The following is a 115,343-nucleotide window of genomic DNA, read 5'->3' as shown; positions in this document are numbered from 1 at the left end:
GTCGTGGCCGCTCACATTCCAGCTCAGACTGGAGGCTTTGGCCGTATCGCCGCTACGGGTCAAGGTAATGGTGTAGGTGGTGTTCTCGCCGTCGATCTTCTCAGCCTGACGCGCCTGTGCCCACTCGATGGTGACCAGGGTGTCATCATTGGTGATGGTGCTCTGCACACTACCGCTGCTACCAATTGAGGTGCCGCCGCTGGGGTTGCTCAGCACCAGATTGAAGCGCTCGTTGCCTTCGATGCTGCCCACCCCGGTGTCGCCATAGGCGTATACGCGGAAGGTCTTGGTGACCTCGTTCGCCGCGAACGTCAGGGTACCGGACGGGTTGAAGTTTACCGAGCCGTTGGTGAAATCCAGGTAGTTGGTATCGACATGCTGCACGGCCCAGTCAACCGTGCTGGTCTGGTTCAGGTTGCCGGTGCGGGTGACGGTGTACTCGAAGAACGCGCTAGTACCATGGCCGGCGTCACCTTCGCTGCGCGACAGGGTACCCGTGATGCTCAGTTCGGCATCGTCGTTGCGCACCACGCCATCGGCACTGGCCGTGGCGATCTCGTTGCCGGGCGAGGCGTTCTCCAGCAGCACCCGCAGCGTTTCATTGCTTTCGAGCTGGCTGTCACCGGCCACGCGCAGGGTGATGGTCTTGCTAGTTTCGCCCACGGCGAATGTCACGGTGCCATAGGGGATACCATCGACATCGCGCAGCACACCAGCGGCCTGGGAGGCGAAGAAGTCGGCGCCGCTCACCGAGTTGGCGACGCTGGGGTCGACCCGCCAGTCAACCGTGCTGACCTGGTTGGTGTAGCCGGCTCGGGTCACGGTAAAGGTGAATTCGACGTAGCCGCTGTTGCCTTCGCCCTTGTCGGCGGACAATGGGCTGATGCTCAGCGAGGCGTCGTCGTTGGTCAGGGTGGTGGTGGCGCTGGCGGTGCCGATGCTGGCGTTGGCCGAGGGGTTGGAGAGCGTCACGGTGACGGCCTCGTCATCCTCGACATTGGAGTCGCCGCGCACGCGGATCACCACGGTGGCAGTGCTCTGGCCATCGGCGAAGCTGAGTGTACCACTGGAGGCCTGACCAACACCGAGATCGCTGGCGTTCAAGCCACCGGACAATGTCCAGGTCATGTCGCGGGCGCCGCTCAGAGAACCGCTGCGGGTCACGGTAAATACGACATCGCGCTCGCCGCTATTGCCTTCGGCCTGGGTGGCAGCGTTGGCGGCGATGCTGAAGCTGGCGTCGTCATTGACGATCTGCGTGCTGGCCGTGCCCTCGCCCGCTTCGATGGTGCCGCCCGTTGGGTTGAACAGCGATACCTGCAGCGACTCGTTGTTCTCCACGGTGTTGTCGCCACGCACGCGGATGGTGATGGTCTGGCTGGTCTGGCCGGCTGCGAAGCTGACCGTACCACTGGGCAGCCCGGCGTTGTTGCCAAGGGTATCCTGGCTACCCTGGAAATCGGTGGCATTGATGCCCGTGGCCGGGTCCAGGCGCCACTGCACGGAGCCTGTGCCAGTGGTCACGCCGCTACGCGTGACGGTGAAGGTGAATTCGGTGACATCCCCTGTGGCGCCTTCGTTCTGTGCAGCCGGCGCGCTGATGCTGAAGTTGGTGTCATCGTTGGTGACCAGCGTGCTGTCGCTGGGCTTGATCAGGATGCCAGCGCTGGGGTTGCTCAGCGTCAGGGTGAAGGCCTCGTCAGCCTCTACGCGGGTGTCACCACGCAGAACGAAGCTGACGGTACGCTCGGACTGGCCGGGGGCAAACGTCAGGCTACCGGCCGGTAGACCACCGATGGTGTCGGCTGCGTCGCCGCCGTTGCTGCCAGTGACCTGATAGTCGACCGTAGCACTCCCAGAGAGGTCGCCACTGCGCACGATGGTGTAGATCACCGTCTTGCTGCCGCTGTTGCCCTCGCTGATGCTGGCCTGCTCGGCGTTCACCGAGAAGCCCTGATCGTCGTTGCGAATTACCCCATCGGCCGTGCCATCGACCACCGCCTGCGGCGTGCCGTCTTCCAGGCGGGCATTGTTCAGGGTGACGGTGAAGGTTTCATCAGCCTCCACCTGCAGGTCGCCGTTGACCTGGATGGTCAGGGTCAAGCTTGCCTCGCCAGCGGCGAAGCTCAGAGTACCGCTGCTGGCAGCGAAGTCGGCGGCATTGGCAATACCGGACAGCGACCAGTCCACCAGGGCAGCCGAGCCCAGGTCGCCGGCACGGGTCACGGTAAAGGTGAACGCCGTAGTGCCGCTGTTGCCCTCAGCCTTGTCGGCGGCCAGCGGGGTAATGGAGAAGCCCATGTCATCGTTGTCGATACGGGTCTCGGCGCTGGCCACCGTCAGCTCGGTGTTGCCATCGCGGGCCTGCAGCTCGACGCTGAAGCTTTCATCCAACTCGATGTGGCCATCACCGGCCACGCGCACGGTGATCTGCACGCTGGTCTGGCCTTCGGCAAAGGACACGGTGCCGGACGGCAAGCCGGCGTTAGCGCCGAGTGCGTCCTGGCCCACGACGAAGTCGGCCAGGCTGGCGGCGTCGACGCCCTGCCCGACCGCCACTTTCCAGTCGACGCTGGTTGCGCGCAGGTCGCCAGTACGCGTCACGGTAAAGGTGAAGCTGCGCTCCTGGCCGGCATCGCTTTCGGTAGCGCTGGCCTGGTCAGCGCCGATGGAAAGCGCCAGGTCATCGTTGCGCACCAGGGTGCTGGCGGTGTCGGTGAGCAGTTGGGTCTGGCCATGTGCCGGGTTCGAAACCGGATTACCCAAGGTCAGGGTGAGGGTTTCGTCGCTTTCCAGCACGGCATCACCGAGCAGTGTCAGCTCGATGACCTTGCTGGTTTCGCCGGCGGCGAATTCCACCAGACCATTGAGCGCAGTGCCGAGGACGAAATCATCGGCCTGCAGTCCGCTGGCGGCCCAGGTCACGCTGACCGGGCCAGACAGGTCACCGCTGCGCGTGACGGTAAAACGCAACACCTGGGTTTCGCCCGCTGCGCCTTCATCCACCACAGCGTGCTCGGCCTGGATACTGATGCCGATGTCATCGGAAACGATGCTGCCTTGCGCCTCGCCAACCAGGATGTCGGCATGACCACTGGCGTTGCCGAGGGTCACGGTAAAGGACTCATCGCCCTCCACGTCGCGGTCGCCACGCACGGCGATCTGGATGACCTTGCTGGTCTCGCCCGGGCCGAAGGTGACGGTACCGGACGGCAGCGCCCCGCCAACGAAGTCCGCTGCATCGACCTCGTCAGACAGACTCCAGTCGACGCTGGTGGTGCCCGTGGTGACCCCGGAGCGGGTCACGGTGAATTCATGGATGACGCTGCCACTGTCACCTTCTACCAGGCCACTGCGGGTAGTGGCGATGGCCAGACCAGTGTCGTCGTTGGTGATGGTCGCAGAAGCCGAGGAGTTGCCCAGACTGGCGCCAGTGGAAGGGTTGTAGAGCTCGACGCGTAACCCTTCGTTGGCTTCCAGGCGATAGTCGCCGGCCACCTGCAGGGTGATGGTCTGGCTGGTCTGGCCGCTGGTGAAGTCGAGCGTGCCGGACGGCAGCACGCCGCCGACGAAATCGGCGCCGTCGACCGGGTTACCGCCCTCGCCGACCACGCGCCAGGCCACACTACCGGTGCCGCTCAGGTAGCCGGTACGGTTGACCAGGAAATTCAGCTGCGCTATCTGGCCATCGCCGCCTTCGGCGACGCTGGTGGTCTGCGCCTGGATGGCGAACTGCTGGTCGTCATTGAGCAGCAGGCCATTGACGCTGCCATTGCCAACCGTGGCGCCCGGGTTTGGGGCGCCGAGACTGAGCACGAAGCTCTCGTCAGCCTCAAGCTGCGAGTCGGTGGCGATGTGCAGGACGATCTCCAGGCGATCAACGCCCGCGGCGAACACCAGCGTGCCGCTGGGCAGCACGCCACCGACGAAATCACTGCCATCCACGCCATTGACAGCGCCCGGGGCAAGACTCCAGGTAATGGTGTCACTGCCAGTCAGGTCGCCACTGCGCTCGACCACGTAGCGCAGCTCATGGCTGCCACCACTGCCTTCCAAACTGTCGGCCTGGGACAGCAGGTTGAACACCACGTCGTCGTTGCGGATCAGGCCATTGGCCGAACCGACGGAGATTTCCGCACCTGGGCTGGGATTGCTCAGCACCACCTGGAAGGTTTCGTCGAGCTCCACCAGGTTGTCCGGCGACAGCGGCAACGTAACCACCAGGCTTTGTACGCCACGACCGAACTCGAGGGTGCCGTTGAAAGCGGTGCCAGCGATGAAATCCGCGGCATTGGCGGCGTTGGCATCGCTGCCGAACAGCAGGCTCCAGTCGACACTGACGCTCTGGGTCAGGTCACCCTGGCGTTGCACGGTGAAGTTCAGCGAGCGCGGTGTATCGCTATTGCCTTCGGCGGCGACCAGGCCGGTTTCGTCGAGAATCAGGCGCGCATCATCGTTGATCAGGCTGCCATTGGCGCGATCCTGAATCACGGTCATGCCTGGCGTGGTACTGCTGATCACCACCTGCAACCCTTCAGTGGGCTCGTAGTGGCTATCCGGGGTCGCGCTGAAACGAATCACCGCACTGCTCTGGCCCGGTGCGAACTCGACGGTACCAGAGGGCCACGTGCCGCCGAAGTCGGCCGCGTCTACCGGGTTGCTACCAAAGCCCTGCACATGCCATTGCACGGTACCGGACAGCGACAGCTCGCCGGTACGGGTAACCACGAACTCCAGCGGCGTGGTGCTGGTGGTGCCTTCACGCACGTTGGCATTGCGCGCGACGATGGAGACGGCCTGGTCATCCGAGTCGATGCTGGCCAGTGCCGCGCCGACGTCGATCTGGCTGTTGGCGTCCTGTGCCTGCAGCGACACGGTGTAGCTCTCGGTGCCCTCGATCTGGGTATCACCATTGAGGCGCACATAGATGACCTTGCTGCTTTCACCCGCGGCGAACTGCACGGTGCCGCTCATGGGCTCGTCAGCGGCAAAATCGTTGATGTCGGTCGGCAGCTCGCCATAGCCGGCGATCTGGTAACCGATCTGCCCGGCGCTGCTGATGTTGCCGGTGCGGGTAACGATGAAGGCCTGCACGCCGCCAGCGCCATTGCCCTCGACGGTGGACGGCGTCAGGGCCTCGATGCTGTACACCGATTCATCGGTGCGGATGGTGCCGTAGGCTTCGCCGTTGATGATCTGCACACCGGCCGGCGGGTTGTGCAGGACGATGCCGAAGGTCTCGTCCATTTCCGCCAGGTTGTCACCTTTGACCCAGACCGTAACCAGCTTCTGCGTCTCGTTGGGCGCGAAGGTCACGCCGCCACTGGGCATGCCGTCGGCCAGGTTGAGCAGGTTCTGCCCGGCAATAAAATCGTTGGCGTCGGCGGCATGGGTACCCACACGGACGAAGCGCCAATCGATGCTGAGACTCTGATCCAGCAACTCGGAGCGCGTGACCATGAAGGTGATCGCGGTCTGCTGACCCTGGCCGCCTTCCATCACGTCCATGGTCACGCCGCGCAGGCTGACGCCGGTGTCATCGTTGAGGATCACGGTGCTGGCACTGCCACCGGAGACGCGCAAATTGCTCTGCTCGCTCTGCAGGCTGACGGTCAGGGTCTTGTCGTCCTCGACCTCACGGTCGCCACGCACGGTAAGCACGATGTCACGACTGGTCTCGCCGGCCGCGAAGTGCAGGAGGCCACCATCGATGCCTTCGATCAGATCCTCGGCATCGACACCGCTGACCGACCAGCGCACCGAACCGCTGCTCAGCGAATCGGTGCGGGTAACGGTGAAGCTGATGGTCGTGGTGGTGCCAGTGTCGCCTTCGACGATCTGCGCCTGGTTGGCACGAATCGACACCAGACCGTCATCGTTGAGCACCGTGGTGGTGGCGTCAGCGGTAACGATGGTCAGGTTGCTGCTGGGGTTGCTCAAACTGACCTGCAGCACTTCATTGGGCTCCACCACACGGTCGCCGAGCAGCGGAATGCTGATGGTCTTGCTCACCTCGCCGACACCGAAGGTCAGGGTGCCGGACGGTAGCTGGCCACCGATGTCGGCCTCGTCCAGGCCGCTGGCAGCCCAGTCGATGGTTGCCTGAGCACGGCCGTTGCTGCGGGTGACCACGAAGGTCAGCAACTGCTGCTCGCCCTCGTCGCCTTCCAGCACCTGAAGGCGCGTGGCCTGGATGCTGACGGTGGCGTCGTTGTCGAGAATCTGTACCGAGGCACTGGACTGGCCCAGCTGGCTGCCCGCACTCGGGCTGCTCAAGGACACCACGGCAGTGCGGTCACCCTGCGCCAGATAATCACCTGGCACCTCGATGCGAATCTGTTGCTCGATCTGGCCATCGGCGAAAACCAGCGCGCCGCTGGGCAGCGAGCCGCCGAACAGCGCCGGATCCAGGCCATTGAGCGTCCACTGCACCTGAGCAGCACCGGTTGCGGACGTGCGGCTCACGGTAAACACCAGCACCATGGTATCGCCGTCGTCGCCCTCGACCACGTCGCCACCACCCCGCACGGAAAGAACCGGAGCCGGCTGGCTGCTACCAGTCGGAGGCGTGTTCTCGTTGCCGCCAGTATCAGTGGGCAGGCCGCGATCCGTGCCGGCAGACAAACTGCTGCCGATACCGCTATCGTCACGGAAGTTGGGGAACACACCGAGGCCGCCGCCTGCGACGCCACCAGTCCCCTGCGATGCGCCACCCGGGCCAATACCCGACGTGACGCCACCGAGCAAACCAGGGCCAAAACCGTCGAGGTTGAGCACCGCCAGCTCCGGCGGCACACCCGGGGGCAACACGCCGCTACCGCTGAGGTCACCGGTCAGTTGCGTACGCTCGGGTTGTGTCGCCACATCGCTTCGATCGATATCCTGGCCCAGCAAGCCGGTAATTTCAGGACGGTGTGTGCTGTCGAACGGAGCTGGAGCCGAGATCGACGGAGCGGCTTCCACAATGGGCGCAAGCACATCGAGGGGCGCGCTAGTGCTTCCTTCATCGAGTCTCTGAACCTCGATATCGGCATTTGCCAACCAGCTCTGCACCCAGGAGAACGCCTCAACTGCCTCCGGCTGAGCCTGAGCGGCGCGCGCCTGCTCGGCAATGGACTGACGCAGGCTCTCGACCAACTGCACGGGAATGCCGGCAGCGTGGAGCATCTGACTCATGGCAGCCAGGGCCTGCTCGAGCGAATCGATCCCGTCGGGTGCGCGCCCATTCAGGAAATCCGTGACAACCTGTACGGCACGAACCAGGGTATCGATCTGTGCACTCGTCAATTCAGCCATTGAGGCTACTCCTGCTATCTACAGCCTGTCTTTTGGAAGCGCGAACGCACCTGGAACAGGTGCGTGCATGTCGATGCGATTGCGATGACTCAAGACTCAGTTGGCGCTGGGCTGGCCCACTTCCAGGGAAGCGACGGGCAGCACGCGCGCCGCAGGAACGATGATCCCCGGCTGACGGAAAATCCCCGGGGTCAATTGCCCCGTTGCGCGCAGCAGACGATAGGCGGCGATGATCTCGTCGATACCGGCGGCGGTAGCGTCGCTCTGGGCATTGATCAGACCAATTTCGCCGTTGAGGATATCGAGCAGGGAGCGACGCCCCATCTCACGCTCCTTGCGGGCGAGCTCAAGGAAGCTTCCGGCGATGCGCACCTGATTGCGCAGATGGTCAGCGCGCTCACGCGAAGTCTCCCAGGAGACCCAGGCGTTGCGGGCTTCTTCCATGGCCTGAATACGCACGTAGTCGGCTTTCTCCTGGGCACTGGCAACGGCCTGATCGGCAGTGCGGGTCACGTAGTTGGCGCGCATGCCAAGGTCGAACTGCCAGTCGAAATTGACCATGGCCTTGGTGTCGTTGCGGAATCCCGGCGTGTCGTCGTAGTCCTCGTAGTGCTCCTGGCTGAGGCGGAATGACAGGCGCGGCATGAGCTCCTTGTTGCGCGCGGCATCACGCTCGGCGAGGGTGACTTCGGCACGCTTGATGGCCGCGAGCAAGTCAGGGTTCTGCTGGCGCACGCTGTCGACGATGGCGGCTTCTGAAGCCGGCAGGCGGTCGCTGGGAACGGCCAGTGCCTCCAGGGTATCCGGGGCAATTGCGGACTCGCCAAAGATCACCCGATAACGGTTCAGGGATTCGCGCATGCGGCTATCGGCCATGACTCGGCGCGCCTCGGCGCCAGCCAGTTGCGACTTCGCCTGCAGCACGTCGGTCGCATAGCCACGGCCGGCCTCCATGCGCGCGTTCTCCAACGAGGTCTGCTGTTTGATGTTCTGCTCGGACTGGCGGGCGTAGGATTGTGTGCGCTCGGCCTGGATAACCTGCAGCTGGGCTTCGATAGCTGCCAGGATGAGGTTCTGCACCTGCAGTTCGCGCTCGGCCTCTTCCTTAACCAGTACGACCTTGGCCGCCTGGACACGCGAAGACGTGGCGCCAAAGTCGGTGATCAACTGATTGAGTCCCACGCTGGCATCGACAGGATCGTAATGCCCGTCCGTGCCCTCTTCACGATGGGTGTTTCTGCGCCCAGCGCCGGCATTCACGGTCAGCTTCGGGTAATAGGCAGCCTTTTCGACATTGACCTGCTCACGAGCGGTCTCGACATCGGCGTCCACCATCCGCACCAATTGGTGTTCACGCAGGATACGATCGAGATTGGCGGCAAAACCCTGATCGGCAGAAGCATTCGCGGAGCAGAGCAGTACACAGGCGGCGAGCAGTTCTCGCCGGGCCTGTAAGGCAGGTTTGATTCTTGAAAGCATGGGGCACACCCGTCATGGTCATCGTCATGCCGGGAGTCGCACCGGCACAACAATACTAGCGTTGTGCCATTCAGCGAAACTGACAAAACCTGACATTTTTCAGGTGATTTCCGCTAACACCTTTCAAAAGCCGAGCAGGCTTGACTAGACGTTCACAAAAATGACCCTCTCAAAAGAGCGATGAACCCGCTCCTGGATGTATTTTCTCTTGTCCGACTGCCCATGATTGAACTCATCCTGCTCGAAGACGAACCCGCTCTCGCCCAGGAACTGGCCGAGTTTCTCGAGAAATCCGGTTATCGCGTGACCGCCGCCGGAAGCCTCGCTGCCTTCACCGAAGGCTTCGACGAGCGCCGCCATCATTTGGCAGTGATCGACCTGGGCCTTCCGGATGGCGACGGCCTGGATCTGATTCACCAACTGCGCAGCAGCGGCAGCACGCTCGGTATCGTCGCGTTCACCGCACGCAGCACACCCGATAAGCGCGTCACCGGCTTTCGCCAAGGCGTCGACCACTACCTGTCCAAGGGCTGCGACTTGAACGAACTGGCAGCCGTCCTCGAAGCCTTGCGCCGCCGCCTCGACCTGCAAAGGGAGTCATCGCCCTGGCAGCTGGACATTGGGCCACAAGAACTCAAGGCTCCCAATCGCCAGGGGCGGCGACTTTCCCATCAGGATTCACTGGTGCTGCACTGCCTGATGCGCAACGCCGGCAATACCGTCTCACGTAGAGAAATCGTGAAGGCACTTGTTCGCTCTTGGGCGGTGAACATCTGGCGCAACGTACGGAGTAGAGATTGTAGTGGCCGCCACCTCAAGGATCTTCCCGCCGCACTTACCGGCACGGGTAGGTCACACTTCGCTCATTGATCAAGACCATCCACCCGGCTGCTCGATGCCACGCTGGGGTCCGGCATTACGATGGGCAGTACGTAATCTCGCAGCAGGCTCCAGCCGCCCACAAAAGCGCTGCCATCCTGCACCGCTGCCAAGGGCACGCCAATCTTGTACTCGATCTGCCCGGCGCTGATGGTCTCTTTAGTCGTGGCAGCGTTTCCTTGGGAGGCATCGACCATCGGGCTGACGACATGGGCGAGATCTACTCGTAGGATCGCCAGGGCATCGTACTGGCCGCTGGCAATATGGGTCGCGTAGCTGGCGTACTCGACCCTGAACTGGCTCTCGGCAAACAGGTACACGCGGTGCCGGGTTATCTCCTGTTCGTTATCTGCCACCAGTTCTTGATAAGCGTAGGAGAGCTCACTGAGAAAATGGCTGTGGTACCTAGACAAATCCAGTGTGTCGATAAGCCGATATGCAATATCCAGGAGGGGCTTCGCCCTCGCCATCTTATTCAAGTTGGGTAAATCCTTGGCCAATGGCTTTTGCTCCTTGTTTGCCAATTTGGCCCTCGCGTCGAGCCTAGTCTGCCTCTCATCCATCAGGTCATCGTCAAAAGGCACGCGAGCGCGTTGGAGTTCGCTGATGTATGCAGCAAGAATGTCTTCAAGGTCGGCGTTCGCTGCAACGAGCCCCTTGTTTTCTGGAATGTCTGCGCCCGGGGCATAGGGGATCTCTTCGACCTCGGCAAAGTCCCTGTTGGAGAACGCGATTTTTACCCGCACTGCGCTTTGGAGAATCGTGCGGTGGGCGTAGCCCTGCTCCGCCAACTTTTTCAGGAATGTCTTGAAGCCAGCCAGGCGCTTGCTTTCTCGCTTGTCGATCCGGTTCTGCTGCGTGGCGCCTAGGGCTCTGGAAGCCGGACGCCTGGACGCGGGCGCCATTCCAACGTCGCGGATACCCAGCAGATTGGCCTTGTTCGTCGCGTGGTACAGATAGGGCATTGCACTTCCTTGGCTTGCGTACGCCGCAGTCCTTTGAGGGCTGAGCTGCCGAGACAGCTCGTTTCGTGCAGAAGCCTAGACCACGAAACGGAGAAGGGCTTGCTGCCTGAACGGAAGGAGCTGAAGAGATTTACGTCTCTACGCTAAATGTCCGCTGCTGGCCGATCTCTGCCTGTCGCACCTCTGCCACTCCGCCAATTAGTCAGGTTGAGCGCAATCCTCTCGGCCAAGACCATGGTTTTTTGATCAGGGCGGAGTGATTCGAACGCTCGCCCTCTTGCACTACATCTTCAGCGTTTTCACTTAAGTACCCCGAGTAGCTTCCATATTCGCCTGGACTCGGCGTCAGCGCTGATCAACTCGTCCAACAGCTCACCAAGAGGCTGGTTTCCCCATTCCACAGCCCGGCGAATGACGTAGGGAACGGGACTGTGCGGCTCGGTTCTGGCCAGGTAATCGGCGATCTGTGCCAGTTGCCGGTAAGCCTGCTCGCGGCTGCTGGGCGCGCTAGCAATGGGCACGGCTGTAGAGGAAGGTTCGCTTGTCGGCTCGTCCATGACTGCATCGCTCTCTGGCTCGGATGAAGGAATCTGCTCTGATATCGGAACGAACGTCTCAAGCTGAATACGCAGGCTGGTCAATATCTGGCGCAGAGGGCCAAAGCTGGGAGCTAGGTCGGCCAGCCAACCTTCACTCCAGCTGTCCAGCCGTTCGAGAGCCGTGAGAGCAGCCTTCAGGTCAGCACCAGCAGCGACAAAGTGACTCGCTGGTGTTTGCTTGAGCTTTTCATGCAGCTTGCGATACTCCAGCCGCGCTGCCTCGGCTGCGATCTTGTCCTGCTTGCTATCGCTCATCTGTACCTGGCGCTGTTGCAGCTGCAGCCAGTCGTGCAGGGTTATATGCGCGAACTCTTCAACGTCGATGCCGAACAGCGGGATCCGAGTCAAGAGGATGGTGCTGTATTGACGAATCATCCACTCCAGGGGAAAGACGCGCCAGGTGCGATCATCATCCTCGGGTTGCGGATGCAGGGTATCTGGATAGCGTTCGCACAACCCCGCCAACAACTCCATCGCTGAACTCGCTCCTGCGAGTCCGTGGCGGCGTATCCAGGCCTCTCCCAGCCACACGGCAATCATCAGATCCTTGCTGCGCTCGCGTAGCAGATCGCCTGCCAGATGCTCCAATGCGGCCCAGTCTCCGCGCTTGAGGTCGCTCTGCCAGACACCGGTTGGCAAGCTGGCGTCATCCTCACGGCGCAGCTCTCGTAGACGATCCCAAGCGCCCTCGTAACGCAGGCTAGGGCCGCAGATGGCATCCCCGGGGATGGGCTCCAGATACTGCCCGATCGAGACGCTGGTCATGGCGTAATCTCCACGCCTTGCAACGCCTGCAACTGGACGCTGGCGAACGGCGAACCGGGGGCGACAACAGGCAGAGGCTGGATCGATAGAGGCAGCTTGCTGCCCTGGCTGAGCAATGACAGGCCGATGAACATCTGAGCCTCCCGACTGGCATCCAGAGCACCCCGTACGGGAACCTGCAAAGTCAGGGGAAAATCCGTGTAGTCCATATTCGGCAAGCGCTGCGGTACCACATGCGAACGCATCATACGCAACAGCGCCCATGGGCCACGGTATTCCCAGCCCGCCTCCAGGCCATTCACGGCCATGCTCGGTTGCAGGGGGTCGATCGACGGCCGCTGGTTGCTGTCGCGCGCCCAGCGCAACACGAGTTGCAGCGGGTCTCCGACATTCCAGCGCAAACGCTGGTTGGCCTCACCAGGGTGAGTGATCTGCTGGCCTGCGCCATTCAATGTCCAGACGATCACTTGATCAGCCCCCCGCTCCTCTTCACGATCGGTTCGCCAACGGACTTCGAGTTCCACACCGATGGTTCCTGACGGATCGCGTATGAACATTGGCCCAAGCCAGGTTCTGGCCTGCTTCATTCGGGAAAGGAAGTCCTCTGCAGCCAGCCGACTATCTGGTGGTGCCAATACAAGTCCCTTCTCGGCAGCCTCTAGGTGGGTGTCGATCAGCTCCAACAGATGCTTGACGCGGGCCGGATCGGCATCACCGCTATCCAGGTTATAGGAGAACGGAAAGCGTCCAGCCAGGTACTGATTGAAGTAGTCCGCCAGCGCGCTCCAGGCTTGTGACGCCTCCTGCGTCTGCAATTCGTTGCAGCGCTGCCGAGCCTTCGCCGATATGTCTCGGGTATAACGCGCCAGGTCGCCATCGCCTGGAGGCAAGCTGGCGGTCGACAGTACCTGCTGGCAGTTGCCAAGATCCATTTCCACCAGATCCCGGCTCACCAGTTGCTCGAACAATGCTGGTGAACTGGTCGGGTTCTGCGCCTTGTACTTCTGCATCTCATCGGTTATCGAGCCAAGCCGCGAGACCCTCTCCTGTAAGGGCAATGGCAAATCCGTCTGCATTCTCAGCCATGTCAGTTCTGGCCTCACCTTGTCGGTGCTGGCACTGACTAGCACAAACTGTTCGGCCAGGGATGACTTCAGATTCTGGACGTCGGTGGCGCGAAACAGCCTGAGCCCGAGGTTGGGCTTACCGTCCCACTCAGAAATGGGGTAGCGCTTGGTGAACAACGGCAAGGTGTCGATGTCCGTCAGAACAGCGTCGATGTCGACCATCGCACGCAAGGTCAGTTGGGATTGCAACGTACTGGCCAGATCGGCACGACCAAGCGCCTTGAGTGCCTGGATCACCTGCATGGCCTGCTCGACGGAAACATTGAACCTGCTCTGTGCGGAGCCGTAGTTGTAGCCGCTAGTAGAAGTGGTCAACTCCGACCACATCGCCAGCGCTGCGGCCTGCTCAGCAGCCTTGAGCATGCCCGCACGATAATCCGGCGCTATTTGCGCCAGCTCTTGTGTCACGAAGCTCTGATAACTCTGCTGGTAGACCAGTGCCTGAGTCATTTGCTGTTCGGTCACATTACCCAGGGCCCGGGCGTCGATGGCGCTATCGGGACGGCGCATTGCACTCACGGCGAAATCACGCTTGAGCAGATCAGCAATGCTCCTCGACAGCTTGCTGATGTGCTCTTGCAACACCAGCGTCCCACCGGCCTGGCGCTGCAGCAGGTTATCGCGGCTCGCGGCCCCTTCTATCCATTGGCTATGGAAGGTTCTGCGCAATTGCTCGGCCTCGAGCGTGATGGAAGCCTCGATGTTTGGCCCCAGGAGCCGGCTCTGCTTCACATCGTTCATCAGGTCGCGAAAACCCGGCACCAACTCCTCGCTGCTGCCATGGCTCCAAGCGGAGTTGGTGAGAACGATCAGATCTTCCAGATGCCCGATCAGACCGTTGATTTCCTCAAGCTTGTTCAGCGAGGTGTCCCGGCCGTACTCCAGATCGTTCAAGTGTCTCTTGAGATAGCCGGCGGGGGTGACGAAGTTACCCGCCAGGAAGTACTGCGCCAGCCAGAACTTCATCAGCGCCTGAAACTGCCCGGAGAGCTGTTTGCGATTGGGCTCCAGATCCACAGGGCGCAACGCTGGCGCGGCCAGGTTGCGCAGGGTCTGGTCGTAAAAGGCTCGCTTGGACAGGCTGGAGGGATCGAGACTGAGCCCCAGCGCATCGTTGCTCAGTTGGGACAGTGGCTCGATGACGCTCTCCTGGCCGATCAGAGCATCGTTGAGCAGGCGATTGTGTCGCTCTAGGCTGACCACACCCTCAGCCAGGGTACGAGCCTTCACGTACGTTGGCCATTGATCCGGCTGGGCACTCTCGACATCAGGGCGCCGCTGCTCATTGCGGATCGTCAATAACGTCCTCAACTGGTAATCCTGCAGTTGCTGTAACGGCACCAAGGCCTCGCGACGAGCCATGCTGCGCAACAACTGATCCATCTGGGCATCTAGCGAAGACCCCCAGGACGTGGGATAGAGCAGCGATGAAAAATGCCAGCGTGGAGACTGCTGCAACAGCATCCAGAAGGCCTGAACGTTGAGCCGCGCCTGCTCCTGGCGACGCTCGGGGGCTCGCAGGCTGACATGGCCGGCATGCGTCGCCTGCAATAGGCGACTCAGCTCACGAGCATCGTGTTGTCTCCCCTGCCACACCCAGAGCATTCCCACCAGCCAGCAAAGGCCAAGCACGACAGCAACGCCTCCCACCGTTTTCTGCCAGCGCTGACGCAGACGCAGAACTCGCGGCAAGGCCTGCGCCAGTCCCTGTTCGGACAGGAACCGCTGCCGCCAGAGCATCTGTGTGAACACTCCCTGCCTCGCCGGCAGTTCATCGGGGTAAAGCTGTGCAGGATTCGATTCTGTGCGTGCCTGGGAGGCGCCCAGATAAAGGCCTCGAATCCTGGGAGCCTCGCCATGAGTGCTGCCCTGGAAAACCGGCTCCAGCAGGGTACGTAAATTGCCTTTGAGCGCCAGTAACAGGTCAGGCAGACGATACAAATCCTCAGCCAGTTCGCCCTTCAGAGCCCCGACCTCGATGATGGCTGCCTGCATGCTCTGCACCACGGCATCCAATGCATCGTCTAGCCAATGACTCTGCCAGCCGGCATCCAGTCCATAGGGCGATGACCAGCCCAGCAGGCGCTCGCGCCCCTCTTCGGGAAGCGCGGCGACCAGCTCCTGAAATCCCGGCATATCCTCGAACCCCGTGATAACGACATATACCGGCAGTCCCAGGCCAAGGCGTTGGAGCAGCTCGGCAAAGCGACGGCGCAGAACGATCACATCGGTGACACTCTGCGCACCGTCTTGCAACTGGCCAAGAGGGATGTTCCAGATCACGCCATCCAATGGGCGCTGCCCTCGTAACCTCAGCAACATGCCGAGGAGGCGACGCCAGACGAAGGTGGAAGCGCTACTGCCATCGCGGGGTAGGAATACGCCCTGAGGCACGACCAGCACGGCACCGTCCTGGTCGGCCCACCAACGGCCGAACCAAGCCGATCGCCCAACGGGGGTGAGCTGCCAATCGAGGCAAAGCTGGCTGCCTTCACGCGGATCGCCGAGCAGCATCAGCCAGGGAACCTGATAGCGCGACTCGAAGCCTTGCTCATGCTCCATCTTGCGCACCGCGGCATAGAAGCTGCGGATGGCCATTCCCGATTGGGTGCGCAACCACCAGAACAGTACAACCAGAGCCAGCACCAGCAGGAGAACGCCTATCACGCTGAGTACGATCGCCAGATTACTCATTCAGCCAGGCTCCCGCTTTCTTCAAGGCTGACCAGGTGCAGCAATGGTGTCAGCTCCGATTGGATGTCACTCCACATCCAGTGCCCAGCCATACTCAGAACCACCAGCAAACCGCAGATCGCCAGCCCCAGGCGCATACCATCCGGCAGTACTCGTCGCATGGGGAGGCGTAACGCCGCAGAATGACTCGGCCGCGCCAGGCTATTTATCGCCCCGTTCATCGCCGGTTCACGTTGCCAGGCAAAGGTGAAAAGCGCATGCCGCCAACGCGCATGCAGCGCGCGCCCCCGAGCACTGCGCAAGCCGCCGTAGAAACCGAGGATCAGGCACTGGAGATAGACATTGGCCAGATCGCGCGAGGCCGGCGCACGCTCCTTGAGCAACTTGTGAATGGCGCGGGGCAAGCGCTCACCTGCATTGCGCGAGCCATATAGGCGCGTTTCCAGCGGACGGGGCTGCCAGGCCGCTTGGCCCGGCCAATCATCGAACAGAAGACGTTCGTCAACCAACGCGACGAACGCATAGACCATCGCCTTGACCTGGCCAGAGGAGGAGGCGCCTACGCTAGCGAATGCACTGCGCCAAAGACGACGAACCACAAAAATCGTGGCCTCCGCCATGCGTTCGATCTGTTCGTGACTAGGATTGCTGAGCCCAGCCATGCCATCCCAGACCCCCCGCCACTCGATCCAGGCCTCGCGAAACGCCTGGCTCAGAGGTGCCTCTCCGAACTCGGGGGGATAAAGAGAAACGCTCCTTTCCGACATCTATGCATCCTTGGCTTGGGAAGGCTGATTTCAGTGGCTATCGGTCGTGAATAAAAGAACCTGCCAGGGACTTGCAATCGCTCTCTGCGAAGTGACGGCCAAGCACAGTGGCTGTTCGGGATCGAACCAGTCACCGGAGGCCTGGATCAGAAAGAGGTGCGTTTCCTCCCCCACTCCGTACGCGGCTCGTTCGTTGCGGTTCATGGGCTGATGAAGCAAGCCGCTCATACGCTGCTGTACGAGTGTGGGTACGTGCTGCCGCGAAGCAATTACCACCTGCCCCAACCACGCCTGCGCGGCCTCCTGGCCGGTACCCGCAGGCATGCGCAGCCCCACGACAAGACGCTGGCGGCCTGCCTGGGCATCTGGCAAATCAATGGCAAAGCCCTGCTCGGACTGCTCGAACACCAGGCAACGGTACCCGACGCGGATGCTGTCCAGCTTCCGGTGAAGCCACTCGATCACTTCGTCGAAGCCTCGCTTGAGCTCGAGGAAGTCAAGAGGAGCGAACGCAGGAACGCCGTTCAAAGCATCCAATGCACTCCAAGCCCCTGCCAATCCGGCCAGTAAGCCATGCAGACTCGCCGGGGTCGCCACTCGGCTGTTCAACGCGACTTCAACCTCTGGGAGGCGGGCCCACAGCGCCGTCAGTTGTCGCCTGAGCTCCTGCGCGTCATCACGATTTCCCGCTTGTTCGGCCTGACGCAGCCGGCCGGCAAGGAACATGCATTTCTCCCGCCCCCTTGCGCATAGCGCAGAGACCATCTGCCCCAAATCCGACTCCGGCAGAATCAGCCCCATCGGTGGCACGTAGGGTTGCCTGACGAAACCGCCCCCCTCCTTGGATATCCGCAACAAGGGCAGGCAGATCGAATCGGCCCTATCGCTATCGGTAACCAGGCGCAGGTTGGGGCGCCAGACGAGGATCGGCTCTGGATGTTCACCGCTGGCCAGATCAGGCACCGCCTCTGCCAGGTGTGACTGCAGTCGTCCGTTGAGCGGCAGTACCTGACCGCTGCGCCCAAGCGGATTGACTGCCAGGTAGACCGTTACACAGGCATTGACCGATGCCGACACGGCAGGCCCGACGTCAAGCGCCACAACCTTGCCGCTTCCAGGTTGCACGCTGACGGGCAAACCGTCTGGCAAAATCGCCTCGATAGATTGGATACGTACCAGGCCGGTACTAAGCGCGACGGGGTCGACTTGCAACTCGGTCACTCCCCAGAACCACGGATTGCTGGCTCTGGCACAGAGCGCAGCGATAACCTCCGCGCGTATGCCTTGCAATTGGAAATGCTGAGGCAACAGTTGCATGCCCTCGTGCCAGCAGACTGCATCCGGCAACACCTTCATACCACTCCCCTTTTACATCCGCTGTTCGGCATGCACACACGCGCACGGCGCTTGCTAACGATCCCGATCCGTCAACAAGCGCATCTCCCTGCTATCGAAACGAAGCCACACACGGCCTGATTCGCTCAGGCGCAAACGGTGCACGCCTGGTGTGTTATAGCCGGCGAACACCAAAAGTCCAGCCGCCTTGTCACCGGCAAAAGGAAAGTCGCGAACATCGCGAAACTGTCCCGGCACGAGCTCCAGGCTCCATACCGAAAATAGCTGACGATAGTCGCGGCGATACTGGTCTCGCTCGGAGAACCACTGTTTGGAAGGTATCTCGGATAGCAACTTGAGCAGGTCAGAGTCGAATACAACGACGAAGTCCACGGCAATGGGCGTGTCGTCGTTGGCGCGCTCCGCCACGTCGAGCGTCAGGCTGTCCAGACCGATCCTCTCACCTCGAAAACCACACCCGGTCAGTACAAGACTCAGACCTAACAGCACAGCAGAAAGGCGGGAGATCAAACGTCCCTGTGTCATGAAGATTTCACCTTGAAATTCACATTTGCAAATTTATAGACGTGATCTAGCGTCTATGAAAGTTCGTCCTCATGACGGATGTGGATGGATCGCCAAGGACGGGCTCGGTTTTCAGCTACCCGTTGCAGTCGCGGTCCAGCAAAGGAGTGCGAGCACGGGATTCGTCCACTGCATTGCGCTCCAGGTACTGTCCCGGAGCCCAACCAACATGGCTGAGAGCACGCAACACAAGCTGGACCGAATTCGCCCGCCACGAGTCCAGATTACCTACGACGTCGAGATCGGCAACGCGACCGAGAAGAAGGAACTGCCACTCGTGGTTGGTATCCTCGCCGACCTCTCCGGCAAACCCGAAACGCCACTGCCCAAGCTGATTGACCGGCGCTTCACCGAGATCGACCGCGACAACTTCAACGAAGTGCTCGCCTCCATCGAGCCGCGCAGTACCCTGCAGGTGGAAAACACCATCAGCGGCGACGACAGCAAACTCAACGTTGAGCTTCGCTTCCGCCACTTCGACGATTTCGACCCTGTAAACATCGTCAAGCAAATCACTCCCCTACGCCGCTTGTACGAAGCGCGTCAGCGTCTGCGCGACCTGCTCACCAAACTCGATGGCAACGATGACCTCGACAAACTGTTGCAGGACGTAGTGAGCAATACCGAAGGTCTGCAGGAGATCAAATCCGCACGCCCCGACGACGAAGCTCCAGCCCCAGCTGCAGGCGAAGCTACAGCCGACAACCCAACTGGCAATGATGAAGCACCGACCGAACGCCAGGCCTGACCGCCCCTGAAATCCCGGAGATAACGCAATGGCCACCCAAGCCGGTGCTTCCAGCGAGAGCACGACACAGACCCTAACCCTGCTCGACCGTATCATTGCCGATGGCCGTATGGCCCACGACGAAAGCCAGCAGGGATATGCCCGCGACATGCTCGCGGAGTTCGCCACTCAAGTTCTTGACGAAGGCATGGCTATCGACAAGGACACCGTGGCCATGATCAATGATCGCATCAGCCAGATCGACAAGCTGATCAGCGACCAACTCAACGAGGTGCTGCACCACCCGGACCTGCAAAAACTGGAAGCCTCGTGGCGCGGCCTGCATATGCTGGTGGATCAAACGGAGACCAGTAGCCGCCTGAAACTGCGCCTGCTGAACGTCACCCAGAAGGAACTGCAGAACGATCTGGAGAAAGCCGTCGAGTTCGACCAAAGTGCGCTGTTTAAGAAGATCTACGAAGAGGAATACGGCACCTTCGGCGGACACCCATTCAGCCTGCTGGTGGGCGACTATGCCTTCGGCCGCCATCCCCAGGACGTCGCCCTGCTGGAGAAGCTTTCCAACGTCGCGGCAGCCGCTCACGCCCCCTTCATCGCCGCAGCTAACCCCAAGCTGTTCGACATGAACAGCTTCACCGAACTGGCCGTGCCTCGCGATCTCAGCAAGATCTTCGAGAGCCTGGAGCTGATCAAGTGGCGCAGCTTCCGTGAGGGCGAGGATTCGCGCTACGTCTCCCTGGTGCTGCCGAACTTCCTGCTGCGCCTGCCCTATGGCCCAGATACCAAGCCAGTGGAAGGCATGGACTACCTCGAGGACGTCAACGGTACCGACCACTCCAAGTACCTCTGGGGTAATGCCGCCTGGCTGATGGCCACACGCATCACCAGCGCCTTTGCCAAGTACGGCTGGTGTGCGGCGATCCGTGGCGCCGAGGGCGGTGGTGCGGTGGAGGGCCTGCCGGCCCACACCTTCCGCACCCTGTCCGGCGACCTATCGCTGAAGTGCCCGACCGAAGTAGCGATTACCGACCGCCGCGAGAAGGAGCTGAACGACCTCGGTTTCATCTCTCTCTGCCACAAGAAGAATACCGACATGGCCGTGTTCTTCGGCGGCCAAACCACCAACAAGGCCAAGCTCTACAACACCAACGAGGCCAACGCCAACGCTCGCATCTCGGCCATGCTGCCGTACGTGCTGGCGGCCTCGCGCTTCGCCCACTACCTGAAGGTGATCATGCGCGACAAGGTGGGCAGCTTCATGACCCGCGACAACGTGCAGACCTACCTCAACAATTGGATCGCGGACTATGTGCTGATCAATGACAACGCGCCCCAGGAGATCAAGGCCCAGTACCCCCTACGCGAAGCCCGCGTAGACGTCTCGGAAGTCGCAGGCAAGCCAGGCGTCTACCGCGCCACGGTGTTCCTGCGGCCGCACTTCCAACTGGAAGAGCTAACTGCCTCGATCCGTCTGGTCGCTAACCTGCCGCCACCAGTAGCTGCCTGATCCGACGCTCCCGCCGGTTCGGCCGGCGGGGGCTCGCCCACCTCAAGATCCACCCCGTTTCCAGACCCAGGAGTTATCCGCAGATGGATGCCATCATTCTCGACCTCGGCGACGACATCAAAGGCGACAGCCTGCTCGAGGGCTACACCGATAAGATCGAATTGATGTCTTACAGCCACAACGTGGCGATGCAGGTCACCAACGACGTCAGCAACTCAGAGCGAACCTCCGGCAAGCCGCACATCGGCGAGTTCACCGTAACCAAGTTCGTCGATACCTCAACGCCCTCGCTCAACGAGTTCTGCTGCGCAGGAAAGCCCATCACCACAGCCACGATCACCATCGGCCGCAACGCCGCCGAGGGCGACGGCAAGCTGCTGCCCTTCATCGTCTACACCCTCGACAATGTGGTGCTGTCCAACGTCAGCGTCAGCGGTGGTGCCGGCGGCAAGCCGGTGGAAACCCTGTCGCTGAACTTCACCAAAATCAAATGGGAGCTCACCGCACAGAAGGACGATGGCACCAAGGAAGGCACCGCCGCCTCCACCTGGGATCTGGCCGCCAACAAGCTCGTCAAGTAAGGACGCCAACGCGCCATGCCTTACAGCGGACTGCTACCCCCTCTGTTCGAGCGTCTCTCCGCCCAGGCGGACGAGGCGCCGGACTTCGACCACGATGCGTTGGCAGAGTCCGTACGCCAGGAGTTGTCGCGCCTGCTCAACACCCGTCGCCCCTCACGCACCAACGGGCAACAGCTCACCGTACTCGACTACGGCATTCTCGACTGGAGCGCCCTGCAGGCTCTGCGGGTTGATGACCGCCGCCTGTTGCTGCGGGAACTACGCGCTGCTGTGCAGCACTTCGAGCCACGCCTGCAACTGAGCGAGATCGACGTCGAGGCACTACCGGACCAGCCCCAACGCCTCGGTATCAGCCTGGCCGGGCATCTGCGCAGCGGTCGCCGCAGTTGGCCGGCGCTGTTCCTCCTCGCCCCCGGCAACAACGGCCTAGAGGTGCGCCATGAGCGACTCGATTGATGCCGATCTGCTGAATTACTACCAGCGCGAACTCACCTGGCTGCGCCACGCTGGCACCGGCTTCGCCCAGCGGTACCCGAAGGTGGCCCGACGCCTGGAACTGGCCCCCGGCGAATGCCCAGACCCTCACGTCGAACGGCTGCTGGAAGGCTTCGCGCTGCTCAGCGCGCGACTGCATCGGCGCCTCGACGATGACTACGCAGAATTCAGCGACGCCCTGCTGGAACAGCTCTATCCGCTAGCCCTGCGCCCCCTGCCCTCCTGCGCCATCGTACAATTCGAGCCGGACCCGACCCAGGGTAGCCTGGCCGAGGGCTACGTCCTGCCACGCGACACACCGTTGTTCGTCACCACTCGCGACGGTGCCAGCGTGCACCTGCGCACCAGCGCCGAGGCAGTGCTCTGGCCTCTACGTATCAGTGAGGCGACGCTGCTCGATGGCGACGCCGCCGTGGCTTTTTCTGGCCACCCGCGTGCACGCTCGGCTCTGCGCCTGAACCTGGAATGTCTGGGCGAATTCGACTGGGCACAACTGCCGGTGCGACGCCTGCGGGTGCACCTGGCCGCCTCACCGATGACCAACGCCACCCTCTACGACCTACTCGCGGCCCATAGTCTCGGGGTATGGAGCGGCGCGCCGACAGGCCCACTGCAAGCGGTACTCGGCGAGGTCGCCCCGGTGGGTTTCGCCGACGACCAGGCGCTACTGCCCGAGGAGGACAGCCAGCACCCTGGCCTGCGCCTGCTTGCGGAATACTTTGCCTTCCCCGACAAGTTTGGCTTCTTCGACCTGCCGCTATTGCCATCGGCCGTCGGCGGGCGAGATTGCCAGGTGCTGATTGCCTTCGACCGCGCCCCGCTGGGCCGACCGCACCTGCAGGCCAGCGAGCTGCGCCTGGGCTGTGCCCCGGCCATCAACCTGTTCCCACGCACTTCGGAACCATTGCGTCCGGACGGCACCCGCAGCGAATACCGCCTGGTGGCCGACGCCCACCGCGAGAACAGTGTAGAGATCCACAGCATTCGCAACATGCGTGCCGCAACTCTACAAGGGGTACGCCACGTGCCGGCCTACTACGGCCACAACCACGCAAGCGAAGGTCTGTACTGGCATGCCCGCCGTGTCCAGGGACTGAACCCGGCACGCTCCGGCAGCGACCTGTTACTAAGCCTGGTGGACACCGCCTTCGACCCACTGCAGGACGCCCCCGAGTACAGCCTCACCGCCGAGCTGCTCTGCACTAACCGCCACCTAGCCGAAAACCTGCCAGCCGGTACCCGCCTGGGCTTCGAGCGCCCCGGTCCGGTGGCCCTGGCCAGTTTGCTGACACCGCCGACACCGCAGAGCCTGCCGCGCCTGTCCGGCCCTTCGCGCTGGCGCCTGGTGTCCCAACTGAGCCTCAACCACCTGTCCCTGGTGGAAGGCCCCGAGGCTCTCGACGCGTTGCACGAGCTGCTGCATCTACACAACCTGCGAGACGAGGCAGGGGCCCGGCGCCAGGTGGACGGTCTGGTGGAGCTTACCTGCGAGCGGGTGATGGCGCGGGTCGGCGAGGACGCCTGGCGCGGCTGGCGCAACGGCCTGGAGGTGCGTATCCGCCTCGACCCGCAGCATTTCGCGGGTGTCAGCGCCGTGCTGTTCTCCGCCGTGCTGGCGCAGTTCTTTTCCCTCTATGCCACACCCAACCGCTTCGTGCGCACAGTGCTGGTGGACGCTGACAAGGAGGTTCGGACATGGCAGCCCCAGGCCGGCAAGCCCCTCAGCCTCTGAGCCAGCGCCTGCGCGAAAAGCCCCAGGCCTTCGAATTTCTCCAGGCCCTGTTGCTGCTGGAACGCGAGCGACCCGATGCCACTCCACTGGGCCAGGGCAGCAGCCCGGACGATGAAGCCCTGCGCCTGCGCGGGCCGCTCACACCGACCTTCTCCGCTAGCCAGGTGGAAGACTTGGAGGAACAGCCCGGGCAGACGCCCGTCCTCAGCACCGCGGTATTCGGCCTCGGCGGCCCCGACGGCCCCCTGCCCTACGCCTACCAGGAATGGCTGCAGCAACGCGCGCGCCACAAAGACCACGGTCCAGCGGAATTCCTCGACCTGTTCCACAACCGCCTGCTCGCCCAGCTCTACCGGGTGCTGGGCCGTCATCGCCTGGCACTCGGCTTCCTGCCTCCCGAACAAGCTCCCGTGCATCCGTCACTACTGGCCCTGGCCGGCCTGCTGCCGCGCAGCCTGCAACAGCGCATGGTTTTACCAGACGCCGCCGTAACGGCCCGCGCCGCACTGTTCAACGGCCCGCGCCGCTCTCTGGCTGGTTTAGCCGCACTGGTACGCCACCAGTTCGGCGTGGCGGTGGACTACGAGGCCTACCAGGGCGCCTGGCGGAAGATCCCCTCAGCCAGCCGTAGCCGCCTGCAACGCGGCGGCCGCAACCTCGGCCTGGGTCGTGACGCCGTCGCCGGTACTCGGGTCTGGGAAGAGCACGCCGGCATCCGCCTCACTCTCGGCCCGCTGAGCACCGAGCAAGCCAACGCCTACCTGCCCGGAGGCGCGCAGCACCAACGCCTCGCCGACCTCACCGGCCTCTACCTCGGCCCCGACCTGGACTGCCACCTGCGCCTGTTGGTACGCCCCAGCGCGCCGCTGCGACTGAATCGCCGGCAGCCGCCGCGCCTGTGCTGGAGCGGCGGCCTGCATCTGGCAACTGACAGCGCCCTGCAACGCATCGATACCCGCCTGCGGCTCAAGGAGATGACCTGATGGAGCTCGCCGCGCTGATCGGCCGCCTCAACGCAGACAGCCGCCGTGCCCTGGAGCGTGCTGCCCAGCGCTGCCTGCAGCGCACCCATCACTATGTGGAGATCGAACACCTGCTACTGGAGTTGCTCGACATAGAAGGTGGTGACCTCGCCTGGCTACTGCCCCGCTTCGGTCTGGAGCGCGACAGCGTAGCCACCGAGACCAACCGTGCACTTGAGCTGTTCAAGTCCGGCAGCACCCGTACCCCTGCGCTTTCCGCCCAGACCATCGGTCTGTTGGAAGACGCGGTGGTGCAGGCCAGCGTGCAGGGCCAGGCCAGCATCCGTTCAGGCCTGTTGCTGCTCGCCCTGCTGGATCGCGACGAACGCCGCAGCCTGCTACTCAACAGCGCCTCTTCGCTGCTGCGTATTCCTCGCGAAGCCCTGCGCACCAACTTGCTGGAGTGGACCCAGGCCTCCCGCGAGCACACCAGCGGCTCACGTCCGGCGGACAAGCCTCGCCCTGCTCAGGAAGCCCCCCAGGACAGTGTGCTCGACCAGTACACCCAGGACCTTACCGCCGACGCGCGCGCCGGGCGCATCGACCCCATCGTCGGTCGCGACAGCGAGATCCGCCAAAGCATCGACATCCTCCTGCGTCGGCGACAGAACAACCCCATCCTGGTGGGCGCCCCCGGCGTCGGCAAGACCGCCGTGGTCGAAGGGCTGGCCCTGCGCATCGCCGCCGGTGACGTGCCCCCACCTTTGCAGAACGTCATCCTGCGGGTGCTCGACCTCGGCCTGCTGCAGGCCGGTGCGGGGGTCAAAGGGGAGTTCGAGCAACGCCTAAAAGGCGTGATCGACGCCGTGCGCAGCAGCGAACAACCAATCATCCTGTTTATCGACGAAGCCCACACCCTGATCGGTGCAGGTGGCAGCGAAGGCGGCAGCGACGCCGCAAACCTGCTCAAGCCCGCCCTGGCACGTGGCGAACTGCGTACCCTGGCAGCCACCACCTGGCTGGAATACAAAAAGTACTTCGAGAAGGATCCCGCCCTGGCCCGCCGCTTCCAGCTGGTACAGGTAGAGGAACCCGACGAGGCCACCGCTGTGGAAATGCTACGCGGTGTCGCCGCCAAGCTGGAGCAGCACCACGGCGTACAGGTGCTCGACAGCGCCATCCAGGACGCAGTCAAGCTCTCCCACCGCTACATCTCCGGCCGCCAGCTGCCGGACAAGGCCATCAGCGTGCTCGACACCGCCTGCGCCCGCGTCTCACTCAGCCAGCACGACATGCCGCCACCGCTGGAAAGCCTGCGCCACCGCGAAGTAGCCGTAAGCGAAGAACTACAGCGCCTGCGCCGTGAACAGACCACCGGTCTAGACCACCGCGAGCGAATCAACGCTCTGGAGCAAGAGTCCACTGGCAACCGCAGTGCCATTCGTGAACTGGACACCCGCTGGGGCGAAGAGCGCGAAGCCGTACGCGAACTCCTGGAAGCACGTCGCGAACTGCTGGCCCTGAGCGAAAGCGCCGATGCCAGCCAGCCCGACGAGGCCGTGGACGAACGCATCGACCATCTGGCCGCCGAACTGGCGCGCCTGGAGGCGGGTCTCGACGCTATCCGCCAGGACGACCCGCTGGTGCCCGAGCAGGTGGACTCACGCACCGTAGCCGCCGTGATCGCCGGCTGGACTGGCATCCCCATCGGCAAGATGCTCGCCGACGAAGCTTATGCCGTGCGTACCCTCGGCCAGCGCCTAAGCCAGCGAGTAATGGGCCAGGACAGCGCCCTGGCCACCATCGCTCAACGCATCCAGGCTTACCGCGCCGGACTCACCGACCCGGCCAAGCCGGTGGGTGTATTCCTGCTGGTCGGCCCCACTGGGGTCGGCAAAACCGAGACCGCCTACGCCCTGGCCGACGCGCTCTACGGCGGTGAACGAAACCTCATCAGCATCAACCTCTCCGAGTACCAAGAGGCCCACACCGTCAGCCAGCTCAAAGGCGCCCCGCCCGGCTACGTCGGCTACGGCAGCGGCGGCGTGCTCACCGAAGCGGTGCGCCGCCGTCCTTACTCCGTGGTGCTGCTAGACGAAATCGAAAAGGCCCACCCCGACGTGCTGGAAGCCTTCTACAACGTCTTCGACAAGGGCGTGATGGAAGACGGCACCGGCCTGGTGGTGGACTTCAAGAACACCGTGATGCTCGCCACCAGCAACGTCGGCGCCGAACTGGTGCTGGACACTCCCACCGACCAGCTCGGCAGCGATGTCTTCAACGAACGCCTGCGCAAGATACTGCTACAGGCCTTCCGCCCCGCCTTCCTCGCCCGCATGACCGTGGTGCCCTACCGCCCGCTGCTTGAGGCCACGCTGGAAGGCATCGTCCTGGCCAAGCTGGAAAAACTGCGAGAACGCTACAAGGCCGCAACCGGTAAGCAATTCGATTTCGATCCGGCCATCGTCAAGGCCGTACTCGCCAAGTGCAGTTCGGCCGGAGCACGGGATATCGAGAATGTACTAATGGCGCAGGTGACGGGGAAGCTGGCGGAGTGGGTTCTTGAGTAACCCACGCGCAACGAGCTCCAGACCGATAAAAGGAATAAGCACATGCCCTCACACCTGAAACGGGTCAAGAAGAATACGGAAGAGTTCGTTCGTATTAACAAGTCCTTCAACCTGAAGGCCGCTCGGAAGAAAGTCACCGCAGTGAGGTTTGGAAACAGCATTTATCAAGTTACTGTCGCCAAAAACAACGAGATTATGATCTTTCGTCAGGTCGGCAACCGCCACATCGGCAAGCGGACGTACTTCCAGCGCGGAATGCGCACGCGCGAAAGCACTAAATTCAGCGCCATCCGAAATCATGTCTCATTCGAACTACCGCTGCCAGCGCCTTCCTATGTTCCGCAGGAAACCAAGTTCCTGAGTTACCTGGTACCGCACACGCTACTGCTCAAGAAGCGCAAGAAGACCCAATACGCAGTCATGGGCAACCAGAGCGCTCATGACCATATATTGGAGAACACTAGGAAAAGTGGCTTCGTTACCCGCACCGGCCGACACGAGTGGCTGCACCTGCAAGCGCACAGTCACGGCGGCCCCCAATCGGACAACAATCTGGTGGCAGGTAGCCGAGACTCCAACTCCCTGCAGATCGGTGTCGAGGATGCGTTGATCTTCTGCAGCAACCTGCTCAAGAAAATGAGCGACAACGAGATCCAGCTCCACGTCGACGTGTCCTGCCCCACACTACCGGGCACACACATCGGTACCGTATGCACCTATCTGCCGCGAATCATCGACGTCGGACAGGCCAGCACGGTCACCTGTGATCCGATACGGATAAACATGCATTTCCATGCCTCGCATTCCCTGCGCGGGCTGCAGTACGACCATGTTCGCGTGGTGTTCAAGGAGAGCTGCCGGAAGGTTCTCGGTAAGGCGGCCGATCTGCTCGCCATCGACGCTGAGCAATTGCTGGAAGAGCAGGACATCGACTTTCACATAGCCCAGCATTTGGGCGATGACGACATCGAAAGGGAGCTCGACGAAGCGGACGAGGAAGACACAGAAGAGTGAACCCAAAATCTTTCCGGATGGATTCGCCAAGGTTGCGGAGGTATCGTCGGTGAACAACCTCAATAGTTACATCAACATCAAAGAAACTCTGAATGCGGCACTTTTCGCCTTACTCCCGGCGGGGAGGCCATCGGGCAACGAGCGCTACCTGCATTTCGATAACCCCCAGATCCAAGGAGATCCCCTACGACTCTCCACCCAGCAGTATCCGTACACTCCTCTGGGAACCATTGGCGTTCAGAACCTCACGGATCAGAGCGCCTCTGTGGTCACGACTCAACTCAATCGCCACAACCAGAGCACCAGTTCCCGTAGCGCTGCGCAACTGATTCTGCTCGACACCGAAGATCAAGCCCTAATTGAAAAGGCCCTGAAGCGCGACGCGCGGCACACCGACGGGCTATTGCTGAACTCGAGCATGCTCTTTGGAACGAGCAATGCAGATGCCGACTGGATCATCACGCATCACGAGAGGGTGGCGAAACACCTGCAGGGGGCAAGCACTCCGCAAAACAATCCCAACTTTTCGGCCAGCTCGGCCAAACATCTTGCCAGACTCAAGGCCTCAAATCAGGGGTTGTACAGCAAGGTGTTCACCTGGCTGTTTTGGGAGCACGAGCGAACGTTCCGACATGGCGAGAAATCCGCCACTCGTCTTAGCCATCACTACACGAATCTGAGCAGCGACATGTCTCGCGCGCAGCAAATCACCGAAACGCGCGGAGAGTATGCGGCGGCAAAAATCATGCTGACGGTCTTGAGCCATGAATACCAGATGAAGATGGGCAAATCGCCCAATGGCGCCCGGCCCAACGGTATCGACCAGATATGGGTCAAGCGCAACCTGCAAACCAATACCGTCGAGGAGTACATCATCGTTGAGTCAAAGGGCAGCTACCGCGCCCACCTCGGACACCCAGCCGACGGAGCGCAGATGTCGCCACGCTGGGTGTTTTCCTGCCTGATTTCGATGGCCGCTGGAGAGGCTTCCTACATTCACACCGCGACGACCAATACACGACTCGCGAAAAAGATGCTGAATGCCATGGTGAACAACACCGTCCCAGTGCGCGGCCTGATATTCCACTCACTTCACGGCACACAGCAACACTCGAAGATCATCCACATGACCGACTTGACACCCTATAACTGCCCCGCCCTGTTTACCCAGGCCAACGCCGGCAACCAGATTTTCGCCAATGCGCCCACTACAGTGGGAATGGATCTGGACCAATAGATGCCGCAGCTCAACGATGCCAACACCAGCCTGACACTCGATACTGCCGTTCTCTCTGCGTTGTACTGTGAGTCATTTTCAAGCCACGAGGCTATGGATTCACTTGGCGAACTCGTCCTCCTTGGAAACAGCGACTGCGCGCTGAACTTGGCGAACGCTGTGACAGCCCATGTCACCACGATCCTCCACAACGATAACCAGCAACGCCCCCTTGACGCCCTGATCGCCGAAATCCGCCAGCTCCCTGCAGATGCCACTGCCGAGCGCTATCAGTTGGTGCTACGCCCCTGGCTCTGGTGGCTAACGCTCGCCAGCAACAACCGAGTCTTCCAGAACCTGTCCACCAGCGACATCGTCACCACCATCTTCAAGGCCCACGGCTTCACCGATTTCAAGCTGTCGCTAACCGGCAGCTACGAGCCGCGCGAGTATTGCGTGCAGTACGGGGAAACGGATTTCGCCTTCGTTTCGCGGCTGCTGGAGGAGGAAGGCATCTTCTGGTTCTTCACCCACGAGAACGGCAAGCACACGCTGGTGCTGGGCGACAGCAGCGATGCCTTTGTGCAGATCCCCAACGGGCCGAAAGTGCCCTACCTGGGTCAGGGCATCGGCGTGCGCGAGTTGCATGGTATCCGCTCGGCGCAGTACAGCGTGCAGGCGGTAAGCGGGGTGTACAGCGCCACGGACTATGCCTTCACCACTCCCACCACCTCGCTCTACAGCCAGGCCGAGGCGGTGGCCGGACCGTTGTCGATGTACGAACATCCAGGCGGCTATATCGCCAAGGCGCGCGGCGATGCGCTGACCAAGCAGCGCGTAGACGCGCTGCGCAGCCAGGAGAAACGCCTGATCGGCGAGAGCGACTGCCGCTGGCTGGTGCCCGGCCACTGGTTCACTCTCACCGGGCATGACGACGCCAGCCTAAACATAGATTGGGTGGTGACCGCCGTCACCCATGACGCCAGCCACGAGCACTACCGCAACCGCTTCGAGGCCATCCCCAAGGCAACCGCCTACCGCCCGCCCCGGCTCACGCCCAAGCCGCGCATGCACACCCAGACCGCGCAGGTGGTAGGCAAATCCGGCGAGGAGATCTGGACCGACCAGTACGGCCGCATCAAGATCCAGTTCCCCTGGGATCGCGACAGCAAGAACGACGAAACCTCGTCCTGCTGGGTGCGCGTGGTGCTGCCCTGGAGCGGCAAGGGCTTCGGAATGCAGTTCATCCCGCGTATAGGCCAGGAGGTGATCGTCACCTTCATCGATGGCGACCCTGATCGCCCGCTGGTCACCGGCTGCCTCTACAACGGCGACAACACCCTGCCCTACGCCCTGCCGGACAACCAAACCCAGTCCGGCATCAAGACCAATTCCTCCAAGGGCGGCGGCGGCTTCAACGAACTGCGCTTCGAGGACAAGAAGGACGCCGAGGAAGTCTTCCTCCAGGCGCAGAAGGACATGAAGGTCAACGTGCTCAACGACAGCACCGCCACCATCGGCCACGATGAAACCCTCACGGTGCAGAACGCCCGCACCCGCACGGTGAAGGAAGGCGACGAGACCATCACCCTGGAGAAGGGTCAGCGCACGGTAACCATCCAGACCGGCAGCGACACCCTCGACGTGAAGGACAGCCGCACCGTCAGCGTCGGAGCCGACCAGACCCACAGCACCGGCGGCAACTACAGCCACAAGGTCAGCGGCAACTACGAGTTGACCGTGGACGGCAACTTCACAATCAAGGTGACCGGCACACTCACCCTGCAGAGCGGCGGCGACTTCACCGCCAAGAGCGACAAGAACCTCACCACCCAGGCCGGCATGGCGCTCACCGACAAGGCCGGTACCTCGCTCACCAACCAGGCGGGTACCTCCCTGGACAACAAGGCCGGCACCACCCTGACCAACGACGCTGGCGTCAGCCTCACCAACAAGGCCGCCGCTGAACAGACCGTGGATGGCGGCGGCATGCTGACCATCAAAGGCGGCCTGGTGAAGGTCAACTGAGGCGCCCATGGCCAACGGCAATCTCGACCTCACCCGTGGCGACAGCCGCCTCCAGGGCACACTGCAGGACGGCGCCCTCGATGGCCCGGTACGCATCCAGGAAGCCGGTCGCCCGCAGGCCCAGCTCAGCTACGCCAACGGCGTGCTGCAAGGCCCCAGCATCCTCTACCACCCCAACGGCCAGGTGTCGGCGCAACTGCCCTACGCTGATGGGCGCCTGCATGGCGTGGCCCAGTACTTCGCCGCCGAAGGCTGGCTGCAGCGCAAGGTCACCTATAGCCAAGGCTTGATGCACGGCGAAGCCAGCAGCTACTACCCGGACGGCAGCCTGGCCGAACTGGAGTTGTACCGCGATGGCGTGCGTGACGGCCTCTATCAGCGTTTTCATGGCAACGGCCAGATGGCGCATCGCAGCCGCTACGTCAACGGCAAGATGCTGGACGAAGGTCAGGGGTTCGCCGAGGACGGCCGACCGCTGGATGAAGGTGGCAAGCCTATATCACGGCTGCGCTGGTGGTGGCGGCGCTGGCAGGAGTCGGCCGAGGCCTGATCAGGGAATCAGCATCTGCATCTGACCGGGCATGACTACCTTGATCACACCGGCCCAATTGCACATCAGAGTGCTGTTGGAATCGAGCGACGGCATGCTGCCGAGCAGCATGGTCGGCGGCCCTCCCAGAATCCAAGGCGTCGCCGTGGCCGGTATGCAGGGCATGGGCGTCAACACCCCCAATGCTGCAGCGGTCGCGCCTGCGACCATGGGGTTGGCGAGACTCTGGCACATGCCGAAAGGAAGAATGTTCACCAGCGGGATGTGATCCATGATGTTCGCCGCCGGCATGCCAGCCGTGAGCATGCGGTTCTGCGGCAACACGTTCAACATACTCGGAGCAACACCAAAACTGCATTGCAGCGTGGCGCCACTACATACCTGTGGACAGCCCATAGATTGATGTGCCTCCGGTCACAACGCTAATTGCTTGGTTTACAGGCTAGCTGAAGTTCTCATCAACGATGAGAAGCACCTCTATCACCAACTCCTTAACCTAGCCTGCCACGGTATGCCATATAGCTGGACATACCGACTCATCATGATGAGCGAGCATTCTGGGTGTCAGAATCCGGTACCTAACCCAAGGCCCCGAGGGCACTCCTGCTCCTTACCGAGAAGATACTCTGCATGCGTAATCAGAGTAAAAACGCCGGTGGGGCAAAAAGTGGGGCAAAATTCGATGATAGGCAAAAACCATCAGACATAAAAAATCCAACCACCGCTAAGTGATTGGATTTTCTAGGGTTTTTTGGTCGGGACGGAGTGATTCGAACACTCGACCCCTTGCACCCCATGCAAGTGCGCTACCGGGCTGCGCTACGCCCCGACGGTGCTTCCGGGTGACCGAAAGCGGGAGGAACTATACATTAAGCTTTTGAAATAAGGCAACTTTTTCTTAGCCTTACTTCTTCAGTACATGCAGAACGTCTTCGAGTTCGGCAATCATCTGTTTGATCAGTTGACGGTACTGGGTGGTATCGTCTTTGGCTTCGTCACCAGAAAGGCGCTGACGAGCACCGCCGATGGTGAAGCCTTGATCGTACAGCAGCGCACGAATCTGCCGAATCATCAGCACATCCTGACGCTGGTAGTAGCGACGGTTACCCCGCCGCTTTACCGGGTTCAGCTGTGGGAATTCCTGTTCCCAGTAACGCAGAACATGGGGCTTGACCGCGCAGAGTTCACTGACCTCACCAATGGTGAAGTAGCGTTTGCCGGGAATTGCCGGTAGTTCGTCGTTATGACTTGGTTCCAGCATAGGCCTCGACCCTGGCTTTCAATTTTTGCCCTGGACGAAAAGTGACCACACGGCGTGCCGTGATTGGAATCTCTTCCCCTGTTTTCGGGTTACGGCCGGGTCGCTGGCGCTTATCGCGCAAGTCGAAGTTGCCGAACCCGGACAGCTTGACCTGTTCGTTCAGCTCAAGAGCCTGGCGGATCTCTTCAAAAAACAGCTCCACCAGTTCCTTGGCTTCCCGTTTGTTCAGGCCGAGCTCTTCATACAGACGTTCCGCCATCTCAGCTTTCGTCAGAGCCCCCATACGCTACTTCCTTAACGTGGCGTTGAACCTTTGTTCGAGGCAGGTGAGGATGTTTTGCGTAGTAGTACTCACCTCATCGTCATTAAGAGTGCGCGATGGATGTTGCCAGGTCAAGCCGACGGCAAGGCTTTTTCTAAGCGGATCAATGCCTTTACCGTGATAGACGTCAAATAGCTTGAGGTCTGTCAGCCATTCGCCCGCTGTTTCACGGATTGCTCCCATCACAGCCTCGGCAGGCTGCTCGCGATCAACCAGCAACGCCAGGTCACGACGCACTTCAGGGAAGCGCGACAATTCGCTGAATGCAGGCATGCGGCCAGCAACTACTTCGGCCAGCACCAGCTCAAAAAGGAACACTGGCTGATCCAGGTCCAGAGTTTTGGCAAGTTCTGGATGCAAGGCACCGATGAAGCCGACCAGGCGCCCTTCCCGCTCGATGCGAGCAGTCTGACCCGGATGCAGAGCAGGATGCTCGCCCGGCACGAAGCTGAAGGCATCGGCTGCACCGGCATAGCCCAGCAACGCTTCGACATCAGCCTTCAGGTCATAGAAGTCGACGTTATCGCGACTGTTGGCCCAGCCTTCAGGGAGGCGGCCGCCAGTGATCACACCAGCGAGCATGGCTTCCTGCTGCAGGCCGTCCAACTGACCCACGAAGCGCAGACCACCCTCGAACAGACGCACGCGCGACTGCTGACGGTTGAGGTTGTGCTGCAGCGCCTTGACCAGGCCCGGCCATAGCGAGGAACGCATGGCAGCCATGTCGGCAGAAATCGGGTTGGCCAGTTGCAGCGGCTCGACGCCTGGGGTGAACAGCTCGAACAGCTTGGGATCAATGAAGCTGTAGGTGATCGCTTCCTGATAACCACGGGCGACCAGCAGCCGGCGCAGCGCAGGCAGTTCGGCACGCGCCTCGGCCTTGGTCTGCGGCGCCAGGCGAGCTTGCGGGTAGCGCACTGGCAGGCGGTTGTAGCCGTAAAGGCGGCCCAGCTCTTCGATCAGATCCACTTCCAGGCTGATATCGAAGCGATGGCTCGGCACCTTGACCAGCCACTGAGCGTCGCCCTGGGCGGTAACGCTCAGGCCCAGCGCAGTGAGCAGGCGCTCGACTTCGGCGCTGTCCATCTCCATACCCAGCATCTGACTGATGCGCTCGGCACGCAGGGTGATCGGCGCCACAACGGGCAGATCAGCCTCGCTGCAGGCCTCGATGATCGGCCCGGCTTCGCCGCCGACGATCTCCAGCAGCAGCGCAGTAGCGCGCTCCATCGCCCTGCGCGCCAGTTGCGAGTCCACACCGCGCTCGAAGCGATGCGAGGCATCGGTATGCAAACCGTAGGAACGAGCCTTACCAGCAACAGCGATGTTGTCGAAGAAGGCGCTTTCCAGGAACAGGTCGCGCGTCTTGTCATTCACGCCACTGCGCTCACCACCCATGACACCGGCGATGGCCAGAGCACGACTGTGATCAGCGATAACCAGGGTGTCGGCACGCAAGCTGGCTTCCTGGCCGTCGAGCAGCACCAGTTTCTCGCCCTCTTCCGCCATGCGCACACGAATGCCGCCATTGATCTCGGCGAGGTCAAAGGCGTGCATCGGCTGACCCAGCTCGAGCATCACGTAGTTGGTGATGTCCACCGCCGCATCGATACTGCGGATATCGGAACGACGCAGGCGCTCGACCATCCACAGCGGAGTCGGACGAGACAGGTCGACGTTGCGTACAACTCGGCCCAGATAACGCGGGCAGGCCTTGGGGGCCAGTACGTCGACCGGACGCACTTCGTCATGCGCGGGCGCAACGGCTTCGATAGCGACTGGCGAAACGGCAGCGCTGTACATGGCACCAACTTCGCGGGCAAGACCAGCCAGCGACAGGCAGTCGCCACGATTTGGGGTCAGGCCAATCTCTATGCTGGCATCGTCCAGTTGCAGGTAAGCGCGAATATCGCTGCCCACTGGTGCATCGGCCGCCAGCTCCATCAGGCCGCTGTTGTCTTCGCTAATCTGCAGTTCGGAAGCCGAGCACAGCATGCCCTGGGACTCTACGCCGCGCAGCTTGGCCTTCTTGATCTTGAAGTCGCCCGGCAGCTCGGCACCAATCATGGCGAACGGAATCTTGATGCCGGCGCGGGCATTGGGCGCACCGCAGACGACCTGGAAGGTCTCGGCACCGTTGCTCACCTGACACACACGCAGCTTGTCGGCGTCAGGGTGTTGTTCGGCACTGAGGATCTCACCGACCACGATGCCACTGAAGGCACCGGCCACCGGCTGTACCGCGTCGACTTCGAGGCCGACCATGGACAGGCGCGCGACCAGATCCTCACGGGATACATCGGGATTCACCCAGTTGCGCAGCCACTGTTCACTGAATTTCATGTTGTCTGTTCTCCTTAAACGAATTCGATCACGAGGGGCGGCTGCTAGCGAAATTGCGCCAGGAACCGCAGGTCGTTATCGAAGAACAGGCGCAAGTCGTTGACGCCATAACGCAGCATGGCCAGGCGTTCGACGCCCATGCCAAAGGCGAAACCGGAGTATTTTTCCGGGTCGATGCCGCTCATGCGCAGCACGTTCGGATGCACCATGCCGCAGCCCATCACTTCCAGCCAGCCAGTCTGCTTGCACACGCGGCAGCCCTTGCCGGAGCACATCACGCACTGCATGTCGACTTCGGCCGACGGCTCGGTGAAGGGGAAGAAGGACGGACGGAAACGCACGCCCAGTGGCTTCTCGAAGAACACCCGCAGGAATTCCTCGATGGTGCCCTTGAGGTCGGCGAAGCTGATGTCCTCGTCGACCAACAGGCCTTCGACCTGATGGAACATCGGCGAGTGAGTGATATCGGAGTCGCAGCGATAGACGCGGCCGGGGCAGACGATGCGGATCGGCGGCTGCTGCGATTCCATGGTGCGCACCTGAACCGGCGAGGTGTGGGTGCGCAGCAGCATGTTCGCATTGAAATAAAAGGTGTCGTGCATCGCCCGTGCCGGGTGGTGGCCGGGGATGTTGAGCGCTTCGAAGTTGTGGTAGTCGTCTTCGACTTCCGGACCCTCGGCAACGCTGAAACCAATATGGGTGAAGAACTGCTCGACACGCTCGAGCGTGCGGGTGACAGGGTGCAGACCGCCAGAGGCCTGACCACGGCCAGGCAGGGTCACGTCGATACGCTCAGACGCCAGCTTCTCGGCGAGCAAGGCCTGCTCAAGCACGGATTTGCGGGCATTCAGGGCGTCTTGCACCTGATTCTTGGCAGTGTTGATCAAGGCGCCAGCCTGTGGACGCTCTTCGGCCGACAGCTTGCCCAGAGTCTGCATCAGGGCGGTCAGTTCGCCTTTCTTGCCAAGGTACTGAACCCGGAGCTGTTCCAGGGCATTGACATCTTCACTTCGTTGCACGGCCTCAAGCGCTTGCGAGACCAATGCATCCAGATTTTCCATTTACAGACTCCAGATACGAAATAGGGGAAGAGCTGTTAAGGCTCTTCCCCTATCTTTGACGTTGCCACCGGGCGAGCCCGGTGATTGTCGGGGGACTTAAGCCAGAACGGCCTTAGCTTTCTCGACAATCGCAGCAAACGCCGCTTTTTCGTTCACTGCCAGATCAGCCAGAACCTTACGGTCGATTTCGATCGACGCTTTCTTCAGGCCAGCGATCAGACGGCTGTAGGACAGACCGTTGACGCGAGCACCAGCGTTGATACGAGCGATCCACAGTGCGCGGAACTGACGTTTTTTCTGACGACGGTCACGGTAGGCATATTGACCAGCCTTGATGACAGCCTGCTTGGCAACACGGAACACGCGCGAACGAGCGCCGTAGTAGCCTTTAGCCAGTTTCAGAATCTTTTTGTGACGAGCACGAGCGATAACGCCACGCTTAACACGAGCCATGAGTAATTACCTCTAAGTATCTTGACCGATTAACGAACGCGCAGCATGCGCTCGACTTTAGCTTTGTCCGACGGACCGATCAGCGAGCTGCCACGCAGCTGGCGCTTACGTTTCGTGGACATCTTGGTCAGGATGTGGCTCTTGAAAGCGTGCTTGTGCTTGAAGCCTGTAGCAGTCTTCAGGAAGCGCTTCGCAGCACCGCTCTTGGTTTTCATTTTTGGCATGTTTTGTACTCCGCATTCATTAACAACTGATAACCATCAGGCCTGCCAGTGCCCGGTAGATTATTTACGCTTCTTGGGTGCGATGACCATCATCAGCTGGCGTCCTTCCAGCTTAGGATGCTGTTCTACGGTGCCGATTTCAGCGAGGTCAGCTTCGACCCGCTTCAACAGCTCCATACCCAGTTCCTGGTGAGCCATCTCACGACCGCGGAATCTCAGAGATACCTTGGCCTTGTCCCCGTCTTCAAGGAAACGTACCAGGTTGCGTAGTTTTACCTGGTAATCCCCATCTTCCGTCCCTGGACGAAACTTGATTTCTTTAATCTGCTGCTGGTGCTGGTTCTTCTTGGCAATAGCAGCCTGCTTCTTCTTCTCGAACAGGTGCTTGCCGTAGTCCATGATGCGGCAAACTGGCGGCAGCGCGTCAGCAGAGATCTCTACCAGATCCAGCTTGGCTTCTTCAGCCACGCGCAATGCCTCATCGATCGAAACGATACCGACCTGCTCGCCGTCTGCGCCAATCAGGCGCACTTCACGAGCGGTGATGTTTTCATTGATCGGCGCCTTAGGGGCGGCCCGCTTGTCCTGTCTCATTTCACGCTTAATAGTTATTACTCCAAATCTTGGCGACCACGCCGGGAAACCGCTTGCTGCAACTGTGCGGCGAACTGCTCGATGGGCAGAGAGCCCAAATCGACGCCTTCACGAGTACGGACAGCAACGGATCGAGTCTCGACCTCCCGATCTCCAATAACCAAGAGATAGGGAACCTTGAGCAAGGTATGCTCGCGGATTTTAAAGCCGATCTTTTCGTTTCTCAAGTCAACCTTGGCACGAAAACCGCTTTGATTGAGAGTTTTCTCGACTTCACGGGCAAAATCGGCCTGCTTATCGGTGATATTCATGATCACCGCCTGGGTTGGAGCGAGCCAAGCAGGGAAAGACCCAGCGTAATGCTCGATCAGCATACCGATGAAACGCTCGAACGAACCGAGGATCGCACGGTGCAACATGACCGGGCGCTTGCGATTATTGTCTTCGGCGATGTAGCTGGCATCCAGACGCTCAGGTAGGTTCGGGTCGTACTGCAGCGTGCCGCACTGCCAGTTACGGCCCAGGCAGTCACGCAGGGTGAACTCGATCTTCGGACCGTAGAAAGCACCCTCGCCCGGTTGATATTCCCAGGCCAGGCCGGATTCGTTCAGCGCCTCGGCCAGCGCGCTCTCGGCGCGATCCCACAGCTCATCAGAGCCCACGCGCTTGGCGGGACGAGTCGACAGCTTCATGGCGATATCGCTGAAACCGAAGTCTGCATAGACCTGCAGAGTCAGCTTAATAAAGTCGGCCGCTTCCTTCTTCACCTGATCTTCAGTGCAGAAGATGTGCGCATCATCCTGCACGAAGCCACGCACACGCATGATGCCGTGCAGCGCACCGGACGGCTCGTTGCGGTGGCAGGCACCGAACTCGGCCAAGCGCAGCGGCAGGTCGCGGTAGGACTTCAGCCCCTGATTGAAGATCTGCACGTGGCACGGGCAGTTCATCGGTTTCACGGCGTAGTCGCGGTTTTCCGAAGCCGTGGTGAACATGTTCTCGGCGTAGTTGGACCAGTGCCCGGAGCGCTCCCACAGGATGCGGTCGACCACCTGTGGCGTGCGCACCTCAACGTAGCCGTTCTCACGCTGCACCTGGCGCATGTACTGCTCCAACACCTGGTAAACAGTCCAGCCATTGGGGTGCCAGAAGACCATACCCGGTGCTTCTTCCTGCAGGTGGAACAGATCCAGCTGCTTGCCGATGCGGCGGTGGTCGCGCTTCTCGGCCTCTTCGATGCGCTGGATATAGGCAGCCAGCTGCTTCTTGTCCGCCCAGGCGGTACCGTAAATGCGCTGCAGCTGCTCGTTCTTCGAGTCGCCACGCCAGTAGGCACCGGAAATACGGGTCAGCTTGAACGCCTTGAGGAAGCGAGTATTCGGCACATGCGGGCCGCGGCACATGTCGACGTATTCCTCATGGAAATACAGGCCCATGGCCGCTTCGTCCGGCATGTCGTCAATCAGACGCAGCTTGTATTCCTCGCCACGCGATTTGAACAGCTCGATGACCTCAGCACGCGGCGTCATCTTCTTGATGACGTCGTAGTCCTTCTCGATCAATTCGGCCATGCGCTTCTCGATGGCCGCCATATCTTCCGGCGTGAAGGGGCGGTCGATGGCGATGTCGTAATAGAAGCCTTCGTCAATGACCGGACCGATCACCATCTTGGCATTCGGATACAGTTGCTTGACGGCATGCCCAACCAGGTGAGCACAGGAGTGACGGATGATTTCCAGCCCCTCTTCGTCCTTCGGCGTGATGATCTGCAAGGTGGCATCGGCATCGATCACGTCACAGGCATCGACCTGCCTGCCATCGACCTTGCCAGCCAGGGTGGCCTTGGCCAGGCCCGCACCAATGGATTGAGCGACCTCCAGCACGGATACCGGATGATCGAACGAACGCTGACTACCGTCGGGAAGAGTAATGATGGGCATGGCGCCTCCTCTCCTAGTGGTGACCCCTACCAAAGGTCACGTGGGTTGGGATGAGCCAGGAAGCGATTCAGCGGTATACCCACCTAACGATGGCAGGAGCCCGAAGGCCAACCAGACCGAACCAGAGTCACTGGAAGTAAAGAGTGCGGATGCTTTCAGAAAGCCTGAGCCCTGACAAGCCGCCGCTAGACACAAACAAGCAAAACCTGACGCATATTCACCCAACAAAATCGGGCAATAAAAAAGGGGTCGCTTAGCGACCCCTTTTTATCGATTTGGTAGGCACAATTGGACTCGAACCAACGACCCCCACCATGTCAAGGTGGTGCTCTAACCAACTGAGCTATGTGCCTTCGATGGGTGCGCATTCTACGCAGATCTTTTTGGCCGTCAACAGATTTTTTCGCTAACTCACTGAAATAGGCCAATTTTTTATCGAAACCGGATCGTTGAATATTTTGCACGGGCACTAGCCGGCTATTTTCAACTCAGGTAGCATCGAATCATTCGTAAAAAATAAAGAACAGAGGTTCAATATGGCGCACACGGCATATCCACAATCCTATTACGCCGCCTCAGCCAACCCCGTCCCACAACGCCCTGCCCTGCAAGGCGAAGTGGAAACCGATGTGTGCATCATCGGCGCGGGTTACACCGGCCTGTCCACGGCACTATTTCTGCTGGAAAACGGTTTCAAGGTAAGCATCGTCGAAGCGGCCAAGGTCGGCTTCGGTGCTTCCGGTCGCAACGGCGGACAGATCGTCAACAGCTACAGCCGCGACATCGACGTGATCGAGCGCACGGTCGGCCCCAAGCAGGCACAGCTGCTTGGGCAGATGGCCTTCGAGGGCGGCCGCATCATTCGTGAGCGCATCGCCAAGTACGACATTCAGTGCGACCTGAAGGATGGCGGCGTGTTCGCCGCGCTGACCGCCAAGCAGATGGGTCACCTGGAATCGCAAAAGAAACTGTGGGAGCGCTACGGTCACAACCAGCTGGAACTGCTGGACGCCAAACGTATCCGTGAAGTCGTTGCCAGCGAGAACTACATCGGCGGCATGCTGGACATGAGCGGTGGCCATATACATCCGCTGAACCTGGCCCTGGGCGAAGCCGCTGCGGTGGAATCACTCGGCGGCGTGATCTATGAACAGTCCCCCGCTATCCGCATCGAGCGCGGCGCCAACCCGGTGGTGCACACCCCGGAAGGCCGCCTCAAGGCCAAGTTCGTGGTGGTCGCGGGTAACGCCTACCTGGGTAACCTGGTGCCGGAACTGGCGGCCAAGTCGATGCCGTGCGGCACGCAGGTGATCACCACCGAGCCGCTGTCCAACGAAGTCGCAGCCAGCCTGTTGCCGCAGGACTACTGCGTCGAAGACTGCAACTACCTGCTCGATTACTACCGCCTCACCGGCGACAAGCGCCTGATCTACGGCGGTGGCGTGGTCTACGGCGCCCGCGACCCGGCCAACATCGAAGCGATCATCCGGCCGAAGATGCTCAAGACCTTCCCGCAATTGAAGGACGTAAAAATCGACTTCGCCTGGACCGGTAACTTCCTGCTGACGCTGTCGCGTCTGCCGCAGGTGGGTCGCATCGGCGACAACATCTATTACTCGCAAGGCTGCAGCGGCCATGGCGTAACCTACACGCACCTGGCAGGCAAGGTGTTGGCCGAGGCGCTGCGCGGCCAGGCCGAGCGTTTCGATGCTTTCGCCGGGTTGCCACACTACCCCTTCCCAGGCGGTCGGATGTTTCAGGTACCGTTCAGCGCCCTCGGTGCCTGGTACTACACGCTGCGCGACAAACTTGGCGTGTGATCATCCTGCAGATCAATGAAAACGGCGCCCTCGGGCGCCGTTTTCATGTGCATCATGGGCAGACCGACAAGGCCTGACACTGCCCGCCAGAGCCACTGGCCTTGGGCGGCACGGCGAATCGCGAATCCTCCGGCGCAAGACGCTGCGCACAGGCCTGAGCCTGCTGCGCCGCAGAAGCACAACCCTGCTCCCCCAGCACTTGCGACAGGTTGAACCAACCGGCGGCGAAATCCGGCTCACGCTTGATGCTCTCACGCAATGCCTGCTCGGCGCCCTTGCGATCACCATCGGCATAGCGGCTGTTACTCAGGGCGAACCAGGGCAGCGCCTGTTCCGGCCAGGCCTCGGCGGCGCGGCGATAGGCTCGCCTTGCCGGCTGGGCATTGCCGGTTTGCTCGAGGTCGTTGGCAGCCTTCATCCAGACATGCATGTCTGCCTGCGCCGGCAGGCGCTCCGGTGGCAGGGTCACCACCGCCCAACGACCACCGCGTGCCCAGGTTCTATCGAAGCTGTTGAAGCTGTCTTCAAGCCTGCGCGTGGTGGCTGAGCGCAGAATCAGCGTGCGCTCGCGACGGTCGTAACCCACCACCACCGCGAAGTGCCACTGCGGGTACCAGTCAAACGCCAGGTTCTGCAGCACCAGCACCGGGTTGCCGGCTGCGACCTCGGCCAGTACGGCCTCCAGGCGCGGCTGCAGCGGATACACCAGCATTTCGTGATTGCGTGCGGCGGCGACCATCTCGACCTGCAGGCTGCCTTCACGGCTGGGGATGTAGACCTTGTCCTTGAGCGCACCGGGTGTGGTCAGCACACCACGCTGATTGAGCATGGTCGCCAAGGCCGCCGGTCCGCACTGGTAGGCGTTCTGAGGAAAGAAGGGAACGTCGGTGAGTTCCACCCGCTCAGGCAAACGCTCGCCCACCGGTGATAACACCGGGGAGCGAGCGCAGGCTGTGAGTAGAACGATCGATGCAATACAGCAGAGGCGAATCAGCGATTTATGCATTTAACGAAACTGAAGATGTTGGTGGCGCACAGCATATCAGTGATGATGAAGATCACCAGAAACAACACGATGATACCGACCACACCCGCACCGGCAGGCGCCTGATCCAGCTGCTGGTTGAACTGCGCCAGTTCGGCCGGGGTCAGGCTGGCGATACGCGATTCGACCTGATCACGGTCGACGCCCATCGACACCAGTTTCTCCTTCACCTGCTCGTCATCGAGCATGGCCATCAACTGCTCCTGATCCACCTTGTGCTGCTGCTCAGCGATCACCTCGTGGGTGCCGACCATCGCCGCATTCGCAGCAGGAATCTGTACCACCAGCAGCAGGTGAAACAGCGCGGTAATGGCTGCCAGACGGCGCATAACGGGGTTCATGGAAATTGTCATTGTGGTTATCTCCTGAGGGACGAGGTAGCCAATAGACAGCATCCAAATCGCTCAGGTTCACTCCGCCAGTCTGCGCATGTTCACGTTTCCATCAGAAGCTGGCTGAGCACCGCACGCAGCTTGTTCGGCTTGACTGGTTTGTTCAGCAGCGGCGCACCCAGCGCTTGCAGCTCGCGTCGGCAAGCATCACTGCGATCGGCGCTGATGATCAACGCCGGAATCGGCCGGGAAAATTCTTCACGCAACTGCTGGATCACCTGACAACCGAGCACCCCGTGATCGAGGTGAAAATCCGCCAGGATCACCTCCGGCGCCCTGCCCTGCAGGCGCTGCAGCGCCTCGGGGAGATCGACAGCCGTCACCACCTCGCAACCCCACTGCCCGAGCAACGCGTCCATGCTGTGCAGGATGTCCACTTCGTTGTCGATCACCAGCAGCCGCCGGCCCGGCAAGGGGTTGCCGAGAACCGCTTGCGCCACGGACGGCACCTGGCGCTGCGGCCTGGCCTGCGCCAGTGGCACGCGAATGCTGAACACCGAGCCGCGCCCTGGCTGCGAACGCACCTGCACCGGATAACCCAGCATGCGCGCGATGCGCTCGACGATGGCGAGGCCCAGGCCAACGCCCTTGCGCTCAGCGGCACGCCCGACCTCCAGTTGATTGAACTCGAGGAAAATCTTGTCCATTTGATCCACCGCGATGCCCCGACCACTGTCCCATACCTGCAGCTCGACGAAATCGCCACGGCGCCGCGCGCCGAGCAGTACACCACCGCGCTCGGTGTAACGGCAGGCATTGCTGAGGAAATTGCGCAGGATACGCGTCAGCAAGCGGAAATCGGTGTGCACCGCGTAGTCGGCGATACGCACGCGCAGACGCAGGTCACTGGCGCTGGCGACGCTGTCGAACTCGGACGCCAGTGGCGCCAGCAGCTCTTCGAGGCGATAGACATCGACATCTGGCTTGATCGCCGCCTGATCCAGCTTGGAGATGTCCAGCAGGTCGGCGAGTAGGTCTTCGGCGCCCTCCAGCGCCAGGTGGCTGCGCTCGACCAGGTTGTGTTCGGCGCTCGGCAATTCACGCTCACGCAAGGTTGAGATCAGCAATCGCGCTGCGTTGAGTGGCTGCAGCAGGTCGTGACTGGCTGCGGCCAGGTACTTGTCCTTGCTGCGGTTGGCCGCCTCGGCAGCGTCGCGTGCCTCGCGCAGGGCCAGTTCGATGCGCTCACGCTCCTCGATCTGCCGCTGCAGGTTGCGGTTGGATTCGAGCAGCTCGTAGGTGCGCGCTGCAACGCGGCGCTCCAGTTCGTCGTTGAGTTGTTGCAGGCGCTGCTGCGCCTGCTTGCGCTCGGTGATGTCGGCGACGAAGCCTTCGAAGACGCCCTCGCCTTCGGGCTTGAGCAGCAGGTTCATCAGCACGTCGATTGTGCTGCCATCGCGCCGCCGCAGGCGCGTCTCGTAGCCGAGCAGGGCCTGGCCCTGGCTCAGTCGCTGGCGAATCACTTCCAGCTCGTCGAAGCCGCCCACGAACAGGTGCCGGGCCAGATCGCCCAGCGACCACAGCACCTGCTGCGGGTCGTCATAACCGAGCATGCGCGCCATTGCTGGATTGGCCGCCAGCACACCGTCCTGCAGACTGGCCTGGAAGATGCCGTGCACCGCGTGCTCGAACAGCCATTTGTAGCGGTTGCGCTCGGTTTCCAGCTCTTCCAGGCGCGTCAGCAGCTCGGGGTAGTGGCTCTTGCGCGCAGACTGGCTGCCAAGACCTAGCAGCCCAGCCAGCGCTTCGTCAGAGCGCCTCGCCATACACCACCTCGACGTCACGCTGGGTCGACTCGCGCGGGTTGGTGAGGATGCACGGGTCGTCCATGGCATGGCTGGACAAAAACGGAATGTCCGAGGTGCTGACACCATGCAGGCTTAGCGTCTCGCGGAAACCCATGGCGTGCTTGAAGGCGATCAGGTGCTCGACCAGGCGCTGGCGAATCTGTGCGTGGTTGAGCCCACGGCAGTCGATGCCGAGGGTTTCGGCGATGACCTTGAAACGCTCCGGCGCCGCGCTGTAGTTGAACGCCACCACGTGCTCGACCAGTACGGCGTTGCACAGACCGTGCGGCAGATCGAGAAAGCCGCCCAGGCTGTGGCTCATGGCATGCACCGCACCAAGAATTGCGTTGGAGAACGCCAGGCCGGCCTGCATGCTGCCGAGCATGATCTTCTCGCGCAGGGCGATGTCGGCCGGGTTGGCGATCATCTGCACCAGGTTGCCGTTGATCAGGCGCATGGCCTCCAGCGCATGCGGGTCGGTGAGCGGGCCGTTGCCGGTGGACACGAACGCCTCGATGGCATGCACCAGAGCGTCGATGCCGGTACAGGCACTGAGGAACGGGTCCATGCTCAGGGTGGTTTCCGGATCGATCAGCGACACGTCCGGCACCACCGCCTTGCTGACGATGGAGAACTTCATCCGCTCCTGCTGGTTGGAGATAATCACGAACTGTGACACGTCGGCCGAGGTGCCGGCGGTGGTCGGAATCAGTATCAGCGGCGGGCTCGGCACGCGAATGGTGTCCACACCCTCGAATTCGAGAATGCTGCGACCATGGGCGACGACGATGCCAATGCCCTTGGCGCAATCCATCGGGCTGCCGCCGCCGACGGCGACGATGACGTTGCAACCTTCGCTGCGGTAAAGCTCGGCCCCTTCCATCACCTCTTCCACGCGCGGGTTGGGCGATACCCTGGTGTACAGGCAATAAGCGATGCCCTGCGCCTGCAGACTGACCTCGACATCGCCGGCCCAGCCGGCGGCGACCACACCGGGATCGGAGACGATCAGCACCTTGCGCGCACCGAAGGTCTTGGCGTAGTTACCGACGTTATGCCGGGAGCCGGCGCCGAAGATAATTTCGGGGGAAACGAATTTTCGCAGCTGACTCAAATCGTGGCTCATACAACGGCCTGAAATTTCTTGTTATGGAATGGCGATCAGCCTACTGCATTGCCGGGTTAATGCAATGCGACCTGCGATCAGCTCAGGCGCTGAAAGAAGGCATGCTCGGCCCGCAGTGCCTCAGCCAGGTTGGGCGCCTGACGGAAACCATGGCGTTCTTCGGCGAACAGCTGATATTCCACCGGCAAACCACGCAGGCGCAGCGCCTCGACCATGCTTTCGGTCTGGCTCGGTACCACCACGACATCCAGCGCGCCCTGAAAGAAAATCACCGGCGCCCTGATCCGTTCGGCCTGCAACAGAGGCGTGCGATCCCGGTAGCGCTGGGCATCCTGCTCCGGGTCGCCGATCAGCCAGCCTAGATAATCCGCCTCGAACTTGTGGGTCAGCCGACCCAGCGCCAGCGGGTCACTGACGCCGTAGAGGCTGGCACCACCGCGCAATTGCGGCAGTTCGACCAATGCCCGCAGCGCACTGAAGCCGCCGGCGCTGCCACCGCGCACGAACACGCGCTGCGCATCGATACGCTCCTCGCGCGCCAACGTGTCGATGGCGACGCGAATGTCCTCCACCTCCAACTCGCCCCACTGGCCAGCCAAGCGCAAACGATAGGCGCGACCGTAGCCACTGCTGCCACGGTAGTTGAGGTCGAGCACGGCGAAGCCGCGTAGCGTCCAGAAGGCGATACGCGGGTCGAACACCGGGTAGCAGGCCGAAGTTGGGCCGCCGTGCAGGAAGATCAGCAGCGGTGGGCACTCGCAGGTTGAAACGGGCGGGTAGAAAAAACCGTGGCTGCGTTCGCCCTCACCCACCGTGCAGCTGAAGGGCTGAGGCCGTGATAGCTGTTCTTCAGGCAAGGGCTGCTCGCCACCGGCGAGTATCCGCACGGTTCCATCGCTTCGGCGAATGGCAAGCACCGCCGGCAGACGATCCGGCGCGCCAGCGATGCAGTAGAAGTGCTCGACATCCGCGGCCAGGCTACGGAAACGGGTAAAGCCTTCAGCCAGTCGCCGTTCTGTGCTTGGCCCACCATGGGGTGCGCCATGCGCACCAGCGGTCTCGGCGGCAAGAGAATCGGTGCGCGCAGCGCACCCTACGAGAACGCCAACACCCTCCTCGAAACGCGTCAGCAGCAGCTCATCATGCTGCAGCGGCAGGTAGGTGCGGCCGCCCAGCTGCCAGGGCGCCGGTGCGTGATCGCCGGGGGCGGCATCGCGCTTCAGGTCGTCATCGACACACGCGGGCTGCCACCAACCAGCCTGGTCACTCAACACCCACAGTCGGCCCTGCGCATCGAAACGTGGCTGCTGCAGTGATTGATCGCCGTCCTGCCCGGCCAGCACAAGGCTGCGCTCACCCGATTCACGCTGACACAGACGCGTGGCGACCCAGGGTTGATACGGACGATCCCATTCGATCCAGGCCAGACGCTGGCCAGTGGGGTCTGCCACTGGCGCCGCGTAGAAATCGGCGCCCTCCACCAGCACATCGCGCTTGCCGGTGAGGCCGATGCGTACCAGACGATGCACTACCGCGCCGCCTTCATGGCTTTCCTCTACAGCCAACAGCGCCTGCCAGGCGGACACGAAGGACAGGTCGCCATAACGGCAGTTGACGCCAGCCGTCAGCGCCTGCGGCTCATTGCTCGTAGGAGCGGCTGGGCGGCATTCCGCTTCAGCCGCGAATCTTGGTGATTCAAGAGAAATCGCGGCTGAAGCCGCTCCTACGGAACTACACGCAATCGCCAGATGGTAAACCTGCTGATCGTTTTCATTGACGAACGCCGCGCCCTGTTCCGTGGCACAGCAGGCGCCGCCGCCGTACTCGCAGACGCGGCTACGCACGGAGAACCCCGGCGGCGTAAGCTCAGCCAAGACACCATCGAGGCAGAAGAACAATCCGCAACGCGCCAGCAGCGGATCGAACGCCACCCACAGCACGCCGCCATGGGCAGCGTGCAGTTCAGCGAAGTCGGCGCTGGCGGCCGCGGCCTGCTCGGCACCCCAGATCGCGTCAGGATCGGTGCGCACGGCGCACCCTACGCCTTGCATATGATTCGTGAGGCCTTGTCATTGCGGTACTGCAGGGCATCCAGCCCCAGCGGCGCCTCGTCGGCCTGCTGCCGCGCAGCGAGAATCACCCCGTGGTGCGCCGACTTGCTGCACACCGGGTCGGCGTTGCTGGCATCGCCGGTGAGCATGAAGGCCTGGCAGCGACAGCCGCCGAAGTCCTTGTGTTTCTCATCACAGCTGCGGCATGGCTCGGGCATCCAGTCGTCACCACGAAAGCGATTGAAACCGAAGGAATGCCGCCAGATGTGCTCGATGCTGTGCTCGCGCACGTTGGGGAACTGCACCGGCAGCTGTCGCGCACTGTGACAAGGCAGCGCCGTGCCGTCCGGGGTGATGTCGAGGAACAGGTTGCCCCAGCCGTTCATGCAGGCCTTAGGACGCTCCTCGTAGTAGTCCGGGGTGACGAAGATCAGCTTGCACGGGTGGTTTTCGGCCGCCAGCTTGTCGCGCCACTGATTGGTGATGCGCTCGGCGCGTTGAAGCTGCGCGCGGGTCGGCAGGAGCCCTGCGCGGTTGAGCTCGGCCCAGCCATAGAACTGGCAGGTGGCGAGCTCGACGAAATCCGCCTCCAGCTCCAGGCACAGCTCGATGATGCGCTCGATATTGTCGATGTTGTGCCGGTGAGTGACGAAGTTGAGCACCATCGGATAGCCGTGCGCCTTGACCGCACGGGCCATGGCCAACTTCTGCGCGAAGGCCTTCTTCGAGCCGGCCAGCAGGTTGTTCACCTCCTCGTCGGCGGCCTGGAAGCTGATCTGGATATGATCGAGCCCGACCTCGGCGAATTCGGCGATGCGCGCTTCGGTCAGGCCGATGCCGGAGGTGATCAGGTTGGTGTAATAACCCAGATCACGCGCGGCCTTGATCAGCTCGGCCAGGTCCTGGCGTACCAGCGGCTCGCCACCGGAAAAACCCAGCTGCGCCGCGCCCAGCTCACGGGCCTGGCGGAATACCTCGATCCATTCGGCGGTCGACAGCTCGGCGCCCTGCTTGGCGAAATCCAGCGGGTTGGAGCAGTACGGGCATTGCAGCGGGCAACGATAGGTCAGCTCGGCCAGCAGCCACAGCGGTGGCCCTGGTTCATGACCTGCCTTAGCGAAGCTCGATCCAGAACTGAGCATGGGCCACCTCCATGAAGGCAAGAATGTCTTCGTCGATACCCGGCACGTCAGGGAAACGCTGGTGCAGGTTGCCGATGATCTCGGCCACCGAGCGCTTGCCATCGACCTGCTGGAGAATCTCGCTGGCACTGTCGTTGAGCTTGATCATGCCTTCCGGGTAGAGCAGCACATGGCAGCCCTGGGCCGGTTCGAATTGCAGGCGAAAGCCGCGGCGGATGATGGGGATATTGGGCAGGATGGCGGCGGTCATGCTTCTGACTCCAGACGGGTGCGCAAGGCGCCCCTTACAAAGGGCTCAACTGTAGGGTGCGCCATGCGCACCGCTTGCTCGAGATTCATAAGGCTATACCCCGATGCCAGGCGCGCTCGGCGGTCACGGTATGATACGGCGGGCGCTGCAGCTCATAGGCCATGCTCATGGCGTCGAGCATGCTCCACAGCACGTCCAGCTTGAATTGCAGTATCTGCAGCATGCGTTCCTGCGCATCACGAGTGCGGTAATGCTCAAGGGTGATGCGCAGGCCATGCTCGACGTCGCGGCGCGCTTCTTTCAGGCGCTTGCGAAAGTAGTCGTAACCAGTGGCATCGATCCACGGGTAGTGCTGCGGCCAGGCATCCAGGCGCGACTGGTGAATCTGCGGGGCGAACAGTTCGGTCAGCGAACTACTGGCCGCCTCCTGCCAGTTGGCGCGGCGAGCGAAATTGACGTAGGCATCGACAGCGAAACGCACGCCAGGCAGCACCAGCTCCTGCGACAGCACTTGCTCGCGGTCGAGGCCGACGGACTCGGCCAGGCGCAGCCAGGCCTCGATACCACCCTCCTCGCCTGGAGCGCCGTCATGGTCGAGGATGCGCTGAATCCACTCGCGCCGCGTCTCGCGATCCGGGCAGTTGGCGAGGATCGCCGCATCCTTGAGTGGGATGTTGACCTGATAGTAGAAGCGGTTGGCCACCCAGCCCTGGATCTGTTCGCGGGTGGCACGCCCTTCGTACATGGCACGGTGAAAGGGGTGATAGATGTGGTACAGCGCGCCCTTGGCGCGCAGCGCCTGCTCGAATTCGGCAGGTGTCATGGCAGGTTGGCTCATCAGAACGCTCCGGTACGCATTGCCGTAGGGTGCGCCGTGCGCACCAATGCTAGCCATCTGAATTGCTGGTGCACACAGCCTAGGCGGCTCCGCACACCCTACAAAACGATACTCATGCCATCGAACGCGACCTCGATGCCATGCGCGTCCAGCTCGGCGCGCTCGGGCGAATCCAGGTCGAGAATCGGGTTGGTGTTGTTGATATGAATGAGGACCTTGCGTGCGGATGGCAGACCATCGAGCACCTCGATCATGCCGCCCGGGCCGCTCTGGCACAGGTGGCCCATCTCGCTGCCGAGCTTGTCGCCGACCTCGCACACGCGCATTTCGTCATCGCGCCACAGCGTGCCGTCCACTAGCAGGCAGTCGGCGCGGCGCATCCAGCTCAGCAGGTGCTCATCCACCTGGCCGAGACCGGGGGCGTAGAACAGGCTACGACCGCTGCGACCGTCCTCGATGAACAGACCGATGTTGTCGCCCGGGTGCGGATTACCCCGATGCGGCGAATACGGCGGCGCGCTGCTGCGCAGGGCGATGGCCGTGATGTTCAGCGCCGGACAGGCGGGAATGCTGAAGGGTTCGGCATCCAGCCCGATCAGGCGGTGCTGCAGGCCGCCGTTCCAGTGGCTGAGCATGTTGAACAGCGGAAAGCCGCTGGTCAGGTCCTGATGCACCATCTCGGTACACCAGACCTGGTGCGGGCAGCCCTCGCGCAGGGTCAGCAAGCCGGTGCAGTGGTCGATCTGGCTGTCGAGCAGGACGATGCCGGCGATGGCCGTGTCACGCAACTTGCGCGCCGGTTGCAGCGCCGGAAAGGCTTCGATCTGCGCGCGGATGTCCGGCGAGGCATTGCACAGAATCCACTGCTCGCCGTCATCGGAAATGGCGATGGACGATTGCGTGCGCGGCTGCGCCCGCAGCGTACCGGCCCGCACACCACGGCAGTTGCGGCAGTTGCAGTTCCACTGGGGGAAGCCACCGCCAGCGGCGGAGCCGAGAATCTGGATATGCATGGAAGTCACCAGCGGGGATGCCCCGGACGAGCCGGGGCCAGGAGCGATCAACGGTTGGCGAAATACATTGTCACTTCGAAGCCAATACGCAGATCGGTGTAGGCGGGTTTAGTCCACATGATGCGGTCCTCTTGTTATTGAGCCGGGGCATTCCGGCAACCCCATTAAGCCCCCGCCAGGCAGGCGGCCAAATGGTACTTTGGGAGGAGATTTGGCTGGCATTGGTAGGTAGACGGCAGGGCTTTGCCAGACGTGCATGCAAGCAGCTGGTAGCCAGGGTGAAATCCGGGAAGTATCGAGGTCATCCCCGGATTGCATCCGGGCTACGAAACGGGGTTCGGGGCCAGCCCTATCGCGGATAAATCCGCTCCTACCAGTCAGACGCGTGCTGCATCAGCGCGCTTTCTTTACAGGCGCGAATAAAAAACGCGGCCGAAGCCGCGTCGCGATAAACATCTGCCGTGCCATCTGCCAGGGTGCGCTTCGCACCCGAGGTTGGGAACCGGCAAGCGGTGCGCACCGCGCACCCTACGCTCTCAAGAACGCCGCACACCGGAGCAAGCATGCGGCGGGTCAGTGGATCAGAAGAAGCCCAGCGGATTGATGTCGTAGCTCACCAGCAGGTTCTTGGTTTGCTGGTAGTGGTCGAGCATCATCTTGTGGGTTTCGCGGCCAACGCCGGACTTCTTGTAGCCACCGAAGGCAGCGTGAGCCGGGTACAGGTGGTAGCAGTTGGTCCATACGCGGCCAGCCTTGATCGCGCGGCCCATGCGGTAGGCGACGTTCATGTCGCGACTCCACACGCCGGCACCCAGGCCGAACTCGGTGTCGTTGGCGATGGCCAGGGCTTCGGCTTCGTCCTTGAAGGTGGTCACACCGATCACCGGGCCAAAGATTTCCTCCTGGAACACGCGCATCTTGTTGGTACCCTTGAGCAGCGTCGGCTGGATGTAATAGCCGCTGGCCAGGTCGCCTTGCAGCTGCTCGGCGGCACCGCCAGTGAGCACCTGGGCGCCCTCCTGCTGAGCGATTTCGAGGTAGCTGAGGATCTTGTCGTACTGCTGCTGCGAAGCCTGGGCGCCGACCATGGTGTCGGTGTCCAGCGGGTTGCCACGTTTGATCTGTTTGACCTTCTTCAGCACTTCGACCATGAAGGCGTCGTAGATCGACTCCTGCACCAGGGCGCGCGACGGGCAGGTGCATACCTCGCCCTGGTTGAAGAAGCCCAGCACCAGGCCTTCGGCGGCTTTCTCGATGAAGGCCGGCTCAGCGTTCATGATGTCGGCGAAGAAGATGTTCGGCGATTTGCCGCCCAGCTCAACGGTGGACGGGATGATGTTCTCGGCAGCGCACTTCATGATGTGCGAACCCACCGGGGTCGAGCCGGTGAAGGCGATCTTGGCGATGCGCTTGCTGGTGGCCAGCGACTCGCCGGCTTCGCGGCCAAAGCCCTGGACGATGTTGAGTACGCCCGGTGGCAGCAGATCGCCAATCAGCTCGACGAAAAGGGTGATCGACAGCGGCGTCTGCTCGGCCGGTTTGAGCACCACGGCGTTGCCGGCAGCCAGGGCCGGCGCCAGTTTCCAGGCGGCCATCAGCAGCGGGAAGTTCCACGGAATGATCTGTCCGACCACGCCCAGCGGTTCGTGGAAGTGATAGGCCACGGTGCCTTCGTTGATCTCGGCGGTGCTGCCTTCCTGAGCGCGGATGCAGCCGGCGAAGTAACGGAAGTGATCAGCGGCCAGCGGCACGTCGGCGTTCAGCGTCTCGCGCACTGCCTTGCCGTTGTCCCAGGTTTCGGCCACGGCCAGCAGCTCGAGGTTGGCTTCGATGCGGTCGGCGATCTTCAGCAGGATGTGCGAACGCTCCTGCACCGAGGTCTTGCCCCAAGCATCGGCGGCGGCGTGAGCGGCGTCCAGCGCCTTGTCGATGTCGGCGGCGTTGGAGCGGGGAAATTCAGCGATCACCGAGCCGTCGACCGGGCTGGCGTTGGTGAAATACTGGCCACTCAGTGGGGCGACGAACTCACCGCCGATGTAGTTGCCGTAGCGCGGCTTGAGGGTAACGACGGCGCCTGCAGAACCCGGATTCGCGTAAATCATGATGCTGACCTCTCTTGTTGTCGGAGCCCGCTCCCAATCGGGGGAGCGAGTCATGGTTCGATCTTAGGAAGCCCCCTGAAACCTCGGTATGCGCCCATGGCACAGATCGTCTCGTCATTTGGTAGTAGAGCGGTCTGGCACGGGCCTTTGGCAGCGAGGTACTAGGCCATGGAAGCTAAAGGCTAGACCCGTTCGCCCGGTCTTGCGTTCCCCAGTAAGGAAATTCGCCCGTGGCATTTCGCAGCAGCTCGGCGCTGGTAGGCAGGCGCCAGAAATTACGATGGCCGGACAAGGTCCGGCCATCGTCTGACGCTTCAAACGATCAGTGCTTGGCCACCAGCTCCTTCGGCAGCTTGAAGGTCCAGAGCATGCCGCCCTGGTTCAGGTGCTTGATACGCTTGGCCACCTCGCCGCCCCACAGCGGAACCGCCCCCCCCCAGCCGGACAACACCGAGACGTACTGCTCGCCGTCCATTTCCCAGGTCACGGGCGAGCCGATCACACCCGAGCCGGTCTGGAATTCCCAGACTTTCTCGCCGGTCTTGGCATTGAACGCCTGCAGGTAGCCTTCCGGGTTGCCGGTAAACACCAGGTTGCCCTTGGTGGTCATCACCCCGCCCCACAGCGGCGCGTAGTTCTTGTGGCGCCAGACTTCCTTGCCGGTTTTCGGATCGATGGCGCGCAGCACGCCGATGTATTCCTCGTTCAGCGGCTTGATGGTAAAGCCGGCACCCAGGTAGGCCGCGCCCTTTTTGTAAGCGATGTCCTCGTTCCAGATGTCCATGCCCCACTCGTTGGACGGCACGTAGAACAGCCCTGTGTCCTGGCTGTAGGCCATGGGCATCCAGTTCTTCGCGCCGAGGAAGGCCGGAGCGGAGAACACGCTCGTGCCCTTCTCCTTCGCGCTCGGCGAGCCCGGACGGTTGCTGTCGTCGTAGATTGGCCGGCCGTTCTTGTCCAGGCCCTTGGCCCAGGTGATCTTGTCGACGAAGGGGAAGCCACGGATGAACTTGCCGTTGGTGCGGTCGAGCACATAGAAGAAGCCGTTACGGTCGGCAGTGGCCGCAGCCTTCACGGTCTTGCCGCCTTCCTGATAGTCGAAGGAGATCAGCTCGTTGACGCCGTCGAAGTCCCAGCCATCGTGCGGAGTGGTCTGGAAGTGCCACTTGATGCTGCCGTCGTCCGGGTTCAGCGCCAGGCGAGAAGAGGAATAGAGGTTGTCACCCGGGCGCAGGTGCGAGTTCCACGGTGCCGGGTTACCGGTGCCGAAGAACAGCAAGTTGGTGTCGGCATCGTAGTAGCCGCCCAGCCAGGGCGCGGCGCCGCCGGTCTTCCACAGGTCGCCTGGCCAGGTCTTGCCGGCCTCGCCACCGCTGATGCCGTTCTCGACGGCCTTGCCGTCCTTGTAGACGTAGCCCATGTGGCCTTCCACGGTCGGGCGACTCCACAGCAGCTCGCCGTTCTTCGGATCATAGGCCTCGATCTTGCCGACCACGCCGAATTCGCCACCGGATACGCCGGTGATCAGCTTGCCGTTGACCACCAGCGGCGCGGCGGTGATGGAGTAGCCGGCCTTGTGATCGGCGACGTTCTTGCGCCAGACCACCTTGCCGGTGTCCTTGTTAAGTGCCACCAGCTTGGCGTCGAGGGTGCCGAAGATCACCAGGTCGTCATACAGGGCGACACCGCGGTTGATCACGTCGCAGCAGGGACGGATGTCGTCCGGCAAGCGCGCTTCGTACTGCCACAGCTCACGACCGGTGCGTGCATCGACGGCGAACACCCGCGAATAAGAGGCGGTGACGTACATCACGCCGTCCTTGATCATCGGCTGGGCCTGCTGACCGCGCTGCTTCTCGCCGCCGAAGGACATGGTCCAGACCGGGCGCAGCTCCTTGACGTTCTGATCGTTGAGGATGTTCAGCGGGCTGTAGCGCTGGCCCTGCAGCCCCAGGCCGTTGGTGACGATCTGGTCGGTGGTGGTGGCGTCCTTGAGAATCTCGGCATCAGTGACCGCCAGCGCGGCGGCGGACGGCAACAGCATGGCGGCACAGAGTGCGGTGAGGAGTAAGGGCTGGCGAAGACCGGCGTGTTTCATTGCGGCTACCTCTGCGGGTTCATTGTTATTGCCGGGAAAATTTCCCGGTCTGCCACGAATTCTTGGCTCACCCCGGCACGCCAACAATTGCACCCCCAGCCGATTTTCCTCGTTCCTTGGTAGCAATACCTGCACTGCTGCCGACGGCCCCACATCTGGCTGCAGGCCGCCGCAAGTAGCAGGCGGACGCCACCAAAAGCCCATGGCACAGGGGCCGCACGCCCCGTAGAAAGGCAACTCCCCATCTACAAGGAGAATGCCCATGGGACGCATCCTGATCGCGCTGCTGCTGGCCGGGCTGCTGCTGGGCCAGGCACAGGCCGAAAGCCTGAAGATCGGCCTCAACTATCCACGCACCGGCAATTACAAGGACGAAGGCCTGGAGCTGCGCCGCGGCGCCCTGCTCGCCGTAGAAACGATCAACCAGCAAGGCGGCCTGCTCGGCCAGCCGCTGGAGCTGCTCAGCGAGAACACCGACTCCAATGCTGCTCAGGCCACGCGCAACGTCGAGTACTTCGCCAGCCAGGGCGCGCGCATGGTCTTCGGCGGCGCCACCAGTGAAGAAGCTATGGCCGCCGGGCAACGTGCCCGGGAACTCGGCCTGCTGTATTTCGCCACCTTGGGTTACGCCAACGAAGTCACCGGCCAGGCCGGGCAACGCTACCTGTTTCGCGAATCCGGCAGTGCCTGGATGAGTGCGCGGGTACTCGGTGAGTACCTGTCCTGGCATTTGCCGCGCCAGCGTTATCACTACATCGTCATCGACGATGCCTGGGGCCGCAGCATCGAGCAGACCCTGCGCCTGGCCACCGGCAGCGCCGACCGCGCGCGCCACGGCCGCACTGCCCTGCCCTCCGGCCCACTGCACCGCGAGCAATATCGCGCCGCCATGGACAAGGCGGCAGCCAGTGGCGCCGACGTGCTGGTACTGGCGCTACTCGGCGACAACCTGCAGCGCAGCATGCGCCTGGCGCACAACATGGGCCTCAAGCAACGCATGCAGATCATCGTGCCGAACCTGACCAAGAGCCTGGTGCAGCAGGTCGGCCCGCAGGTGATGGAAGACGTGATCGGCACCGAAACCTGGACCTGGGACACCCCCAGGCTGGAAAACAGTAGCGCCGGCCAGCGCTTCGTCGAACGCTACCTGCAGGCGCATCAGGAGTACCCGGGCGGCACTGCCGCATCGGCCTATAACATCGTCCAGCAATGGGCAGATGCAGTCCGGCGCAGCGCCAGCACCGACGCCGAAACCCTAATCGCCGCACTCGAAGGCCATCGCTACCAGTTGCTCAAGGATGAGCAGCAATGGCGCGACTTCGACCACCAGAACCTGCAGAGTATCTACGCCGTGCGCGTGCGCAAACGCGACCAGATCATGCGTGACACGCTCAAGCAACATTACTTCGAGATCATCCACCGCATGAGTGGCGAGCAAGCCGCGCCCAGCCACGACGAGTGGATCCAGGAACGAGGCGAAGTGCTCAGTCTGCAGTGAACGTCCGTCAGCAAGCAGGCCAGACAGGTTCTACGATGATTGCGGCGGCCACGGCTTTGCCCGACACTTGGCCGCCCGCACACATTGATCGGAGACGCCCGTGCCCCACCCTCGCCAGGAAATCCTCAACCACGCCGATGCACTGGATTGCACGGTCTATCGCCCCGACGAGCAGGACCCGGATGCCGAAGAGCAGGACCTGGGCGATGGCAAGGTCCTGATCACTGGCGCCTTCGAGCCGCCGCAGGACTGGGATGCGCACCAGCGCGAGGACTACTTCGGCGAAGAAGACCCCACCCATTTCGTCACCGCCCATATCGAATGCGTGGCCAAGCCGGCGACCCGGGATTTCTTCATGCCCGATAGCGGTGATTACGTGGCCGTGCAGTCCGGCCAGGGCGACGTAGTGATGTATTACGTCTACGACCACGAAGAGACCGATCACGGCCGTCACTACGTACTGATTCGCGACGACGAAGAGCTCTGATCGCTGAGCGTGGGAGGCGCTGCAGCGGCGACATCCTTATGCGCGGGTCGCGGCTAAAGCCCCTCCCACAAGAGCGACATGTAGCCCGAGTCAAATCAGCGTGTAGCCCGGATGAAATCCGGGGGATCGCAGGTATATTTCTCCCGGATTTCATCCGGACTACGAAGCGGGTGCGCGCGGCGCACCCTACGAGACCGTGACGATATTCGCGTAAGGTGCGCCGTGCGCACCGGCAACACCCAGGTTTCTAATCCTGACGATCCACCCGCCCCATCGCGTTGCGCTCGTAGCGTGGGTAGAGGTGGCTGACGCTACGGATCAGCTCGTAGCGCGACAGGTTGACCTGGGCGAAGCGCTCGGGGATGGGCGCGCGGATCAGCTCGTTCATCTCCGCGCCCTGCTCCGCCCCCTGGCGCAGCAAGCCATCGAGCCAACCCAGGTAATCACGCATCTGCACGAACGGCGCCGCATCAGTGGTCACCGGACCATGGCCCGGCACGATCTGCTTCCAGGGCATCGCCTCGAGCCGATCCTGGTCGGCCAGCCACACGTCCAGCCCGGGGCTGTTCGGCGTGGTCAGCGCGCGCTGGTAGAACAGGATATCGCCGGCGAACAACACGCCCGTGCGCTCATCGAGAATCGCCAGGTCGGCGCCGGTATGCCCGCGCAACGCCAGCAACTGCAGGCGCCGGCCGCCGATCTCCAGCGCGCCTTCGTGCACCTCTTCGCTGGGCAACACCACCTCGGTGCCACGCATCCAGTCGCCGACCAGGCGGTACATGTTCTCCGCCATGGCATCGCCCTGCTCGGCCAGCAACCGGGTGGTCTCGGGTAGCGCTGCGATGGGCACGTCGGCGAAAGCCTGGTTGCCCAGCACGTGATCCGGGTGATGATGGGTCAGCAACACGCGCAGCACCGGTTTGCCGGTGGTTTTCTCGATGCTCTGGCGCAACGCCTCACCGTAGCGGCGCGACGGGCCGGTATCGATCACCACCACACCGTCCGCGGTTTCGATGAAGCCGACGTTGACGATATTGCCGCCGTTGTCGGTGGCGAAATTATCGGTACTGCCCTCCAGCAGCCAGACGCCATCGGCGATCTGCCGGGGTTGCAGGTGATAGTCGAGCGCCTGCGCCAGACTGGCGAACAGACAGGTCAGCAGTAGCACCCAACGCATGAAGGCCTCCTAGATGGGGTTGGTGCGCACGGCGCACCCTACCGGTCGCAGCGTTCAGAACGCGGCCTGGAATTCGTTGCCGTTGTTGTCGCGCAGCCACACTTCGGCCTGGCGGTCGTCGCGCAGGTCGAAGGTCAGCGTCGGGTTCTCGCTGACTGCCGGGAACAGCTCGATGCGCCCCAGCACCTGGCCATCGGCATCGCGCAGCTCGGCTTCTTCGATGTAGAACTCGGGGATGCCACCGACCAGGCCGTTGTCCATCGGGTGCGACACCTGCAGGCGCAGGCGGCTGTCCTCGCCGCGCACGAAGCGCTTGCCCAGCACCTGGCCCAGCCGCTCTTCCCAGCCCGCCTCGGAGCGCACTACGCTGGGCGCGGTACAACCGCCGCCCGCTGCTTCGACGCGCGCCGAGCCGATATGCCAGACGCCATCATCGGTCAGCACCGCCGCGCGAATCGGCGTGGCCTGCTCGACGCGGATGCGAATGGCCAGGCTCGGTTCCACGTGTTCGCCGGGGGCGAAGTCGAGAATACGCGGGATCGGATTGAGCTCGGCCCAGGCCAGGATTCGCTTGACCTTGCCGCGGTAGGCGCTGGCGTCGATCTGGATCGGCACCTGGCGCGCATCCTCGGCAAAGGGCGGCACCTCGAGGCGAACCTTGTCGTCGAAGACGAAGGCCTCACCGTTGAGCAGGCGCTGGTGGTAGTAGTCCCACATCACCGAGGTGACCGGATCGGGCGCAGCGGCCCGCGCTTCCCAGGCCCAGGCAAACAGGGCCAGCAACACCAGGCTACGCCAATCCATCGCCCACCTCCGGCTCGACTCTTATTGGTATTGTTCTGGTTTCTCGTAGCGCAGCCCGTAGCGCGCGTACAGGCGTTCGAGCGAGCCATCGAGAATCAGGTTTTCCAGCTGTTCTTCCAGGGCGTAGGCCAGTTGCCGATTGGTTTCGTGCACCGCCATGCCGATTTCCCAGATCTGCCGGCCCATGTCCGGGTAGGCGTTCTCGGCCAGCGCCAGGTGCGGGTCGTGCGCCTCGTGCAGCAGCCAGTCCACCTCGCCGCGCAGGGCCATTACCGCATCCACGTCCCCACTCTGCATGGCCGCGAAGGCCAGCTTCGGCGTCGGGTAGTGACGGGTTTCCTGTCTGAGCAGGCCGCCCTGCACCGAACTCAGGTAGAACGAGGGCACGCTCTCGACCTCGACCCCGACCGGGTGCTTGCGCAACGCAACGATACTCGGCACCTCGGGCAGGCGCCGACGATCGAAGGCCAGTTGCCAGCGCTCGCGCTGGTAGGGGCCGAACATCACCACGCGCTCGTTGACCAGCTCGCCCAGTTCATTGCGCATCTGCGCGTAGTCGCGGTCGTAAGGCACGCGCAGCATCAGGTCGGCCAACTGACCCTGCGCGGTCACCCGGCCACGCCAGATGTAGTCGCGCAGGTCATCGTCGAGCTTTTCACCCGGCGGCGCCCACATAACCTCCAGCTTAAGGTCAAGGCCCTCGGCCAGCGCCTTGGCCAACTCGTAGTCGACGCCGCGCGGCTGGCCATCCTGCTCGTAGCTGTACGGTGGGAAGTTCTGGTACAGCGCCACGCGCAGGGTGCCCGACTCGGTGATGCGGTCGAAGTCGCGCACCTGTGCCTGGGCAGTGCCCAGGCACAGCAGCAGGCCACACAGCGTGACCAGCTGGCGCAGAGCGCGAGTGCTCATGAAGAAATCGTCGCGAGCGCTGGCAGGTCGCGTTGGGCCGGCGCGCAGCAAGCGGAATGCATTCAAATGCACGAGCACTGTTAGCACCATTGGAGCGCGAGATGCCGAGCGCAGCAGATTCATCATCAAGCCCTCACTCCTCGACGTGCACGCTCTCCAGGTAGCTACGCACCGCCCACAGCGCTTCCTGGCTGAGGAAGTTGGCCATCTTCGGCATGTACACGCGGCCATCGCGCACCGCACCGTTGATCACACGCTCCTTGAACCACTCGTCACCGGTGGCACCCGGCTCCAGCAGGCGCAGGTCCGGGGCGATACCACCAGACTTGGCTTCCAGGCCATGGCAGGCGGCGCAGTTCTGGTTGTAGGCCGAAGCGCCGATCTCGATGGCGCGCGGGTTGTCGCGATAGGGGTTCTCCTCCAGCCACTCCTCACCCAGCGGTTCCAGGCCATCGGTATTGACCGCCTGTGGCACCACGTCGCCGTGCGCCCAGAGGGCGGTCGACGCGGCGAGCAGCACCAGCGCCAGAGTGGATTGGATCTTCTTGTTCATGGCTAGGACCTCATCTAATGCACGCAAGACAGCCCGTAGAGAGCTCGTGGCGACCATCTTAGAAAGGCCGTGCAACGCGCCGAATGCTGCTTTGGTGGTCGCGTTCTAGTCCCTTGGTAGTAGGGCTTGGGAGGGGGTTGTGCCGATGCCTTGGCAGCAAGGCCAAGTCATGTACCGGTCGGGAAATCCTCCCGGCAAGGGCGGGAGTTTTTCCGTAGGCGCCGGAGGAGCTCGGTTCCACCATCGGCTTGCCCCTGCAGCCCTCTCCAGAAGCGACGGCGATGACCACGCGGATCGTTTTCTCGAGGTGAACTGCGGCGACCTACCACCTCCAATGGGAAGCACAACGATGACAACAAGAAACCTACCCAGCACCCCGCGCCCTCTGGCGCTTGCCCTGATGCTGGCTGGCGGCCTGGCGCTGAGCCAAGGCGCGCTCGCCAAGCCGGTCACCTGGGAAGACATTGCCAACGACCACACCACCACCAGCAACGTGCTGCAGTACGGCATGGGCACCAACGCCCAGCGCTGGAGCCCGCTGGCCAAGGTGAACGCCGAGAACGTGTTCAAGCTGACCCCGGCCTGGAGCTATTCCTTCGGTGACGAGAAACAGCGCGGCCAGGAGTCGCAAGCCATCATCCACGACGGCGTGGTCTACGTGACTGGCTCCTACTCGCGGGTATTCGCCCTCGACGCCAAGACCGGCAAGCGCCTGTGGACCTACAATCATCGCCTGCCCGACGACATCCGCCCGTGCTGTGACGTGGTCAACCGCGGCGCCGCCATCTACGGCGACAAGATCTACTTCGGCACCCTCGACGCCCGCGTTGTGGCGCTGAACAAGGACACCGGCAAGGTGGTGTGGAACAAGAAGTTCGGTGATCACTCCGCCGGCTACACCATGACCGGCGCACCGACCATCGTCAAAGACGGCAAGACCGGCAAAGTCCTGCTGATCCACGGCAGCTCCGGTGACGAATTCGGCGTGGTCGGCCGCCTGTTCGCCCGTGACCCGGATACCGGCGAAGAAGTCTGGATGCGTCCGTTCGTCGAAGGCCACATGGGCCGCCTGAATGGCAAGGACAGCACCCCGACCGGCGACGTCAAGGCGCCGAGCTGGCCGGATGATCCCAACCACCCGACCGGCAAGAAGGAAGCCTGGAGCCAGGGCGGCGGTGCGCCGTGGCAGAGCGCGAGCTTCGATGCCGAGACCAACACCATCATCATCGGCGCCGGTAACCCGGCTCCGTGGAACGGCTGGGCGCGTACCGCCGACGGTGGCAACCCGCACGACTACGACAGCCTGTACACCTCCGGCCAGGTCGGCGTCGACCCCACCACCGGCGAAGTGAAGTGGTTCTACCAGCACACCCCGAACGATGCCTGGGACTTCTCCGGCAACAACGAGCTGGTGTTGTTCGACTACAAGGACAAGGACGGCAAGGTCACCAAGGCCACCGCTCACGCCGACCGCAACGGCTTCTTCTACGTGGTCGACCGCGCCACCGGCAAGCTGAAGAACGCCTTCCCCTTCGTCGACAAGATCACCTGGGCCAGCCACATCGACCTGGAAACCGGTCGCCCGGTCGAGAACGAAGGCCAGCGTCCGCCAAAGCCGAAACCGGGCGAAAGCAAGGGTGCATCGGTTGAAGTCTCCCCGCCCTTCCTCGGTGGCAAGAACTGGAACCCGATGGCCTACAGCCAGGACACCGGCCTGTTCTACGTCCCGGCCAACCACTGGAAAGAGGACTACTGGGCCGAAGAGGCGCACTACAAGAAGGGCTCTGCCTACCTGGGCATGGGTTTCCGCATCAAGCGCCTGTTCGACGACCACGTCGGCATCCTGCGGGCGATGAACCCGACCACCGGCAAGGTCGCCTGGGAACACAAGGAAAAACTGCCGCTGTGGGCCGGCGTGCTCGCCACCAAGGGCAACCTGGTGTTCACCGGTACCGGCGACGGCTACTTCAAGGCCTTCGACGCCAAGAACGGCGAGGAGCTGTGGAAGTTCCAGGTCGGCACCGGGATCATCTCCCCGCCCATCACCTGGGAACAGGACGGTGAGCAGTACATCGGCGTGACTGCCGGTTACGGCGGCGCCGTACCGCTGTGGGGCGGCGACATGGCCGAGCTGACCAAGCCGGTCGCCCAGGGTGGTTCCTTCTGGGTGTTCAAGCTGCCGAGCTGGGACAAGACCACCGCCAAACGCTAAAGGCTCACGCATGGCGCACCCTAGGGTGCGCCATGCGCACCGGTGGACCATCCGCATTCACCTGCGGTGCGCACAGCGCACCCTACCCATTCCCGTAGGCGCGGCTGGGCGGCATTCCGCTTCAGCCGCGAAGCGCATCAGGCAACCAACCCGAGAACTCGCCATGAACTACCTGCCCTTGCTTATCCCAGTCCTGCTGCTGGTACTCGGCAGCCACGCCATCGGCGCCGAAACCGAGAACGACGGCGTGCCACAGATCAACGGCTGCCGCATCGAACCCGACAGCAAATGCCCCAATGCCAACCTGCGCGGTGCTGACCTGCGCAACCTCGACATGCGCCGCATGGATCTCTCCGGCGCCGACCTTTCCGGCGCCGACCTGCGCCACGTCAACCTCGACCTGGCCAACCTGGAAAAGGCCAAGCTGCGCGGCGCCAACCTGACCCGCGCCAGCCTGCAACAAAGCAACCTACGCCTGGCCGACCTGTCCGGTGCCAACCTGGTGGCCATCAGCGGCTGGGCCCTGTTCGCCCAGGCTGCGCAATTCGAAGGCGCCGACATGCGCGCCGCCAACCTGGAGTTCGCCCGCCTCTCCGGGGCCAAGCTGCACAACGTCCGACTGCAGGCAGCCAACCTGGAAATGACCTGGCTGAGCAAGGCCGACCTCAAGGGCGCGCACCTGGAAGATGCCAACCTGCAAGAGGTGAAACTCGCCGGCTCCAACCTGGAAAACGCCAACCTCACCGGCGCCCGCACCCGCTTCGGCAACTTCCAGGACGCCAACATGCTCGGCTGCGTGCAATGCCCCAAAGGCTGGGACTGAGGCCAGAACACCAGCATCCCGCAAGGGTGGACCGGGCGGCGATCCGCTTCAGCCCACCAACAGAGCGCACACCAACACCAATCCATCCTCTAACCCCGTAGGGGCGGCAGCCGCGATGCTCACCAGCGCTTCGCGGCTAAAGCCGCTCCTACGCCCCATCCGATCACCAGCCTGAATGCCTCTGGCCGGGCCATCGCCCATCTGCCCCAACACAAAAATCCAGAAACATGCCCCCGCCGGCAAGTCCCTTCCCAGGCACGTAGGGTGGGCTTCAACCCACCAATAGATAGCGCTCTGGCGGGTTGCACCCGCCCTACGAAAAGCTCGAGTCGCTCCCCGCGCGGACCTAGCCTTCGGCGCTCACGTCGCGGCGCTGGGCCTGGACTTCTTCAGCGAGGTGATGGGTAAGCGCTATGCCGACGGCGTATTCGTCGGCGAGCACGGCGGCTGGAACCGCAAGAACCCGGTGGGCTACAAGGTGATTTTCGTGCCCTTCGGAAACGGCCGCCCTTCAGGCGACCCCAACGACTTCGTAACCGGCTTTCGCGACGAAGACGGCAAGACCCGAGGCCGGCCGGTGGGCGTGACGGTCGATCCGAGCGGCGCACTGATCGTGGCCGATGATCTGGCGAATACGGTTTGGCGGGTGGTGCGCGAAGGTAGCGAGTGAAGCTGAGAGAAGCGACATATGGCTCCCACGCTCCGCGTGGGAGCTAGCCCGCGACGCTCTGCGTCGCCAGCGGATGCATATGCGCCACGGCCTACAAGCGGACGCGGAGCGTCGAGGGCTGCATTCCCACGCAGAGCGTGGGAACGATCAATGACTTGCGGCGAGTCTGAAAGCTGTACCCAGCGTTAGCCAAACTGCGCCTTTTGCCACAGGGATTACGGCTGTATGGGAGGCGGCTCAGCGAGCAGACCAATGCAGCCCGCCCTCCACCCTCAAGCACTCTCCAAGCCCACCCTGACCACCCCACTATCAATCGCCAGATGCACCAACTCCGCCTGCGAGCTGATCTGCAGTTTGTTCTTCACCAGGGTCTGGTAGTTGGACAGGGTCTTGGCACTGATACACAGCTTTTCGGCGATCTGCCTAGGCGGCAGGCCGCGGGCGAGCATGACGAAAATTTCGAACTCGCGCTGGGTCAGTTCGCGCAGGCGTGGGTCGAGGCCATCTGCGCTGGTGGGGTTGCAGGCCAGTTGGGTGGCCAGTGGCTGCTCGATATAGGCATGGCCGGCGGCAGTGCGTTTGACCGCCTCCACCAGCACTTCCGGTGACGAGTTCTTGGTCAGGTAGCCGATAGCGCCGGCGTCCAGCGCCTGGCGTACCAGCGGCAGCTCATCGTGCATGCTGAAGAACAGGATGCGCAGTTGCGGCAGCCGCTGGCGCAGGCGGCGGGTGGTTTCCAGGCCGCTGATGCCGGGCAGGCCGATGTCCATGATCACCAGGTTGGGGATCTCTTCCTGCACCCGTTGCAGGGCCTGTTCGCCATCGCAGGCCTCGCGCAGCTGCACGTCCGGCAGCAGCGCGCGCAGCAGGCTGGCGTAGCCCTGGCGCACCACGGCGTGGTCGTCGACCAGCAGAATCTTCATCGCGTTGCCTCCAGAGGAATATTCAGGCACAGCGCCCAGCCGGATTGCGGGCGGCTGTGCAGGCGCAGTTCGCCACCGAGGCTGCGGCTGCGTTCGCGCATCGAGCGCAGGCCGATGCCGGGGCGCAGCGGCAGTGCGGTGCCCTGGCCGTTGTCGCGCACCAGCAGGCGCAGGCCCTGGCCACGGCGTTGCAGGCGAATACGCACTTCGCTGGCATCGGCATGCCGGGCGACGTTGGTCAGCGCCTCTTGCACCAGGCGATAGAGGTGGGCCTTGCTCGCCAGCGGCAGGCTCGGCAGTTGCTCGCCCAGCTGCAGGCGGCAGCGAATGCCTTGCGCCTGCTGCCAGTCGGCGGCCAGTTGCTGCAGCGCCGGGCCAAGTTCCAGGCGCTCCAGCACCACCGGGTAGAGGTCGCGGATCAGGCTGCGAAAGCCTTGTTGCAGGCGCTCGCAGTTGTCGTCGAGCAGGCGCGCGGTGTCCTGCACCTGCTGCGGCCGGTCGGCGATCACCTTGAGCAGGCAGGCCTGGGCGCGGATGCCGCTGAGGTGTTGGCCCAGGTCGTCATGCAGGGTCTGGCCAAGGCGCGTGCGCTCGCGCTCCTGCAGTTCCAGCAGAGATTGGGTCAGCTCGGCGTTGTCCGCCTGCACCTGCTGCAGGGTGATGGCCATGTCGTTGAAGTGCGCCGCCAGGTGCTTGGCCTCGGCCAGGCCGTGGTCATGCAAGCGCGTATCGAAGTGACCGGCACCGACCTGACGCAGGCCAGCGAACAGTTCGTCCAGCACACGCCGGGCACGCAGCACGGCGAAGCGGATGGTAAGCAAGCTGAGGATCAAGGCGAAGGCGCTGAGCAGCAGCAGTTGCAGCAGCGAATCCTGGATTTCCTCGATCTCATCGAAGGGGTCGAGGGCGATGCGCAACTCGCGGCCGTCTTCCAGCGGCCAGGCGTCGGCCACCAGCGACGACGAGCCCAGCAGGCGCTCGGCGAACCAGTGTTCGATGACGCTTTCGCTCTGCGCCTTGGGCAGTTCGCCCGGGCGCAGCCAGCTCACGCGGATGTGCCGCAGGTTCTCGGTCAGCTCCGGGCGCAGGCTGCCAGGGTTGCTGCGCGCCACTTCGCCGAGGTATTCGACCACCGCTTCAGCGGCTTGTAGCTCGCGCTGCACATCGTGACTGGCCTGACGTAACAGCAGCGCCAGCCCGGCCAGGGTCACCAGCACGAACAGCAGACTGACACCGAGATTGATGCGGCCCAGGGCAGTCATCTACTTGACCACGAAATGACCAAGCATGCCCTTGCCTTCCAGGCCCTTGGCATAGAAGCGGAATTTGCCCGGCTTGACCGGCAGGAAGAAGATCTCTGCCTCACCGGCATCCTCGAACTCCAGTTCGGTGAGGGTCACGGCCTTGACCTCCACACCGCCGGCCTCGACCTTGCGCAGGTAGATGGAAGTGGCGAACTCCGGCGCCTGGAAGGCGTACTCCTTCTGCCCGCTGGCGATGATCTTGAGCTGGTAGGCCTGGCCGGTTTCCAGCTGGTACTCGGTCTGCGACATGAAGTAGTCGCTGTCTTCACTGCCCAGCACCAGATCGGGCAGCGCCACCGGGCGGCGGGTCATGTCGCCAGCGGCGTGCAGCTGGTCGACGCCGAGCAGACTGATGATCAGCAGCACTGGCAATAGCAGAGCCTTGAGAATACGCATGGCGTTCACCTGTTCTTGTTATTGGACGTTGCCTGCCATGCTAGGAAGTAACGGCCTGTGCCGGGTTACTACCTTGGTACTGACGCACTGGTACTTTGGGCATATTTCCCGACGCAGCGCTGCATTGCCCCAGCCTTTGCGACCAGGCGAACTACGACCTTCGTACGTGTCCGGCACTACCTTGGGCATATTTCCCGAGCCCGCAGCGCTTCCTATGCTGGCGACACCCTCTGCAGGAGTCGCCCCATGCACCGGATCAGTTGCCGCCTGTTGTTCTGCCTCGCCGCCGCGTTCGGCGTGGCGAGCGGCGCCAACGCGGACGAGCTGCAGGTACGCATCGGCTACCTGGCGCACTTGCCGCCACGCGGACCGCTGCTGTCCAACGTCATTCCCGAACCGCTGGACGCCGGCCGCCGTGGCGCCGAGCTGGCGATCACCGACAGCAACAGCACCGGGCGTTTTCTCAAGCAGCAGTTCGAATTGCAGAGCGCCGAGAGCGACCAGGCTGACGAGCTGTTCGCCGCCGCCGAGCAGCAACATCAGGCCGGCATCCGCCTGTTCGTGATCAATGCCCCGGCCGATACCTTGCGCCAGCTCAGCCAACGTCTGCCGGACAGCCTGCTGCTGAATGCCGGCAGCGCCGACGACGACCTGCGCCGCGCGCAATGCCTGGGCAACGTGCTGCACACCCTGCCCAGCCGCGCCATGCTGGCCGACGCCCTGGCGCAGTTTCTCGCCGTGCGCAAATGGACGCGTTGGCTGCTGGTGACCGGCAGCACCGCGGACGACATCGCCTACGCCGACGCGCTCAAGCGCGCGGCCAAACGCTTCGGTCACAAGATCGTCGCCGAGAAGCCGTGGAGCTTCGACAACGACCAGCGCCGCAGCGCTCAGGCAGAGATGCCACTGTTCACCCAGGCCAGCGAATACGACGTGGTGCTGGTGGCCGACGAGCGCGGCGACTTCGGCGAGTACCTGCCCTACAACACCTGGTACCCGCGCCCGGTGGCCGGCACTCAGGGCCTGACCCCAACCGCCTGGCACAAGACGGTGGAAACCTTTGGCGCCGCACAATTGCAGAAACGCTTCGAAGCATTGGCCGGACGCTGGATGAACGACCGCGACTTCGCCGCCTGGATGGCCGTGCGCAGCATCGCCGCCGCCGTGACCAAACTGCGCGCCGCCGAGCCGCAAGCCATTCGTGATCTGGCGCTGTCCGTCGAGCTGCCGCTGGACGGTTTCAAGGGCCGCAAGCTGAGCTTCCGCCCGTGGAACGGCGAGCTGCGCCAACCGATCCCGCTGGTGCATCCACGAGCGCTGGTCAGCACCTCGCCGCAGGACGGCTTCCTGCACCCCAACAACGAAATGGACAGCCTTGGCTACGACCAGCCGGAAGTGAACTGTGATCTGGCGGGGACCGCTAACTGATGGTGCGCACGGCGCACCCTACCCACACCGAACCGCAGGGTGCGCCGCGCGCACCACTTGCCGCCCAAGACAACAACAAGAGGATCAACCCCATGCGTCTGACCCGTCTCGCCTGCGCCGTCGCCTTCGGCCTGGTCTACCACTCGGCCTTCGCCGCCACCGCCTACGTGTCCAACGAGAAGGATGACAGCATCAGCGTCATCGACCTCGACAGCCTCGAAGTCACCGCCACCCTCGACGTCGGCATGCGCCCGCGCGGGTTGCTGTTGTCCTCCGACAACAAGCTTTTGTACATCTGCGCCAGCGACTCGGACCGCGTGCAGGTGATGGACCTGGCCACGCACAAGATCATCAAGGAGCTGCCCTCCGGCGCCGACCCCGAGCAATTCGCCCTGCACCCCAACGACCACTGGCTGTACATCTCCAACGAGGACGATGCGCTGGTCACCGTGGTAGACACCCAGAGCGACGAGGTGCTGGCGCAGATCGAAGTGGGCGTGGAGCCCGAAGGCATGGCGGTGAGCCCGGACGGCAAGTGGGCGGTCAACACCAGCGAAACCACCAACATGCTGCACTGGATCGACACCAGCACCAATCAACTGGTGGACAACACCCTGGTCGATCAGCGCCCGCGTCACGTCGAGTTCGACAAGGACGGCAAGCGCCTGTGGGCCTCGGCCGAGATCGGTGGCACGGTGACGGTGCTGGACGTGGACTCGCGTCAGGTACTCAAGGTGCTCAACTTCGCCATCAAGGGCGTGCACCCGGACAAGGTGCAGCCGGTCGGGGTCAAGCTGACCGACGACGGCAAGTACGCCTTCGTCGCCCTCGGCCCGGCCAACCATGTGGCGGTGGTGGATGCCAAGACCTTCGAGATTCTCGACTACCTGCTGGTGGGCCGCCGCGTCTGGCACCTGGCGTTTACCCCGGACCAGAAGCGCCTGCTGACTACCAATGGCGTCAGCGGTGATGTCTCGGTGATCGACGTCGACAGCCTCAAGGTGACCAAGTCGATCAAGGTCGGCCGCTACCCCTGGGGCGTGGTGGTGACGCCATGAACGCCCTGGAGGTGAGCGGTGTCGGTTTCGCCTATGGCGCGCGCCAGGCGCTCAGCGACCTGGCCTTCGAACTGGCGCCGGGGCGTTTCGGCGCCCTGCTCGGCCCCAACGGCGCCGGCAAGTCCACCCTGATCGCCCTGCTCACCCGCCTGTATGACCTGCAGCAGGGCGATATCCGCATCTTCGGCCACAGCCTGCGCGACGAACCGCGCCAGGCGCTGCGCCAGCTCGGCGTGGTGTTCCAGCAAAGCACGCTGGATCTCGATCTGTCGGTGCAGCAGAACCTCGCCTACCACGCTGCGCTGCACGGCATGCCGCGCCGCGAGACGCAGGCACGTATCGACGAGGAGCTGCTGCGTCAGGATCTCGCCGAACGCCGTCACGACAAAGTGCGCACACTCAACGGCGGCCATCGTCGCCGTGTGGAGATTGCCCGCGCCCTGCTCCACCAACCACGCCTGCTGCTGCTCGATGAAGCCAGCGCCGGGCTCGACCCGGCCAGCCGCCTGGCGCTGGGCCGGCACGTGCGTAACCTGTGCCGCGAACAGGGCCTGTGCGTGCTGTGGACGACCCACCTGCTGGACGAGATCGAGTCCAGCGATGACCTGCTGATTCTGCATCGCGGTGCGCGTGTGGCCTGGGGCAAGGCCAACCAGCTCGGCGACGACCTGGCCATCAGCTTCGCCCGCCTGACTGGCGACGAGGCGCTGGGGCGTGGCCATGTGCGTGAGGCGATTCGACCGAACCTGGATACCCAGGCCCGTAGGAGCGGCTTCAGCCGCGAACACCCCGCCGAGGAGCCGCAACCATGATCGCCTACTGGGAATGCCTGCGCGGCATCGTCCTGCGCGAATGGCTGCGCTTCGTCCTGCAACGCTCGCGCTTTCTCAGCGCCCTGGTGCGCCCGCTGCTGTGGCTGCTGGTGTTCGCTGCCGGTTTTCGCGCCGCGCTGGGCATCGCCATCATCGAGCCATACGACACCTACATCACCTACGACACCTATATCGTGCCGGGACTGGCCTGCATGATCCTGCTGTTCAACGGCATGCAGGGCTCGCTGTCGATGGTCTACGACCGCGAGATGGGCAGCATGCGCGTGCTGCTCACCAGCCCGCTGCCACGCGCCTTTCTGCTAGTGGCCAAGCTGCTGGCCACGGCGCTGATCTCGCTGTTGCAGGTCTACGCCTTCCTCGCCATCGCCTGGGTCTATGGCGTGCAGCCGCCGGCCTGGGGCCTGCTCGCCGCGCTGCCGGCGCTGCTGCTGGTGGCGTTGCTGCTCAGCGCCCTGGGCTTGCTGCTATCCAACGGTATTCGCCAGCTGGAGAACTTCGCCGGGGTGATGAATTTCGTCATCTTTCCGATGTTCTTCCTGTCGTCGGCGCTGTATCCGCTGTGGAAGATGCGCGAGTCCAGTGAATGGCTGTACTGGCTGTGCGCGGCCAATCCCTTCACCCACGCCGTGGAGCTGGTGCGCAATGCCCTGTACCTGCGTCTGCACCTCGACGCGCTGCTGATCTGCGCCGGCCTCACCGTGCTGCTGACGCTGCTCGCCGTGGCCAGCTTCAACCCGCAGCATGCCGCGCTACGCAAGGTGGGCTGATCATGATCGTTCCCACGCGCCGCGTGGGAATATATCCCAGGACGCTCCGCGTCCAGCGTCGAACCTGACGGTCAGTCAGAACGGGCGCAGATCTGCTCCCACGCAGAGCGTGGGAGCCATCACCGCTCACAACTACTACTTTGGTACTGATTTTCCTCTCCATCGTAGAATTCCCAAGCCCGCGACCATGGCCTGTAATACCGGCACAACAATAAGTAGAGACCTTGCCATGAAGTACCGCCTGCCCGTGCAAGCTGGCCTGATGCTCGCCTCCCTGCTGCTGGTCTGCGTCGTGCGTGCCGACGACCTGTTCGATGCCGACGGCTATCGCAACAACCAGTACCGCAGTCCCACGCCCACCAGCCTGGAGGGCGTGCAGGTTGTCGATACCCCCGCGCTGCAAAAGCTGCTCGCCGAGCGCCCGGATACCCGCCTGATCGACGTCTACCGTCGACCTTGGGTGCAGGGGCGCTTCGTCGAAGACGCGCCCCACGCCAACCTGCCCGGCAGCCTGTGGCTGGCCAACGCCGGCGACGGCAACCTGGCCCCGCAGTGGCAGCGCTACTTCACCCACTACCTGCACCAGCAGAGCCACGGCGACGTGCGCCAGCCCTTCGTGTTCTACTGCCGCTCCGACTGCTGGTTGAGCTGGAACGCCGCGCGCCGCGCCCATGCGATGGGCTATCGCCAGCTCTACTGGTACCGTGATGGCGTCGATGCCTGGGAACAGGCCGGCCTGCCGCTGGAGCCCGCCCAACCTGCCGAATTGCCTGCTGCTTTCCTCACGCCCACCGCCACACCATAATCACAACAACGAGGTGCAAGGCCATGTACAAGATTCTGATTGCCGACGACCATCCGCTGTTTCGTGAAGCCATCCATAACGTCATTGCCGACGGTTTTCCCGGCAGCGAGATCATGGAAACCGCCGACCTGGACAGCGCCCTGGAGCTGACCCAGAGCCACGACGACCTGGACCTGATCCTGCTCGACCTGAACATGCCCGGCATGCACGGCCTGGGCGGGCTGATGAACCTGCGCAACGAGGCGCCAACCATTCCGGTGGTGATCGTCTCGGCCGAGCAAGACAAGCAGATCGTGCTGCAGGCCATCACCTATGGCGCGGTGGGTTTCATCACCAAGTCGTCGCCACGGGCGCAGATGACCGACGCCATCGCGCAGATTCTCGACGGCAACGTCTACCTGCCGCCGGATATCATCCGCTCGCAGAAGAGCAACAGCTCACGCCAGCACCACGACAACCACAGCATCGCCCCGGAACTGCTGCAGGCGCTGACGCGCAAGCAACTGCTGGTGCTCGAGCGTATGACCAAGGGCGAGTCGAACAAGCAGATCGCCTACAGCCTGGATATCGCCGAAACCACGGTCAAAGCGCACGTCTCGGCCATCCTGCGCAAGCTCGGCGTGCACAACCGGGTGCAGGCGATTCTCTCGGCCGGCGATATCGACTTCGCCTCCTACCTGCGGCGCTAACACTCGATAGGTTGGCCGCCATTGCCGTGCAGGCGGGCAACCAGAAACCAAGAAGCACCTGGGCTCCCGCCTGCGCGGGAGTGACAAGCGAGGTTGTCCTGACGCCAGTCATCAAGCCGTGCTAAAACGGCGGCCTCATCGATTGGAGCCCACCATGCTAATCCGCCCCTTCCGGCTCGCCGACGAAGCCGCCGTCGTCGACCTCTGGCAGCGCTGCGACCTGACCCGCCCGTGGAACGACCCGCACAAGGACATCCAGCGCAAGCTGCAGGTGCAGTCCGAGCTGTTTCTGGTGGGTGAGATCGACGGCAAGCTGGTGGCCTCGGCCATGGCTGGCTACGAAGGGCATCGCGGCTGGGTCAACTACCTGGCGGTGTGCCCAGAGCAACGCCAGCAGGGCCTGGCCCGTCAGTTGATGGCGTACATCGAAGAACAGTTGCTGGCCCTGGGCTGCCCCAAACTCAGCCTGCAGGTGCGCGATACCAACGCGGCGGCATTGGCCTTCTATGAGCGGCTTGGCTACAAGGTCGACACCTCGGTCAGCCTGGGCAAGCGCCTGATCGCGGATGATTGATAACGCAGGCTCACCGAACTACGGGCTAGCTTCGGTGCGCACGGCGCACCCTACGGGGCTATCGCAGCCTTCGATATCTTTGGCGTATCGCTGAATCGTAGGGTGCGCCGTGCGCACCAGGGGTCAAGCCCCCGCCCCACGCTCCATCAGGTGACTCATCGCCGCCTTCAGCTTCATCGGCCGCACCGGTTTATGTAGCAGGCTGTGGCCCAGCTCGCGCATCTGCTGCTTGAGCTCGTTGCTGTAGTTGGCGGTGATCATCAGCGCCGGTAGCGGCGTGCTGCGCCGGGCGTTGATCTGCGCCACGGCGTCGACGCCATTGCGCTCGTCGTCGAGGTGGTAGTCGGCGATCAGCAGGTCGGCCTCGGCGTGGTAGTTGTCCACCTGGCGCGCCAGGTCTTCTTCGCTCAGCGCGGTGACCACCCGGCAGCCCCAGCCTTCGAGCAAGGTGCGCATGCCGGCGCAGATCGCCGCGTCGTTATCTAGCACCCAGACCCGCGCACCGCTGAGGCGTTCGAGCAACTGATTCGGGTTGTCCTGCACGGTACGCACACGCGGCGCGCGACGGGTCAGCGGCACTTCCACGGCGAACATCGAACCCCTGCCCTGCTGCGACGCCACGCGGATGCGGTGGCCAAGCATGCCCGCAATTTTCTCGACGATCGCCAGGCCCAGGCCCAGGCCGCGATCCTGCTTGCGCTGTACGTTATCGCCGCGTTTGAACTCCTGGAATATCTCCACCAGCTTGTCCTGAGCGATGCCGATGCCGGTGTCCCAGACCTCAATGGACAGGCTGTTGCCGCGCCGCCGGCAGCCCAGCAGGACGCGCCCGCTGGCGGTGTAGCGAATGGCATTGCTGAGGAAGTTGCGCAGAATCCGCGCCAGCAATTGCACGTCGCTGCGCACCAGTGCCGAGCTGGGCAGGAAATCCAGGCGCAGGCCTTCGCTGCGGGCGATCTGGTGATACTCGGCGGCCAGGTTCTCCAGCAGCTCGCTGACGGCGAACGGCGCGATATCCGGCTTGATCACCCCGGCATCGAGCTTGGAGATATCCACCAGCGTACCGAGCAAGCTTTCGACGTCTTCCAGCGAGTTGCTGACGTTGCGCACCAGCGGCGCACAACCGGACAGGTCGCGCTTCTCCAGCAAGGCACTGGTGAACAGCCGCGCCGCGTTGAGCGGCTGCAACAGGTCATGGCTGACCGCGGCGAGGAACTTGGTCTTGGACAGGTTGGCCTGCTCGGCCTCGCCCTTGGCTTCGCGCAGGCGCGCCTCCATCTGCGTGCGCTCGTCGATCTCGCGGCGCAGCTGGTCGTTCACCGTGGTCAGCTCGGCGGTGCGTTCGCGCACACGCTGCTCCAGATGCTGGTAAGCCTGATGCAGCGCCTCGGCGGTGCGGCGGCGCTCGGTGATGTCGCGAATCAGCACGAAGATACCGACCACCTCGCCGCTGGCCTGGCGGTTGGGCACGTAGGAACGCAGCATGTAGCGCTCCTGACCGTTGTGGTTGGTTTCGGCGAATTCGAAGGTCACGCTCTCGCCAGACAGCGCCAGCTCGACGTAAGGCTCCAGACGCTGGCAATGCTCCTCGCTGTGAACTTCGCGCAGGCTCTGGCCGAGCATGGCGCCGCGCGGCCAGCAGTACCATTCCTCGTAGACCTTGTTGGTGAATTCATAGACCAGATCGGCCGACAGGTAGGCGATCAGCGCCGGCACGTGGTCGGTGATCAGGCGGATCCAGCGCTCGCTGTCGCTCAGCGCCTGGGCCTGACGATGACGCTCGGTGATGTCGGTGAAGGTGTTGACGAAGCCGCCGGTGGGCAGCGGATGAGTGCGCACTTCGAGCATGCGCCCGTCGAACAGGCGCACCTCCACCTGGCGCAGCGGCTTGCCGCCAGCATCGCGGCTGTCCGGGGTCAGCGGCTCCAACTCGCTTTCCGCCATCACTTCGGCGAACGGCCGATGGGCGTTGATCGGCGCCAGGCCGCAGAGTTCGAGAAAACGGTGGTTCCACAGCTCCAGCGCGCCCTCGGCATTGACCATGGCCATGCCCTGCGACAGGTTGTCGACCGCACGCTGCAGCAGGCGCGACTTCTGCGCCAGGGCCTGCTCGCGGCGCAGCGCCTCGCTCTGCTTCACCTCGGTGATGTCGGTGTAGAGGATCACCAGCCCGCCTTCGCGGGTCGGCCGCTCGCTGACCTGCACCCAGCGCCCGTCCTGCAGGCGAAACAGGCTCGGCTCGCCCTCCTTGCCCAGTTGCGCCTCCACCACCAGGCCGGTGCTGCGGCTCAGGCGACGAATCTCCTCCAGTCGCGTACCAGTGCCGATGCGCGCGCGGCTACGTGCCCACAGGGCCTTGAAACGGCTGTTGAACAGTACGATGCGCTGACGATCATCGAACAGCACGAAGGCGTCGGAGATGCTCTCGATGGCGTCGATCAAATGCTGGTGCGCGGTCTCGGCGCGCAGGCGCGCATCGCTGAGCAGTTGGTTGCTGGACTTCAGCTCGGCCATCGCCTGGTTCAACGCGTCGGTGCGCTCGCGCACCTGCTCGGACAGCACCACCGAATGCTGGAAGGCCGCGTAGGCATCATCGCCACGGGAATGGATCGACTCGACCCGCTCGATCAACGCGGCGTTGATGCGTTTGAGCTTGGCGTTCTCCTGCTCCAGTGCCGCACAACGGGCCTGCAGCTCAGCGCTCGGCACGCCCAACAGGTCGGCCAATGGCGACACCGGTAAAGGTCTGGTTGATGTGCATGCCATTGAACTGCTCTCCGTAGGTGTTGAAGCCGATCACCCGCTGCTCGCGCAGCAGTGTGGCGACCGACTCGACGCCGCCATCGGTCTCGATCTCCAGGCGGCGCAGGAAGCAATCGCAACCGATGGTCAGCAGCAGCGGACCAAGTCGCTGCTCCAGCCCGGCGAACAACTGCTGCAGGTTCGGCAGCAAGGGGCCGGGGTGCATGGCGGTGAGGACGATGCCGTTCTCTACCGCGCAGTAGAAGGTCAGGCTGAGGTCGTCATGCACCTGCTGGATCGAGCGCACGTAGTAGTGATCGCTGATCCGCACCGCCAGCGGATAGGCCGCGAACGCGCGCAGATCCAGCGCTTCGACCGGCACACCGATCATGTCGGCATATTCCTGCGCCGCCGGCGCGGCATTGAGCTCGTACACCCGGCGCGTGGCGCTGTCGGCGCGGGTCACTACCAGCTTCTGCGCACTGGGCTGGATGTGGTGGGTGCTGAACACCTCGAACTCCAGCCAGGTGTTGAACAGCACCACCACCGCTGCGCCGCTGTGAAAGCGCCCGCCATGGTAGACATGGGTGTGGGTCAGGTGATTGTCGTCGCCGGCCGAGCCGCCGAAGTGCGGAATGCTGCCCAGCGCCGCACTGAGTGCACCGAGCACCAGCTCTTCGCGGCTGGACAGGCCATCGAGCAGGGTCAGGGCGAAGCTGTGGCCCTTGATCGAAGCCAGCTCGTTGCTGCGACAATCCTTGACCAGGCCGTCGACCAGTTGCTGCGCGTCGAGCAGATTGAAGCGCTCCATCTCGTCGATCAGCACGCTGGCGATGGAGAAGCAGCGCAGGTCGAAGCCCAGCGCCACCACGCAACCACGGTCATAGCCCTGCGGGGTGATCTCACCGGCGCTGGTACAGCCCACCAGGCTAACCCCGCCGAAATGCGCCTCCAGAGCCTGGCCGAGCCCGTCGAGGTCGTATTCGGCCGAGCAGAAGAACAGCACGAAACCGAGATAGGGATGGATCAGCTGACGCGCCAGTTCCTGGGCGGCCAACTCGACGTCCTTCGTGTTGGATACGGCGCTGAGTACGCCTTCGGACTGTTGCAAGGCCATATCACGCCCCAATGCACCTGCTGGTCATGGGGAAATTCTACGAAGCCGGCGCCAGCCGCCCCATGCTACTTGAGTACTGGGTAGTCGATCCGTAGGGCGTACTCGCGAAGCAGTACGCCAGGCGACAAGGGCAATCGGGGGATGCGTTCCCGGATTTAATCCGGGCTACCTCGTTCGTCTTCACGAACGGGAGACCGCTGGTGCGCATGGCGCACCCTACCTGGGACGCCGCCATCCTTGTGTAGGGTGCGCCGTGCGCACCAGCGCTCTTACAGAGCCGGCCAGAACATCAGGGTCAGTACGAACATCCCGGCGTAGAAGCCGATCTCCAGGGTTTCCGTCCACGGCTGGATGCGCCGGATCGCACCGTGCACATGCACCAGCACCATCGACAGGGCCACGGCGGCCAGGACCTCGAAGGTGGTGTGCAACGCTTCACCGGTTAGCGCGGCGCGCAGCATCAGCGCCTCGACGATCAGGATGAAGGCGCCCAGACAGCGCCCGAAATACACCGCCAGGTCGATGTCCTGCGGAATGCGCCAGCGCATCAGGCTTGCCCAGGTCAGCGGCACGAGGAAGATGGGCAGCGCGAACACCAGCGTGGTGCTGATCGCCAGCACCAACAGGTAGGTTTGAGCCGATTCGCTCCAGAGTCCGATCATCAGGTTTTTCTCTTTCGATCCCTAAAAGAACGGGAGGCCCTTGGGCCTCCCGTCGTCGACAAGCCATGCGGCTTACCAGCTGAGTACCGCCCCCACCGCGAAGGTGTCGGTGTCCTCGTTCAGACCGCTGCCGGCGGCGGCATCGATCTGGTACTGGTTGTACTCGGCGACCAGCTTGAGGTTGTCGTTGATGGTGCGGAAATAGGCGATGCCGCGGGTCTCGTAGTCCGCCGCCACGCCCAGGCCGTTGCCGTCGTCCTCGGTCTTGCCGTAGGACAGCGCCACGCGGTTCTTGCCCCAGGTGTAGGAGCCCTGCAGCAGGTAACCGTCGCTGTCGATGTCGCGCAGGGTCGGCTCGCCCAGGTTGTTGGTGAAGAACGGGTTGATGCCCTTGGCCTGGAAGCCCGAACCGGTCAGCGACAGGCCGCCGAACTTGGCCTGCACGCCATAACCCAGGCCCTTGGAGGTGACCTTGTCGACGGTGTCGTCGGTGTTTTCGGAGGTCTGGTAGGCACCGTTGACCCAGGTGTAGATGGTCGAGCCGCCGACATCGAACTGGTAGCTGACTTCCGATTCGAAGCGCGGGTTTTCCTGGTAGGCCTTGCCGGTCGCACTGTCGTCGTTGGTGTCGACCGGGTCCATGATGCCGACCGCGACGCGCAGGCCTTCGGCCAGGTTGTTGTTGCGGTAGGTGATCTGTGAGGTCGGGAACGGGTACGGGTAGCCGGTGCCGATATTGCCGAACGACACGCCGGTACCGTCCACCAGGCCCAGGGTGTCGGATACGTTGCCGTAACCGGCCAGCAGCTCGTCGAGGAAGATGTTGGAACGCGAGAACAGACCGAAGTCCTTACCCACCAGTACCTCGCCCCATTCCGGGCTGGAGACGGTGCCGTAGAACTGACGCACGTCGATGGCGGTATCGGTGCCGTTGGTTTCGCTGTCGTTGATGGTGACCCAGAAGGACGAGCGACCGGTCAGTTTGAGACCGTCGATCTGCTTGCCGAAGTTGAAGCCGATCCAGTTGGGCAGAAAGCCCATCTTCACCCGCGACTGGCGACGGTCGAACTGCTCGCCGTCGCGATCCACGTCGCTGTTGACGTAGAAGGCGTTGATGTAGCCGTCCGTGGAGAAAGTGGTGTCGTCCTTGTCGTACAGGACGATCTCGGCGGCGGCCTGCTGCGCGGTCGCCAGAGCGACGGCAGTGGCCAGGGTCAGGGGCAGAAGTCGAGTGATGGCGATCTTGTTGTTGTGCATAACGCTCTCCGCTTGAGTGGCGACCGCCAGGGCAGTCGTGTCGGAGGCGATTATCGAAAGCGGCTCAGGCAGGCCATACGCTGCCTTGGCAGCGATTCGCTGCTGCTTTGGCCGGGCACTACCGTCGCGCTTCCGCCGGCTCGCGACCGATCTGCTACCGGTAGTGGGAGAAAGGTCGTAGTACCGGGCCAGCCCTAGGATGTAGACGCGCACGGCAAGGCGCCGCGCAGACGCTGCGCAACGGAAAAGGAGTAGATGCCCGCAGGCGAACGCAAGGTGCCCAGGCCTGTGCATAAGGCTGGAGAGAAGCAGGAAAAACTGCGCAGCCTAGACCGGCGAAAGCGCTCCGCTGGCCAATACACGCCAGTCGCTGGCGCTTAGCAGTTGCTCATGTGCCAGAAGCAGATCGTTCCTGGTCAGGGCTGTCAGCGCCTGCTGCACCCGTTGCAGGTGCACCTCGGGCAAACCTGCCAGATGCAGCTGCCACAGCTGCTCGGCACGCGCCAGGTTGGCCTTGGCCGGGCTCAGCGCTGGCAACAAGGCATCGCGACACCGCGACACTGTTGCGTCGTCCAGGGCTGCGAGCGACTGGCGCTGCTCGCCCAGAAAGGCGCGAATATGCTCGAAGATACCGGCCGCCTCGCACGCCGGCGACTGCAGGCCGAACAGCAGCCCGCGACAGCCCTCCACCTGGCGGAAGCCGGCGAACAGCGCGTAACCCAATTGCAGCTCGCCACGCAGGCGCTGGTAGAAACGCCCTTGCAACACCTGGCCAAGCAGACGCCAGGCGGCCTCGGTACGGGCATCGTCGGCAGGCAGCGGGCAGAACAGCAGCAAGGCGGCATCCGTACCCGGCTGCGCGACCTGGTGCCAGTCGATTCCTGGCTCGATGCGTGGCGTTGGCGGCAGATCCGCAAGCGGCTCGACAGCCGTGCACAGCCTGGTCAGTTGCGCCTGTTCGCTCACCCCAAGCCCGACACTCAGCCCCGCCAGACGCGATGCCACGGGCAGCTCGCACAGCTGCGGCAAACGCTGCAGCAGCGCCCGCAGCAGCATGCCCTGGGACACAGGTTCGACCGGTTCTTCGCGCGCTGCCAACAGCAACGGCAGCAACAAGGCGCTGAAGGCCGGCAACAGCGGCGCAGGCCCGCGCAATGAAAGCGTCCAGCCGGCTGTTTGCACGCTCAGTTGGCAGGCGATGCCGAGCCGCTCACCGCGCCAGCGCAGATCGGCGCTGCGCGCCAGCAACCCCGCTTCGATGGCCGCCGCGTCGCCCGCGCCTGAACAGGGGCCACGCCAATAAAGCGCAGCCGGCCCACCTTCGGTCTGCCCCGGATGATGTCGCAGCACAGCCAATGGCAGAACGGCCGATACCACGGTAGCGCCGGCCAGCAACGAATCATCGCCAGGCAGCCGCCATTCGCGTTGCTGTAACGACGCTGCTGAGTGCATGGGCAAAGCCTGCAATGGCAAATCCAGGCCGATTGCCGACCACTGGGGGCGAGCCTGCTTGCCACACTGCAATTCGATCAGTCCATCACCACGAGCCAGGCACGCCAGCAGCGCATTCAGGTCACGCAAGGTGTGGCTGTCGTCCTGAGCAGGCGATTGCAGCTCCCTGGCCAGTGCCAACGGGCTGAGCCCGAGCAGCCTGAGCGTTGCCGCCTGCCGCTGGTGCTGCAACCGCACTGGCCAGCCTGCGTGGCCATGCAGTTGCGCGGCCCAGCTCTGCACCACCGCGCGCAACGCGGCGCCCTGCCCTGCGCTGGCGCCAGGAGCGTCCAGGCGCAACAGGCATTGCCCCTCGTGCCGATACAGCACCCGCGCCTGCAACTGCCGACACAGTTGCAGCTCACGCAAACCGGCGAGCAGGCCGCCGGGCGCAGGATCCTGCAGGGCATCCAGTAACAGCGCCAATGACGCATCCAGATTGCGGGTGTCGAGTTGCACGGCAACGCCCAGATGCACTCCGGGGCGACTTTGCTGCAGGTGCAGGCACGGCGCCCGCAGCGGCAACAAGTCGGCCGGCGGCGCGGAACAAACGTCGCCCTCACCCGCCGGCAACGCCCCAAGCAGCGCCTCAGCGATATCCAGCAACTGCTCGGCCGGTTGTGGCCCCACTAGGGTCAGGCACATGCGCCCGGCCTGATAGTGACGCTGATGATGATCACGCAGCGCCTGCTGAAATTCCGCAGATTCCACAGCCAGCGTGCGGCGATCCCCGGCCAGGAACCCGCTGCAGCGATGCCCGGAGGCGAGCGCCTGGCCCAGGGCATGATCGATGCGACTGTCGGCATCCTGGCTACGCGCCTGGTATTCGGCGTGCAGCACCTCGCGCTCGCGCAGCTGCGCATCGGGCGCCAGCAACGGCTGGCAGAGCATATCCAGCAGACGCGTCAGCACCGGTTGCAGCTGCTCGACCGGCAGCTCGCAGACGAAATCGGTGTGCCGCGCCTGGGTCGAGGCATTGACCATGCCGCCATGGCCTTGCACGAAGGCCATCAAGCCCTGGTCGCTTGGGTAATCGCGGCTACCGAGAAACAGCAGATGCTCGAGAAAGTGCGCCAGGCCAGGATAGGCATGCGGCTCGTCATGGCTGCCGGCGGCCACCCGCAGGCACACACCCACCTGCTGCGCCCAGAGCTGTTGCTGCGCGCACAACTGCGCGCCATTGGCCAGGCGCCGAACAGGGGCAGAAGGTGCGGCGTGCAGGGGCATCGAAGGTTCTCTGGGCAGCGTACCGTCAAGCTTCGATAACGTACCAGCGCCAGACAATGCTGCTTTCGACTGGGTAAAACACGCCTTTGGTCGTAAATAGCTGTACACGTAGAAACGCAAACGCCCCAACACCCGCCTTGCGGCGAGTGTCGGGGCGTCGATTGGCAGACGTCAGCTGCGGCAGTCTTCAATCAGGCCTTTGACCAGGCCAATCATCAGCAACAGCATCAGCACCATGAACGGCAGGCCCATGGCTACGGCACCGGCCTGAATGCCCTTGAGCGCGGTATCGCCGCCGATCACGAACAGCGTCACGGTCACCAGCGCGATCATCACCAGCCACAGCACGCGCTGCACCGGCTGGGTGTCAGGGTCACCACCAGCCGACAGGTTGTCGATCACCAGCGCGCCGGAGTCCACCGAGGTCACCATGAAGAACACCAGCAGGGCGACCACCAGCAGCGAGCCGATGCCAGCCAGCGGCAGCATCTCCAGGAACTGGAAGATGGCCATGTTGACGTCGCTGAGGCCCGCCGCCAGGGCACCGCTGCCATCGATCACCTGGGCGATGGCGCCGCCACCGAACGCCGAGAACCACAGCAGCGTCACCACGGTCGGCGCCAGCATCACCATGCCGACCATCTGACGCAGGGTACGGCCCTTGGAAACGCGGGCAACGAAGATCCCCACCAGCGGCCCCCAGGTGCACCACCAGGCCCAGTAGAACACCGTCCAGCCCTGGAACCAGTCCTGATCAGGACGATCGATCCAATTGCTCAGTGGCAGGAACATCTGGCCGTAGTCGGCCGCCGCGTTCAGGGTGTTGGAGAAGAACGCCATGCCACCGATACCGACCGCGACCAGCAGGAACAGCACCAGTGCCAGCAGCATATTGATGTTGCTCAGGACCTTGACCCCGGCATCCAGCCCGCGCCACAGCGAGAACCCTGCCAGACAGGTGACCGCGACGATAAACATGAGCTGGAAGGCGAAGGTATTCGGTGTACCCAGCACGTGGGCAATGCCGGCGGTGGCCTGCATCGCGCCCAGACCGAGAGAAGTGGCCAGGCCGAAGATGCTCAGCACCACGGTGAACACGTCGACCATCTGCCCCGGCAAGCCACGGTGCCCGCGCCCCAGCAGCGGTTGCAGACCGGAGCTGAGCGACAGCGGCAGGCCCTTGTTGTAGGAGAAGTACCCCACCACCAACGCGCTGGTCAGGTAGATCGCCCAGGGGTGAAAGCCCCAGTGATACATCGTCGCGCCCATTGCCGCATGGGCGGCCTCCGGGGTGCTGGCAGCCACGTTCAGCGGTGTTTTCCACCAGGCGGTGTACTGCGCCACCGGCTCGGCGACGCCCCAGTACAGAAGGCCGACGCCCATGCCGGCGGCGAACATCATGGAGAACCACGACAGGGTGCTGAATTCGGGTTTGGCATCACGGCCACCGAGGCGCACCTTGCCCAGCGGCGACAGGGCCAGGCCGGCGCAGAACAGCACCGCCAGATTGCCCATGATGATGATGAACCAGTCGAAATTCTTCAGGATCCAGCCCTTGATGCCTTCCAGCGTCTCGCCGAAGACCACGGGATTGCTCAGTGCCAGGAGAACCAGCAACAGGATGATGGAGAAGGAAACAGGGAATATGACGCGATGGAAGTTCAAGCCGAGCACTCGGATATTGAAGTCTCGACCGACGATGTCTTGCGCAACCATAGGCTTCATGCACGCACCTCGATTTTGTTCTTGTAATAGTTTTCTCCGCATCCGGATCGAGCCCTGCTGGTGCAGTTGGTGGCTCGGCAAGCGCTGCGGATGATCAATAGTCGATCAGGCCCGAATCCACCGACAAACCATTTAATCTGCGCGACTTATGACTTTTAATCATCAATATAAGCAGCCGCTCAGGGCGCCTCGACAGCGCGCCAACGCCATGTTTCATGGGCGCTGGCGAGCCGCCAGGCAAGCACCTGCCGGCTCGTCGTTCTGGCTGAGCTTTGCGCATCCATTCGCGGATCGGGATGGACCGTTCAGAGCCTCTGGCTGGGTGCCTCCTCGACTCGCGCCTCCACGCTGACCGCCGGCTCGATGACCGCCGCCAGGGCCGTACACGCGAGGCCATTGGGTGCGGCCTGAAGCTGCAGCGGTGCATCGTCCTGCGGGTGCACGCGCAGCATGACCATCAGCGGAATCGGCGTATTTCGTCAGATTCGGGAAGTCTTCTAGTGCAGGCCATCAGAGCCAGTCCGTTTGCCATGGATAACGCGACAGGGATTCACACCCGTTCGCTGTAATCCGCACTTGCTGTTCGAGCTTGATCCCCTCGGCACCGCCCTGCTCGCCGATATAGCTCTCCACGCAGAGCACCATGTTCTCCTCAAACACTCCGTCGTAACCGCTAATGGACCAATCGGCGCCCTTGTGCGCGAGAGCTGGATACTCGTCAGCCAGGCCGACGCCATGCACCACACAGCAGTAGCGGTTATGCCAATAGGCGGCGGGGATATCCCAGGAACGCTCGACGAACTCGCGGTGACTCAGCCCCGGACGCAGTAGGCTCATGTTGTGTTGCACCTGCTCATGGGCCAAGCGGTAAAGTTTGCGCTGCTCGGCGGTGGGCGGTACGTGTCCAACCGTCCAGGCCCGAGATATGTCGGCGCAGTAACCGTAGGGACCGATCAGGTCTGTGTCGAAGCTGATGATCTCGCCCTCGTTCATCACCCGGTTGCTGGACTCCTGCATCCAGGGGTTCGTTCGCGGCCCGGAGGCCAGCAGGCGGGTCTCAATCCATTCGCCGCCATGACGGACATTCTCGTAATGCAGCCAAGCCCAGAGCTCGTTCTCGGTCATCCCCGGACGCAGCTCGTCATGCATGCGCTGGATACCGCGCTCGCACACCGCGATAGTCCAGCGCATCAACTCCAGCTCCCCGGCTGATTTGATCTTGCGCGCCTCCTCCATCAGGCTGTGCCCCTCGACCAAGGTCATGCCGCTGTCACGCAACAATTCAAGACCTTCCAGATCGGCCTTATCCACCGCCAGGCACACCTTGCCACCGGCATGCTGACGGATCACTGCGCACACATCATCGGCCCAGGCCAAGGCTTTTTCGCTGATCCGCGAACCGGCGCCGAAATAGCTCCAGTTGATCGCCGGACGGATCTCGTCGAGCAGCTCATTGCCTTCATGCAGGTGCTCGCAGTTGTGGAACTCGAACAGCACCACCGGCCCTTCGGCGAACACCAGCGCATAGCGGGCGTAGTTATGCAGAGTCCATACCTGCATGTTCGAGGTGTCGGTGGCGTAGCGGATGTTCACCGGGTCATACAGCAAGATGGCCGCACAATCAGCGGCCTTCAATTGCTGACGCACGCGTTGCAGACGATAGGCGCAAGCCGCTTTATGCGTTTCGACGCTCACTGGATTGCGCAGAGGCTGCGCGGCGGTCTCGTCTGCTAGGTACTTATTCTTGTTTTCGAACATGGCCAGACTTCCTAGGGAATAAAATGGGGAGACGCCGTCATGCGGGCGGCTCAATGACGCTCAATGGCGCCTCGGCTTGCGAAGCCTCACCGCTCTGCGCGGGCTCCACGGCCGCGGCCAGCGTGGCGCAGGCCAGGCCAACCGGCGTGGCCTGGTGTTGCAGCGGCGCATCCGCCTGGAGAAATTCGCCAGTCACTCGTTTCTGGCTCACCGCCAGCACCAGCAGACCGGAGCAGGCGGCAAAGAAGTAATAGAGGCTTGCGGAGCCGAAGTGCTCCATCAGCGCGCCAGCCAGCAACGGGCCGATACAGGCGCCCACGCCGAAGGTGGCGAGCAGCAAGCCCGCCAGCGAAACACGCAGGCGCGGCTCCATGTTGTCGTTGGCCAGGGCCACACCCAGCGGGTACAGGCAGAACTGCAGAAAACCGATGCAGGCGCTGAACAACAGCAGCACACCGAACGACGCCCCCTGATAGAACGCCAGCGGCAGGCAAGCCAGGATCAGCAGCGCCGCCACACCACGAATCAGGCTGGTGCGTGGCAGCCGATCCGACAGCCAGCCGAGCGGCAGTTGCGCGAGCAGACCAGCAGCGATCGCCAGTGCCATGAACTGCCCTACCTCGACCGTGCTCAGGCCCTGCCTACTGGCGTAGATCGACGACAGCCCATAGAAGCTGCCGTTGATCATCCCCGATATCAGCACGGTGATCAGCGACTGCGGCACGCGCTGCAGAAACAGGCGCAAGTCGACCGGCTCGGCGCTCAGGATCGCGGGATGGGTACTGCGGGTCAGCGCCACCGGCACCTGGCTCAGGGCAAAGGCAATGACCACGCCGAGCAGCGCATGCAGGCCAAGGTTGCCGTCGATGCTCAGCGCCAGTTGACCGAGCATCATGCCGACATAGGCCGCGACCATGTAGATGCCCAGCACCTTGCCGCGCTGATCGCTCTGCGCGCAGTCGTTGAGCCAACTCTCCACCACCATCAGTTGGCACATCATCGCCATGCCGACGACAAAACGCAGCAATAGCCAGAGCGGCAACGCCTCACTGAAGGCATGCGTCAGCACCGCCGCGCAGATGATCCCGGAGCAGGCCACGTAGGTGCGGATATGGCCGACACGACCAATCAGCACCTGGCCGACCTTGCCGCCGACCACCATGCCCAGAGCATTGGCCGCCATCAGCGCGCCGCCCCAGAATTCGGCGACGCCACCGGCAGTCAGGCGCAGCGCCAGATAGGTCATCAGCAGGGTCGAGCCGAGCTGCATCAACAGGCTGGCCAGATACAGTGCAGCGAACGCCTGGGTCAGTCCGAGCAATTGCTCACCCCTTTTTCACGGAGAACCACCACGCCTGAGCCGGGCGCGCAGCAAAGCTGGACCATCGGTAACGCTCCCCTGGCTAGCAGGCTGTTGAGAAACTACCTGCTAGGCCAGACCATGCCGTTGCTTCCAGTCACCGGGATGGACCACGTAACCGAACAGCGCATGTCCGCCGTAGACCAGCTCGGTGCCTTCGGGAATCCACAGCAGTTGCCCCGGCTTGACGCGATACAACTCGCCGTTGGCCTTGAGCTCGAAGCAGCCCTCGATGACGAAGATCACCTCGTCATACAGCAGGGTCCAGGCCACCTCGGCGCCCTCCCAGCGGGCGAAACCGATGCCGATGTTCGGCGAGATCTCGTTGCTGATCGCCCGCGCCACGAAAGCAGCACCGGGCGGGCCGCCACGGGGGATGAACTCCAGATCATGGTGATCGACCAACAGCACCGGACCTTTCCCGGAAACGACCTGAGTCATAGCTCGCTCCGACTGTTCCAGGCCGCCAGGCGAATGCGCGAGCGTACGCCCAGGCCGAGGAACGGCTCCGGCGGATTGAGCGACGGCATGCCGGTGACGGCCTGGATATCGCGCAACTGTGCCGAGTCGCTGCCGACCGCTATTTCCGCCAGCAGCGTGCCGGAGATGGTGCCCCAGGCCGCGCCGACGCCGTTGTCGCAGGCCGAGGCGAATACACCCGGTTCCAGCTCGCCGAAGAAGTTGGTGAAGTTGCGCGAGATCGCGTAAACACCGCCCCAGGTGTGGCTGAACGGCACATCGGCCAGTTGCGGGAAGCGCGCCAGAAAGGCCTTGCGATGGTCGTCGCGCACCGACTCGCGCATGGCGTCGCTGGTGCTCTTGCCGTACTTGGGCACGTGCTTGTAGGTGTTACGGATGATCAGACGGCGATCCTGGGTCATGCGCACCGTGGTGCCGGCGTGATCGGCCGGGGTCAGGCCCCAGTCGAGCTGACCACCGAAGGCCGCCAGCTCGGCATCGCTCAGCGGACGCGTCCAACTGGCGAAAGTCATCACCGGCAGCAGGCGGTTGCGCAGGTAACCGAACTCCTGGGTGAAGATGCTGGTGCCGAGCAGCAGTTGCTCGGTACGAATCGTGCCCTGGCTACCCTGCAGCAGCCAGCCGCCCTGCCCGTCGCGTTGCAGACCGGTGATGGGCGACTCCTCCAGCAGCTCGACGTTGTCAGGCAGCGAACGTGCCAGACCGGTGACCAACGCCGCGGGCTGCATCAAGTAGCAACCCGGGGTGAAGATTGCGCGGCTGTAATAGGTATTGCCCAGCACCTGCGCCAGCTCGTCGCGTTCGACCAGGCGAAAGGGTTCGCCAAGGTTCGTCAGCAAGGTTTCGAAGTGCTGCAGATACGCCAGGCCACGCTGGCCCACGGCGCCCTGATACTTGCCGGCGTGGGACCACTGACAGTCGATCCCGTGGCGTTCGATCAACCCCTGTAGCTGGGCGATGGCGGCGCGGTTGAGCGACAGCAGGCGCTGCTTGTGCGCCGGGTCGGGATGCTCCAGGGCGAACTTGTGCGGCAGGTCGATGACGAAACCGGAGTTACGCCCGGAAGCGCCCTGGCCGACACGCTGGGCGTCGACCAGGATGATGCGTTTGTCCGGTAGCAGTTCACCGAGGCGGCGTGCAGCGGCCAGGCCGGCGAAACCGGCGCCGATCACCGCGTAATCGGCGCGCTGCTCGCCCTGCAGGCGCTTGCACGCGGGCTGTTGCCCCAACGCGGCATACCAGCCGCAACTGCTGTCATCATGGGGCAGATTGATTTGCTTGCTCATGCGCGTGCCCTCAGGCCACTGATCGTTGTGCGTTCTGGCAGCTTTGCAGCCAGCTGTTGCGTTGGGTCTGCGCCTGTCGTCCGAGCAGGACGAAGCCGCAGGCCAGCCCCTGGGCATCGTAGAAACCCGCGCTCAGGCCATCGTCGTTCGCTGTGCAGCGCCACTCTCCGGCGGTGCCTGGCGCCGGCGCCAGCAGGCACAGCGGCGCGGCCGGGGTTTTCACCGTCACCGGCATCAGCGGATAGCTCACCGCCGTCGGCTGGCCGAGCAAGGTCTTGCTCAGCGCGGCGATGCCCTGATTGATCGGGGCCAGATACGGCAGCAGCTGCCCGCCGACCTCGATGCAATCGCCCAGGGCGTAGATGCCCGGCTGCGAGCTCTGCAACTGAGCATCGACCTGTATCCCACGGCTCACGGCCAGCCCAGCGCCTTTGGCCAGGCCCAGATTGGGCTGCAGGCCGACAGCCGAGAGCACCAGATCGGCCTCCAGGCTGTCGCCATTGGCCAGGGTCAGCCGGTAACCCTGCTCCAGCGCATCGACGCGGCGCACGGTGTTCTGCAGATGCCAACTGACGCCGAGCGCCGCCAGCGCGTCTTGCAGGTGCTGCCCGACTTCAGCCGGCAGCAGGCGCTCCATCGGCCACTTGCCGAGACCGATGACGCTGACCTGAAAACCGCTGGCCGCCAAGTCGTTGGCGAATTCACAGCCGATCAGGCCATCGCCGAGAATCGCCACACGCCGCACGCCAACCAGGCGCTCGCGGAAGCTGCGGTAGTCATGCAGGTTATTGACGCTGATCAGCGCCTCGCTGACCCCTTCGATGGGCAACCGAATCGGCGCGGCGCCGCTGGCCAGTACCAATTGGCCGTATTCCATCTCACCGATATTGGTGTGCAGGCGCCGCGCCGTGGTGTCGATGTGCTGCACCGTGCAATGCGGGTAGACGCGAATCTTCAGGCGCTTCTCGATGGCCAGCGCAGACTCGCCGGCCAACGCGTCGGCGCTCTTGCCCTGCGCCAGACCGATGGACAGCGCCGGCTTGGAATACAGGTGACCAGATTCCTGAGTCAGCACGCGGATTTCCACCTCGGCATCGGCGCGGCGCAGGGCCTGGGCCAGGCCATAACCGGCATAACCGCTGCCGATGATGACGATGGGCTGACGCACGTCGGTCGCCACGGCCAGCAGCGGTTGCGGCGGCACCGGCAGCGGCGTGCTGAGCGGCGCTGCCGCAGCGGCGACTACCGGGCTGATGTCGAGCATCTCGAAATCTTCCTTGCCGACTTTGCACTCCGGGCACTTCCAGTCCGCCGGTACGTCTTCCCAGCGGGTGCCGGCGACAATGCCGTCGTCCGGCCAGCCCAGGGCCTCGTCATAGATGAGGCCGCAAACCACACAGAGCCAGGTCTTGAACATCTCGTTCACTCCCCCGCCACGCGAATGGCGACGTTCTTGGTGCGTACGTAGCTGTACAGCGCTTCCTGGCCCTTCTCGCGGCCGAAGCCGGACAGGCCGACGCCGCCGAACGGCGTTTCGATGCCGCCGGCATACCATTCGTTGACGAACACCTGACCAGCGCGCAGACGTCGCACGCAGCGCATGGCACGACTGATGTCCTGGGTGAAGACGCCGGCGACCAGACCGAAATCGGTGCCATTGGCGATCGCGATGGCCTCTTCCTCACTGTCGAAGGGGATGATTGCCAGTACCGGGCCGAACACCTCTTCCTGGGCGATGCACATGTCCGCGCGCACGTCGCGGAACACCGTCGGGCGCATGAAGTGCCCGGCCAGTTCGCTATGAGCCTCACCACCGGTGGCCAGTACCGCACCTTCATCGACTGCGCGCCGACACAGGGTTTCGATTCCAGCGAGTTGAGCTGCACTGACCACCGGGGTGAGGTCCGGGTTGTCCTGGCCGAGGCCGACACTGAGCCCTTCGGCCAGCTCGACCACCGCCTGGACGATGTCTTCGTAGATCTCGCGCTGCACCAGCAGGCGCGACATGGCCGAGCAAACCTGCCCGGCATTGAAGAAGATGCCGTTCTTGACGTTGGCCAGCAGTTGCTTGCGGTCGACGTCGGCGAAGGCGATGGCGGCCGACTTGCCGCCCAGTTCCATGACACTGGGAATGGCGTTGGCAGCCGCATCACGCAGAATCGACTGACCAGTAGGCACCGAGCCGGTGAAGACGATCTGGTCGACCTTGGCGCTGCTTACCAAGTGCGCTCCGACCTCACGGCCACGGCCGCAGATCAGGTTGATCGCGCCTTGCGGCAAACCGGCCTTGACGATGGCGCGCACCAGCACGCACATGCCCAGCGGCGACAGCTCCGGCGACTTGATCACCACCGCGTTGCCAGCAGCCAGTGCCGGCGCCAGGGAGCGCGCACAGATGGACACCGGGAAATTCCACGGCACGATCTGCGCCGACACGCCCATGGGGTCGTAGACGGTGAAATCCATGTAGCCGTTACCCAGCGGGATCGAGGTGCCCTCGATCTTGTCCGCCATGCCGGCGTAGTACTCGAAGTAGCGCGCGGCTTCGATGAACTCGTCGCGGGCGTCACTCAGGCTCTTGCCATTCTCCTGGCACAGCACCCAGGCGCCCTCCTCCGCCACCGCGCGGATTTCCTCGGCGATACGCAGCAACAAGCTGACCCGCTGCGCCGGGCGAGCACGGGTCATTTCACCACTGTCGGCGCAGCGACGCGCCGCCAGCAACGCACGCTCAGCGTCCTCGACGGTAGCCTGGGCGATCGTCGCCAGGGGCTCGGCAGTACCGGGGTTGTTCACGCCCAGGTGCTGGGCGCTGTCGACCCAGGCACCATCGATGTAATTGAGCCAGTGAGAGGCAATCGGATACATGACGACCTCCTCAGGCGTTCTGTGCGAGGGCCAGCAACTTGCGTGCGGCCCACTGGTGGAAGTAGTGCGTCGGGATGTCCATTTCTGGGGAGAACGCGCCGCCGCCGTAGCCCGGCGAGTGACGGCCCTTCTGCATGCCTTCGACCGAGGCGATGTCTTCGGCGAAGACCACCTTCCACGATTCCAGAATGGCGTTGCGGCAGGCGGCGTACTCGTCGCTCAGCGCCTCGTCACCAACATAGAACAGGCGCAGGTGCTCGATAGTGCGCCCCGGCGCGACCGGTTCCAGCTGCATGGCGAAGGCGTGGTCGGCCTGGATGCCCAGCAGCACGTTGGGGAAGAAGGCCACGTACTCGGCGTTGCGCAGGCGGTCCTGCGGCCAGCTGGGGAACTGCGGCAGGTGAGTGCCAGCAACGTCGGAGAGGTTGTAGGCGTAGCTGCCCTGGCCAGCGAACTGCTCGTCGAAGAGGATGTTGTAGTGATCCTCGAGGCGCGAATAGGTGTTCAGGCTCGGGTGCACCCACGGCAGGTGGTACGCCTCGCAGTAGTTCTCCACGGCCAGCTTCCAGTTGCAGGCGATGTCGAGCGTGGTCGAGTCCATGTTGGCGCGGCGGCGCATCAGGCCCATGCCGTCGTCACCAAGGAACTGGCTCCAGCGCGCGGTCAGCGGCGCCAGCATCTCCTCCAGCGGCTGCGCATCGCCGGACAGGTTGACGAACACCATGTCCATCCAGATGGCGCTGCGGATGGCCTTGAGGCCATGCTTTTCGCAGGCGAAGCGCTCGTCCTTGTGCTTGTCGATACCACCGACATGTGGCGTGCCCTTGAGGCCGCCGTTGAGGTCGTAGGTCCAGGAGTGGTAGGGGCAGCGAATCACGCCCTGCACGGTGCCGGCGTCTTCCACCAGCTTCATGCCACGGTGGCTGCAGACGTTGTGGAATACCTGCACCAGGCCTTCACGATTGCGCATCAGCAGCAGCGGCAGGCCCATGAAGTCGACTGGCTTGACCGAGCCGTTCTGGCTCAGGTCGCTGGCGAAGCCGACGCAGGCCCAGGTCTTGCCCATGACCTCGTCGCGCTCGAGCTCGAACAGCTTCTGATCGGTGTAGAACGCGTTGGACAGGCCGGTGGCTTGGTGGATCGGCGCGAGTATGGTTTCCAGCTGACGCACTGGGATTTGCTGAGAAGTGGCTTGAGTCATTGTTGTTATCCCCTGCAAGGCACGGTGGTGGTGATCGGCAGGCGCTTGGGCGCTGCTCGTTGGTCACCAGTGTCGAAAAGCAGGGGATTGTTCGACAAACGATTTTTTGCGCAGATATTTATGATTAAAAATCATAAATATCGATAGAGACAGGTGAGTGAGCCCAGAAAAACGGGGCTTCATGCATGTCACGAGCTCATCGACTCATGATCAGAAATGGTTTGTCCGGCGTCGTCGCCGGTGCCATCTTGCCGCCACTGCGCAACGCTGCGCAGGCATTCGCCAAGCCGGCGAACGCTGCCTGCTGCGCAGCGGTTCTACGCCACCAGCGGCAGCACCGCCCTCCTCACTGAGCGCCTGCACTGCAGGCAATGCACGAGCTGGCGCAGGCCACAAGCCTGCGCCAGCCTCGTCTCAGCCGCTCTGCGCCTCATCTTCGGGCGCGTTGGCGACCTGCTCCATCAACCAGCTGCGAAAGCGCTGCACGCTCTGCCGGCTGCTGCGGCCAAGCGGTTCAAGCAGGCAGAACTGCGCATCGGTATGCAGCGCGACATCGATGGGCCGCACCAGTGCGCCGGTCTGCAGGTAGTTGTCGACCAGGTTCGACCAGGCCAGCGCGATGCCCTGCCCGCTCAGCGCCGACTGGATCAGCATCGAATAGCTGTTGATGTTGATCCGATGCCTTGGCTCGCGCGCCTTGTAGCCCAGGCGCTGGAACCACTCCGGCCAGCTGATCCAGTCACGCTGCGGGTCCTCCAGCCACAGCCAGGTGCCGGTGGCCAGCTGCGTCGGCTCGCAGAAATCCGGGTGCTTGGCCAGGTAGCCAGGGCTGCACACAGGGAACACTTCTTCGGCGAACAGCGGCGTCACCTGCATGTTCTTCGGCGGCGTGCGGCAGTAGTACAGCGCCAGGTCGCAGTCCAGACGGGAGAAATCCTTGACGTGGTCGTAGGCGATGATGCGCAGGTCCACTTCTTCGTTGTCACGCTGGAACTCGGCGACCCGCGGCAACAGCCAGAGCGAGGCCATGGCGGTACTGGTCACCACCGTGACCTGCTGCGCGCCCCGCCAGTGGCGGATCTCGCCGGTGGCGTGGGCCAGTTGCAGCAAGGCTTCGCGCACCGTGTCGTAGTAGTGGCTACCGGTCGGGCTGAGGTTGATCTCGCGGGTGGTGCGCTCGAACAGGGTCTTGCCGAGGTAGTCCTCGAGCAGGCGCACCTGTCGGCTGATCGCACCCTGGGTGACGTTCAGTTCCTTGGCCGCGAGGGTGAAACTCAGGTTTCGCGCGGCCGACTCGAACGCCACCAGGCTGTTCAGTGGAGGCAGAGGTTGAATCTTCATGCAGGCAATTCACGCAGGCGTTGTTGTTATTTGGCCGCTGTCTGGAGAACGGCTCGACCGAAAGCATGCAGCTTGTAGCGTTAAACCGATACGCGCCGCGAGAGAAAAGTCACAGCTCTGGTAGACTTGCACGCCGCTGCCAGCAGTTGCGCCACTGCGCGACGGATACCAGTAGAACAGCGCCGCGCCAGAGTTTCTTGCCTGAAAACCCCGTCAACACGTCAGAACGCGTCATCCCAAATGCCTCTAGAAAACGCCGTAACCACGCCGCCCACGCTGTCTCGCCGCTTTTCCGTGGCGCCGATGATGGATTGGACGGACCGCCACTGCCGGTTCTTCCTGCGCCAGCTGTCGCGCCATGCCCTGCTTTATACGGAGATGGTCACCACCGGTGCGCTGATCCACGGTGATCGCGAGCGTTTTCTGCGTTACAGCGAATGCGAACACCCGATTGCCCTGCAGTTGGGTGGCAGCAACCCGCAGGACCTGGCGACTTGCGCGAAGATGGCCGAAGCACATGGCTATGACGAAGTGAACCTGAACGTCGGTTGCCCCAGCGACCGGGTGCAGAACAACATGATCGGCGCCTGCCTAATGGGCCATCCGGCGCTGGTCGCCGACTGCGTGAAGGCCATGCAGGACGCCACGAGCATCCCGGTGACGGTCAAGCACCGCATCGGCATCAACGGCCGTGACAGCTACGCCGAACTGTGCGATTTCGTCGGCCAGGTGCGCGACGCCGGCTGCCGCAGCTTCACCGTGCATGCCCGTATCGCCATCCTCGAAGGCCTGTCGCCAAAGGAAAACCGCGAGATTCCGCCGCTGCGTTACGACATCGCCGCCCAACTCAAGGAGGATTTCCCGGATCTGGAGATCATCCTCAACGGCGGCATCAAGACGCTGGAGGAATGCGAGCAGCACCTGCAGACCTTCGACGGCGTGATGCTTGGCCGCGAGGCTTATCACAACCCCTATCTGCTGGCGCAGGTCGATAGCCGCCTGTTTGACGCCGAAGACCCGGGCATCACCCGCATGGATGCCCTGCTCGCACTCAAACCCTATGTCGAGCAGCATCTGCGTGAGGGCGGCACCTTGCATCACGTCAGCCGTCACGTACTCGGCCTGGCTCAGGGCTTCCCCGGTGCGCGGCGTTTCCGCCAACTGCTGTCGGTGGACATCCACAAGGTGAAGGACCCGCTGGCGTTGCTCGATCAGGCAGCAGAACTGCTACGCGGGCATTAACCCCGCGCGCTGAGTCGATAGCGACTGCGCCCGGTCGTCTGTACCAGGCCGTTTTCTTCCATGCGGCGCAGCACCTGGCGCACGCTGACCAGTGATAGCGGCTCGCCGGCCTCGTTCAGTTGCCGGTGCAATTCGCGCGCGGATACGCCCTGCTCGTCATTGGCGCCGCACAGCGCCTCCACCACCTTGAGCCGGGGCATGCTGAAGCGCAGCCCGACGGCCTGTAGCCATTCGCGGCATTGGCGGGTATCCGGCCCGCCGACGACTGAACGAGGAGACGGGGTTTGGGTCGACATGTTCGGGCTCCTTGGCGGCTCATCAGAAGTCGGACTCCACCGGCTTCGGTACGTTCTCCCGTACCGTCATAGATAAAGACGAACGAACCGGCAAAAAGCACAGCCCCGAAAGGTAAATTTTGTCAGTGATCCGACCGTTGAGCGCCTGCGGCGCCTCGGGTAAGGTCATGCCATCTGCAACGACAAGGCCCCGTCATGACCTCCAAGCTGGAACAACTCAAGCAGTTCACCACCGTAGTCGCCGACACCGGCGACCTCGACGCCATCGCCCGCCTGCAACCGGTGGATGCCACCACCAACCCCTCGCTGCTGCTCAAGGCCGCCGCACTGCCCCGCTATGCCGATCTGCTGAATCAGGCGGTGGGCGCTGGCAAGGGCGACCTGGGCCTGGCCTGCGATCATTTCGCGGTTGCCGTCGGCCAGGAGATCCTCAAGGTCATCCCGGGACGCATTTCCACCGAGGTAGATGCACGCCTGTCATTCGACACCGACGCGACCCTGCGCCGCGCCGAACGCCTGGTCGGTCTGTATGAACAAGCCGGTATCGGTCGTGAACGCGTACTGATCAAGATCGCCTCCACCTGGGAAGGCATCCGCGCCGCCGAGCAGTTGGAAAAAGCCGGCGTACAGACCAACCTGACCCTGCTGTTCGCCTTCGCCCAGGCGCAGGCCTGTGCCGATGCTGGCATATTCCTCATCTCGCCGTTCGTGGGGCGCATCTACGATTGGTACAAGAAGACCGAGGGCCGTGATTTTGTAGGTAACGATGATCCTGGCGTGCAGTCGGTCACGCGCATCTACGACTACTACAAGGCAAACGGCTACGACACCGTGGTGATGGGGGCGAGCTTCCGCAACCTTGGTCAGATCGAAGCGCTGGCCGGTTGTGACCGCCTGACCATCAGCCCCGACCTTCTGCAGAAACTGGCCGAAGACGATGGCCAACTCAGTCGCCAGCTTGCCCCTGGCGCTACCGGCGAACCTCGTCAGAGCCTCGATGAAGGTGGCTTCCGCTGGGCCCTGAACGAAGACGCCATGGCCACCGAGAAGCTGGCTGAAGGCATCCGCCTGTTCGCCCGCGATCAGGAAAAACTCGAAGCCCTACTGGCCGCCAAGGTCTGAATGAAAAAGGGGCGCCAGCCAAGCTGACGCCCCTTTTCATTGCGAGTTCGAAGGTAGGGTGCGCTGTGCGCACCAACGACTTTCTTGGCAGATATCGGTGCGCACAGCGCACCCTACAGGAAAGCAATCGATCAGTGCCGCTCGAGCGCGCTGACCAGATCGTGGAACGCCTCGCGATTGGAGTCGTTGAGCCCCATCAAGATGCGGTGCGCTTCCAGCACCTTGGCCTTCACAACCTCTTCTGATTGATCCTGCGAAGGCAGATCATCCAGGCAATCCGGGCAGGGAATCGGCCGATCGACGATGTTGAACACCTGATCGAAGCCCATGGACTCCAGCAGGCGCGTGATGTCGTCGTGAGTGGTGACAACGGTCGGCAACAAGCCCACCTTCTGCCGCGACAGAATGGACAGCTTCGCCAGCAAACCGAGAGTGGTGCTGTCGATGCTGCGGGTTTCGGTCAAATCGATGACGATGGCCGAAAAATTCAACGCGGTGAAAATCTTTTCAATCGTGGCATCCAGTGCTGAACACAGCGTCAGACGGACTTCACCGACAAACTTCAGGACGAATGTTCCATCCTGCTCGGCGAATTGGATGCGACCGGGGCTTATCCCAGGATTCATGCAAGGTTCCTGCTTAACACCAGCAAGGCGATATCATCCGGCATCTCGCCAAGATTGGCCAGACCGAGAACTTGACGCAAACCACCCAGCGTACCGCCAGCCTGGCTAACCAATTGTGGCAGCGCCAATTCCTTCTCTTTCAGCGTGTCACCCGGCAGCAGGTCGAGAATGCCGTCGGACAGCAGCGTCAGACTGAAAGACTCCGGCAACTGCATTTCCAGGTCACCATATTCGGCTTCCTCGAACAGGCCGACTGGCAAGCCACGGCCTTCCAGGTAGCGCGCCTGGCCATTCTCGAACAGCACCGGCAGCGGCAGATGCCCGCCAATGCTGTAGGTGAGCATGCCGCTCTCCTCATCGATCACGCCGCCGAGCATGGTCACGTGTTTGCCCAACTTGCAGTTGATCAGCCCACGGTTGATGTGGCCGAGAACGTCGGAAGGCTTGAACTCCGGCAGCGTACCGCCACGTCGCCACTCGTAGAGCAGGCGCGTGGTCATGAACTTGAGCAGTACGGTGACGAACGCCGAGGACGCCCCGTGGCCGGAAACGTCAGCCAGGTAAAAGCCGATACGGCGCTCGTCGATACGGAAGTAGTCGACGAAGTCACCCGACAGGTACAGCGAAGGAATGATCTGGTGCGCGAAGTTGAGGCCATCGGCCTGCCAGGGCGTCACCGGCAGCATGTTCATCTGCACCTGGCGGCCGGCATTCTGGTCTTCCTGCAGCAGGTGCAGGCTGGCCTGCAGCTCGCGGTTGGCGGCTTCCAGCTTCTCGCGATAGCGCTGGTTCTCGACCCGTAGGCGCGAACGATCGAGCGCACGGCGCACGGAATGCTCCAGCACTGCAAGGTCTTCGAGAGGCTTGATCAGGTAGTCGGCAGCGCCGAGACGCAGGGCTTCAACGGCATCGTTCATCACGCCAGCACCGGAAATGACGATCACCGGTACGTCGACGCCAAGCACATTGATACGACGGATCAGTTCAAGTCCATCGACCTGCGGCATGCGCAGGTCGCAGATCATCAGGTCGGGGCCTTCCTGCTGGAACACTTCCAGCCCCTGCAATCCGTTGTTGGCCTGCAACACCTTGAAGCCGCTGTCCTCGAGGTAGGCCGCGAGGCTTGCACGTACGACATCGTCGTCGTCGATGATCAGCAGAGTGGCACTGGTTTTGTGCATGGGGTATCCAGGCAAACTGCGCCAGGGCAATTTTTGGTCACTGCCCGTGGCGCGGCGCCACATCAGTAGCGCCAGGGCGATTTCAAGGGGCAGACGGTACTCCCATCTGCCGGCCGATTCAAGCCGGGACCGGTCGTCGTTCGGCGGCTTTACAGGTCAAATCGACGAGGGTTATAAGAGCCGCGGGAGAGCTCATAAGAAGAGGACAGGGTCCATGAGTCAGAATGATCGAGCGTACAGCGAGAAACGCGACTACATCCGCATGCGACTGGAAGCAGCAGTCGTCCTCCATCATGCTGGCCGGGAAATTCCTGCACTGTGCCTGGATCTTTCCAGTACTGGCATGCAAATCGAGGCTGAAGTCGCGCTGAGCATGGGCGACAAGGTCAAGGTCCACATCCCCTCCGAGCACAGCGAACTGCCCGGTCTCGATGCTCAGGCCGAAGTGGTTCGCGTCAGCGATCTCGGCGACGGTCGCCAGTCGCTGGGGCTGGCGATCATCGCCATGAGCTGAAATCTGCTTTTACGAAAAAGGCGGCTCTAGAGCCGCCTTTTTTGCATCTGCCAGAACTTAAAAGTCGTCTTCGACCTGACCGTCCTTGACCTTGAACTCGCGGCTCTGCAGGTAGGCGTTGCGGATGAAGATGTACTTGTCACCGCTCACCAAGCGCTCGGCCTGCAGCAGGTTGGCGCGCGTATCGACCACCTGCATGCCACGGGTGACGTTGCGAGTTGGTACGTGATCAATATACGGATACGGCGTCAGGAAGCTGTCCGGCACGCGACCGGTGGCATCACGCACGGTGCTTGGGCCAAGGAACGGAATCACCAGGTAAGGCCCGCTGTTGAGGCCCCAGACGCCGAGAGTCTGGCCGAAGTCCTCGTCGCTCTTGCGCAGGCCCATGTGCCTGGCTACGTCGAAGAAGCCCAGTACACCGAAGGTGGTGTTGAAGATCAGGCGGCCGGTATCGACACCGGCGTTGTGCAGCTTGCCCTGCAGCAGGTTGTTGGCCAAATTGCCAACGTCGCCGATATTGCCGAAGACGTTATGTACGCCATCTTCGAGGAACTGCGGGGTGACCGCCCGGTAACCCTGTGCGATCGGCTTCAACGCATAGGTGTCGACGGTATCGTTGAAGCGGAAGATAGGACGATTGAAACCTTCCCACGGATCTTCTTCCGAAGCGGCCTGACTCATCGCAGGCAGCAGGCTCAGGCCAACGAGGGCCATCAGGCCACCCAGGCGCGCGATCCAGCGAGCACCGATCACATGCATTTGAAATCTCTCCTTGAGGGAAACAATGTGGCCACCGCCAACGGGCCGAAGGCCGCGTAGTATAAAGCCTGGAGCTCTGATTGGGCAGCATAGCGAAGAAATGCGATGACCGATGAAACCTTGCTACACACCGCATACATCCGCGTACGCTGGGGCGACATGGACAGCTACGGGCACGTCAACAACATCATCTACATGCAGTATCTGGAAGAGGCCCGTGTCGCCTGGTTCGAGCTGGCCGGCGTAGCGATGAGCAACGTGCCGTTCGGCCCGGTGGTGCTGCAGACCCAGCACACCTATCTCAAGCCCGTGGTGCACCCTGCCACCGTAGTGGTCGAGTTGCGCGCCGGCGCAGTCGGACGCAGCAGTCTGGTGATAGAACACAAGCTGATGACAGTGGAAGATCCACAGACGGTCTACGGTGAGGGCTATTGCAAGCTGGTGTGGATCGATCATGCCAAAGGCCATTCCGTGGCCCTGCCCGAGCACGTGCGCACGCTCTTCGGCGTAACCTGACGGTCATCTTTCGGTCATCCGCAGGCGCTAGATTGGCTGGGGTTACCGCCACGGATGACCTCATGCCCCACACCTCCCCAACCGCGCTGATCTTCGAGCTTTCCGGCTGCCTGGTCGATTTCGGCGCACGTACCCTGCCAGTCGCGCTACAGCGCTTGTATCCGCAGCGTGAACGCCCCGCCCTCGCCAACACTGTCGAACTGGCCCTGGCCAGCATACTGGGGGCGGTTCCCGACACTGCCCAGCTGCAGGCTCTGCAGCTGACGCTGAGCGAAGTGGCCGGCGAGCATGGCGAACTGACACCCGGTGCCGCTCAATTGCTCGCTGCGCTACATGGCAACGGCATACCTTGCGCCTGGCTCGATGCCCTGCCCGCCGACGCCAGCCTGCGTTTGGCCGAGGCCTTGCCGACTGCTGTCGAAGCAGTAGTGACAAGTCAAACCCGGTGCTGGCCGGCGCCTGATAGCTGCTGGCAGGCATTGAGTCAATTGGGTGTCGAGCGGCTGGATGGCTGCATTGTCGTCAGCGGCAACCCACTGCTGTTGCAAGCCGGGCTCAATGCCGGCTGTTGGACCATAGGCCTGGCTGCCTGCGGCCCACTCTGCGGCTATGCACCGGCTGACTGGCACGCGCTCGACGTAAGCGCACAGGAGCGCCTGCGCGCCGACGCCACGCTGCAGCTCTATCGTCTGGGTGTGCACTCAGTGATCGATCATCTGGGTGAAATCGACGCCAGCCTGGAAGATATCGGTATACGTCGCAGCAAAGGCGAAAAACCCTGAGTGCTTGACTCGGATCAGGCAAAGCCCGCGTGCTTGGATTAACCTTCAGGTACAGGCTGAAAACTTCCGGCGTCGCTGGGGGTCAATGCCTATGCTGATTTGATAAGGAGAACTCTATGCCAGCAAGCGACCTGCAGCAGCAACTGGAAGCCCTTCAGCAACACCTGGCCCAGGACACGCCGCTCAGCGAGGAAGAACGCGCATCGCTTTACCTGCTAACCCAGGAAATCGAGGTGCAACTGGCGCGCGAAGCCGCGTCAGCACCCGACGCCACGCTGGTCGATGGCGTCAATCTGGCGGTGGAGCGCTTCGAAGCCAGCCACCCCACCCTCGCCGGCACCCTGCGCAACATCATGCAGAGCCTGGCCAACATGGGCATCTGAATGCCCAGCCCCGAATGACATCCAGCGCCCCAAGAAATGCCGCTATTTAGCGGCATTTTTCATGGGCTACTGACGCGCCAAACGGCCATTTTCCGGCGTGATCGCCTCACTGCTGCGATACGGATTGATGTCCAACCCACCACGGCGCACATAACGCGCATAGACGGTCAGTGACTGCGGCTGCAGCAAGCGCTGCAGATCGAGAAAGATGCGCTCCACGCACTGTTCGTGGAAATCGGCGTGCTGACGGAAGCTCACCAGATAAGCCAGCAGGCTGGCGTGATCCAGCGCGGCACCGCGGTATTGCACGACAAGACTGCCCCAGTCCGGCTGGCCGGTCACCGGGCAGTTGGACTTGAGCAGATGGCTGTGCAGGCTCTCCTCCACCACGCGGCCGGCGTCGCAGCGCAGCAGTTCGGGCTGCGGGTGGTCGTACTGGCTGACGCTGATGTCCAGCTCATCGATGCACTGACCCGGCAGCGTCGCCACGCCCTCCTCAGACACTTCGCCCAGCGAACGCAGGCGCACCGCCACCGGTTTGCCGGCCACTTTCGACAAATCATGTACCAGGGTGGCCTGCACCTCGTCCCAGTTGGCGAAGGCCGACTGGTTCAGGGAGTTGAGGTACAGCTTGAAGGACTTCGACTCGATGATGTTCGGCGAATCGGCCGGTATCGCAAACTCACCGATGGCTACTACCGGCTTGCCGGACGGCAGCAGCCAGGACAGCTCGTAGCAGTTCCAGTAGTCGACGCCCTGATACGGCAGGTTGGCGCCATCGAGCCCCAACTCCGCCCACTTGGTCGTGCGCGAGATGGGGAACAGCAGCTCGGGGCTGTACTCGGCGATGTACCGGCTGGACTTGCCCAGCGGGGAGTGTTCAGCGGGGTGCTGCATGATGCGCAATCCAGGGTGGCGAAAAACCGCGCGAGTTTAACGAGTTGGCCATCGCTTCGCACCCGCGAAGCACCAGGCAGAGCTTTGTAGGAGCGAGCTCTGCTCGCGAATCGCCTTACCGCCAGAAGCTTCGCGAGCAGAGCTCGCTCCTACAACGACAATCAGTCACCCAGTGAACCGTGGGAGGGGCTTTCGGCTCGGGCATCCTGCTTCGCTCTACCTCCTGCCTCCCTGCAGTCGTAGCCGCGACGGCTGCAAAAGCTCGCCGCAAAAGCGCCTCCCACAGGATTCAGACCGCCACCGGCTCCTCTTCGATCTTGCGCAGCGGCGCCCAACGGCGCAGCAGCAGATACAGCGTCGGGATCACATACAGGGTGAAGAAGGTACCGACCAGCAGCCCGCCGACGATCACCAGGCCGATCTGCTGGCGACTTTCGGCCCCGGCACCCGTGGCGATGGCCAGCGGCAGCGAGCCCAGGACCATGGCACCGGTGGTCATCAGGATCGGCCGCAGGCGCTGCACCGACGCCTCGATCACCGCTTCACGCAGCGCCCTGCCCTCGCGCAGCAGGTGGTTGGCGAACTCGACGATAAGAATGCCGTGCTTGGTGATCAGGCCAATCAGGGTCACCAGGCCGATCTGCGAGTAGATGTTCCAGGTGCCGCCGAACAGCTTCAACGCCAGCAAGGCCCCGGCCATCGACAGGGGCACGCTGAACAGAATGATCAGCGGGTCGCTGAAACTCTCAAACTGCGCCGCCAGCACCAGGAAGATGAAGGCCAGCGCCAGGGCGAAGATCAGCAGGATGCCCGAGCTGGACTCCTTGAAGTCACGCGAAGTGCCGGTGTAGTCGTATTGCGTCTCCGGTGGGAACACATCACGTGCGGCGACCTCCAGATGATTGAGTGCCTCACCCAGGGTGTAGCCGGTGCCGACGTTGGCGCTGATGGTCACCGCACGCAACTGATTGAAGTGGTTGAGCTCGCGCGGTGCGACGGTCTCACGCACCTCGATCAGGTTGGACAGCTGCACCATGCCGCCGTCGCGATCACGTACGTAGACACGATCCAGGTCCTGCGGATTGCTGCGGTCGATATCCTGCAGTTGCACCATGACGTCGTACTGCTCGCCGTTCTGCTTGAAGCGCGTCACCTGACGGCTGCCGAACAGGCTTTCCAGGCTGCGCCCGATCACCGAGACATCGGTGCCAACCGCTGTTGCCTGCTCGCGGTTGACGGTGATCTTGAGCTGCGGCGAGTTGAGCTTGAGGTCGCTGTCCAACCCCTCCAGCCCCGGATAATCACGCAAGCGCTCCATCAGTTGATCGACATACCCCTGCAGCTCGGCGTATTCCATGGACGAACGCACGACGAAGTTGATCGGCTGGTTGCGCGCACTCTGCCCTAATGGCGGCCGGTTGACCGGGGTCACGCGCATACCCGCGATGTCCTGCAACTGCGGCAGCAGCTCGTTGCGAATCTCGAACTGGGTACGCGAACGATCACTCCAGTCCTCCAGTTTCATGAAAGAGATGCCCTGGGCCACCGTGGGGAAGCCGGCGACCATCAGATAGCGATTGGTCTCCGGAATGCTCGCATAAGCGGCCTCGACCTCGCGGCCATAGCGCGCCGTGTAATCGATGGTGGCACCGTCCGGGCCATTGAAGACGCCGACGATGGTGCCGGTGTCTTCGGTCGGCGCCAGCTCCGAGCGCAGACCACCGAACAACCAGGCACAGAGCACGAAGGCACCCAACAGTACGCCAAGCACCAACGGCCAGGCACGCAGGGCACGGTCCAGGCTGTGCTTGTAGCTATAGGTCAGGCCGTTGAGGAAGCCTTCGATCAGGTTGTACACCCGGCCATGCTGCTCGTTGTGCTGATGCGGCTTAAGCAACACCGCACACATCATCGGCGTCAGCGTCAACGCAACGAAGCCGGACACCAGCACCGAGCCGGCCAGGGTCCAGGCAAACTCGGTGAACAGCTTGCCGGTGGTGCCCTGCATGAAGCCGATAGGAGCGAATACCGCAGCCAGGGTCAGGGTCATGGCAATCACCGCGAAGGCGATCTCGCGGCTGCCCTTGAACGCCGCCTGCATGGGTTTCATTCCCGCCTCGATATGGCGGTGGATGTTCTCCAGCATGACGATGGCGTCGTCCACCACCAGGCCGATGGCCAACACCATGGCCAGCAGCGTCAGGGTGTTGATGGTGAAGCCCATCAGCGACATCAGGGCGAAGGCGCCAATCAGCGATACCGGAATGGTCACCAGCGGAATCAGCGTGGCACGCAACGAACGCAGGAAGATGAAGATGATCAGGATGACCAGCGCCACCGCCTCCCAAATGGTGGTGAAAACGTTGTCGATGGATTCGCGGATGAACTGCGAATTGTCGTTGGCCACGGTCATCTTCATGCCGTCGGGCAGCAGCGCCTTGACATCGGGCCAGGCGGCCTGGAGGCCGTCGGAAATATCCAGCGGGTTGGCCGTGGCCTGCTTGACCAGACCCAGAGTCACCGCCGGCAAGCCGTTGAAACGCACCACGGTGCGTTCGTCGCGCGGCCCCACCTCGGCGCGGCCAACATCGGACAGGCGCAGCAGGTAACCCTGCGAGTCGTCGAGGATCAGCTCGTTGAACTGCTCCGGCGTGCGCAGATCGGTTTCCGACAGCACGCTGAACTCACGCTCGCGCGACTCGATGCGCCCAGCCGGGATCTCCACGTTCTGCCGGCGCAGAGCGTCTTCCACGTCCTGCACGGTGAGGTCGTGCGCGGCGAGCTTCTCGGGGTCGAGCCAGATGCGCATGGAGAAGGTACGGGCGCCGCGCACCTGCACTTCGGAGACCCCTGGGATCGTCTGCAGCCGGTCCTTGATCACCCGTTCGAGCAGGTCGGTGATCTCCATGGCGCTGTGCTGCTGGCTGTGGAAAGCGATCCACACCACCGGCTGGGCGTCGGCCTCGACCTTCTGCACGATAGGCTCGTCGACCTCGTCCGGCAGCAGGCTGCGTACCCGTCCCAGGCGGTCGCGCACGTCGTTGGCGGCTTCGTCGGCGCTGCGGCCGAGGCGAAACTGCGCGGTGATCTGGGTGTTTTCCGCGCGGCTGATGGAGGTGACGAAATCCAGGCCTTCGATGCCGGAGAGCACGTCCTCCACCGGCTGCGCCACCTGCGATTCCATGATCTCCGGGCTGGCGCCGGGATAGGTGACCTGCACGGTGACGATGGGCACGTCGATGTTGGGGTATTCGCGCACGTTGAGGCGGTCGTAGGCCATCAGGCCCAGCAGCACCACAATCAGCGACAGGACGGTGGCGAATACCGGCCGGCGAATGCAAACGTCGGAGAGCGTCACGGCTGGCGCTCCCCGCTCTTGGTACGCACATCCAGGCCCTCACGCACGCGTTGCCAGCCGGCGCTGATCACCGTCTCGTCGCCCTGCAGGCCGTCACGCACCTCCACCAGACCATCGAAACGCTTGCCCAGGATGACCTCGCGGCGTTCGACCTTGCCGCCTACCACCAGGTTGACCAGCAGCTTGTCACCCTGAGGCATCACCGCCTCTTCGGGGATCACCAGCGCATTGGGTCGTTCTTCGAGAATCACCGAAACGCGCACAAATTGGCCCGGACGCAGGCGGCGATCATCGTTGGCTATGTGCGCGCGGATTGCCTGGCTGCGCCCAGCTTCGTCGAGGCGCGGGTTGATGGCGAAGATCTCGCCACGAAAACGTTCGCCCGGGTAGGTATCGAGGGTGATTTCCACGGTCTGGCCGAGGCGAACCTGGGCCACGGCTTTCTGCGGGATACGGAAGTCGACCTTCAGCGGGTCGAGCACTTCCAGGTTGACGATGTTCTGCCCCGCGCTGAGGTAGTCGCCGACACTGGCCTGGCGCAGGCCGAGCGTGCCGTCGTATGGCGCCTTGATCTGGGTCTTGTCGAGCCGCGCCTGGGCTAGGGCCTGGCTGGCACGCGCGGCCTGCAACTGGCTCTGCGCCTCGTCCAGCGCTTGAGCATTGCTGGCGCCACGCTGGAACAGCATTTGCGCGCGCTGATGGTTCTTCTCGGCAAGATCGAGATTGGCCCGAGCTTGGGCGAACTCGGCACGGGTAATCGCGTCGTCGAGACTGACCAGCAGGTCGCCAGCAGTCACCGCCTGGCCTTCGCGAAAATGCAGGGTAGCCAGGCGCCCTTCCACTTCCGGGCGGATCATCACCGACTCGTCGGAGCGCAGCGAACCGAAGGTGATCAGTTCGTCACGCACTTCCATTTGCCGCACGGGCACGACCTCGACCATAGGCCCGTCGGCTGCGCTCGCTGGCAGAGCGAATGCGCCTAGCAACAGCCATGGAAGAGCACGTAGCAGCACGGTCATGATCAGCCCCTTTTTCTTGGTAGAGGCGGAGTCTAACCGGCTGCTGCGTCACTGACAGATGCGCAAGTTATTTCGCTATGTTTTTTCGGTCGCCGCCACATTCTGTAGGAGCGGCTTTAGCCGCGAGAATCGCGAATAAATCCGCTCCTACATGAGCGGCAAACGTCACTGACGCATGCCGCGCCCGCTGATCAACAAGCGAATGCACAGCGTATAGAGCGCCGCGGTCGCCAGCAACATGAAGCCGATAGCCACGCCGATGCTGATGTCGGACACGCCGAGAATGCCATAGCGGAAGGCGTTGACCATGTGCAGGATGGGGTTACCCAGCGACACTGTCTGCCAGAACGGCGGCAGCAGGCTGATGGAATAGAACACCCCGCCCAGATAGGTCAGCGGTGTCAGCACAAAGGTCGGGATGATCGAAATATCGTCGAAGTTGCGCGCATACACCGCGTTGACGAAGCCGCCCAGGGAGAAGATGGTCGCCGTCAGCAACACCACCAGTACCGTCACCCCCAGGTGATGTACCTGCAGATGGGTGAAGAACAGCGACAGGATGGTGACGATCACGCCCACCGCCAGCCCGCGCAACACGCCCCCGACAACGAAACCGATGAGGATGGTGTGCGGCGACACCGGCGACACCAGCAACTCCTCGACGTTGCGCTGGAACTTGCTACCGAAGAAGCTCGACACCACGTTGCCGTAGCTGTTGGTGATCACCGACATCATGATCAGCCCCGGCACGATGTACTCCATGTAGGTGAAGCCGCCCATGTCGCCGATCTGCCGGCCGATCAGGTTACCGAAGATGACGAAGTACAGAACCATGGTGATCGCTGGCGGTAGCAGCGTCTGCGGCCAGATGCGCACGAAACGGCGGATTTCACGGTGAACGATGGTACGCAGGGCCACCAGATTGGCGGCAAATTCGCTGTTGAGGTACTGAGAGGTCATTGCGCCACCTTGGCCAGGTTCTTTTCCACCAGGGAGACGAACAGCTCCTCCAGGCGATTGCTCTTGTTACGCAGGCTGAGTACCTCGACCTGCTGTTGCGCCAGTTGCTGGAAGAGCGCATTGAGGCCCTGACTCTTCTCCACCTGCACTTCCAGAGTGTGGTGGTCGACCAGGCGTGCGGGATAGCCCTGCAGCGTCGGCACCGTGCTGTAGGAGTCCTTGAGGTCAAAGAAAAAGGTCTCGACGTGCAGCTTTTTAAGCAGATCCTTCATGCTGCTCAGTTCGACGATGCGGCCGTGGTCGATGATGCCGATGTTGCGACAGAGCTGCTCGGCCTCTTCCAGATAGTGAGTGGTGAGGATGATGGTGGTGCCTTGCTTGTTCAGCTCGGTGAGGAAGCTCCACATCGAGCGACGCAACTCGATGTCCACACCGGCGGTCGGCTCGTCGAGGATCAGCAGGCGAGGCTGATGCACCAGGGCGCGGGCGATCATCAGCCGACGCTTCATGCCACCGGACAGCTCGCGCGAGGCGACGTCGCGCTTGTCCCACAGGCCGAGCTGAGTCAGGTACTGCTCGGCGCGCTCCTTGGCGATGGAGCGCGGAATGCCGTAGTAGCCGGCCTGGGTGACGACGATGTCGAACACCTTCTCGAACTGGTTGAAGTTGAATTCCTGCGGCACCACGCCCAGGCAGCGCTTGAGCGCGTAGGGCTCGCGGTCGAGGTCATGGCCAAACACACTGACCGTGCCGCTGCTCTTGTTCACCAGCGTGGAAAGCACGCCGATGGTGGTGGACTTGCCGGCGCCGTTGGGGCCGAGCAAGGCGAAGAAATCACCTTCGGCAACGTCCAGATCGATGCCGTGCAGGGCCTGGAAGCCGTTTCCGTAGGTCTTGGTCAACTGGCGAATGGTCAGGGCGGAGCTCATGAAGATGGGGTTTCCCGCGCGAGAGTGAAGTCGTTATAGATGAGGGCGAAGACGCTCGATTGCAACTATCTGTTTCGTCCGCTCTTCGCTGGCATGCACCCTACCGACCCTGACGCGCGGAGAAAAGGCCGTCCTGGCGATCTTGATTATCGACTCAGTCGATAACACTTGCCTCACGCTGCATATCGCCACTCAGTTGCAGCGCACCGGCCTCGAACAGATGCGGATAACAACCGCGCAAATGCCCGAAGAACAACTGCTCGGGCAGATCTTCGAACTGGCCGTGATCGTGCAGGTACTCCATGTAGCGTTCGCCTTTGTCGTTGTAGGGATGGAAAACGCTGTCATGCATGCCGTCGAACTCCAGCGGTGCTACCTTGAACACCCGGCACAGCGCTTCGTTGAACGCCGGCGTGGCCTTGACCCAGCGCCCATCCAGATACAGCTCGGTGTAGCCGTGCATGGCGAACACCTCGCTGCGCAGCAGCTCCAGCAGGCGCGGTGTCGACAGATGATTGCGCACGTCAGCCAGACCGATACGCGCAGGAATGCCACAATGCCGGGCGCAGGCGGCAAGCAGATTGGCCTTGGGCACGCAGTAGGACTCCCCTGCCGCCAGGGCATGACTGGCCTTCAATGTCTGCGCATCGAGGCTGAAGGCATAAGGGTTGTAGCGAACCTCGTCACGCACCGCCAGATACAAGGCCACGGCCTGACTGGTCGGTTCTCGTGAGGCGCCACGCCAACGTTCGGCGAACTCGATTACCGCTGGGTGGTCACTGTCAATGAAGCGGCCGGGACGTAGACAGGTTTGCATGACGGGTACTCCTGAAGTTCGCTTCAGTCTAAACCCGCCGATTGCGCCACGTTGACGACGATCCGGCCAAGCTCACCGCCCCTGCCGCCATTTATGGCTATGCTCGGGGCGTCGCCCGCTCGAATCATGGAGGAATGCACATGCTCGTCATCTGGTTGCTGGTTCTGCTGCTTGGGGTCGCCTACCTGGCCCATAGCCGTACCGCCGCCCTACCCGCCCTCGGCATCACCGCAACCTACCTGGTGGCCATGGCCTTGTTCAGCCCGGTACCGGGCTGGTTGCAACTGCTGCTGTGGATCGTCACCGGCGCCATAGCCGCGCTCATCCTGCTCGGCGATCTGCGCCGACAACTGTTCACCAGCCCGCTGTTCGCCTGGTTCCAACGCGCACTGCCGCCGATGTCGGCCACCGAGCGTGACGCCATCGAAGCCGGCACCGTGTGGTGGGACGGCGAGCTGTTCAGTGGCAAGCCCGACTGGAACAAGCTGCTGGCCTATCCCAAGGCCAAGCTGAGCGAAGAGGAGCAGGCGTTCATCGACGGCCCCACCGAAGAGCTCTGCGCGATGATCAGTGACTGGCAGGTTGGCCAGCAGATGGATCTGCCGGAGAAGGCCTGGGAGCACATCAAGCAGCACGGTTTCTTTGCCCTGATCATTCCTAAGGAATACGGCGGCAAGGGCTTCTCGGCCTACGCCCACTCGCAGGTGGCGATGAAACTGGCGACCCGCAGCGGCGATCTGGCCTCCACCGTAATGGTGCCCAACTCCCTCGGCCCAGCCGAACTGCTGCTGCATTACGGCACCGACGAACAGCGCCAGCACTACCTGCCGCGCCTGGCGCGCGGTGATGACATCCCCTGCTTTGCCCTCACCGGCCCACTGGCCGGCTCTGACGCCGGCGCCATGCCGGATACCGGGATCATCTGCAAGGGCCAGTACAATGGCGAGGAAGTGCTCGGTCTGCGCCTGAACTGGGAGAAGCGCTACATCACCCTCGGCCCGGTAGCTACCCTGCTTGGCCTGGCCTTCAAGGCCTACGACCCGGATCACCTGCTGGGCGACAAGGAAGACCTGGGCATCAGCCTGGCGCTGATCCCTACCGATACCCCCGGCGTGGAAATCGGCCGTCGTCACCTGCCCCTCGGCGCTGCCTTCATGAATGGGCCGAACTCGGGCAAGGACGTGTTCATTCCACTGGAGTACCTGATCGGTGGCCAGGAGTACCTCGGCAAAGGCTGGATGATGCTGATGAACTGCCTGTCGGTCGGTCGCTCCATCTCCCTGCCAGCGGTCGGTACCGGCGCCGCCAAGTTCACCAGCCTCGCCACCGGCCAGTACGCTCAGCTGCGTGAGCAGTTCAACGTGCCACTGGCCGCCTTCGAGGGTATTCAAGAGGCGCTGGCGCGCATCGGCGGCAACGCCTGGCTGATGGACAGCGCGCGCATCCTCACCGCCAACGCCGTCGACCTGGGAGAGAAACCCTCGGTGCTGTCGGCGATCCTCAAGTACCACCTGACCGAACGCGGACGCGAGTGCATCGGCCACGCCATGGACGTGCACGGCGGCAAGGGCATCATCATGGGCCCGAACAACTACCTGGCCCGCTCCTGGCAGGGTGCGCCGATCTTCATCACCGTCGAGGGTGCCAACATCCTCTCGCGCAACCTGATGATCTTCGGCCAGGGCGCCATCCGCTGCCATCCGTATGTGCTCAAGGAAATGTCTCTGGCCGACCGTGAGGACAAGGACCAGGCACTGGTCGAGTTCGACTCGCTGCTGATGAGCCATATCGGCTTCGCCGTCGGCAACGCCGCCAGCAGCTTCCTCCTTGGCCTGACGTTGAACCGTCTGGGCCAGGTGCCCGGCGACGACCTCAGCCAGCCCTACTACCGCGCCCTCAACCGTCTGGCCGCAGCCTTCGCCCTGTGCGCCGACAGCAGCATGATGCTGCTCGGTGGCGACCTGAAGCGTCGCGAGCGTCTATCTGCGCGCCTCGGCGATGTGCTCAGTCACCTCTATCTGGGTTCGGCCGCACTCAAACGCTACCACGACCTGGACTACCCGGAAGCCATTCGGCCGCTGCTGCGCTGGGCCATGGAGGAAAACCTCTGCCACGCCGAGCAAGCGCTGGATGACCTGCTGAGCAACTTCCCCAACCGCCTGTTCGGTTGCCTGCTGAAAGTGCTGGTGTTCCCGCTGGGCCGCCGCCATCAGGGACCCAGCGACGAACTGGACGCCGAAGTGGCCGCGATCATCGGCCGCCAGGCCGGCGATCCGGCACTGGAAGCGGTACTGGAAGGTTGCTACCGCCCGCAGGCCGACCAGGATTCGGTTGGGGCATTGCAGCATGCGCTGAACCTGGTACAGGCCAGCCAGGATGCGCGCAAGCGCCTGCATCAGGCACTCAAGGACGGCAGCCTGCAGCCAGCACCGGGCCAGGATGTCATCGAGGCGGCAATTGCCGCCGGTATCCTCGACGGTGAGCAGGGCCAGCGCCTGCAAGCGGCCGAAGCGGCGCGGCGTCGGGTGATCGACGTCGACGACTTCGCCAAGGAAGAGCTCAAGCTGAGCCGCGGCAAGGTGCGCTGACTCGAGCCGCTCGTGGGAGGGGCTTCAGCCGCGAGCTTCTTGTATCGCGGCTACGACTGCAGGGATGCAGGAGGTAGAGCGAAGCAGGATGCCCGAGCCGAAAGCCCCCTCCTACACAAAGGCCAGCCAAACAGGACAGCGGGCGCCAGGAACTCTATACTCCTGCGCCCGTTTTACCCTTCAGGAACCTGCATCATGGCCAGCCATCTCGACCACCACCTCGCCCTGCTCAACCACCTGCGCGGCATTCTCGTCGCCCTGGGCGAAGCCGAACAGGTGCTCGACGACAGCCACGCCCTGTTCCTCGAGCGCTACGACGAACTGCTCGCAGAATTACCGCTTGATCCGGTTTCCAGCCAGTACCTGGGCCAGGACCTGATCAGCCAGGTGTTCCACCGCTACCCGCAGATCGCCCATCTGGTACCGCGCGACCTGCTGTGGTTCTTCGGTGGCGACTGCCTGCACTTCATGCCCGACGAGGAAATCGCCCTGTACCAGGCCCTCGACGAGCGCCGTTTCGAAGCCGAGGAGAACGACGAGCCCTTCGACTGGAACCAGGAAAAGCAACTGCTGGCCCTGCCCACCGACGGCTCCAAGCACTGATCTGCCAATAAACAACAGGCCCGCACGGTAAACCGGCGGGCCTGTTGTTTTGTGTATTACAAACGACAGAAACGAAAACGCCGCTCGATTGAGCGGCGTTTTCGTTTATTTGGAGCGGGAAACGAGACTCGAACTCGCGACCCCGACCTTGGCAAGGTCGTGCTCTACCAACTGAGCTATTCCCGCAATACAACTTGGTACAACAAAAATGGCGTCCCCTAGGGGACTCGAACCCCTGTTACCGCCGTGAAAGGGCGGTGTCCTAGGCCACTAGACGAAGGGGACCTTGGAACTTCGTTTGAAATCCTGCCGAAGCAAAATTTCCAAATTTTGGAGCGGGAAACGAGACTCGAACTCGCGACCCCGACCTTGGCAAGGTCGTGCTCTACCAACTGAGCTATTCCCGCATTACAGCTTGAAAGTGGCGTCCCCTAGGGGACTCGAACCCCTGTTACCGCCGTGAAAGGGCGGTGTCCTAGGCCACTAGACGAAGGGGACACACCCCGGAACATCAAGCAACTTTCCGGCTTCCTTCGCTCTGTTTCTGGCATTGCGCTGGAAGTGGCGCGCATTCTATGGAGCCTTTCAAGGGTCGTCAACCTCTCTCTAAAAAATTTTTAAAATCAAAGACTTCAGCCCATAAATCGATATGCCACTAGGAGCCATGCGAGCAAGCCACTACACTCGGTCGAAAAGTCGATTCTCGAGAGGTCCCAAGCAGTGTCCGCACTCGTGATAACCATGTTGATCGTCGGCGGCATCGCCTTGCTGATGGTGATTGCCTACGTCAACCATGCCGTTGAGAACAGCAAACTGGAGAAAGCACGCCAGCGCGCCGACCTGCTCGACCGCATTCGGCGCTGCCAGGACATCTCCGAACGCATGCCCGGCCAGTTGATGACGCCACAGCTGAAGCTGCTGCTGAGTCAGTTGCAGCTGCAGGTCAGCGAACGCCTGCTGCCACTGGATAAACAGAACGCCACGCTACAGCGCGATATCGACACACTCAAGGCCCAGGTCGCTCAAGGCGAATCCATTGCCGTGAAGAACCCGCCGCAGCCCATCGCCAACGAAGCCAAGGCCAAGGACGTGCGTTTCCTGCTGGAAAATCTGCATGCCCTGATTACCGGTTCGGTACAGGGCGGCCTGCTGCCTGCCAACGACGGCAAGCACTGGCTCAAGCAGGTTCGCCAGATGCTGGTGCTGGTGCATATCGAGTTCTTCAGCACCCTGGGCCAGGCGGCCATGCAGCAGAACCAGCCCGGCCAGGCCCGTCTGGCCTTCGAACGCGGCGTACAGTACCTGCGCAAGCAGCCTGACCCCACGCCCTATCAGACCCAGTTCAAGCGTTTCGAGGAGCAGCTGGCGCGCGCCAATGCCATGTTGCTCAACAACAGTGCTCCCATCGCAGAAGAACCCAGCCAGTTGACCGAAGGTCTGAAGGGCCTGGAAGACGACGACTGGAAGAAGAAGAACATCTACGACTGAGCGGCCGTTTGCTCGCCCTCGCTCAATCGAGCCCGCTGATCGCCGATAGGAGCTGCAATGAGCCTGACCGTATATGGGGCACCACTTTCCCCCTTCGTCCGCAAACTCTGCCTGTGCCTGATCGAGAAGGGCCTGGATTACGAACTCGAAGTGGTCATGCCTTTCGGCCAACCGGACTGGTTTCGCGAGCTCAACCCCCTGGGGCGAATTCCTGCCTTTCGCGATGGCGACCTCAAACTGGCCGACTCCAGCGTCATCTGCCAGTACCTGGAGGAGCGCTACCCAGAGCAAAAACCGCTGTATGGCGCCGATACGGAGCAGCGTGCCAAAGTGCGCTGGCTGGAAAAATACGCGGACTACGAGCTGGCACCGCTATGCACCTTCACCGTGTTCCGCAACCGCGTGCTGAAGGCCACCATGGGCCAGCCATGCGATGAGGAAAAGGTGCAGCAGGCGCTCAAGGACAGACTGCCCAGCAATTTCGACTACCTTGAGGCCACACTGGGCGACGCGCCGTATTTCCTCGGCGAACAGCTGTCCATGGCCGACCTGGCACTGGCCAGCCAGTTGATCAACATGGAGCATGGCGGGGAAACCCTGGACTCAGGCCGCTGGCCGAAGCTGATGGCGCACTACGTGCGCATCAAGAATCTCGCGTCCACGCAGCAGCTACTGCCGCGCGAGCTGCGTACGCTGGAGAAGATCGGCGCCAAGCGCTGAATATGTCCGTTTCGTAGGGTGCGCCGTGTGTTCAGCCGGGGGACATAGGTAACGGGTGTCGGGAGACATAGGTAACGCATTTAGGCTTACGGGGTTCATCGAATCGGGAGATCGAGTGATGCCGTGGCCGGAGCGCAGCACTATGTCGATAAGGCGTGAATTTGTTCTGTTGGCGGGGCAACCCGAAAGCAATGTGCGGGAGCTTTGTCGCCGGTATGGCGTCAGTCCCAGGACTGGTTACAAGTGGTTGGATCGGTACCGTGAGCAAGGTGATACGGGCCTGCAGGATCGATCTCGGCGGCCTTTGAGCAGCCCAGGGCGCAGCGATCCGGAGTTGGAGCAAGCGGTGGTGCAATTGC

Annotated in this window: 96 protein-coding genes, 6 tRNA genes and 1 pseudogene (1 of these 103 running past the window's edge); 36 read left to right on the top strand and 67 right to left on the bottom strand. The window is 62.8% G+C overall.

Features of this window, described 5'->3' with window-relative positions; translation table 11 throughout:
- Together BM059_RS21320 and BM059_RS21315 are read right to left on the bottom strand one after the other, a co-directional pair.
- Positions 1-7,296, bottom strand: the start of a protein-coding gene (locus BM059_RS21320) for a Calx-beta domain-containing protein (protein ID WP_074941255.1). It extends 8,247 nt beyond the left edge of the window; 7,296 of the gene's 15,543 nt are visible here — the first part of the coding sequence; its start codon is at positions 7,294-7,296; its stop codon lies off the left edge, out of view.
- A gap of 96 nt (positions 7,297-7,392) precedes the next feature.
- Complete coding sequence (locus BM059_RS21315; RefSeq protein ID WP_074941254.1) at positions 7,393-8,775, bottom strand: TolC family protein; 1,383 nt, start codon at positions 8,773-8,775, stop codon at positions 7,393-7,395.
- Between the two features lie 180 nt (positions 8,776-8,955).
- On the opposite strand from BM059_RS21315, the gene BM059_RS21310 reads away from it, so the two are divergent.
- Positions 8,956-9,645 carry a response regulator transcription factor gene (locus BM059_RS21310; protein WP_083413313.1) on the top strand — a complete coding sequence of 230 codons (690 nt, stop codon included), beginning with the start codon at positions 8,956-8,958 and terminating at the stop codon, positions 9,643-9,645.
- Here the strand turns inward: BM059_RS21310 and BM059_RS21305 are convergent.
- The 6 genes from BM059_RS21305 to BM059_RS21280 all read right to left on the bottom strand — a co-directional run bounded on the left by BM059_RS21305 (position 9,639) and on the right by BM059_RS21280 (position 18,452).
- Positions 9,639-10,619, bottom strand: a complete 981-nt coding sequence (locus BM059_RS21305) for a hypothetical protein (RefSeq protein WP_074941252.1) — start codon at positions 10,617-10,619, stop codon at positions 9,639-9,641. The two genes, BM059_RS21310 and BM059_RS21305, sit on opposite strands and share 7 nt — an antisense overlap.
- A 299-nt stretch (positions 10,620-10,918) precedes the next feature.
- Positions 10,919-11,983: a type VI secretion system protein TssA gene (tssA, locus tag BM059_RS21300; protein ID WP_037002060.1), complete on the bottom strand. Its 1,065-nt coding sequence runs from the start codon at positions 11,981-11,983 to the stop codon at positions 10,919-10,921.
- Positions 11,980-15,804, bottom strand: coding sequence for a type VI secretion system protein (locus BM059_RS21295; RefSeq protein ID WP_074941251.1), 3,825 nt, complete (start codon positions 15,802-15,804; stop codon positions 11,980-11,982). Before BM059_RS21295 ends, tssA begins: the two co-directional genes overlap by 4 nt.
- Complete coding sequence (locus BM059_RS21290; protein ID WP_074941250.1) at positions 15,801-16,571, bottom strand: DotU family type IV/VI secretion system protein; 771 nt, start codon at positions 16,569-16,571, stop codon at positions 15,801-15,803. The genes BM059_RS21295 and BM059_RS21290 overlap by 4 nt, the downstream gene beginning before the upstream one ends.
- 30 nt (positions 16,572-16,601) lie before the next feature.
- Positions 16,602-17,927 carry a type VI secretion system baseplate subunit TssK gene (gene tssK, locus BM059_RS21285; protein ID WP_074941249.1) on the bottom strand — a complete coding sequence of 442 codons (1,326 nt, stop codon included), beginning with the start codon at positions 17,925-17,927 and terminating at the stop codon, positions 16,602-16,604.
- 54 nt (positions 17,928-17,981) lie between these two features.
- A complete protein-coding gene (locus BM059_RS21280; RefSeq protein ID WP_081811720.1) occupies positions 17,982-18,452 on the bottom strand; it encodes a type VI secretion protein in 471 nt (156 codons plus the stop codon).
- A 208-nt stretch (positions 18,453-18,660) separates the two neighbouring features.
- Between BM059_RS21280 and tssB the strand changes: the two genes are divergently transcribed.
- From tssB to BM059_RS21225, 11 genes are all read left to right on the top strand, one after another.
- Positions 18,661-19,239: a type VI secretion system contractile sheath small subunit gene (tssB, locus tag BM059_RS21275; protein WP_074941248.1), complete on the top strand. Its 579-nt coding sequence runs from the start codon at positions 18,661-18,663 to the stop codon at positions 19,237-19,239.
- 28 nt (positions 19,240-19,267) lie between these two features.
- Entirely contained in the window at positions 19,268-20,746 is a 1,479-nt protein-coding gene (gene tssC, locus BM059_RS21270; protein WP_074941247.1) for a type VI secretion system contractile sheath large subunit, read from the top strand.
- 83 nt (positions 20,747-20,829) lie between these two features.
- Positions 20,830-21,327, top strand: coding sequence for an Hcp family type VI secretion system effector (locus BM059_RS21265; RefSeq protein ID WP_037002048.1), 498 nt, complete (start codon positions 20,830-20,832; stop codon positions 21,325-21,327).
- Positions 21,328-21,342: 15 nt separating this feature from the next.
- On the top strand, positions 21,343-21,783 hold the full coding sequence (gene tssE / locus BM059_RS21260) for a type VI secretion system baseplate subunit TssE (protein ID WP_074941246.1): 441 nt from the start codon (positions 21,343-21,345) through the stop codon (positions 21,781-21,783).
- Positions 21,767-23,554 carry a type VI secretion system baseplate subunit TssF gene (gene tssF / locus BM059_RS21255; protein ID WP_074941245.1) on the top strand — a complete coding sequence of 596 codons (1,788 nt, stop codon included), beginning with the start codon at positions 21,767-21,769 and terminating at the stop codon, positions 23,552-23,554. The genes tssE and tssF overlap by 17 nt, the downstream gene beginning before the upstream one ends.
- Positions 23,518-24,537: a type VI secretion system baseplate subunit TssG gene (gene tssG, locus BM059_RS21250; protein ID WP_074941244.1), complete on the top strand. Its 1,020-nt coding sequence runs from the start codon at positions 23,518-23,520 to the stop codon at positions 24,535-24,537. Before tssF ends, tssG begins: the two co-directional genes overlap by 37 nt.
- Positions 24,537-27,086 carry a type VI secretion system ATPase TssH gene (gene tssH / locus BM059_RS21245; RefSeq protein WP_074941243.1) on the top strand — a complete coding sequence of 850 codons (2,550 nt, stop codon included), beginning with the start codon at positions 24,537-24,539 and terminating at the stop codon, positions 27,084-27,086. The genes tssG and tssH overlap by 1 nt, the downstream gene beginning before the upstream one ends.
- Positions 27,087-27,128: 42 nt before the next feature.
- Positions 27,129-28,100, top strand: coding sequence for a hypothetical protein (locus BM059_RS21240; protein ID WP_074941242.1), 972 nt, complete (start codon positions 27,129-27,131; stop codon positions 28,098-28,100).
- Between the two features lie 49 nt (positions 28,101-28,149).
- Positions 28,150-29,337, top strand: a complete 1,188-nt coding sequence (locus BM059_RS21235; RefSeq protein WP_074941241.1) for a hypothetical protein — start codon at positions 28,150-28,152, stop codon at positions 29,335-29,337.
- Positions 29,338-31,344 carry a type VI secretion system Vgr family protein gene (gene tssI / locus BM059_RS21230; protein WP_074941240.1) on the top strand — a complete coding sequence of 669 codons (2,007 nt, stop codon included), beginning with the start codon at positions 29,338-29,340 and terminating at the stop codon, positions 31,342-31,344.
- Positions 31,345-31,351: 7 nt separating this feature from the next.
- Positions 31,352-31,894, top strand: a complete 543-nt coding sequence (locus BM059_RS21225) for a toxin-antitoxin system YwqK family antitoxin (RefSeq protein ID WP_037002037.1) — start codon at positions 31,352-31,354, stop codon at positions 31,892-31,894.
- Here the strand turns inward: BM059_RS21225 and BM059_RS21220 are convergent, their stop codons facing one another.
- The 11 genes from BM059_RS21220 to BM059_RS21170 all read right to left on the bottom strand — a co-directional run bounded on the left by BM059_RS21220 (position 31,895) and on the right by BM059_RS21170 (position 40,445).
- Positions 31,895-32,290, bottom strand: coding sequence for a DUF4280 domain-containing protein (locus BM059_RS21220; RefSeq protein WP_074941239.1), 396 nt, complete (start codon positions 32,288-32,290; stop codon positions 31,895-31,897).
- Between the two features lie 356 nt (positions 32,291-32,646).
- A tRNA-Pro gene (locus BM059_RS21215) sits at positions 32,647-32,723 on the bottom strand.
- 75 nt (positions 32,724-32,798) lie between these two features.
- On the bottom strand, positions 32,799-33,155 hold the full coding sequence (locus BM059_RS21210) for a MerR family transcriptional regulator (protein WP_013716019.1): 357 nt from the start codon (positions 33,153-33,155) through the stop codon (positions 32,799-32,801).
- The gene (gene ihfA / locus BM059_RS21205; protein ID WP_003243414.1) at positions 33,136-33,438 is read right to left on the bottom strand and encodes an integration host factor subunit alpha; all 303 of its coding nucleotides are present in this window, start codon (positions 33,436-33,438) and stop codon (positions 33,136-33,138) included. Before ihfA ends, BM059_RS21210 begins: the two co-directional genes overlap by 20 nt.
- Positions 33,439-33,441: 3 nt before the next feature.
- Positions 33,442-35,820, bottom strand: a complete 2,379-nt coding sequence (gene pheT, locus BM059_RS21200) for a phenylalanine--tRNA ligase subunit beta (RefSeq protein WP_074941238.1) — start codon at positions 35,818-35,820, stop codon at positions 33,442-33,444.
- Between the two features lie 44 nt (positions 35,821-35,864).
- Entirely contained in the window at positions 35,865-36,881 is a 1,017-nt protein-coding gene (pheS, locus tag BM059_RS21195) for a phenylalanine--tRNA ligase subunit alpha (RefSeq protein WP_036998367.1), read from the bottom strand.
- 96 nt (positions 36,882-36,977) lie between these two features.
- A complete protein-coding gene (rplT, locus tag BM059_RS21190) occupies positions 36,978-37,334 on the bottom strand; it encodes a 50S ribosomal protein L20 (RefSeq protein WP_003461224.1) in 357 nt (118 codons plus the stop codon).
- 29 nt (positions 37,335-37,363) lie between these two features.
- Positions 37,364-37,558: a 50S ribosomal protein L35 gene (gene rpmI, locus BM059_RS21185; protein ID WP_003461222.1), complete on the bottom strand. Its 195-nt coding sequence runs from the start codon at positions 37,556-37,558 to the stop codon at positions 37,364-37,366.
- 60 nt (positions 37,559-37,618) lie between these two features.
- A complete protein-coding gene (gene infC, locus BM059_RS21180) occupies positions 37,619-38,170 on the bottom strand; it encodes a translation initiation factor IF-3 (protein ID WP_169886860.1) in 552 nt (183 codons plus the stop codon).
- Positions 38,170-40,092 (bottom strand): threonine--tRNA ligase, encoded by a 1,923-nt coding sequence (gene thrS, locus BM059_RS21175; protein ID WP_074941237.1) that lies wholly within the window; start codon positions 40,090-40,092, stop codon positions 38,170-38,172. Before thrS ends, infC begins: the two co-directional genes overlap by 1 nt.
- Before the next feature lie 276 nt (positions 40,093-40,368).
- Positions 40,369-40,445: transfer RNA gene (locus BM059_RS21170), tRNA-Val, on the bottom strand.
- 183 nt (positions 40,446-40,628) lie between these two features.
- On the opposite strand from BM059_RS21170, the gene BM059_RS21165 reads away from it, so the two are divergent.
- The gene (locus tag BM059_RS21165) at positions 40,629-41,912 is read left to right on the top strand and encodes an NAD(P)/FAD-dependent oxidoreductase (protein ID WP_074941236.1); all 1,284 of its coding nucleotides are present in this window, start codon (positions 40,629-40,631) and stop codon (positions 41,910-41,912) included.
- A 52-nt stretch (positions 41,913-41,964) separates the two neighbouring features.
- Here the strand turns inward: BM059_RS21165 and BM059_RS21160 are convergent, their stop codons facing one another.
- The 12 genes from BM059_RS21160 to BM059_RS21105 form a co-directional block, all read right to left on the bottom strand.
- Positions 41,965-42,918: a PA2778 family cysteine peptidase gene (locus BM059_RS21160; protein ID WP_394328017.1), complete on the bottom strand. Its 954-nt coding sequence runs from the start codon at positions 42,916-42,918 to the stop codon at positions 41,965-41,967.
- Complete coding sequence (locus BM059_RS21155; RefSeq protein ID WP_036998373.1) at positions 42,903-43,310, bottom strand: PA2779 family protein; 408 nt, start codon at positions 43,308-43,310, stop codon at positions 42,903-42,905. Before BM059_RS21155 ends, BM059_RS21160 begins: the two co-directional genes overlap by 16 nt.
- 80 nt (positions 43,311-43,390) lie before the next feature.
- Complete coding sequence (locus tag BM059_RS21150) at positions 43,391-45,115, bottom strand: hybrid sensor histidine kinase/response regulator (protein WP_074941234.1); 1,725 nt, start codon at positions 45,113-45,115, stop codon at positions 43,391-43,393.
- On the bottom strand, positions 45,099-46,262 hold the full coding sequence (gene ercA, locus BM059_RS21145; RefSeq protein WP_074941233.1) for an alcohol dehydrogenase-like regulatory protein ErcA: 1,164 nt from the start codon (positions 46,260-46,262) through the stop codon (positions 45,099-45,101). The genes BM059_RS21150 and ercA overlap by 17 nt, the downstream gene beginning before the upstream one ends.
- Positions 46,263-46,339: 77 nt before the next feature.
- Positions 46,340-48,313 carry an alpha/beta hydrolase family protein gene (locus BM059_RS21140; protein ID WP_074941232.1) on the bottom strand — a complete coding sequence of 658 codons (1,974 nt, stop codon included), beginning with the start codon at positions 48,311-48,313 and terminating at the stop codon, positions 46,340-46,342.
- The gene (pqqE, locus tag BM059_RS21135) at positions 48,301-49,455 is read right to left on the bottom strand and encodes a pyrroloquinoline quinone biosynthesis protein PqqE (protein ID WP_074941231.1); all 1,155 of its coding nucleotides are present in this window, start codon (positions 49,453-49,455) and stop codon (positions 48,301-48,303) included. The genes BM059_RS21140 and pqqE overlap by 13 nt, the downstream gene beginning before the upstream one ends.
- Positions 49,427-49,705, bottom strand: a complete 279-nt coding sequence (gene pqqD / locus BM059_RS21130; RefSeq protein WP_036998380.1) for a pyrroloquinoline quinone biosynthesis peptide chaperone PqqD — start codon at positions 49,703-49,705, stop codon at positions 49,427-49,429. Before pqqD ends, pqqE begins: the two co-directional genes overlap by 29 nt.
- An 85-nt stretch (positions 49,706-49,790) precedes the next feature.
- A complete protein-coding gene (gene pqqC / locus BM059_RS21125; RefSeq protein ID WP_074941230.1) occupies positions 49,791-50,543 on the bottom strand; it encodes a pyrroloquinoline-quinone synthase PqqC in 753 nt (250 codons plus the stop codon).
- A gap of 98 nt (positions 50,544-50,641) precedes the next feature.
- Positions 50,642-51,556 (bottom strand): pyrroloquinoline quinone biosynthesis protein PqqB, encoded by a 915-nt coding sequence (pqqB, locus tag BM059_RS21120; RefSeq protein WP_074941229.1) that lies wholly within the window; start codon positions 51,554-51,556, stop codon positions 50,642-50,644.
- Between the two features lie 47 nt (positions 51,557-51,603).
- Positions 51,604-51,675 (bottom strand): pyrroloquinoline quinone precursor peptide PqqA, encoded by a 72-nt coding sequence (pqqA, locus tag BM059_RS21115; RefSeq protein ID WP_003243383.1) that lies wholly within the window; start codon positions 51,673-51,675, stop codon positions 51,604-51,606.
- Between the two features lie 462 nt (positions 51,676-52,137).
- Positions 52,138-53,658: an acetaldehyde dehydrogenase ExaC gene (gene exaC / locus BM059_RS21110; RefSeq protein ID WP_074941228.1), complete on the bottom strand. Its 1,521-nt coding sequence runs from the start codon at positions 53,656-53,658 to the stop codon at positions 52,138-52,140.
- Positions 53,659-53,980: 322 nt separating this feature from the next.
- Positions 53,981-55,756, bottom strand: coding sequence for a methanol/ethanol family PQQ-dependent dehydrogenase (locus BM059_RS21105; protein WP_074941227.1), 1,776 nt, complete (start codon positions 55,754-55,756; stop codon positions 53,981-53,983).
- A 262-nt stretch (positions 55,757-56,018) separates the two neighbouring features.
- On the opposite strand from BM059_RS21105, the gene BM059_RS21100 reads away from it, so the two are divergent.
- Together BM059_RS21100 and BM059_RS21095 are read left to right on the top strand one after the other, a co-directional pair.
- Positions 56,019-57,254, top strand: a complete 1,236-nt coding sequence (locus tag BM059_RS21100) for an ABC transporter substrate-binding protein (protein WP_074941226.1) — start codon at positions 56,019-56,021, stop codon at positions 57,252-57,254.
- Positions 57,255-57,354: 100 nt separating this feature from the next.
- Positions 57,355-57,741 carry a hypothetical protein gene (locus tag BM059_RS21095; protein ID WP_074941225.1) on the top strand — a complete coding sequence of 129 codons (387 nt, stop codon included), beginning with the start codon at positions 57,355-57,357 and terminating at the stop codon, positions 57,739-57,741.
- A gap of 247 nt (positions 57,742-57,988) precedes the next feature.
- Here the strand turns inward: BM059_RS21095 and BM059_RS21090 are convergent, their stop codons facing one another.
- From BM059_RS21090 to pedF, 4 genes are all read right to left on the bottom strand, one after another.
- On the bottom strand, positions 57,989-58,918 hold the full coding sequence (locus BM059_RS21090) for a quinoprotein relay system zinc metallohydrolase 1 (RefSeq protein ID WP_074941224.1): 930 nt from the start codon (positions 58,916-58,918) through the stop codon (positions 57,989-57,991).
- A gap of 54 nt (positions 58,919-58,972) precedes the next feature.
- The gene (locus tag BM059_RS21085; protein WP_074941223.1) at positions 58,973-59,722 is read right to left on the bottom strand and encodes a quinoprotein dehydrogenase-associated SoxYZ-like carrier; all 750 of its coding nucleotides are present in this window, start codon (positions 59,720-59,722) and stop codon (positions 58,973-58,975) included.
- Between the two features lie 21 nt (positions 59,723-59,743).
- Complete coding sequence (locus BM059_RS21080; protein ID WP_074941263.1) at positions 59,744-60,616, bottom strand: substrate-binding periplasmic protein; 873 nt, start codon at positions 60,614-60,616, stop codon at positions 59,744-59,746.
- 148 nt (positions 60,617-60,764) lie between these two features.
- The gene (pedF, locus tag BM059_RS21075; RefSeq protein ID WP_074941222.1) at positions 60,765-61,184 is read right to left on the bottom strand and encodes a cytochrome c-550 PedF; all 420 of its coding nucleotides are present in this window, start codon (positions 61,182-61,184) and stop codon (positions 60,765-60,767) included.
- Between the two features lie 349 nt (positions 61,185-61,533).
- Here pedF and exaA point away from each other — a divergent pair, with 349 nt between their 5' ends.
- The 3 genes and pseudogenes from exaA to BM059_RS21060 all read left to right on the top strand — a co-directional run.
- Positions 61,534-63,396, top strand: a complete 1,863-nt coding sequence (gene exaA, locus BM059_RS21070) for a quinoprotein ethanol dehydrogenase (protein ID WP_074941221.1) — start codon at positions 61,534-61,536, stop codon at positions 63,394-63,396.
- A 163-nt stretch (positions 63,397-63,559) separates the two neighbouring features.
- The gene (locus BM059_RS21065) at positions 63,560-64,219 is read left to right on the top strand and encodes a pentapeptide repeat-containing protein (RefSeq protein ID WP_074941220.1); all 660 of its coding nucleotides are present in this window, start codon (positions 63,560-63,562) and stop codon (positions 64,217-64,219) included.
- A gap of 343 nt (positions 64,220-64,562) precedes the next feature.
- A pseudogene (locus BM059_RS21060) lies at positions 64,563-64,889 on the top strand (sorbosone dehydrogenase family protein); the annotation flags it as partial.
- Between the two features lie 272 nt (positions 64,890-65,161).
- Here BM059_RS21060 and BM059_RS21055 read toward each other — a convergent pair.
- Genes BM059_RS21055 through BM059_RS21045 form a run of 3 tightly spaced genes read right to left on the bottom strand, consistent with a single transcriptional unit; the run spans position 65,162 to position 67,512 of the window.
- Positions 65,162-65,812: a response regulator transcription factor gene (locus BM059_RS21055; RefSeq protein WP_036998410.1), complete on the bottom strand. Its 651-nt coding sequence runs from the start codon at positions 65,810-65,812 to the stop codon at positions 65,162-65,164.
- On the bottom strand, positions 65,809-67,074 hold the full coding sequence (locus tag BM059_RS21050) for a HAMP domain-containing sensor histidine kinase (protein WP_074941219.1): 1,266 nt from the start codon (positions 67,072-67,074) through the stop codon (positions 65,809-65,811). Before BM059_RS21050 ends, BM059_RS21055 begins: the two co-directional genes overlap by 4 nt.
- The gene (locus BM059_RS21045) at positions 67,075-67,512 is read right to left on the bottom strand and encodes a cupredoxin domain-containing protein (protein ID WP_074941218.1); all 438 of its coding nucleotides are present in this window, start codon (positions 67,510-67,512) and stop codon (positions 67,075-67,077) included. It lies immediately after the preceding gene.
- A gap of 246 nt (positions 67,513-67,758) precedes the next feature.
- On the opposite strand from BM059_RS21045, the gene BM059_RS21040 reads away from it, so the two are divergent.
- The 7 genes from BM059_RS21040 (at position 67,759) to BM059_RS21010 (ending at position 73,666) form a co-directional block, all read left to right on the top strand.
- Positions 67,759-68,940 carry an ABC transporter substrate-binding protein gene (locus BM059_RS21040; RefSeq protein WP_074941217.1) on the top strand — a complete coding sequence of 394 codons (1,182 nt, stop codon included), beginning with the start codon at positions 67,759-67,761 and terminating at the stop codon, positions 68,938-68,940.
- A 92-nt stretch (positions 68,941-69,032) separates the two neighbouring features.
- Entirely contained in the window at positions 69,033-69,998 is a 966-nt protein-coding gene (locus BM059_RS21035) for a YVTN family beta-propeller repeat protein (protein WP_074941262.1), read from the top strand.
- The gene (locus BM059_RS21030; RefSeq protein WP_074941216.1) at positions 69,995-70,810 is read left to right on the top strand and encodes an ABC transporter ATP-binding protein; all 816 of its coding nucleotides are present in this window, start codon (positions 69,995-69,997) and stop codon (positions 70,808-70,810) included. Before BM059_RS21035 ends, BM059_RS21030 begins: the two co-directional genes overlap by 4 nt.
- Positions 70,807-71,598 carry an ABC transporter permease gene (locus tag BM059_RS21025; protein ID WP_036998420.1) on the top strand — a complete coding sequence of 264 codons (792 nt, stop codon included), beginning with the start codon at positions 70,807-70,809 and terminating at the stop codon, positions 71,596-71,598. The genes BM059_RS21030 and BM059_RS21025 overlap by 4 nt, the downstream gene beginning before the upstream one ends.
- A gap of 229 nt (positions 71,599-71,827) precedes the next feature.
- A complete protein-coding gene (locus BM059_RS21020) occupies positions 71,828-72,403 on the top strand; it encodes a PQQ-dependent catabolism-associated CXXCW motif protein (protein WP_036998421.1) in 576 nt (191 codons plus the stop codon).
- Between the two features lie 23 nt (positions 72,404-72,426).
- Positions 72,427-73,092: a response regulator transcription factor gene (locus BM059_RS21015; RefSeq protein ID WP_036998423.1), complete on the top strand. Its 666-nt coding sequence runs from the start codon at positions 72,427-72,429 to the stop codon at positions 73,090-73,092.
- Between the two features lie 154 nt (positions 73,093-73,246).
- The gene (locus tag BM059_RS21010) at positions 73,247-73,666 is read left to right on the top strand and encodes a GNAT family acetyltransferase (protein WP_074941215.1); all 420 of its coding nucleotides are present in this window, start codon (positions 73,247-73,249) and stop codon (positions 73,664-73,666) included.
- A 123-nt stretch (positions 73,667-73,789) separates the two neighbouring features.
- Here BM059_RS21010 and nahK read toward each other — a convergent pair whose 3' ends face one another.
- The 15 genes from nahK to BM059_RS20940 all read right to left on the bottom strand — a co-directional run bounded on the left by nahK (position 73,790) and on the right by BM059_RS20940 (position 94,181).
- Positions 73,790-76,432 carry a hybrid sensor histidine kinase/response regulator NahK/ErcS' gene (nahK, locus tag BM059_RS21005; RefSeq protein WP_167364593.1) on the bottom strand — a complete coding sequence of 881 codons (2,643 nt, stop codon included), beginning with the start codon at positions 76,430-76,432 and terminating at the stop codon, positions 73,790-73,792.
- A complete protein-coding gene (gene nosP, locus BM059_RS21000) occupies positions 76,362-77,525 on the bottom strand; it encodes a nitric oxide-sensing protein NosP (protein ID WP_074941213.1) in 1,164 nt (387 codons plus the stop codon). The genes nahK and nosP overlap by 71 nt, the downstream gene beginning before the upstream one ends.
- 269 nt (positions 77,526-77,794) lie before the next feature.
- On the bottom strand, positions 77,795-78,187 hold the full coding sequence (locus tag BM059_RS20995) for a hypothetical protein (protein ID WP_074941212.1): 393 nt from the start codon (positions 78,185-78,187) through the stop codon (positions 77,795-77,797).
- Between the two features lie 72 nt (positions 78,188-78,259).
- Entirely contained in the window at positions 78,260-79,444 is a 1,185-nt protein-coding gene (locus tag BM059_RS20990) for a porin (RefSeq protein ID WP_036998432.1), read from the bottom strand.
- Between the two features lie 327 nt (positions 79,445-79,771).
- A complete protein-coding gene (pqqF, locus tag BM059_RS20985) occupies positions 79,772-82,162 on the bottom strand; it encodes a pyrroloquinoline quinone biosynthesis protein PqqF (protein ID WP_074941211.1) in 2,391 nt (796 codons plus the stop codon).
- 171 nt (positions 82,163-82,333) lie between these two features.
- Entirely contained in the window at positions 82,334-83,887 is a 1,554-nt protein-coding gene (locus BM059_RS20980) for a BCCT family transporter (protein ID WP_036998436.1), read from the bottom strand.
- A gap of 305 nt (positions 83,888-84,192) precedes the next feature.
- Positions 84,193-84,345, bottom strand: coding sequence for a hypothetical protein (locus BM059_RS25290; RefSeq protein ID WP_244154442.1), 153 nt, complete (start codon positions 84,343-84,345; stop codon positions 84,193-84,195).
- Between the two features lie 52 nt (positions 84,346-84,397).
- A complete protein-coding gene (locus BM059_RS20975) occupies positions 84,398-85,645 on the bottom strand; it encodes a M24 family metallopeptidase (RefSeq protein ID WP_074941210.1) in 1,248 nt (415 codons plus the stop codon).
- Between the two features lie 37 nt (positions 85,646-85,682).
- Positions 85,683-86,957 (bottom strand): MFS transporter, encoded by a 1,275-nt coding sequence (locus BM059_RS20970; RefSeq protein WP_074941261.1) that lies wholly within the window; start codon positions 86,955-86,957, stop codon positions 85,683-85,685.
- A 117-nt stretch (positions 86,958-87,074) separates the two neighbouring features.
- A complete protein-coding gene (locus tag BM059_RS20965) occupies positions 87,075-87,446 on the bottom strand; it encodes an ethanolamine utilization protein EutQ (protein ID WP_074941209.1) in 372 nt (123 codons plus the stop codon).
- The gene (locus tag BM059_RS20960) at positions 87,443-88,771 is read right to left on the bottom strand and encodes an NAD(P)/FAD-dependent oxidoreductase (RefSeq protein WP_074941208.1); all 1,329 of its coding nucleotides are present in this window, start codon (positions 88,769-88,771) and stop codon (positions 87,443-87,445) included. Before BM059_RS20960 ends, BM059_RS20965 begins: the two co-directional genes overlap by 4 nt.
- A gap of 10 nt (positions 88,772-88,781) precedes the next feature.
- Positions 88,782-90,188, bottom strand: coding sequence for an FAD-dependent oxidoreductase (locus BM059_RS20955; protein WP_074941207.1), 1,407 nt, complete (start codon positions 90,186-90,188; stop codon positions 88,782-88,784).
- A gap of 5 nt (positions 90,189-90,193) precedes the next feature.
- The gene (locus BM059_RS20950) at positions 90,194-91,639 is read right to left on the bottom strand and encodes an aldehyde dehydrogenase family protein (protein ID WP_074941206.1); all 1,446 of its coding nucleotides are present in this window, start codon (positions 91,637-91,639) and stop codon (positions 90,194-90,196) included.
- 10 nt (positions 91,640-91,649) lie between these two features.
- The gene (locus BM059_RS20945) at positions 91,650-92,840 is read right to left on the bottom strand and encodes an aromatic ring-hydroxylating oxygenase subunit alpha (RefSeq protein WP_074941205.1); all 1,191 of its coding nucleotides are present in this window, start codon (positions 92,838-92,840) and stop codon (positions 91,650-91,652) included.
- Positions 92,841-93,254: 414 nt separating this feature from the next.
- Positions 93,255-94,181 carry a LysR substrate-binding domain-containing protein gene (locus BM059_RS20940; protein ID WP_037004884.1) on the bottom strand — a complete coding sequence of 309 codons (927 nt, stop codon included), beginning with the start codon at positions 94,179-94,181 and terminating at the stop codon, positions 93,255-93,257.
- A 240-nt stretch (positions 94,182-94,421) separates the two neighbouring features.
- Here BM059_RS20940 and dusA point away from each other — a divergent pair, with 240 nt between their 5' ends.
- Positions 94,422-95,423, top strand: coding sequence for a tRNA dihydrouridine(20/20a) synthase DusA (gene dusA, locus BM059_RS20935; protein WP_074941204.1), 1,002 nt, complete (start codon positions 94,422-94,424; stop codon positions 95,421-95,423).
- On the opposite strand, the gene BM059_RS20930 is transcribed toward dusA, so the two are convergent.
- Positions 95,420-95,719 (bottom strand): winged-helix domain-containing protein, encoded by a 300-nt coding sequence (locus BM059_RS20930; RefSeq protein ID WP_037004891.1) that lies wholly within the window; start codon positions 95,717-95,719, stop codon positions 95,420-95,422. The two genes, dusA and BM059_RS20930, sit on opposite strands and share 4 nt — an antisense overlap.
- Before the next feature lie 195 nt (positions 95,720-95,914).
- Here BM059_RS20930 and tal point away from each other — a divergent pair, with 195 nt between their 5' ends.
- The gene (gene tal / locus BM059_RS20925; protein ID WP_074941203.1) at positions 95,915-96,841 is read left to right on the top strand and encodes a transaldolase; all 927 of its coding nucleotides are present in this window, start codon (positions 95,915-95,917) and stop codon (positions 96,839-96,841) included.
- 131 nt (positions 96,842-96,972) lie between these two features.
- Here the strand turns inward: tal and rssC are convergent, their stop codons facing one another.
- Both rssC and rssB read right to left on the bottom strand, forming a co-directional pair.
- Positions 96,973-97,455: an anti-sigma factor antagonist RssC gene (rssC, locus tag BM059_RS20920; protein ID WP_026088796.1), complete on the bottom strand. Its 483-nt coding sequence runs from the start codon at positions 97,453-97,455 to the stop codon at positions 96,973-96,975.
- Positions 97,456-97,463: 8 nt separating this feature from the next.
- Positions 97,464-98,648: a two-component system response regulator RssB gene (gene rssB / locus BM059_RS20915; protein ID WP_074941202.1), complete on the bottom strand. Its 1,185-nt coding sequence runs from the start codon at positions 98,646-98,648 to the stop codon at positions 97,464-97,466.
- Positions 98,649-98,862: 214 nt separating this feature from the next.
- Between rssB and BM059_RS20910 the strand changes: the two genes are divergently transcribed.
- Positions 98,863-99,162, top strand: coding sequence for a PilZ domain-containing protein (locus BM059_RS20910; RefSeq protein ID WP_074941201.1), 300 nt, complete (start codon positions 98,863-98,865; stop codon positions 99,160-99,162).
- A gap of 57 nt (positions 99,163-99,219) precedes the next feature.
- Here the strand turns inward: BM059_RS20910 and BM059_RS20905 are convergent, their stop codons facing one another.
- The gene (locus tag BM059_RS20905) at positions 99,220-99,924 is read right to left on the bottom strand and encodes an MlaA family lipoprotein (protein ID WP_037004903.1); all 705 of its coding nucleotides are present in this window, start codon (positions 99,922-99,924) and stop codon (positions 99,220-99,222) included.
- A 105-nt stretch (positions 99,925-100,029) separates the two neighbouring features.
- Here BM059_RS20905 and BM059_RS20900 point away from each other — a divergent pair, with 105 nt between their 5' ends.
- The 3 genes from BM059_RS20900 to BM059_RS20890 all read left to right on the top strand — a co-directional run bounded on the left by BM059_RS20900 (position 100,030) and on the right by BM059_RS20890 (position 101,605).
- Positions 100,030-100,440 (top strand): acyl-CoA thioesterase, encoded by a 411-nt coding sequence (locus tag BM059_RS20900; protein WP_074941200.1) that lies wholly within the window; start codon positions 100,030-100,032, stop codon positions 100,438-100,440.
- Between the two features lie 62 nt (positions 100,441-100,502).
- Positions 100,503-101,222 carry an HAD superfamily inactivated hydrolase PcrP gene (locus tag BM059_RS20895; RefSeq protein WP_074941199.1) on the top strand — a complete coding sequence of 240 codons (720 nt, stop codon included), beginning with the start codon at positions 100,503-100,505 and terminating at the stop codon, positions 101,220-101,222.
- 116 nt (positions 101,223-101,338) lie between these two features.
- Positions 101,339-101,605 (top strand): DUF4404 family protein, encoded by a 267-nt coding sequence (locus BM059_RS20890; RefSeq protein WP_021490580.1) that lies wholly within the window; start codon positions 101,339-101,341, stop codon positions 101,603-101,605.
- 66 nt (positions 101,606-101,671) lie between these two features.
- On the opposite strand, the gene queF is transcribed toward BM059_RS20890, so the two are convergent.
- The 6 genes from queF to BM059_RS20860 all read right to left on the bottom strand — a co-directional run bounded on the left by queF (position 101,672) and on the right by BM059_RS20860 (position 109,585).
- Positions 101,672-102,502 carry an NADPH-dependent 7-cyano-7-deazaguanine reductase QueF gene (queF, locus tag BM059_RS20885; protein ID WP_074941198.1) on the bottom strand — a complete coding sequence of 277 codons (831 nt, stop codon included), beginning with the start codon at positions 102,500-102,502 and terminating at the stop codon, positions 101,672-101,674.
- A 289-nt stretch (positions 102,503-102,791) separates the two neighbouring features.
- Entirely contained in the window at positions 102,792-105,860 is a 3,069-nt protein-coding gene (locus BM059_RS20880; RefSeq protein ID WP_074941197.1) for an efflux RND transporter permease subunit, read from the bottom strand.
- A complete protein-coding gene (locus BM059_RS20875; protein WP_037004913.1) occupies positions 105,857-106,879 on the bottom strand; it encodes an efflux RND transporter periplasmic adaptor subunit in 1,023 nt (340 codons plus the stop codon). The genes BM059_RS20880 and BM059_RS20875 overlap by 4 nt, the downstream gene beginning before the upstream one ends.
- Positions 106,880-107,044: 165 nt before the next feature.
- The gene (locus BM059_RS20870; RefSeq protein ID WP_037004916.1) at positions 107,045-107,839 is read right to left on the bottom strand and encodes an ABC transporter permease; all 795 of its coding nucleotides are present in this window, start codon (positions 107,837-107,839) and stop codon (positions 107,045-107,047) included.
- The gene (locus BM059_RS20865; RefSeq protein ID WP_037004918.1) at positions 107,836-108,768 is read right to left on the bottom strand and encodes an ABC transporter ATP-binding protein; all 933 of its coding nucleotides are present in this window, start codon (positions 108,766-108,768) and stop codon (positions 107,836-107,838) included. The genes BM059_RS20870 and BM059_RS20865 overlap by 4 nt, the downstream gene beginning before the upstream one ends.
- A gap of 154 nt (positions 108,769-108,922) precedes the next feature.
- Positions 108,923-109,585 carry a transglutaminase-like domain-containing protein gene (locus tag BM059_RS20860; RefSeq protein WP_037004920.1) on the bottom strand — a complete coding sequence of 221 codons (663 nt, stop codon included), beginning with the start codon at positions 109,583-109,585 and terminating at the stop codon, positions 108,923-108,925.
- 140 nt (positions 109,586-109,725) lie between these two features.
- On the opposite strand from BM059_RS20860, the gene BM059_RS20855 reads away from it, so the two are divergent.
- Both BM059_RS20855 and BM059_RS20850 read left to right on the top strand, forming a co-directional pair.
- Positions 109,726-112,173 (top strand): acyl-CoA dehydrogenase, encoded by a 2,448-nt coding sequence (locus BM059_RS20855; protein ID WP_074941196.1) that lies wholly within the window; start codon positions 109,726-109,728, stop codon positions 112,171-112,173.
- A gap of 195 nt (positions 112,174-112,368) precedes the next feature.
- Positions 112,369-112,776 (top strand): PA2817 family protein, encoded by a 408-nt coding sequence (locus BM059_RS20850; protein ID WP_037004924.1) that lies wholly within the window; start codon positions 112,369-112,371, stop codon positions 112,774-112,776.
- Between the two features lie 110 nt (positions 112,777-112,886).
- Here BM059_RS20850 and BM059_RS20845 read toward each other — a convergent pair.
- The 4 genes from BM059_RS20845 to BM059_RS20830 form a co-directional block, all read right to left on the bottom strand.
- Positions 112,887-112,962 (bottom strand) — tRNA-Gly (locus tag BM059_RS20845).
- Positions 112,963-112,985: 23 nt separating this feature from the next.
- Positions 112,986-113,061: transfer RNA gene (locus tag BM059_RS20840), tRNA-Glu, on the bottom strand.
- Between the two features lie 46 nt (positions 113,062-113,107).
- Positions 113,108-113,183, bottom strand: a tRNA-Gly gene (locus BM059_RS20835).
- 15 nt (positions 113,184-113,198) lie between these two features.
- Positions 113,199-113,274 (bottom strand) — tRNA-Glu (locus BM059_RS20830).
- Between the two features lie 243 nt (positions 113,275-113,517).
- Between BM059_RS20830 and BM059_RS20825 the strand changes: the two genes are divergently transcribed.
- From BM059_RS20825 to BM059_RS20815, 3 genes are all read left to right on the top strand, one after another.
- The gene (locus tag BM059_RS20825) at positions 113,518-114,264 is read left to right on the top strand and encodes a hypothetical protein (protein WP_074941195.1); all 747 of its coding nucleotides are present in this window, start codon (positions 113,518-113,520) and stop codon (positions 114,262-114,264) included.
- 57 nt (positions 114,265-114,321) lie between these two features.
- Positions 114,322-114,984 carry a glutathione S-transferase family protein gene (locus BM059_RS20820; protein WP_037002719.1) on the top strand — a complete coding sequence of 221 codons (663 nt, stop codon included), beginning with the start codon at positions 114,322-114,324 and terminating at the stop codon, positions 114,982-114,984.
- Between the two features lie 118 nt (positions 114,985-115,102).
- Positions 115,103-115,343, top strand: a 241-nt coding sequence (locus BM059_RS20815) for a helix-turn-helix domain-containing protein (RefSeq protein WP_139220778.1), incomplete at its 3' end; no start/stop codon positions are given.

Source organism: Ectopseudomonas composti (assembly GCF_900115475.1).
GTDB classification, from domain to species: Bacteria; Pseudomonadota; Gammaproteobacteria; order Pseudomonadales; family Pseudomonadaceae; genus Aquipseudomonas; species Aquipseudomonas composti.
The sequence above is the reverse complement of the archived record's forward strand: the minus strand, read 5'-3'. Positions and strand labels throughout refer to the sequence as shown.

What these genes read in the sequence shown, in the direction of transcription:
- BM059_RS21210 (WP_013716019.1), bottom strand. Translation starts at nt 33,155, where the DNA reads ATGCTGGAACCAAGTCATAACGACGAACTACCGGCAATTCCCGGCAAA.
- BM059_RS21085 (WP_074941223.1), bottom strand. Translation starts at nt 59,722, where the DNA reads ATGGATTGGCGTAGCCTGGTGTTGCTGGCCCTGTTTGCCTGGGCCTGG.
- tssE (WP_074941246.1), top strand. Translation starts at nt 21,343, where the DNA reads ATGCCTTACAGCGGACTGCTACCCCCTCTGTTCGAGCGTCTCTCCGCC.
- tssF (WP_074941245.1), top strand. Translation starts at nt 21,767, where the DNA reads ATGAGCGACTCGATTGATGCCGATCTGCTGAATTACTACCAGCGCGAA.
- BM059_RS21265 (WP_037002048.1), top strand. Translation starts at nt 20,830, where the DNA reads ATGGATGCCATCATTCTCGACCTCGGCGACGACATCAAAGGCGACAGC.
- pqqC (WP_074941230.1), bottom strand. Translation starts at nt 50,543, where the DNA reads ATGAGCCAACCTGCCATGACACCTGCCGAATTCGAGCAGGCGCTGCGC.
- BM059_RS20850 (WP_037004924.1), top strand. Translation starts at nt 112,369, where the DNA reads ATGGCCAGCCATCTCGACCACCACCTCGCCCTGCTCAACCACCTGCGC.
- BM059_RS20860 (WP_037004920.1), bottom strand. Translation starts at nt 109,585, where the DNA reads ATGCAAACCTGTCTACGTCCCGGCCGCTTCATTGACAGTGACCACCCA.
- pheT (WP_074941238.1), bottom strand. Translation starts at nt 35,820, where the DNA reads ATGAAATTCAGTGAACAGTGGCTGCGCAACTGGGTGAATCCCGATGTA.
- rplT (WP_003461224.1), bottom strand. Translation starts at nt 37,334, where the DNA reads ATGGCTCGTGTTAAGCGTGGCGTTATCGCTCGTGCTCGTCACAAAAAG.
- BM059_RS21280 (WP_081811720.1), bottom strand. Translation starts at nt 18,452, where the DNA reads ATGACACAGGGACGTTTGATCTCCCGCCTTTCTGCTGTGCTGTTAGGT.
- BM059_RS20950 (WP_074941206.1), bottom strand. Translation starts at nt 91,639, where the DNA reads ATGTATCCGATTGCCTCTCACTGGCTCAATTACATCGATGGTGCCTGG.
- ercA (WP_074941233.1), bottom strand. Translation starts at nt 46,262, where the DNA reads ATGAGCCACGATTTGAGTCAGCTGCGAAAATTCGTTTCCCCCGAAATT.
- rpmI (WP_003461222.1), bottom strand. Translation starts at nt 37,558, where the DNA reads ATGCCAAAAATGAAAACCAAGAGCGGTGCTGCGAAGCGCTTCCTGAAG.
- BM059_RS20865 (WP_037004918.1), bottom strand. Translation starts at nt 108,768, where the DNA reads ATGAGCTCCGCCCTGACCATTCGCCAGTTGACCAAGACCTACGGAAAC.
- pqqF (WP_074941211.1), bottom strand. Translation starts at nt 82,162, where the DNA reads ATGCCCCTGCACGCCGCACCTTCTGCCCCTGTTCGGCGCCTGGCCAAT.
- pqqE (WP_074941231.1), bottom strand. Translation starts at nt 49,455, where the DNA reads ATGCTCAGTTCTGGATCGAGCTTCGCTAAGGCAGGTCATGAACCAGGG.
- BM059_RS21015 (WP_036998423.1), top strand. Translation starts at nt 72,427, where the DNA reads ATGTACAAGATTCTGATTGCCGACGACCATCCGCTGTTTCGTGAAGCC.
- exaC (WP_074941228.1), bottom strand. Translation starts at nt 53,658, where the DNA reads ATGATTTACGCGAATCCGGGTTCTGCAGGCGCCGTCGTTACCCTCAAG.
- BM059_RS21105 (WP_074941227.1), bottom strand. Translation starts at nt 55,756, where the DNA reads ATGAAACACGCCGGTCTTCGCCAGCCCTTACTCCTCACCGCACTCTGT.
- BM059_RS21240 (WP_074941242.1), top strand. Translation starts at nt 27,129, where the DNA reads ATGCCCTCACACCTGAAACGGGTCAAGAAGAATACGGAAGAGTTCGTT.
- BM059_RS21290 (WP_074941250.1), bottom strand. Translation starts at nt 16,571, where the DNA reads ATGTCGGAAAGGAGCGTTTCTCTTTATCCCCCCGAGTTCGGAGAGGCA.
- BM059_RS20980 (WP_036998436.1), bottom strand. Translation starts at nt 83,887, where the DNA reads ATGAAGCCTATGGTTGCGCAAGACATCGTCGGTCGAGACTTCAATATC.
- BM059_RS21310 (WP_083413313.1), top strand. Translation starts at nt 8,956, where the DNA reads ATGAACCCGCTCCTGGATGTATTTTCTCTTGTCCGACTGCCCATGATT.
- tal (WP_074941203.1), top strand. Translation starts at nt 95,915, where the DNA reads ATGACCTCCAAGCTGGAACAACTCAAGCAGTTCACCACCGTAGTCGCC.
- BM059_RS21010 (WP_074941215.1), top strand. Translation starts at nt 73,247, where the DNA reads ATGCTAATCCGCCCCTTCCGGCTCGCCGACGAAGCCGCCGTCGTCGAC.
- BM059_RS21090 (WP_074941224.1), bottom strand. Translation starts at nt 58,918, where the DNA reads ATGCGTTGGGTGCTACTGCTGACCTGTCTGTTCGCCAGTCTGGCGCAG.
- BM059_RS21045 (WP_074941218.1), bottom strand. Translation starts at nt 67,512, where the DNA reads ATGCGTATTCTCAAGGCTCTGCTATTGCCAGTGCTGCTGATCATCAGT.
- tssB (WP_074941248.1), top strand. Translation starts at nt 18,661, where the DNA reads ATGGCTGAGAGCACGCAACACAAGCTGGACCGAATTCGCCCGCCACGA.
- pqqD (WP_036998380.1), bottom strand. Translation starts at nt 49,705, where the DNA reads ATGACCGCCGCCATCCTGCCCAATATCCCCATCATCCGCCGCGGCTTT.
- BM059_RS21220 (WP_074941239.1), bottom strand. Translation starts at nt 32,290, where the DNA reads ATGGGCTGTCCACAGGTATGTAGTGGCGCCACGCTGCAATGCAGTTTT.
- pheS (WP_036998367.1), bottom strand. Translation starts at nt 36,881, where the DNA reads ATGGAAAATCTGGATGCATTGGTCTCGCAAGCGCTTGAGGCCGTGCAA.
- BM059_RS21065 (WP_074941220.1), top strand. Translation starts at nt 63,560, where the DNA reads ATGAACTACCTGCCCTTGCTTATCCCAGTCCTGCTGCTGGTACTCGGC.
- BM059_RS20905 (WP_037004903.1), bottom strand. Translation starts at nt 99,924, where the DNA reads ATGCATGTGATCGGTGCTCGCTGGATCGCGCGCCTGGGTGGCCTGATG.
- BM059_RS20910 (WP_074941201.1), top strand. Translation starts at nt 98,863, where the DNA reads ATGAGTCAGAATGATCGAGCGTACAGCGAGAAACGCGACTACATCCGC.
- BM059_RS21035 (WP_074941262.1), top strand. Translation starts at nt 69,033, where the DNA reads ATGCGTCTGACCCGTCTCGCCTGCGCCGTCGCCTTCGGCCTGGTCTAC.
- tssA (WP_037002060.1), bottom strand. Translation starts at nt 11,983, where the DNA reads ATGACCAGCGTCTCGATCGGGCAGTATCTGGAGCCCATCCCCGGGGAT.
- BM059_RS21050 (WP_074941219.1), bottom strand. Translation starts at nt 67,074, where the DNA reads ATGACTGCCCTGGGCCGCATCAATCTCGGTGTCAGTCTGCTGTTCGTG.
- BM059_RS20900 (WP_074941200.1), top strand. Translation starts at nt 100,030, where the DNA reads ATGACCGATGAAACCTTGCTACACACCGCATACATCCGCGTACGCTGG.
- BM059_RS21040 (WP_074941217.1), top strand. Translation starts at nt 67,759, where the DNA reads ATGCACCGGATCAGTTGCCGCCTGTTGTTCTGCCTCGCCGCCGCGTTC.
- BM059_RS21140 (WP_074941232.1), bottom strand. Translation starts at nt 48,313, where the DNA reads ATGCAAGGCGTAGGGTGCGCCGTGCGCACCGATCCTGACGCGATCTGG.
- BM059_RS20820 (WP_037002719.1), top strand. Translation starts at nt 114,322, where the DNA reads ATGAGCCTGACCGTATATGGGGCACCACTTTCCCCCTTCGTCCGCAAA.
- BM059_RS20940 (WP_037004884.1), bottom strand. Translation starts at nt 94,181, where the DNA reads ATGAAGATTCAACCTCTGCCTCCACTGAACAGCCTGGTGGCGTTCGAG.
- tssK (WP_074941249.1), bottom strand. Translation starts at nt 17,927, where the DNA reads ATGAAGGTGTTGCCGGATGCAGTCTGCTGGCACGAGGGCATGCAACTG.
- BM059_RS21100 (WP_074941226.1), top strand. Translation starts at nt 56,019, where the DNA reads ATGGGACGCATCCTGATCGCGCTGCTGCTGGCCGGGCTGCTGCTGGGC.
- BM059_RS20855 (WP_074941196.1), top strand. Translation starts at nt 109,726, where the DNA reads ATGCTCGTCATCTGGTTGCTGGTTCTGCTGCTTGGGGTCGCCTACCTG.
- BM059_RS20960 (WP_074941208.1), bottom strand. Translation starts at nt 88,771, where the DNA reads ATGAGCAAGCAAATCAATCTGCCCCATGATGACAGCAGTTGCGGCTGG.
- tssH (WP_074941243.1), top strand. Translation starts at nt 24,537, where the DNA reads ATGGAGCTCGCCGCGCTGATCGGCCGCCTCAACGCAGACAGCCGCCGT.
- BM059_RS20870 (WP_037004916.1), bottom strand. Translation starts at nt 107,839, where the DNA reads ATGACCTCTCAGTACCTCAACAGCGAATTTGCCGCCAATCTGGTGGCC.
- BM059_RS21020 (WP_036998421.1), top strand. Translation starts at nt 71,828, where the DNA reads ATGAAGTACCGCCTGCCCGTGCAAGCTGGCCTGATGCTCGCCTCCCTG.
- BM059_RS21030 (WP_074941216.1), top strand. Translation starts at nt 69,995, where the DNA reads ATGAACGCCCTGGAGGTGAGCGGTGTCGGTTTCGCCTATGGCGCGCGC.
- nosP (WP_074941213.1), bottom strand. Translation starts at nt 77,525, where the DNA reads ATGGCCTTGCAACAGTCCGAAGGCGTACTCAGCGCCGTATCCAACACG.
- BM059_RS21150 (WP_074941234.1), bottom strand. Translation starts at nt 45,115, where the DNA reads ATGGCGAGGCGCTCTGACGAAGCGCTGGCTGGGCTGCTAGGTCTTGGC.
- BM059_RS20945 (WP_074941205.1), bottom strand. Translation starts at nt 92,840, where the DNA reads ATGACTCAAGCCACTTCTCAGCAAATCCCAGTGCGTCAGCTGGAAACC.
- BM059_RS20890 (WP_021490580.1), top strand. Translation starts at nt 101,339, where the DNA reads ATGCCAGCAAGCGACCTGCAGCAGCAACTGGAAGCCCTTCAGCAACAC.
- BM059_RS20930 (WP_037004891.1), bottom strand. Translation starts at nt 95,719, where the DNA reads ATGTCGACCCAAACCCCGTCTCCTCGTTCAGTCGTCGGCGGGCCGGAT.
- BM059_RS20995 (WP_074941212.1), bottom strand. Translation starts at nt 78,187, where the DNA reads ATGATCGGACTCTGGAGCGAATCGGCTCAAACCTACCTGTTGGTGCTG.
- BM059_RS20895 (WP_074941199.1), top strand. Translation starts at nt 100,503, where the DNA reads ATGCCCCACACCTCCCCAACCGCGCTGATCTTCGAGCTTTCCGGCTGC.
- pedF (WP_074941222.1), bottom strand. Translation starts at nt 61,184, where the DNA reads ATGAACAAGAAGATCCAATCCACTCTGGCGCTGGTGCTGCTCGCCGCG.
- BM059_RS20975 (WP_074941210.1), bottom strand. Translation starts at nt 85,645, where the DNA reads ATGTTCGAAAACAAGAATAAGTACCTAGCAGACGAGACCGCCGCGCAG.
- BM059_RS20955 (WP_074941207.1), bottom strand. Translation starts at nt 90,188, where the DNA reads ATGTTCAAGACCTGGCTCTGTGTGGTTTGCGGCCTCATCTATGACGAG.
- BM059_RS21315 (WP_074941254.1), bottom strand. Translation starts at nt 8,775, where the DNA reads ATGCTTTCAAGAATCAAACCTGCCTTACAGGCCCGGCGAGAACTGCTC.
- nahK (WP_167364593.1), bottom strand. Translation starts at nt 76,432, where the DNA reads ATGGCATGCACATCAACCAGACCTTTACCGGTGTCGCCATTGGCCGAC.
- BM059_RS21295 (WP_074941251.1), bottom strand. Translation starts at nt 15,804, where the DNA reads ATGAGTAATCTGGCGATCGTACTCAGCGTGATAGGCGTTCTCCTGCTG.
- queF (WP_074941198.1), bottom strand. Translation starts at nt 102,502, where the DNA reads ATGCAGCACCCCGCTGAACACTCCCCGCTGGGCAAGTCCAGCCGGTAC.
- exaA (WP_074941221.1), top strand. Translation starts at nt 61,534, where the DNA reads ATGACAACAAGAAACCTACCCAGCACCCCGCGCCCTCTGGCGCTTGCC.
- ihfA (WP_003243414.1), bottom strand. Translation starts at nt 33,438, where the DNA reads ATGGGGGCTCTGACGAAAGCTGAGATGGCGGAACGTCTGTATGAAGAG.
- rssB (WP_074941202.1), bottom strand. Translation starts at nt 98,648, where the DNA reads ATGCACAAAACCAGTGCCACTCTGCTGATCATCGACGACGACGATGTC.
- thrS (WP_074941237.1), bottom strand. Translation starts at nt 40,092, where the DNA reads ATGCCCATCATTACTCTTCCCGACGGTAGTCAGCGTTCGTTCGATCAT.
- BM059_RS21165 (WP_074941236.1), top strand. Translation starts at nt 40,629, where the DNA reads ATGGCGCACACGGCATATCCACAATCCTATTACGCCGCCTCAGCCAAC.
- BM059_RS21160 (WP_394328017.1), bottom strand. Translation starts at nt 42,918, where the DNA reads ATGCATAAATCGCTGATTCGCCTCTGCTGTATTGCATCGATCGTTCTA.
- BM059_RS21055 (WP_036998410.1), bottom strand. Translation starts at nt 65,812, where the DNA reads ATGAAGATTCTGCTGGTCGACGACCACGCCGTGGTGCGCCAGGGCTAC.
- tssG (WP_074941244.1), top strand. Translation starts at nt 23,518, where the DNA reads ATGGCAGCCCCAGGCCGGCAAGCCCCTCAGCCTCTGAGCCAGCGCCTG.
- BM059_RS21155 (WP_036998373.1), bottom strand. Translation starts at nt 43,310, where the DNA reads ATGACAATTTCCATGAACCCCGTTATGCGCCGTCTGGCAGCCATTACC.
- BM059_RS20990 (WP_036998432.1), bottom strand. Translation starts at nt 79,444, where the DNA reads ATGCACAACAACAAGATCGCCATCACTCGACTTCTGCCCCTGACCCTG.
- BM059_RS21225 (WP_037002037.1), top strand. Translation starts at nt 31,352, where the DNA reads ATGGCCAACGGCAATCTCGACCTCACCCGTGGCGACAGCCGCCTCCAG.
- BM059_RS25290 (WP_244154442.1), bottom strand. Translation starts at nt 84,345, where the DNA reads ATGGTCATGCTGCGCGTGCACCCGCAGGACGATGCACCGCTGCAGCTT.
- tssI (WP_074941240.1), top strand. Translation starts at nt 29,338, where the DNA reads ATGCCGCAGCTCAACGATGCCAACACCAGCCTGACACTCGATACTGCC.
- dusA (WP_074941204.1), top strand. Translation starts at nt 94,422, where the DNA reads ATGCCTCTAGAAAACGCCGTAACCACGCCGCCCACGCTGTCTCGCCGC.
- BM059_RS20965 (WP_074941209.1), bottom strand. Translation starts at nt 87,446, where the DNA reads ATGACTCAGGTCGTTTCCGGGAAAGGTCCGGTGCTGTTGGTCGATCAC.
- BM059_RS20825 (WP_074941195.1), top strand. Translation starts at nt 113,518, where the DNA reads ATGTTGATCGTCGGCGGCATCGCCTTGCTGATGGTGATTGCCTACGTC.
- BM059_RS21305 (WP_074941252.1), bottom strand. Translation starts at nt 10,619, where the DNA reads ATGCCCTATCTGTACCACGCGACGAACAAGGCCAATCTGCTGGGTATC.
- tssC (WP_074941247.1), top strand. Translation starts at nt 19,268, where the DNA reads ATGGCCACCCAAGCCGGTGCTTCCAGCGAGAGCACGACACAGACCCTA.
- pqqB (WP_074941229.1), bottom strand. Translation starts at nt 51,556, where the DNA reads ATGCATATCCAGATTCTCGGCTCCGCCGCTGGCGGTGGCTTCCCCCAG.
- BM059_RS21025 (WP_036998420.1), top strand. Translation starts at nt 70,807, where the DNA reads ATGATCGCCTACTGGGAATGCCTGCGCGGCATCGTCCTGCGCGAATGG.
- BM059_RS20875 (WP_037004913.1), bottom strand. Translation starts at nt 106,879, where the DNA reads ATGACCGTGCTGCTACGTGCTCTTCCATGGCTGTTGCTAGGCGCATTC.